This is a genomic window from Pantoea sp. FN0307, from assembly GCF_050113815.1.
In the GTDB taxonomy this organism is placed as follows: domain Bacteria; phylum Pseudomonadota; class Gammaproteobacteria; order Enterobacterales; family Enterobacteriaceae; genus Mixta; species Mixta alhagi.
The window spans coordinates 57,672-170,213 of sequence record NZ_JBNJSO010000007.1; the positions used below are offsets into that span (position 1 = coordinate 57,672).

At 52.8% G+C, this 112,542-nt stretch carries 113 protein-coding genes, 3 tRNA genes and 4 pseudogenes (2 of these 120 running past the window's edge); 67 read left to right on the top strand and 53 right to left on the bottom strand.

Translation table 11 applies throughout. From position 1 onward, the window contains the following. Positions 1-224, bottom strand: a pseudogene (locus ACQE3Z_RS17615) (helix-turn-helix transcriptional regulator); it reaches 72 nt to the left of the window's first position. Between the two features lie 814 nt (positions 225-1,038). Here ACQE3Z_RS17615 and ACQE3Z_RS17620 point away from each other — a divergent pair. From ACQE3Z_RS17620 to ACQE3Z_RS17690, 15 genes and pseudogenes are all read left to right on the top strand, one after another. Continuing rightward, positions 1,039-2,358 carry a hypothetical protein gene (locus ACQE3Z_RS17620; protein WP_426974796.1) on the top strand — a complete coding sequence of 440 codons (1,320 nt, stop codon included), beginning with the start codon at positions 1,039-1,041 and terminating at the stop codon, positions 2,356-2,358. Positions 2,359-2,636: 278 nt separating this feature from the next. Further along, a pseudogene (locus tag ACQE3Z_RS17625) lies at positions 2,637-3,337 on the top strand (PFL_4669 family integrating conjugative element protein). Continuing rightward, on the top strand, positions 3,327-3,821 hold the full coding sequence (locus ACQE3Z_RS17630; protein ID WP_426974797.1) for a DUF3158 family protein: 495 nt from the start codon (positions 3,327-3,329) through the stop codon (positions 3,819-3,821). Before ACQE3Z_RS17625 ends, ACQE3Z_RS17630 begins: the two are co-directional and overlap by 11 nt. A 565-nt stretch (positions 3,822-4,386) precedes the next feature. After that, positions 4,387-4,803: an STY4534 family ICE replication protein gene (locus ACQE3Z_RS17635; RefSeq protein ID WP_426974798.1), complete on the top strand. Its 417-nt coding sequence runs from the start codon at positions 4,387-4,389 to the stop codon at positions 4,801-4,803. 9 nt (positions 4,804-4,812) lie between these two features. Next, a complete protein-coding gene (locus ACQE3Z_RS17640; RefSeq protein WP_426974799.1) occupies positions 4,813-5,166 on the top strand; it encodes a hypothetical protein in 354 nt (117 codons plus the stop codon). Between the two features lie 34 nt (positions 5,167-5,200). Next, complete coding sequence (locus ACQE3Z_RS17645) at positions 5,201-5,377, top strand: hypothetical protein (RefSeq protein ID WP_426974800.1); 177 nt, start codon at positions 5,201-5,203, stop codon at positions 5,375-5,377. Next, positions 5,370-5,978, top strand: coding sequence for a hypothetical protein (locus ACQE3Z_RS17650; RefSeq protein WP_426974801.1), 609 nt, complete (start codon positions 5,370-5,372; stop codon positions 5,976-5,978). Before ACQE3Z_RS17645 ends, ACQE3Z_RS17650 begins: the two co-directional genes overlap by 8 nt. A gap of 5 nt (positions 5,979-5,983) precedes the next feature. Beyond that, complete coding sequence (locus tag ACQE3Z_RS17655) at positions 5,984-6,634, top strand: TIGR03759 family integrating conjugative element protein (RefSeq protein ID WP_426974802.1); 651 nt, start codon at positions 5,984-5,986, stop codon at positions 6,632-6,634. After that, on the top strand, positions 6,610-7,143 hold the full coding sequence (locus ACQE3Z_RS17660) for a transglycosylase (protein WP_426974803.1): 534 nt from the start codon (positions 6,610-6,612) through the stop codon (positions 7,141-7,143). The genes ACQE3Z_RS17655 and ACQE3Z_RS17660 overlap by 25 nt, the downstream gene beginning before the upstream one ends. Beyond that, positions 7,140-7,514, top strand: a complete 375-nt coding sequence (locus ACQE3Z_RS17665) for an integrating conjugative element protein (protein ID WP_426974805.1) — start codon at positions 7,140-7,142, stop codon at positions 7,512-7,514. The genes ACQE3Z_RS17660 and ACQE3Z_RS17665 overlap by 4 nt, the downstream gene beginning before the upstream one ends. Next, entirely contained in the window at positions 7,511-9,544 is a 2,034-nt protein-coding gene (gene traD / locus ACQE3Z_RS17670) for a type IV conjugative transfer system coupling protein TraD (protein ID WP_426974806.1), read from the top strand. Before ACQE3Z_RS17665 ends, traD begins: the two co-directional genes overlap by 4 nt. Next, positions 9,507-9,773: a hypothetical protein gene (locus tag ACQE3Z_RS17675; RefSeq protein WP_426974807.1), complete on the top strand. Its 267-nt coding sequence runs from the start codon at positions 9,507-9,509 to the stop codon at positions 9,771-9,773. Before traD ends, ACQE3Z_RS17675 begins: the two co-directional genes overlap by 38 nt. Continuing rightward, positions 9,773-10,456 (top strand): TIGR03747 family integrating conjugative element membrane protein, encoded by a 684-nt coding sequence (locus ACQE3Z_RS17680; RefSeq protein ID WP_426974808.1) that lies wholly within the window; start codon positions 9,773-9,775, stop codon positions 10,454-10,456. Before ACQE3Z_RS17675 ends, ACQE3Z_RS17680 begins: the two co-directional genes overlap by 1 nt. A gap of 130 nt (positions 10,457-10,586) precedes the next feature. Continuing rightward, entirely contained in the window at positions 10,587-11,360 is a 774-nt protein-coding gene (locus tag ACQE3Z_RS17685; RefSeq protein WP_426974809.1) for a type IV toxin-antitoxin system AbiEi family antitoxin, read from the top strand. Beyond that, positions 11,353-12,270, top strand: coding sequence for a nucleotidyl transferase AbiEii/AbiGii toxin family protein (locus ACQE3Z_RS17690; RefSeq protein ID WP_426974810.1), 918 nt, complete (start codon positions 11,353-11,355; stop codon positions 12,268-12,270). The genes ACQE3Z_RS17685 and ACQE3Z_RS17690 overlap by 8 nt, the downstream gene beginning before the upstream one ends. 344 nt (positions 12,271-12,614) lie before the next feature. Here the strand turns inward: ACQE3Z_RS17690 and ACQE3Z_RS17695 are convergent, their stop codons facing one another. Further along, entirely contained in the window at positions 12,615-13,277 is a 663-nt protein-coding gene (locus ACQE3Z_RS17695) for a hypothetical protein (protein WP_426974811.1), read from the bottom strand. Between the two features lie 145 nt (positions 13,278-13,422). Between ACQE3Z_RS17695 and ACQE3Z_RS17700 the strand changes: the two genes are divergently transcribed. The 8 genes and pseudogenes from ACQE3Z_RS17700 (at position 13,423) to ACQE3Z_RS17735 (ending at position 18,629) form a co-directional block, all read left to right on the top strand. Next, complete coding sequence (locus tag ACQE3Z_RS17700) at positions 13,423-13,734, top strand: RAQPRD family integrative conjugative element protein (RefSeq protein WP_426974812.1); 312 nt, start codon at positions 13,423-13,425, stop codon at positions 13,732-13,734. Then, positions 13,731-13,964, top strand: a complete 234-nt coding sequence (locus ACQE3Z_RS17705) for a TIGR03758 family integrating conjugative element protein (RefSeq protein ID WP_426974813.1) — start codon at positions 13,731-13,733, stop codon at positions 13,962-13,964. The genes ACQE3Z_RS17700 and ACQE3Z_RS17705 overlap by 4 nt, the downstream gene beginning before the upstream one ends. A gap of 17 nt (positions 13,965-13,981) precedes the next feature. Continuing rightward, positions 13,982-14,308, top strand: coding sequence for a TIGR03745 family integrating conjugative element membrane protein (locus ACQE3Z_RS17710; RefSeq protein ID WP_426974814.1), 327 nt, complete (start codon positions 13,982-13,984; stop codon positions 14,306-14,308). A 3-nt stretch (positions 14,309-14,311) separates the two neighbouring features. Then, a complete protein-coding gene (locus ACQE3Z_RS17715) occupies positions 14,312-14,665 on the top strand; it encodes a TIGR03750 family conjugal transfer protein (protein ID WP_426974815.1) in 354 nt (117 codons plus the stop codon). Beyond that, positions 14,662-14,742: pseudogene (locus tag ACQE3Z_RS17720) on the top strand (PFL_4703 family integrating conjugative element protein); the annotation flags it as partial. The gene ACQE3Z_RS17715 and the pseudogene ACQE3Z_RS17720, both read left to right, overlap by 4 nt. A 216-nt stretch (positions 14,743-14,958) precedes the next feature. Then, a complete protein-coding gene (locus ACQE3Z_RS17725; protein ID WP_426974816.1) occupies positions 14,959-15,870 on the top strand; it encodes an ArdC family protein in 912 nt (303 codons plus the stop codon). Between the two features lie 243 nt (positions 15,871-16,113). Further along, positions 16,114-17,713, top strand: a pseudogene (mobH, locus tag ACQE3Z_RS17730) (MobH family relaxase). Beyond that, entirely contained in the window at positions 17,703-18,629 is a 927-nt protein-coding gene (locus ACQE3Z_RS17735) for a tyrosine-type recombinase/integrase (protein WP_426974817.1), read from the top strand. The pseudogene mobH and the gene ACQE3Z_RS17735 overlap by 11 nt, the downstream one beginning before the upstream one ends. Positions 18,630-18,777: 148 nt before the next feature. On the opposite strand, the gene ACQE3Z_RS17740 is transcribed toward ACQE3Z_RS17735, so the two are convergent. Next, positions 18,778-18,862: transfer RNA gene (locus ACQE3Z_RS17740), tRNA-Leu, on the bottom strand. A 238-nt stretch (positions 18,863-19,100) separates the two neighbouring features. Between ACQE3Z_RS17740 and ACQE3Z_RS17745 the strand changes: the two genes are divergently transcribed. Continuing rightward, positions 19,101-19,610, top strand: a complete 510-nt coding sequence (locus ACQE3Z_RS17745) for a DUF2501 domain-containing protein (RefSeq protein ID WP_426974818.1) — start codon at positions 19,101-19,103, stop codon at positions 19,608-19,610. Between the two features lie 66 nt (positions 19,611-19,676). Here the strand turns inward: ACQE3Z_RS17745 and ACQE3Z_RS17750 are convergent, their stop codons facing one another. The 4 genes from ACQE3Z_RS17750 to ACQE3Z_RS17765 are packed head-to-tail and all read right to left on the bottom strand — an operon-like array spanning position 19,677 to position 24,435. Then, positions 19,677-20,621 carry a fimbrial protein gene (locus ACQE3Z_RS17750; protein WP_426974819.1) on the bottom strand — a complete coding sequence of 315 codons (945 nt, stop codon included), beginning with the start codon at positions 20,619-20,621 and terminating at the stop codon, positions 19,677-19,679. A 22-nt stretch (positions 20,622-20,643) separates the two neighbouring features. Then, a complete protein-coding gene (locus ACQE3Z_RS17755; protein WP_426974820.1) occupies positions 20,644-23,145 on the bottom strand; it encodes a fimbria/pilus outer membrane usher protein in 2,502 nt (833 codons plus the stop codon). A gap of 30 nt (positions 23,146-23,175) precedes the next feature. Further along, a complete protein-coding gene (locus tag ACQE3Z_RS17760) occupies positions 23,176-23,859 on the bottom strand; it encodes a fimbrial biogenesis chaperone (RefSeq protein ID WP_426974821.1) in 684 nt (227 codons plus the stop codon). A gap of 54 nt (positions 23,860-23,913) precedes the next feature. Continuing rightward, a complete protein-coding gene (locus ACQE3Z_RS17765; protein WP_426974822.1) occupies positions 23,914-24,435 on the bottom strand; it encodes a fimbrial protein in 522 nt (173 codons plus the stop codon). Positions 24,436-25,013: 578 nt separating this feature from the next. On the opposite strand from ACQE3Z_RS17765, the gene ACQE3Z_RS17770 reads away from it, so the two are divergent. Next, the gene (locus ACQE3Z_RS17770; RefSeq protein WP_426974823.1) at positions 25,014-25,499 is read left to right on the top strand and encodes a winged helix-turn-helix domain-containing protein; all 486 of its coding nucleotides are present in this window, start codon (positions 25,014-25,016) and stop codon (positions 25,497-25,499) included. 38 nt (positions 25,500-25,537) lie between these two features. After that, positions 25,538-26,830 carry a DUF445 domain-containing protein gene (locus ACQE3Z_RS17775; protein ID WP_426974824.1) on the top strand — a complete coding sequence of 431 codons (1,293 nt, stop codon included), beginning with the start codon at positions 25,538-25,540 and terminating at the stop codon, positions 26,828-26,830. Here the strand turns inward: ACQE3Z_RS17775 and ACQE3Z_RS17780 are convergent, their stop codons facing one another. The 4 genes from ACQE3Z_RS17780 to lptF all read right to left on the bottom strand — a co-directional run bounded on the left by ACQE3Z_RS17780 (position 26,831) and on the right by lptF (position 31,190). Then, positions 26,831-27,970 (bottom strand): YsnF/AvaK domain-containing protein, encoded by a 1,140-nt coding sequence (locus ACQE3Z_RS17780; protein WP_426974825.1) that lies wholly within the window; start codon positions 27,968-27,970, stop codon positions 26,831-26,833. A gap of 30 nt (positions 27,971-28,000) precedes the next feature. Beyond that, positions 28,001-28,408, bottom strand: a complete 408-nt coding sequence (locus ACQE3Z_RS17785; RefSeq protein WP_426974826.1) for a YsnF/AvaK domain-containing protein — start codon at positions 28,406-28,408, stop codon at positions 28,001-28,003. A 605-nt stretch (positions 28,409-29,013) separates the two neighbouring features. Next, on the bottom strand, positions 29,014-30,090 hold the full coding sequence (gene lptG, locus ACQE3Z_RS17790; protein ID WP_426974827.1) for an LPS export ABC transporter permease LptG: 1,077 nt from the start codon (positions 30,088-30,090) through the stop codon (positions 29,014-29,016). Continuing rightward, complete coding sequence (lptF, locus tag ACQE3Z_RS17795) at positions 30,090-31,190, bottom strand: LPS export ABC transporter permease LptF (RefSeq protein ID WP_426974828.1); 1,101 nt, start codon at positions 31,188-31,190, stop codon at positions 30,090-30,092. Before lptF ends, lptG begins: the two co-directional genes overlap by 1 nt. A 262-nt stretch (positions 31,191-31,452) precedes the next feature. On the opposite strand from lptF, the gene pepA reads away from it, so the two are divergent. The 4 genes from pepA (at position 31,453) to ACQE3Z_RS17815 (ending at position 37,136) form a co-directional block, all read left to right on the top strand. Then, positions 31,453-32,961: a leucyl aminopeptidase gene (pepA, locus tag ACQE3Z_RS17800; protein WP_085068239.1), complete on the top strand. Its 1,509-nt coding sequence runs from the start codon at positions 31,453-31,455 to the stop codon at positions 32,959-32,961. A gap of 205 nt (positions 32,962-33,166) precedes the next feature. Further along, positions 33,167-33,637 carry a DNA polymerase III subunit chi gene (locus ACQE3Z_RS17805; RefSeq protein ID WP_250651636.1) on the top strand — a complete coding sequence of 157 codons (471 nt, stop codon included), beginning with the start codon at positions 33,167-33,169 and terminating at the stop codon, positions 33,635-33,637. A gap of 5 nt (positions 33,638-33,642) precedes the next feature. After that, entirely contained in the window at positions 33,643-36,498 is a 2,856-nt protein-coding gene (locus ACQE3Z_RS17810; protein ID WP_426974829.1) for a valine--tRNA ligase, read from the top strand. A gap of 134 nt (positions 36,499-36,632) precedes the next feature. Continuing rightward, positions 36,633-37,136, top strand: coding sequence for a GNAT family N-acetyltransferase (locus ACQE3Z_RS17815; RefSeq protein WP_250651634.1), 504 nt, complete (start codon positions 36,633-36,635; stop codon positions 37,134-37,136). A gap of 170 nt (positions 37,137-37,306) precedes the next feature. Here the strand turns inward: ACQE3Z_RS17815 and ACQE3Z_RS17820 are convergent, their stop codons facing one another. Continuing rightward, the gene (locus tag ACQE3Z_RS17820) at positions 37,307-37,654 is read right to left on the bottom strand and encodes a putative T6SS immunity periplasmic lipoprotein (protein WP_426974830.1); all 348 of its coding nucleotides are present in this window, start codon (positions 37,652-37,654) and stop codon (positions 37,307-37,309) included. After that, complete coding sequence (locus ACQE3Z_RS17825; protein WP_426974831.1) at positions 37,651-38,172, bottom strand: type IV secretion protein Rhs; 522 nt, start codon at positions 38,170-38,172, stop codon at positions 37,651-37,653. Before ACQE3Z_RS17825 ends, ACQE3Z_RS17820 begins: the two co-directional genes overlap by 4 nt. A 341-nt stretch (positions 38,173-38,513) precedes the next feature. Between ACQE3Z_RS17825 and ACQE3Z_RS17830 the strand changes: the two genes are divergently transcribed. Further along, positions 38,514-39,218 (top strand): hypothetical protein, encoded by a 705-nt coding sequence (locus ACQE3Z_RS17830; RefSeq protein ID WP_426974832.1) that lies wholly within the window; start codon positions 38,514-38,516, stop codon positions 39,216-39,218. Continuing rightward, positions 39,215-39,526, top strand: a complete 312-nt coding sequence (locus ACQE3Z_RS17835) for a DUF2645 family protein (RefSeq protein ID WP_250651630.1) — start codon at positions 39,215-39,217, stop codon at positions 39,524-39,526. The genes ACQE3Z_RS17830 and ACQE3Z_RS17835 overlap by 4 nt, the downstream gene beginning before the upstream one ends. Positions 39,527-39,575: 49 nt before the next feature. On the opposite strand, the gene miaE is transcribed toward ACQE3Z_RS17835, so the two are convergent. Both miaE and rraB read right to left on the bottom strand, forming a co-directional pair. Next, positions 39,576-40,346 carry a tRNA isopentenyl-2-thiomethyl-A-37 hydroxylase MiaE gene (gene miaE, locus ACQE3Z_RS17840; protein ID WP_426974833.1) on the bottom strand — a complete coding sequence of 257 codons (771 nt, stop codon included), beginning with the start codon at positions 40,344-40,346 and terminating at the stop codon, positions 39,576-39,578. 66 nt (positions 40,347-40,412) lie between these two features. Beyond that, positions 40,413-40,829, bottom strand: a complete 417-nt coding sequence (rraB, locus tag ACQE3Z_RS17845) for a ribonuclease E inhibitor RraB (RefSeq protein WP_085068248.1) — start codon at positions 40,827-40,829, stop codon at positions 40,413-40,415. Between the two features lie 159 nt (positions 40,830-40,988). Here rraB and argF point away from each other — a divergent pair, with 159 nt between their 5' ends. From argF to nrdG, 8 genes are all read left to right on the top strand, one after another. Then, positions 40,989-42,008 (top strand): ornithine carbamoyltransferase, encoded by a 1,020-nt coding sequence (gene argF / locus ACQE3Z_RS17850; protein ID WP_426974834.1) that lies wholly within the window; start codon positions 40,989-40,991, stop codon positions 42,006-42,008. Between the two features lie 84 nt (positions 42,009-42,092). Next, positions 42,093-42,251 (top strand): hypothetical protein, encoded by a 159-nt coding sequence (locus ACQE3Z_RS17855; protein WP_426974835.1) that lies wholly within the window; start codon positions 42,093-42,095, stop codon positions 42,249-42,251. Continuing rightward, complete coding sequence (gene pyrB, locus ACQE3Z_RS17860) at positions 42,248-43,180, top strand: aspartate carbamoyltransferase (RefSeq protein ID WP_426974836.1); 933 nt, start codon at positions 42,248-42,250, stop codon at positions 43,178-43,180. The genes ACQE3Z_RS17855 and pyrB overlap by 4 nt, the downstream gene beginning before the upstream one ends. Positions 43,181-43,192: 12 nt before the next feature. Next, complete coding sequence (pyrI, locus tag ACQE3Z_RS17865; protein WP_085068253.1) at positions 43,193-43,654, top strand: aspartate carbamoyltransferase regulatory subunit; 462 nt, start codon at positions 43,193-43,195, stop codon at positions 43,652-43,654. A gap of 77 nt (positions 43,655-43,731) precedes the next feature. Then, positions 43,732-44,118 carry a 2-iminobutanoate/2-iminopropanoate deaminase gene (gene ridA / locus ACQE3Z_RS17870; protein WP_426974837.1) on the top strand — a complete coding sequence of 129 codons (387 nt, stop codon included), beginning with the start codon at positions 43,732-43,734 and terminating at the stop codon, positions 44,116-44,118. 523 nt (positions 44,119-44,641) lie between these two features. Further along, a complete protein-coding gene (gene treC, locus ACQE3Z_RS17875) occupies positions 44,642-46,309 on the top strand; it encodes an alpha,alpha-phosphotrehalase (protein ID WP_426974838.1) in 1,668 nt (555 codons plus the stop codon). A 213-nt stretch (positions 46,310-46,522) separates the two neighbouring features. Continuing rightward, positions 46,523-48,643 carry an anaerobic ribonucleoside-triphosphate reductase gene (nrdD, locus tag ACQE3Z_RS17880; RefSeq protein WP_426974839.1) on the top strand — a complete coding sequence of 707 codons (2,121 nt, stop codon included), beginning with the start codon at positions 46,523-46,525 and terminating at the stop codon, positions 48,641-48,643. Beyond that, positions 48,640-49,104 carry an anaerobic ribonucleoside-triphosphate reductase-activating protein gene (nrdG, locus tag ACQE3Z_RS17885; protein WP_426974840.1) on the top strand — a complete coding sequence of 155 codons (465 nt, stop codon included), beginning with the start codon at positions 48,640-48,642 and terminating at the stop codon, positions 49,102-49,104. The genes nrdD and nrdG overlap by 4 nt, the downstream gene beginning before the upstream one ends. Positions 49,105-49,153: 49 nt before the next feature. Here nrdG and ACQE3Z_RS17890 read toward each other — a convergent pair whose 3' ends face one another. Beyond that, positions 49,154-49,786: an NAD-dependent epimerase/dehydratase family protein gene (locus tag ACQE3Z_RS17890; RefSeq protein WP_426974841.1), complete on the bottom strand. Its 633-nt coding sequence runs from the start codon at positions 49,784-49,786 to the stop codon at positions 49,154-49,156. Between the two features lie 151 nt (positions 49,787-49,937). Here ACQE3Z_RS17890 and ACQE3Z_RS17895 point away from each other — a divergent pair, with 151 nt between their 5' ends. Then, the gene (locus ACQE3Z_RS17895) at positions 49,938-50,459 is read left to right on the top strand and encodes a type 1 glutamine amidotransferase domain-containing protein (RefSeq protein ID WP_085068262.1); all 522 of its coding nucleotides are present in this window, start codon (positions 49,938-49,940) and stop codon (positions 50,457-50,459) included. Between the two features lie 89 nt (positions 50,460-50,548). Here ACQE3Z_RS17895 and ACQE3Z_RS17900 read toward each other — a convergent pair whose 3' ends face one another. After that, complete coding sequence (locus ACQE3Z_RS17900; RefSeq protein WP_085068263.1) at positions 50,549-50,989, bottom strand: YhbP family protein; 441 nt, start codon at positions 50,987-50,989, stop codon at positions 50,549-50,551. An 89-nt stretch (positions 50,990-51,078) separates the two neighbouring features. Here ACQE3Z_RS17900 and ACQE3Z_RS17905 point away from each other — a divergent pair, with 89 nt between their 5' ends. Next, positions 51,079-51,381, top strand: a complete 303-nt coding sequence (locus ACQE3Z_RS17905; RefSeq protein ID WP_085072233.1) for a GIY-YIG nuclease family protein — start codon at positions 51,079-51,081, stop codon at positions 51,379-51,381. On the opposite strand, the gene ACQE3Z_RS17910 is transcribed toward ACQE3Z_RS17905, so the two are convergent. Further along, positions 51,362-51,871: a GNAT family N-acetyltransferase gene (locus ACQE3Z_RS17910; RefSeq protein ID WP_250651620.1), complete on the bottom strand. Its 510-nt coding sequence runs from the start codon at positions 51,869-51,871 to the stop codon at positions 51,362-51,364. The genes ACQE3Z_RS17905 and ACQE3Z_RS17910 overlap by 20 nt on opposite strands. Beyond that, on the bottom strand, positions 51,865-52,389 hold the full coding sequence (gene ubiT, locus ACQE3Z_RS17915) for a ubiquinone anaerobic biosynthesis accessory factor UbiT (protein ID WP_420851604.1): 525 nt from the start codon (positions 52,387-52,389) through the stop codon (positions 51,865-51,867). Before ubiT ends, ACQE3Z_RS17910 begins: the two co-directional genes overlap by 7 nt. Positions 52,390-52,593: 204 nt before the next feature. Here ubiT and ubiU point away from each other — a divergent pair, with 204 nt between their 5' ends. From ubiU to ACQE3Z_RS17930, 3 genes are all read left to right on the top strand, one after another. Beyond that, the gene (gene ubiU / locus ACQE3Z_RS17920; RefSeq protein WP_426974842.1) at positions 52,594-53,589 is read left to right on the top strand and encodes a ubiquinone anaerobic biosynthesis protein UbiU; all 996 of its coding nucleotides are present in this window, start codon (positions 52,594-52,596) and stop codon (positions 53,587-53,589) included. Positions 53,590-53,598: 9 nt separating this feature from the next. Continuing rightward, entirely contained in the window at positions 53,599-54,477 is an 879-nt protein-coding gene (locus ACQE3Z_RS17925) for a U32 family peptidase (protein ID WP_426974843.1), read from the top strand. A gap of 172 nt (positions 54,478-54,649) precedes the next feature. Continuing rightward, on the top strand, positions 54,650-55,660 hold the full coding sequence (locus tag ACQE3Z_RS17930; protein WP_426974844.1) for a luciferase-like monooxygenase: 1,011 nt from the start codon (positions 54,650-54,652) through the stop codon (positions 55,658-55,660). A gap of 66 nt (positions 55,661-55,726) precedes the next feature. Here the strand turns inward: ACQE3Z_RS17930 and ACQE3Z_RS17935 are convergent, their stop codons facing one another. The 16 genes from ACQE3Z_RS17935 to rlmE form a co-directional block, all read right to left on the bottom strand. Continuing rightward, positions 55,727-57,655 (bottom strand): DEAD/DEAH family ATP-dependent RNA helicase, encoded by a 1,929-nt coding sequence (locus tag ACQE3Z_RS17935; RefSeq protein ID WP_250651616.1) that lies wholly within the window; start codon positions 57,653-57,655, stop codon positions 55,727-55,729. Positions 57,656-57,833: 178 nt separating this feature from the next. Beyond that, positions 57,834-58,718: a lipoprotein NlpI gene (gene nlpI, locus ACQE3Z_RS17940; protein ID WP_426974846.1), complete on the bottom strand. Its 885-nt coding sequence runs from the start codon at positions 58,716-58,718 to the stop codon at positions 57,834-57,836. A gap of 126 nt (positions 58,719-58,844) precedes the next feature. Next, the gene (gene pnp, locus ACQE3Z_RS17945; protein ID WP_085068274.1) at positions 58,845-60,974 is read right to left on the bottom strand and encodes a polyribonucleotide nucleotidyltransferase; all 2,130 of its coding nucleotides are present in this window, start codon (positions 60,972-60,974) and stop codon (positions 58,845-58,847) included. Positions 60,975-61,261: 287 nt separating this feature from the next. Next, positions 61,262-61,531 (bottom strand): 30S ribosomal protein S15, encoded by a 270-nt coding sequence (gene rpsO, locus ACQE3Z_RS17950; protein ID WP_275555870.1) that lies wholly within the window; start codon positions 61,529-61,531, stop codon positions 61,262-61,264. A gap of 106 nt (positions 61,532-61,637) precedes the next feature. Next, positions 61,638-62,582: a tRNA pseudouridine(55) synthase TruB gene (gene truB, locus ACQE3Z_RS17955; protein WP_426974847.1), complete on the bottom strand. Its 945-nt coding sequence runs from the start codon at positions 62,580-62,582 to the stop codon at positions 61,638-61,640. Beyond that, a complete protein-coding gene (gene rbfA, locus ACQE3Z_RS17960) occupies positions 62,582-62,986 on the bottom strand; it encodes a 30S ribosome-binding factor RbfA (protein ID WP_250651614.1) in 405 nt (134 codons plus the stop codon). The genes truB and rbfA overlap by 1 nt, the downstream gene beginning before the upstream one ends. 99 nt (positions 62,987-63,085) lie before the next feature. Further along, complete coding sequence (gene infB, locus ACQE3Z_RS17965; protein WP_085068281.1) at positions 63,086-65,776, bottom strand: translation initiation factor IF-2; 2,691 nt, start codon at positions 65,774-65,776, stop codon at positions 63,086-63,088. Between the two features lie 17 nt (positions 65,777-65,793). Beyond that, on the bottom strand, positions 65,794-67,281 hold the full coding sequence (nusA, locus tag ACQE3Z_RS17970; RefSeq protein ID WP_085068282.1) for a transcription termination factor NusA: 1,488 nt from the start codon (positions 67,279-67,281) through the stop codon (positions 65,794-65,796). A 24-nt stretch (positions 67,282-67,305) separates the two neighbouring features. Continuing rightward, positions 67,306-67,758: a ribosome maturation factor RimP gene (rimP, locus tag ACQE3Z_RS17975; RefSeq protein WP_157130228.1), complete on the bottom strand. Its 453-nt coding sequence runs from the start codon at positions 67,756-67,758 to the stop codon at positions 67,306-67,308. 210 nt (positions 67,759-67,968) lie between these two features. Beyond that, positions 67,969-68,045: transfer RNA gene (locus ACQE3Z_RS17980), tRNA-Met, on the bottom strand. A 59-nt stretch (positions 68,046-68,104) separates the two neighbouring features. Beyond that, positions 68,105-68,191: transfer RNA gene (locus tag ACQE3Z_RS17985), tRNA-Leu, on the bottom strand. 47 nt (positions 68,192-68,238) lie between these two features. Next, a complete protein-coding gene (gene secG / locus ACQE3Z_RS17990; protein ID WP_085068285.1) occupies positions 68,239-68,568 on the bottom strand; it encodes a preprotein translocase subunit SecG in 330 nt (109 codons plus the stop codon). Between the two features lie 280 nt (positions 68,569-68,848). After that, on the bottom strand, positions 68,849-70,183 hold the full coding sequence (gene glmM / locus ACQE3Z_RS17995; protein WP_085068287.1) for a phosphoglucosamine mutase: 1,335 nt from the start codon (positions 70,181-70,183) through the stop codon (positions 68,849-68,851). Positions 70,184-70,190: 7 nt separating this feature from the next. Then, entirely contained in the window at positions 70,191-71,024 is an 834-nt protein-coding gene (folP, locus tag ACQE3Z_RS18000) for a dihydropteroate synthase (RefSeq protein WP_426974848.1), read from the bottom strand. 81 nt (positions 71,025-71,105) lie between these two features. Further along, positions 71,106-73,040: an ATP-dependent zinc metalloprotease FtsH gene (gene ftsH / locus ACQE3Z_RS18005; protein ID WP_250651612.1), complete on the bottom strand. Its 1,935-nt coding sequence runs from the start codon at positions 73,038-73,040 to the stop codon at positions 71,106-71,108. Between the two features lie 172 nt (positions 73,041-73,212). Then, positions 73,213-73,842, bottom strand: coding sequence for a 23S rRNA (uridine(2552)-2'-O)-methyltransferase RlmE (gene rlmE, locus ACQE3Z_RS18010; protein ID WP_085068291.1), 630 nt, complete (start codon positions 73,840-73,842; stop codon positions 73,213-73,215). Positions 73,843-73,967: 125 nt separating this feature from the next. Here rlmE and yhbY point away from each other — a divergent pair, with 125 nt between their 5' ends. Further along, positions 73,968-74,261, top strand: coding sequence for a ribosome assembly RNA-binding protein YhbY (gene yhbY / locus ACQE3Z_RS18015; RefSeq protein ID WP_085068292.1), 294 nt, complete (start codon positions 73,968-73,970; stop codon positions 74,259-74,261). 225 nt (positions 74,262-74,486) lie between these two features. Here the strand turns inward: yhbY and greA are convergent, their stop codons facing one another. Further along, positions 74,487-74,963, bottom strand: a complete 477-nt coding sequence (gene greA, locus ACQE3Z_RS18020; RefSeq protein ID WP_085068294.1) for a transcription elongation factor GreA — start codon at positions 74,961-74,963, stop codon at positions 74,487-74,489. A 250-nt stretch (positions 74,964-75,213) separates the two neighbouring features. On the opposite strand from greA, the gene dacB reads away from it, so the two are divergent. The 3 genes from dacB to pmrB are packed head-to-tail and all read left to right on the top strand — an operon-like array spanning position 75,214 to position 78,406. After that, entirely contained in the window at positions 75,214-76,647 is a 1,434-nt protein-coding gene (gene dacB / locus ACQE3Z_RS18025; protein ID WP_426974885.1) for a serine-type D-Ala-D-Ala carboxypeptidase, read from the top strand. A 5-nt stretch (positions 76,648-76,652) separates the two neighbouring features. Continuing rightward, a complete protein-coding gene (gene pmrA, locus ACQE3Z_RS18030) occupies positions 76,653-77,315 on the top strand; it encodes a two-component system response regulator PmrA (protein WP_426974849.1) in 663 nt (220 codons plus the stop codon). Then, positions 77,312-78,406: a two-component system sensor histidine kinase PmrB gene (gene pmrB, locus ACQE3Z_RS18035; RefSeq protein ID WP_426974850.1), complete on the top strand. Its 1,095-nt coding sequence runs from the start codon at positions 77,312-77,314 to the stop codon at positions 78,404-78,406. The genes pmrA and pmrB overlap by 4 nt, the downstream gene beginning before the upstream one ends. A gap of 161 nt (positions 78,407-78,567) precedes the next feature. On the opposite strand, the gene cgtA is transcribed toward pmrB, so the two are convergent. The 3 genes from cgtA to rplU all read right to left on the bottom strand — a co-directional run bounded on the left by cgtA (position 78,568) and on the right by rplU (position 80,534). Then, a complete protein-coding gene (gene cgtA, locus ACQE3Z_RS18040) occupies positions 78,568-79,740 on the bottom strand; it encodes an Obg family GTPase CgtA (protein ID WP_085068298.1) in 1,173 nt (390 codons plus the stop codon). A 209-nt stretch (positions 79,741-79,949) separates the two neighbouring features. Continuing rightward, entirely contained in the window at positions 79,950-80,207 is a 258-nt protein-coding gene (gene rpmA, locus ACQE3Z_RS18045; RefSeq protein ID WP_038628771.1) for a 50S ribosomal protein L27, read from the bottom strand. A gap of 15 nt (positions 80,208-80,222) precedes the next feature. Beyond that, positions 80,223-80,534 carry a 50S ribosomal protein L21 gene (gene rplU / locus ACQE3Z_RS18050; protein WP_085068300.1) on the bottom strand — a complete coding sequence of 104 codons (312 nt, stop codon included), beginning with the start codon at positions 80,532-80,534 and terminating at the stop codon, positions 80,223-80,225. A 257-nt stretch (positions 80,535-80,791) separates the two neighbouring features. Between rplU and ispB the strand changes: the two genes are divergently transcribed. Further along, positions 80,792-81,763, top strand: coding sequence for an octaprenyl diphosphate synthase (ispB, locus tag ACQE3Z_RS18055; protein ID WP_426974851.1), 972 nt, complete (start codon positions 80,792-80,794; stop codon positions 81,761-81,763). Between the two features lie 282 nt (positions 81,764-82,045). Further along, the gene (locus ACQE3Z_RS18060; protein ID WP_420851603.1) at positions 82,046-82,321 is read left to right on the top strand and encodes a helix-turn-helix domain-containing protein; all 276 of its coding nucleotides are present in this window, start codon (positions 82,046-82,048) and stop codon (positions 82,319-82,321) included. Positions 82,322-82,407: 86 nt separating this feature from the next. Here ACQE3Z_RS18060 and murA read toward each other — a convergent pair whose 3' ends face one another. From murA to mlaF, 7 genes are all read right to left on the bottom strand, one after another. Then, a complete protein-coding gene (gene murA, locus ACQE3Z_RS18065) occupies positions 82,408-83,667 on the bottom strand; it encodes a UDP-N-acetylglucosamine 1-carboxyvinyltransferase (RefSeq protein ID WP_426974852.1) in 1,260 nt (419 codons plus the stop codon). Between the two features lie 68 nt (positions 83,668-83,735). Next, entirely contained in the window at positions 83,736-83,990 is a 255-nt protein-coding gene (gene ibaG / locus ACQE3Z_RS18070) for a BolA family iron metabolism protein IbaG (RefSeq protein WP_085068306.1), read from the bottom strand. 117 nt (positions 83,991-84,107) lie between these two features. Further along, on the bottom strand, positions 84,108-84,413 hold the full coding sequence (gene mlaB / locus ACQE3Z_RS18075; protein ID WP_250651606.1) for a lipid asymmetry maintenance protein MlaB: 306 nt from the start codon (positions 84,411-84,413) through the stop codon (positions 84,108-84,110). Further along, a complete protein-coding gene (gene mlaC / locus ACQE3Z_RS18080; RefSeq protein WP_250651605.1) occupies positions 84,406-85,044 on the bottom strand; it encodes a phospholipid-binding protein MlaC in 639 nt (212 codons plus the stop codon). Before mlaC ends, mlaB begins: the two co-directional genes overlap by 8 nt. A 12-nt stretch (positions 85,045-85,056) precedes the next feature. Continuing rightward, positions 85,057-85,596, bottom strand: a complete 540-nt coding sequence (gene mlaD, locus ACQE3Z_RS18085) for an outer membrane lipid asymmetry maintenance protein MlaD (RefSeq protein ID WP_426974853.1) — start codon at positions 85,594-85,596, stop codon at positions 85,057-85,059. 4 nt (positions 85,597-85,600) lie between these two features. After that, entirely contained in the window at positions 85,601-86,383 is a 783-nt protein-coding gene (gene mlaE, locus ACQE3Z_RS18090) for a lipid asymmetry maintenance ABC transporter permease subunit MlaE (protein WP_250651603.1), read from the bottom strand. A 4-nt stretch (positions 86,384-86,387) separates the two neighbouring features. Then, positions 86,388-87,203, bottom strand: coding sequence for a phospholipid ABC transporter ATP-binding protein MlaF (mlaF, locus tag ACQE3Z_RS18095; protein ID WP_085068317.1), 816 nt, complete (start codon positions 87,201-87,203; stop codon positions 86,388-86,390). 225 nt (positions 87,204-87,428) lie between these two features. On the opposite strand from mlaF, the gene ACQE3Z_RS18100 reads away from it, so the two are divergent. The 11 genes from ACQE3Z_RS18100 to npr all read left to right on the top strand — a co-directional run bounded on the left by ACQE3Z_RS18100 (position 87,429) and on the right by npr (position 95,484). Next, positions 87,429-88,409, top strand: a complete 981-nt coding sequence (locus ACQE3Z_RS18100; RefSeq protein WP_426974854.1) for a calcium/sodium antiporter — start codon at positions 87,429-87,431, stop codon at positions 88,407-88,409. Positions 88,410-88,423: 14 nt separating this feature from the next. Then, complete coding sequence (kdsD, locus tag ACQE3Z_RS18105; RefSeq protein ID WP_426974855.1) at positions 88,424-89,410, top strand: arabinose-5-phosphate isomerase KdsD; 987 nt, start codon at positions 88,424-88,426, stop codon at positions 89,408-89,410. Between the two features lie 17 nt (positions 89,411-89,427). Next, a complete protein-coding gene (gene kdsC, locus ACQE3Z_RS18110; RefSeq protein WP_085068325.1) occupies positions 89,428-89,994 on the top strand; it encodes a 3-deoxy-manno-octulosonate-8-phosphatase KdsC in 567 nt (188 codons plus the stop codon). Then, positions 89,991-90,566 carry an LPS export ABC transporter periplasmic protein LptC gene (lptC, locus tag ACQE3Z_RS18115; RefSeq protein ID WP_250651599.1) on the top strand — a complete coding sequence of 192 codons (576 nt, stop codon included), beginning with the start codon at positions 89,991-89,993 and terminating at the stop codon, positions 90,564-90,566. The genes kdsC and lptC overlap by 4 nt, the downstream gene beginning before the upstream one ends. Continuing rightward, positions 90,547-91,092 (top strand): lipopolysaccharide ABC transporter substrate-binding protein LptA, encoded by a 546-nt coding sequence (lptA, locus tag ACQE3Z_RS18120; RefSeq protein WP_418304148.1) that lies wholly within the window; start codon positions 90,547-90,549, stop codon positions 91,090-91,092. The genes lptC and lptA overlap by 20 nt, the downstream gene beginning before the upstream one ends. 5 nt (positions 91,093-91,097) lie before the next feature. Further along, positions 91,098-91,823: an LPS export ABC transporter ATP-binding protein gene (gene lptB, locus ACQE3Z_RS18125; RefSeq protein ID WP_085068332.1), complete on the top strand. Its 726-nt coding sequence runs from the start codon at positions 91,098-91,100 to the stop codon at positions 91,821-91,823. A gap of 48 nt (positions 91,824-91,871) precedes the next feature. Continuing rightward, positions 91,872-93,305: an RNA polymerase factor sigma-54 gene (gene rpoN, locus ACQE3Z_RS18130; RefSeq protein WP_426974856.1), complete on the top strand. Its 1,434-nt coding sequence runs from the start codon at positions 91,872-91,874 to the stop codon at positions 93,303-93,305. 23 nt (positions 93,306-93,328) lie between these two features. Beyond that, the gene (hpf, locus tag ACQE3Z_RS18135; RefSeq protein ID WP_085068335.1) at positions 93,329-93,616 is read left to right on the top strand and encodes a ribosome hibernation promoting factor; all 288 of its coding nucleotides are present in this window, start codon (positions 93,329-93,331) and stop codon (positions 93,614-93,616) included. A 191-nt stretch (positions 93,617-93,807) separates the two neighbouring features. Then, a complete protein-coding gene (ptsN, locus tag ACQE3Z_RS18140) occupies positions 93,808-94,290 on the top strand; it encodes a PTS IIA-like nitrogen regulatory protein PtsN (protein WP_426974886.1) in 483 nt (160 codons plus the stop codon). Positions 94,291-94,360: 70 nt separating this feature from the next. Continuing rightward, entirely contained in the window at positions 94,361-95,215 is an 855-nt protein-coding gene (gene rapZ, locus ACQE3Z_RS18145) for an RNase adapter RapZ (protein ID WP_250651597.1), read from the top strand. Then, positions 95,212-95,484, top strand: coding sequence for a PTS phosphocarrier protein NPr (gene npr / locus ACQE3Z_RS18150; RefSeq protein ID WP_085068341.1), 273 nt, complete (start codon positions 95,212-95,214; stop codon positions 95,482-95,484). The genes rapZ and npr overlap by 4 nt, the downstream gene beginning before the upstream one ends. Before the next feature lie 8 nt (positions 95,485-95,492). Here npr and mtgA read toward each other — a convergent pair whose 3' ends face one another. Both mtgA and arcB read right to left on the bottom strand, forming a co-directional pair. Next, positions 95,493-96,209, bottom strand: coding sequence for a monofunctional biosynthetic peptidoglycan transglycosylase (gene mtgA, locus ACQE3Z_RS18155; protein WP_426974857.1), 717 nt, complete (start codon positions 96,207-96,209; stop codon positions 95,493-95,495). A gap of 887 nt (positions 96,210-97,096) precedes the next feature. Next, positions 97,097-99,433, bottom strand: a complete 2,337-nt coding sequence (gene arcB / locus ACQE3Z_RS18160; RefSeq protein WP_426974858.1) for an aerobic respiration two-component sensor histidine kinase ArcB — start codon at positions 99,431-99,433, stop codon at positions 97,097-97,099. 858 nt (positions 99,434-100,291) lie between these two features. Between arcB and gltB the strand changes: the two genes are divergently transcribed. Next, entirely contained in the window at positions 100,292-104,761 is a 4,470-nt protein-coding gene (gene gltB / locus ACQE3Z_RS18165; protein ID WP_426974859.1) for a glutamate synthase large subunit, read from the top strand. Between the two features lie 10 nt (positions 104,762-104,771). Next, positions 104,772-106,190 (top strand): glutamate synthase small subunit, encoded by a 1,419-nt coding sequence (locus ACQE3Z_RS18170; RefSeq protein WP_085068349.1) that lies wholly within the window; start codon positions 104,772-104,774, stop codon positions 106,188-106,190. A 51-nt stretch (positions 106,191-106,241) separates the two neighbouring features. On the opposite strand, the gene sspB is transcribed toward ACQE3Z_RS18170, so the two are convergent. The 5 genes from sspB to zapE form a co-directional block, all read right to left on the bottom strand. Next, entirely contained in the window at positions 106,242-106,730 is a 489-nt protein-coding gene (sspB, locus tag ACQE3Z_RS18175) for a ClpXP protease specificity-enhancing factor (protein WP_085068351.1), read from the bottom strand. A gap of 5 nt (positions 106,731-106,735) precedes the next feature. Then, positions 106,736-107,377, bottom strand: a complete 642-nt coding sequence (gene sspA, locus ACQE3Z_RS18180) for a stringent starvation protein SspA (RefSeq protein ID WP_249893174.1) — start codon at positions 107,375-107,377, stop codon at positions 106,736-106,738. A gap of 298 nt (positions 107,378-107,675) precedes the next feature. Then, entirely contained in the window at positions 107,676-108,068 is a 393-nt protein-coding gene (rpsI, locus tag ACQE3Z_RS18185; RefSeq protein WP_085068355.1) for a 30S ribosomal protein S9, read from the bottom strand. Positions 108,069-108,083: 15 nt separating this feature from the next. Further along, positions 108,084-108,512: a 50S ribosomal protein L13 gene (gene rplM / locus ACQE3Z_RS18190; protein WP_006121722.1), complete on the bottom strand. Its 429-nt coding sequence runs from the start codon at positions 108,510-108,512 to the stop codon at positions 108,084-108,086. Positions 108,513-108,738: 226 nt separating this feature from the next. Next, the gene (zapE, locus tag ACQE3Z_RS18195) at positions 108,739-109,866 is read right to left on the bottom strand and encodes a cell division protein ZapE (RefSeq protein WP_426974860.1); all 1,128 of its coding nucleotides are present in this window, start codon (positions 109,864-109,866) and stop codon (positions 108,739-108,741) included. Positions 109,867-110,040: 174 nt separating this feature from the next. Here zapE and zapG point away from each other — a divergent pair, with 174 nt between their 5' ends. From zapG to degS, 3 genes are all read left to right on the top strand, one after another. Next, a complete protein-coding gene (gene zapG, locus ACQE3Z_RS18200; RefSeq protein WP_085068359.1) occupies positions 110,041-110,442 on the top strand; it encodes a Z-ring associated protein ZapG in 402 nt (133 codons plus the stop codon). Positions 110,443-110,550: 108 nt separating this feature from the next. Further along, positions 110,551-111,921 carry a serine endoprotease DegQ gene (degQ, locus tag ACQE3Z_RS18205; protein ID WP_426974861.1) on the top strand — a complete coding sequence of 457 codons (1,371 nt, stop codon included), beginning with the start codon at positions 110,551-110,553 and terminating at the stop codon, positions 111,919-111,921. Between the two features lie 94 nt (positions 111,922-112,015). Further along, positions 112,016-112,542 carry the 5' portion of an outer membrane-stress sensor serine endopeptidase DegS gene (gene degS, locus ACQE3Z_RS18210; RefSeq protein WP_426974862.1) on the top strand. It continues 529 nt past the right edge of the window, so only the first 527 of its 1,056 coding nucleotides appear in the window; the start codon lies at positions 112,016-112,018; the stop codon falls past the right edge of the window.

A 112,542-nucleotide genomic window follows, 5' to 3' on the forward strand; every position in this document is an offset into this window, starting at 1 on the left:
AACCAATGGAGAAGAAAGTTCTATTTCAACGCCCAACACACTAAACACTTTGAACAACCGCTCAATACTGGCGCTACCTGGGTTCGCCTCCAATCGAGCATAGGTTTGCTGTGTTACGCCAAGCCTCTCTGCAATATCCTTTTAGGTCAGTCCATTTACTTTACGAAAGCCAATCAGAAGAGGGCGTAACTGATTTATGGTCTTCACGGATAAACAGTATTCATAAGGCATTCACCATTTTCTAGAACGTTTTACAGCCTATAAGCTGTTTTTAACCAATACACCCTATAGACTGTAAAAAAGACGACTTAACCTAATGAAATCTACTCAATCACCGAGCTGAAAAGGGAAATTGTTAAACTCCCCAATTCAAGTTTTTCGCGCGAATAACTTGAAGAAAAGGTGTGAATTAATTCTAACGCTAGATGGTTAGGCTAAGAGTGACAAATAAGGGAGTTTTTTATCTCTACATAAAAGAGAATTTTACGTGCCCTTTATGTAGAGATAAAAGGCAAAATAAGCTTTGATGCCAGTGAAATCACATCAATACCTATCAATCCAACACCAATCAATAGGTAAAAGGGTGATGCCATTGGCATCACATGAATACCTATCAATCCATCACAAATCAATAGATAAAACGACAATATCACTGGCTAGCCAAGAGAGCAGTATTATTCCACAGAGTTTTTAGTTAGACATGCTTGGTAACAATGAATGAAATATTAATAACCATAGTATTGCTTTGATTTAAAATAAAGGCTATAAAAGCAAATGACTATAAAACATGAAAATAATGATTCTATTATATATGTACATTAGATTTAAGTATTCACTGACTTATGGGTAATAAAGTGATCATACAGATGCCACTAACGAAAAATACAGAAAAACTTAACTGCTTGCATTATAAAAATAAGTACAATGCTTTTATGAAAATTAAAACCACAAGAAAAGTATAAAAATCATCATTTACTAAAAAATCAAGTGAAGATAAAACTTCACACTATATAATATTTAGAACTGAGGTTAAAAGATATGCCCGTTAATGAATCAGAAGAGAGGTTGCTTAACTTCACAAAGAAAACATTTCTGTCAATGTGGTCTCACAGTAATATTTTCTATAAGAAAGGAAAGGAATTTTGCGATGTAATGGTCGTCTTTGGCAATGATGTAATCATCATGTCAGATAAACTTATTAATTATAATATTGAAATTGACGAAAAAATCGCATGGAATAGATGGTATAAAAGTGCTATCGAAAGCAGCATAAAACAGCTAAATGGTGCATATAAACATATAAACTCATATCCCGACAATCTATATACTGATGCTCAAGCAACAGAGCCATTCTCAATGGAATTACCACATTCGGATGAAATATGCATTCATTTAATTGCTATCGCAAATGGTTGCTCTGACGCATGCTATAGAAAATACGGTCGCTATGGATTAAATATTGATACAGCATGTACCGGAAAAGACACTTTATTTACCATAGGTATACCCACAAGAAAATTCGTCCATATATTCAATGATAGCAGTCTAGATAAAATATTTACATGTTTAGATACAACCAGAGATTTCATTGATTACATTCAAGCTAGGGAAAACTTACTTACAACTTCAGATAAGCACATTAAAATATATGGCGAAGAAGAGCTATTGGCAGCCTGGATGCTTAGCCAGCCAGGTAATGCTCCGTTCCATATGCCATATGAACTATTTCGTACAGCAGATGACATTTATCATATCGGCCCAGGCCTTTGGGAACAATATAATAGCGATGAAAATCAAAGAATAAGACAAGAAACTCGAAAAAACTCCTATACTATAGATAATTTGATAGATCACATTCATACCGAATATGAAAACCAAAGTTTAATCATTGGTCAACATGAATCAATTAATTACCACGAGAGGGCTTTCAGATTATTAGCCTCTGAATCAAGACTTGGACGTCAACTTATTTCAATGCCATTAATTGAAGTCGCACAAGAAGATCCTGGATTCTTTTGGGCTAACATTGTCGAATCCAATGATTTTCCGGGATTGTTATACTTATGGTTAATTTACCCTGAGATACCAGAAGATGTCTCTGATGATATTGTTATAAATATATTATTTTCTCAACTCAGTAAATATTTACTTGTTGCACAATCCAAGTTTAGAGATATGAAAATAATTTTTGGCGCATGCTTGCCGAATATACAATCATCACGCAGGGATCGCCTTTTTATTGTTAATGATGCTTCATATTGGAATGAAGAGATGCAAAAGCTAGCAATTGAATATGAAAAAAATGAAGGTATACTTGCTAATATAACCAGCACTAAGAATTTTAGCATTAGAGCATAGCCTCTCTGGCGTTGATAATTCAGCGCCAGAATGACATTAATTTATAGATATAAAAATTGAAAGTATATAATTAAAAAACAAAGTTACAGGGATAACTAATCCTCGACATCAATTAATAAGAGAGAAGTCCTTACAAACTTAAAAATATTATCTAACCGAGTATAACGTTATTAATCTCTCTCCCAGCAATCTTCCCGTATGCGTATGCGTTTTCCCATTGCTCACAATCCCTCATGCCATCACTCTGCGCTGACACCCATCTGCAACAGGAAACACATATGTCGGACTACACCTTCAACATGGGACCCTTGCGTAGTGCGATCCATATTATTCAGCTTCACACCCATAATGCCACCCGACTGTGGACCGGGCGACGGGCGACCGAAAACGGCCCTGCGCCAATCATCGGAATGCCGCGCTTTATCGAAATCCTCAACCAGATGCGCATTGCCGCAGAACATAACGATCCTTACGCCGATCTGTGGATGCTGCGCATGGAAGAGAAACTGGTGCAATCGCGTAAGCTGATGCAAGTGATGCTGGATCAGGCGAAAGCCATGTTCAGCGAATTGCCAGAAGGCATCGATATTGAAACCTGCTTCAATATTCAGCCTGCTCGCTTTCCGCTGTTTATCAACGCCCCGCTGGCCTATCAGGGTGTTTATCTGCTGACCGACTTCGACCGCTCGCACGCCAGCTTCTGCTGGCCTCACATATCGCCGTCATCTCCCGCAGGGAAATGCACAACCGGTTAAATAATGGCGCAACGGTTATTCGTAGCGCCTTTGGTCTGGCGCAGAAGTATCACGGTTCCGGGCTGACTCGTCAGGACTTTATCGACGATACACCGCAGGCCAGAGCCGTCATTGAACGTTTAGGCCCGCTGCCGGAAGCGATACTGAGCGGCAAGCTGCGCTCATCGTTTTCATCACCATTGCCTGGTAAGACCGAAAATCCCAGAGCTGCCGATGATGAATAACCCCATAACCGGCTATCAGTCGCTGGCTGATGAAGACTATAAAATGCTGGCTTACGTCTCCTCGCTAAAAGGCCTTTTAAAGCCTTTTAAGAGTAAGAAGGAGCTGGAGCTGCTCGAGAGCAACTCCCGAAGCGTGCGCGAGATGATGGAGCCATTGATGCAGCGTCTAATCCAGAGCGCCAGACGCTACCCCGTGCGCCAGCTTCCGCTGATATTCACCATCGGCCCAGCCCCGTCCGGCGCAAACTTCCTGCGCTGGCGGAACCAGCAGAACAATAAATCTGGCACCCCGGCATTCTGCAACCTGATTGGCGATCCAAAAATCCTGCAACGTGCCAGAGATGCCTTGCTGGAAATCGAGCGGGATCGCATCGTGTTCAATATGCAGATGTCGGTACTGACCTTCATCATCCGCCAGGCACGGGAATGTCAGGAAAAGATGAACCAGGCAGAAATACTGTATCAGGGGCGGCAAAATAGCTGACGCAGGACATGAATTGCAGCACGACACTAAGCGACTGCGCGATTACTCTCAATGCACTCCCAACAGCGCGTCAAGTTTTACTGGTTCGCGCTCGTGACGCTCCCGTCGCGCAAAACACCCTTTACGCTCCTGTTCAGTATCATTCCGGGCGGATAGCAAGGCGACAGCCGTCTCGCTATCCGTCCGGAACTCCTGCTTTTTTCCGGCGCCCACCGGATAACAACGGGATCCGTTTGTGCGCAAGCGCCAGCTATGACGATTTACACTGCTGACAGAAATCGCGCGTAACCCTACGCGACCAGTGCCCCTTCAGCCCGCTGCACCTTAACAGCCTCCGTGCGGAACACAATATTTAAGGTGCAGCAAAACAGAATATCGCCTCGCAATTTCCCTTTCCCCTCGTTTAAATCCCCTTGCTTATCCGGTAGCCGGAACCTGCAAGCTGCCCGCCGTAAGGCGCGGTTCCATAGCCTTTTAATTGCGCAGCATCACACAGGCGCATCCCTTTCACCCGATGCACTCTGCATATCACCAAGCGTCGCGTTCAGCCACGCGGGAGGATCCTATGAACGAGAAAACTTACTTCAATCTGTACACCAGCGGTCTGGGTTACGTTAACCGTGTCTGCACCGTCACCCCTAAACGCGGCGAACCCTTTTTATGCTGTGACATTGCCGCATTAAGCGGGGCTGCCGATGACGTGGACTATGTCCGCTTTGACTGCAAAGTCACTGGCAGCGAAGCGCGTAAGCTGATTGCCCGCTGCGAGCAGGCGGTCAATGAAAAGCGCAAAGTGCTGATCCACTTCCGCCTGGGCGACTTATACGTCGATATGTTCACTTACAGCAAAGGCGAGCGTAAAGGCGAAACGGGCGTCAGCCTGAAAGCCCGACTGCTCTATATTGGCCTTATCAAAATCGACGGTGAAGTCGTCTGGCAGGCCGGAAATCAGGAAGCAGAGGCAGAAGCTGATGCAGCCTGAATCTTTATCGTGACGCCCACTCCGGGCGTCTTTTTTTCCTCACCGAAAAACAATTTCGCGTTGTCTGCCTTCCCACCATTGCGCATCCTCTGGCTATTCCTTACAAGATTCAGAGAAACAATGGCGCGAATAACAGGATGGGTTATCACATTGCTGATGCTGGGCGGCTGCACCGCGCCCCGAGAGCCCGTTGCGCCTACGCCAAAATCAGCCACACCACCCACGCCTGAAGTCGTGCGCTATGACCGCTACCTGCTGATTAACACCCGCCCCGACGAAGCTCAGCACAACCTGTTGCACCAGGTCGTCAACATCAACCTGCCGCTGAACCTGAAGCTCACCGTGGGCGACGCCTTCACCTAGCTGCTGAAACAGAGCGGCTACAGCCTGTGCGCCGATGCAGTTTCTGTCTGGCAAACCGCTGCCGCTTTCGCAATACCGGCTCGGCCCGATGCGACTGGAAGAGGCGCTGAAAACGCTGGCCGGACCGGGCTGGCTGATGCAGGCCGATGTACTTAACCGGGAAGTCTGTTTTCACCTGAACACGTCGGGAACGGGAGACCATCATGCTTAAACGCCTGGCCTACCTGATTGCTGGCGCTGCTCTCCTGCTGCTGGCGGCGGCGATGTTCTGGTGCTTTAACCGTCTGAATACCCTGACGCTGGCGCAGCAACAGACACAACGCCAGATAACTCAGTGGCGCGATCAGCCGCAGCCAGACAGCGATTATCAACAGCTACAGGCTGCTATAAAGAATATCACCGGACGCACGGAAGCCCTTGCCAGGCAGCTTAACGATGCCACCAGCTCTCAGGCCGAACGCCTTAAGCCCATTAACGAGCAGTTCAGGGAGCTGGACGGACAAGTCCGAACCCTGAGCACCAGTTATCAACACCTGCAACAACAGTCCGCCGCGCGCAGCCGCGCCAAGGCAAAACGCCCCGCCCCATCTCCGCTTTGGGCCGCAAAGGCCCCTTTTTCTCTTATCAGCAGCGAGTTCCGCGCCGGACGACAGTTCGCCGTCATTGCCCCATCCGGCTATCGCTCGCTCTCACAGCTTCAGCTTGTTGCTCCCGGCGACAGCGTGCAGGGCTGGCAACTGCTGCAACTGGACGACAGTTACGCCACTTTCCGTAAAGGCGGGCAGCGGCTGGCGCTGAACGCCGGAGAGTAAAACCGATGCGCAGATACCTGTTGCTGTGCCTTTTACTACTGCCGCTGTTTGCCAGCCCCCAGCAAACCCGTATTGAAGAACAGACCATCACCCACACTCAGGCACAGCAGTGGGGATTAAACGACAGCGAATGGGAGCACTACCAGCAACTGCGGCAGGGCGAGCGCGGCATCTGGTCGCCGGGACTCGATCCCCTAACCACCCTCGGCGTGGAAGCCAACAGCGACGCTGAACGCCAGCGCTACGCCGAGCTACTGGCCCGTAAAGAGCATCAGCGGGTGGAAAAAGAACTGGCGTTCCAGCGTGCTTACAACCAGGCATGGAAGCGGCTTTATCCGACTCTGACACCCATCCGTAGCATCGTCCAGCCACGGCTGGCGCTGTTCGTCAGCGAAAAATGCCCGGCCTGCGAGACGCTGGCGCAGAAGCTTCTCAACGACGACCGCCCACTGGACATCTGGCTGATCAACAGCCGTAACGACGATGCCATCCTGCAACGCTGGGCACAGCGCCAGCATATTGATATGCGCAAAGTCGAACGCGGGCAGATAACGCTTAATCACGATAACGGGCGCTGGCAACGCCTCGGCGGTGGAAAACTACCGTTATTGCTGGAACAACAGGGGGAGCAATGGCATCCCGTCTCTGCGCCCTGACAGTCGGCCTGCTTATCAGCACTCACGCCTGCGCCGTGCCGCCGCTGTATGAACAAATCGCCCGCCAGCAGCGGGTTCCGGCTGAACTGCTTTACGCGGTGGCCCGCGCTGAAAGCGGCACCCGACTGGCGCAGGGGCTGCATCCGTGGCCGTGGACGCTTAATATTGCCGGAACCGGCTACCATTACCCCAGCCGTTCGTCAGCCTGCCGGGCATTGCTGGACTTCGCCCGTACCCACAGCCTGAAACGCATCGACTCCGGGCTGGGACAGATTAATCTCGGCTGGAACGGCCACTGGTTTCCCTCGCTGTGTGCCAGCTTTGATCCCGCGGGCAATCTCACCGTTACTGCCCTGCTGCTGCGTCAGCACTACAACGCATTCCCCGGAAGCTGGCTGGACGCCGCCGCCCGCTACCACCACCCCGCCGGGGGTAAAGCCGCTTCCATTTATCGCCAGAAAATCAGCCAGCAAATCCGGTTGCTATCAGCATCAGGGACCTCGTCATGAAATACCTTATTCCAGCGATGCTGTTGGCCGCTGCCGCCGCTATTGCCGGGCCTGCCGTTCCCATGCAGGCGCTGGATGAAGCGCGGTTACTGCCGGTCGTCACCCACAATCTGCATCCCGGTCAACAACCTCGTCTGGCACTCAATCTGCCGGGGATGACGCCACTGTTTTTAATCGGCGACGATCCGCTGTCCACAGAATGGCTGCGCCAGCACCGGGACGCGTTAAGAATCCTGCACGCCACCGGGCTGGTCGTGAACGTCGCCACGCTGGCGCGGTTGAATGCCCTGAGGGCTATCGCTCCAGCATTAACGCTGCTGCCCATCAGCGCCTATCCGGTGCTCATCACCGACAAGGGGCTGGAACCGTGAGGCTCGATTTTATCCTGCGCCCGGCAGTGGAGCTTTACAGCGCCAGCGCGGCCCTGCTGGCGGCAGTATGGTGCGTAGCGGCTCCGCAAACGCTGCTGCTTACTCCCCTTCCTGGCTGTCTGCTGGCGCTGGTATTGCTTGCACTGTCGGCCCTACGTCTAAAGCAGGGGCTGCGCATCCTGCGCTTTCGCCGCCGCGTGTGCCATCTGCCACTCTGGACGATCTCCGCGAGCCGTATCCCATTGTTCCCCGACGCGCTGTTTCTCGGGCGCGGCTTTCGCTGGCTGCCCACGCATACCCAGCGGCTGTATCTAAGTCGCCTGCCACAGAGTGAACACTGGCTACGGACGGATCGTCTTTCCGCCTGCGGCGGCGATCCGCTGTTGCATGGCGTGGAGCTGCGCGAAGGCCGTGTCACCTTGCCGCTGCGCGATCGACCAGGGCATACGTTGGTGCTCGGCACCACCCGCGTCGGCAAAACCCGGCTGGCGGAGCTGCTGATTGCCCAGGATATCCGCCGTGGCGACACGGTGATTGTTTTCGATCCCAAGGGCGACGCCGATTTACTGCGTCGCGTGTGGGCAGAGGCGCACCGCGCAGGGCGGGAAAGCGTCTTCTGGCTGTTCCATCTCGGCTGGCCGGAAATTTCCGCCCGCTACAACGCCGTCGGAAGTTTTGGCCGCATCTCAGAAGTGGCCAGCCGCATCGCCGGGCAGCTTTCCACCGAAGGCAACTCCACCGCCTTCCGCGAGTTTGCCTGGCGCTTCGTCAACATCATTACCCGCGCCCTGGTGGCGCTGGGCCAGCGCCCGGACTATGCCCGTATCGCCCGTCACGTTATCAATATCGACGAACTGTTTATCGACTACGCCCGCGTCTTTCTGCCCGGTCACGACCGTCAGGCATGGGACAACGTGGTACGGATTGCCGGTGGCACCACTGAAAAAAACACGCCGCGAAACCTTCAGGGACGGGACAGCTACGTCGTGGCACTGGAACAATATCTTTCCACCACCCGGCTGCATGACCCGATCCTCGACGGCCTGCGCTCCGCCGTACGCTACGACAAAACCTATTTCGATAAGATCGTCGCCTCTCTACTGCCGCTTCTGGAAAAGCTGACCACCGGGAAAATCGCGCAACTGCTGGCTCCGGACTACGGCAACCTCAACGACCCACGCCCGGTGTTTGACTGGCAGCAGGCGATTCGCCAGCGGGCGATTGTCTATGTCGGGCTGGATGCGCTATCCGATGCAGAAATTGCCGCCGCCGTGGGCAACTCGATGTTTGCCGATCTGGTCAGCGTCGCCGGGCATATCTACAAGCACGGTGTGATGGACGGCCTGCCGCAGACGGAAGAAAAAGTGGCAATCAACCTACACTGCGATGAGTTCAGCGAACTGATGGGCGATGAATTTATTCCGCTGATCAACAAAGGCGGCGGCGCGGGCATACAAGTCACGGCCTACACCCAGACGCTTTCCGATATCGAAGCCCGCATCGGCGACCGCGCCAAAGCGGGACAGGTAGTTGGCAACTTCAACAGCCTGATCATGATGCGGGTACGGGAGTCCGCCACCGCCGAACTGCTGACCAGACAACTGCCGCAGGTGGATGTGCTCAGCAACAGCGTCAGTTCCGGCGTCACCGACAGCGCCGACGTTCAGGGCAACATCGGTTTTTCCAGCAATACCCAGGATCGGGTGAGCAGCGTACAGGTGCCGCTACTGGAACCCGCGTCACTGGTTCAGCTCCCTAAAGGTCAGGCGTTCGCCCTGCTGGAAGGCGGTCAGCTCTGGAAACTACGCATCCCGTTACCAGACACAGCGCACGATCCGCTGATGCCGGAAAACATCGCGCAAATCGCCCGTTATATGGAAAAACAGTACGACAGCATACCCGTATGGTGGAACCGCCCGGAGACAGTTGTAACGGCGAAAAATGACCCTATTTTATGGCTGAACGACAGCGAAACCACGGAGAAACTGACCGATGATACCCCGGACACACCGCCAGCTTGTAAGCGTTGAAGTGATGCGGCCTGCGCAAACGCTGCCTCTTCCCCTGCAACAGGCGGTGGAAGCGCTGACGCAGGGAGAAATGCCCGATCAGATTATCGCCCGCATGAATTTGCAGGGCTTTCAGGCATGGCGCGAACCTGCATCACCACAGGATGAACACGACATTTTTCAGATACGACTGGATGAGGCGCACGAGGCTCGATTCCTCTGCCGCTATATAACCCTGCCGCTGCACTGATGTCCGAACATGCGCCACCGCCGCCTGCACGCCGCCCCGGACTAATTGGCTGGCTCGCATTGTTACCTGGAGTGCTGGTTGGCTTTTGTCTCGGCGCATGGATGCTGGCGATAGCGCTGGAGTGGCTGGGCGAAGCGTTTTTCTGGCGGAATAACTGCGCCAGCCACAGTGAACAGGTATTGCAGGCAACATGGCACTGGTGGAGAAGTTCCGCTGGCGCACCGATGTGGTTAGTAGAAGATCTGGCGCTTGTCAGTGATAAGCTGCAACAAGGGATCGTAGCGCTGATTGCTTCTCTCAACGGGCAAAGCGGGTTGTTCTGGACAGAGACGGTCACTACGGTGATCCGCTGCGCGTTATTGTCTGCGGGTAACGTCACCCTCACCTTTCTGCTGCGGCTGGTGATTTTGTTGCAGGCACTGCCGCTGTTTGTGCTGACCATCGTCATCGGGCTGATTGACGGACTGGTACGTCGCGACTTACGGCGATTCGGCGCAGGCCATGAGTCCGGGTTTGTTTATCACCATGCCAGGCGTATGATTTCATCCAGCCTGGTTGCGACGGGACTGGTGTGGCTGGCGGTGCCGATTTTTCTTGTGCCAGAGTATGTGTTTATACCAGCGGCGGCAGGGATTGGGCTGGCGGTATCCATGACGGGCGGATCTTTCAAAAAATACGTCTGATGTCATCATTTCCAGCCCAACTGATACAACTCTCGCTGGCAACATTTATGCTGCGACAGACACCGTACATTGACTTTTCACTCGCCAAATAGTTTACTTTTTTTATTATAGTTACACCCTGAGTGAATCTATGTCATCAAAAATAAACTGGCTGTTGCAAAACACCTCTCCGGGAAGCCTGGTTTTGCAATCCTGGCTAACCCGGAACAACATATCGCCTTCTCTGACCTTTAAATATGCGCAAAGTGGCTGGCTGAAAAAACTGCGGGCTGGCGTTTATGCGCGCGCAGGACGAGAACCAGACTGGAGTGATGCGCTATGGTGTCTGCAAAGCCAGCTTGAAGCGCCGGTGCATCTGGCCGGACTGAGTAGTCTCTCCTGGCAGGGCCGTTCCCATTACCTGCAACTTAAGCAGAGTCAATGCTGGCTTAGCGTTGAAAGCAAAACGATATTACCCAAATGGTTTAAAGAATTTCCCGGCGTTGAGTGGCTGATAGTATCAGCTCTGAAGCTTCCTAAACTAGATGAGAAGTACCGAACCGAGCTTGACGTTAAAGGGAAAAAAATAACCGCCAGCGTACCAGAACTGGCAGCCTATGAGCTGTTAAGCGCAGTCCCTCAGGAAATCTCATTTGGGCACGCTGCCGAGCTTTTTCAGGGGCTGGTCAATCTCAACCCACGTAAAGTGGAGAAGCTGCTTACGCTCAGCCAGTCCGTACAAACCAAGCGCCTGTATCTGTTTTTCGCCAGTTTCTATGAACATGCATGGTTCAAACGCGTGGATACCAGCAAAATCGACCTGGGATCGGGAAACCGACAAGTCGTTGTTAATGGCAAGCTGGACACGCAATACCAGATTACCGTGCCCGAAAATTTTACCAAGAAGGGAATAAGCCATGGATAAAACCTCCCCCTACTACCGCCAGGTCGCCCTGCTGGTGCGAGCATTACCCTATGTCGCTAACGAGACCTGTTTTGCGCTGAAAGGCGGTACAGCGATCAACTTATTTATCCGTGATTTTCCCCGATTGTCCGTTGATATCGATCTGGCTTACACCCCGCTGGAAAGCAGAGAGGTTGCATTACCCAACGTGCGGGAGGCGCTCACCCGCATCGCCGGTGAACTGGAAACACAAGCGGGGCTCAGCGCAGTGCTGCAAACCAATAATCCAGATGAGATGCGTATCATAGCCACCACGGACGACGCGCAAATTAAAATCGAAGTTTCACCAGTAGCCCGGGGAACATTGTATCCACCGCAAGAACGCGACGTCGTGGAAGCCGTGGAGGAAGAATTTGGTTTTGCCGCGATCCCGGTTGTCTCACTGCCTGACTTATACGGCGGCAAGCTGTGTGCTGCGTTAGATCGCCAGCATCCCAGAGATTTCTACGACGTTAAAATGCTCCTTGATACACAAGGAATCGACCGCGCAATATTCAATGGCTTTATCGCTTATTTGCTTAGCCATAATCGCCCATTGTCCGAAGTGCTTAGCCCACGCTGGAAGGATATTACTGAACCCTTTCAAAATGAATTCAGCGGCATGACCTTTGAGGAGGTCTCACTGGAAGCGCTGAGAGAGGTCCCGGAAAGAATGCTCAGAGCGTTGAAAGCGCATTTCACTCAACAAGATTTCGACTTCCTGACGTCATTTAAACGAGGGGAGCCTGACTGGAATTTAGCACCAGAAACCCATATTCAGAATTTGCCAGCCGTTCAATGGAAGCTGCGCAATATTGGACGGATGTCGGAGGAAAAGCGCGTGCAGTCGCTGGAGAAACTGGAAAAGGTCATGACAGAATGGCTGAGCTAGTTTATTAAATTTAGTATAGTTACTCCAATAGTGAAACTATATCATTTTTTATAAACCAGCAAAGCAATCCCGGGATCAATTTCCTTCCAGCACTTAAAACCAGGATTGCTATTGGCCTCGCAAGAGATCGAGTTTGTCAGGACCTGCGGTGCTTTGACGCAAGCCATGAGTCCGGATTTATTTATCGTCATGCCAGGCAGCAACGGGGTTAGCGTGGCTGGTAGTAAGTTTATTTACACGCAAGAGTATATATTGGTGCCGGGAACGGTAGGGAATTGGACTAACGGTATCTACGGCGGGTGAGGCGTTCAAAAAGTATATGTGTTCGCCCCATCATCAACAAATCATTCAGATGAATTATTATATTGAGTCTGTAGTATCTTACTTAGTAATTTACATTCCTCAGGCCGAGGTATCATTCTCCCAAAAGCAATAAAGAAAAGGAACATAACCACAGCAACTGTATATAATATCAAATGTCCCCAAACAGGAATTTGTTCATGTCTGTAAGTAGAAAGTATTAAAGATAAAATAGCAAGAGACAGGAACTGAAGCGAAAACAAAATATACATAACGTTCTCAAACCAGAAAGAAAATCCTTTCTTGAATACAAGAGCTCCATCTTTAATCAGCAAAAACGCCCTGAATTTCTTGAAGAAACCGATAGATATTAAATCTCTATTTTCTACAAATAGCCGCAAAATGATTTTTTTTCTGGCGACATCAGAAATTCCAGTCATACGATGGCTGGTTATTCTCTCAATATCATCTTTTATACAGATGCTCACTTCATCCGATAGCTCGTGGCTATCCAGAAGGCGCTGCAACTCATTTAATTTGGAGTTCCTGACTTCATTAAAAAATCCGACAATCCCTCGTATTTTCCAGATAACCAGAGCCAAAGGCCCTGCAATAAAAATAAAGAGAAGAATCTGCTTTATCTGCAATGCACCGCTAGACACAGCAGAAGTGAGCCATCCGTTCACTATATCCAACATTTTATCCATAGCCTATTCCTCACAAAATGAAACCGTATATGAGGATAAAGCAGCACAACATAAACCTGGTAATCGTATTTTCAATTTCTGGCTGAAATCTACATGCAGATCGTTGCATGGTACTCTATAAACCAGAACTGAAGAAAAACCGCTTATGCAAACCATCGCAACATTTATCGCCAGCCTGTTTATAATCAGCCCCGCTCTCGCAGCCCCCCTCACCGAGCGCGAAGAGCTAACCCTGTCCCTCAACCAGCTTAACCAAATCGAAGCCTCGCTCCACCGCGCACAGCAAAGCGCCAGAACCGGCATCAATGAGCGCTACTATTTCGATTACCCACGCATCCACAGCGATATCACCATCCTGCGTAACGGGATTAAACACTACCTTACTCCCGCTCGCGCCCAGCCGCGTGATGTGATGACGATGGTCGGGCAATACCGTCAGGAGAAAACCACGCCATGACCCCCGAACAAATCAGCGCTTTCCAGGCTGCCAGCCAGGTAAAACCCGCCGCCGTCAACCTGGTCATGCTTGGCCTGTTTAGCGCCTTTTTACTGCTGTGGGTCGTCTGGGTGCTGAATGACGCTTACCGGGGCGTGACAACCGCGCGGGTAAGCTGGCGGGCGCTGGGCAGCATCGCCGGACGAACCATCTTACTGCTGCTGGTCAGCTTCTGGCTGGTGCTGAGCTAACCGCTTCAGGAGGCACAATGAAAAAATGGCTATTCAGATGGCTGCTGGGGTTCCCTGTTTTGTCTGCCCGCGCCGATCTTCCGAAAATGGAGGATCCCTCCCGTGGGCAGGGCGAGGGCATCATGCAAACATTGCAGAATTACGGTTACGACATTGTGGTCCGGATGACACTGGGCATCTGCGCCATTGGCTTTCTGGTCGTCGCCAACAACTGCATCGCCACCTATTCCGAAATCCAGGCAGGACGAAAACAGTGGAAAGACCTGGGCGCAATGGCGGGCGTTGGCGCGGTATTGCTGGTGATCACCATCTGGTTGCTTAATCAGGCCTCGGACATTCTGTAAACCATGAATACCATCCCCTTTCTCCCGGAACGACTGAACCGCGAGCCTGCGGTGTTTCGCGGCCTGACGGTCAGCGAGCTGCTGATAGCGCTGCTTATCGGGCTGGCTACTGGCGCAATCGCTGGAACCATTCCGGCAATACTGTGGCGAAACTGGAGCCTTATCCCCGGCTACTCTCTGCCCGGCGGTGCGCTGGCGATCCTCTGCGGTGGACGCTGGCTGACGCGGCTGAAGCGCGGGCGTCCGGAGAGCTGGCTGTACCGGGCGCTGGAGCTGAAACTGGCCCACTTCGGGATCGGCACACAACGCTTTGTGCTGCATGATGGCGTCTGGGCCATTCGCCGGAGCCGGCGATGAGCGCCTTTAAGCACGCGCTGGCCGCGCGGGATGCGCATATCCGCACCCTGCATATTACGCTGGTTGCGTTATTCCTGACCGTAAGAGCATTAATTTCGGTCTGTACTGTTTGCCCCCTGACGGCAGCAGCAATGTACCGCTGATGACGCCGCTGCGCTTAACGCTTGAGGATAACCACCTGTTGGTTACTGCCCTTCATACCAGCTGATTGCCTCAGCATCCTTCACTCCCCGTGCCGGGCGACTCCCGACCGGGAGCGCTGTACCCGGCTTCTTAATCATGAGGTTAAACTTATGGACAGAAGCAACGATCTTTATCAGAAAGTCACCGATAAAATTATCGCCGCGCTGGAGAAAGGCGTGATCCCCTGGGTTCGACCATGGCGGGAAGGAGAACCGGTGGTGCCGATGAATGCCTTATCCGGGCGGTTGTATCACGGCATCAATATTCCTCTGCTCTGGAACAGTGCTGAACGGCAGGGATACGAGAGCGATCGCTGGCTGACCTTCACACAAATTCGCAATGCGGGCGGTAATATCCGCAAAGGCGAAAAATCGACACTGGCCGTGTTCTATCTGCCCCAGCAGCGCGAGGTTGTGGACAGCAATGGGAACACGGTTCTTGATGCTGACGGCAACCCCAAAGTGACGTCTTACGCTGTGGTACGCGAGTTCCGGTTGTTCAACCTTCAGCAATGCGAAGGACTGCCGGAAGCCTTCTCGCAACCTGTCGTGATGGTCAATGATCCCATTGCCGCCGCTGAGCAGGTTGCCCGGCAAAGCGCAGTGACGATCACTCACCGACGCCAGAACCGGGCATATTACTCGCCGGGACGCGATTGCATCATCATGCCGCATCCTGAGCAGTTCACTTCGCGTGAGGACTATTACGGCGCGCTATTGCATGAGCTGACGCACGCTACCGGACATGCTTCGCGACTGAGTCGGGACGGCATTACCGCCGGAAACCATACCTTTGGCGATCCGACGTATAGTTTTGAAGAACTCGTCGCCGAAATGGGGTCTGCATTTCTCTGCGCCCATGTTGGTATTCAGGCGAAGCTACAGCATGACAGCTACATCGCATCGTGGCTGAAGGTGTTACAGCAGGACAAAAAAGCGATTTTCCGTGCCAGCGGATTAGCGCGTAATGCCTGCGAATACCTGCTTGAACGGGCGCAGCAGCCGTTAGCGCTGAGCGCATGATCTTCATATTCACGGCGGAGCATCCCTGCTCCGCCGTTTTTCTTTACTCCAATAAATTTGCGCGGCCCAATAAACAATTTCGTCCCAAATCTGGCGGCACCAAAAGGCAAAATCCTAAAGGTTAAGGGGAAGAGTGTGAAGGGGTAACGGGCTTACCCGAAAAAGGGGCTTCCCTTCTTCTTTCGGGTTGCAGATGCATTGGCTTTCCTGCAACCCAAAATCCATTGGGTATAAAGGGCCATTATGCGGATATGGCTGACGCGCAAAAAACCAGTAACCACACCATCCGACGGCAAGCCGAGCGCCACGGAGGGATGGCTGCAACCTGAATCTTCGCAAACACTACTGGCTGTCTCATCGCGCCAGCAGCTTATCCAGTTTATTCGCCAGAGCACCGCGCTTCCTGCCTCGCTATTTGAACGCTTCTGGTTAACGCCGCTCCACCGCTTTGCGGAACTGGCGCAGTCATTCCCCGCCTCGGAAAACCACCATCATGCCCATGCAGGCGGTCTGCTCGATCACAGCCTCGAAGCCGCCTGTTATGCCGCACGGCTGCGGCAGAGTTATCTTTTCCCGCCTGATGCAGCACCGGAAGATCAGGCCGCTCAGTCCGAACGCTGGACAACGGTCATCATCTACGCTGCTCTGCTGCACGATGTGGGCAAACTTGTCACCGATATTGAGGTGGAAGATGCCAGCGGGCAACGCTGGTTTCCATGGCATGGTCCGCTGGTCCAGGCTTATCGGTTCCGCTATTTGCCGCAACGTGATTATCTGCGCCATCCGGCAGCGGCAGCCCTTCTGCTTACCCAACTTCTCCCGCCGGAAAACCTCGACTGGCTCGCCGCCGACGCCGCTGCGTTGTCCACTCTGCTGCACTGCCTGAACGGACAGTATCAATATGCCGGGCTGGCGGGTGAACTGGTGCAGAAAGCCGACCGGGCATCGGTGGCGTTTAATCTCGGTGGCGATCCGGTCAAGGCCATTCATCGCCCGCAAACCTCGCTGCCGCAGCAAATAATCGCCGCCCTGCGCGACCTGCTGGGGCATGAATTCAGGCTCAATAACCCGAACGGCGGCTCTGACGGCTGGCTGACTGAAGAGGCTCTGTGGCTGGTCAGCAAGAACGCTGCCGATGCCGTGCGTGGCTGGGATTGACGCCGTACCGCAGCATAACGTGCGGCTGTTCGATGAGATGCAGGCGCATCAGTTACTGATCCCATGCGTAGACAAGGCTATCTGGCATTGCCGGATTACAGCCAACGGAGGCTGGAGCAGTGAACTCACACTATTGCGCTTCACCCCCTCGCTGATTTGGGAGGATCCACAGCAACGTCCTGCAATCTTTAGTGGAACAGTTACGCCGTTAACGGAAGCGCTAAAAGAGACAGAAGCCGTAGTTTCAGGAGACGCACCTGTGGAACAATCACCCACCGAACCAGATGACACGCCATTTTCGGGCGAAACATTCTGGCAGTGGCTGGTTGATAACTGCCGGGCGCAGCATCTGAAAATAAACGAACCCAACGCCCGGATCCACACCGTCGCCGGGACGGCGTTTCTGGTCACTCCCGGTATTTTTAAACTCTGGCTGGACGCCTGTAGCCAGAATGAACCTGCGGAGCGCTGGCGGGAAGTACAGAAAGGATTTCAGAATCTGCACCTTCACCGAAAAAGAAAAAACGGCCTCAACATCTGGCACTGCGCCGTTGTCGGTCCGCGCCGTAGCTCACGTCTGAAGGGATATCTTCTTGACGATCCCACGCCGCTTTTTGGAGATGACATTCCCTTCAATAACCCTCATCTCTTGCTCAGTGAAGGAAAAGATGCAAATGACCTTTGAAAAACTCCTGGAAGAGTATTTTTTTGCCCGACTATTGCGCCCTGATACCCAGGACTGCTATCGCACGGCGGTAAATCAGTTTACCCACTGGCGCAACGTCCTGCCCGCCGAAGTAACGCCTCATACGGTACTGGAGTGGCGCAGCTATCTGTTAAATGTGCGCGGTATAAAGCCGGTGAGCTGGAATCACTATATGCGCCATATGCGGGCATTATATAACTTTGCGATTGAACAGGGCCTTCTGGAGCAGTTTATCAATCCGTTTCATAAAACATCGCTTCGGGAATCCCGCAAGAAAAAGAAAACCCTGTCCCGCGAGCAGATCCTCGCCTCACGCAAAATACTGAACCATTTTATTGAACAGGAGAATACACAGCGAGGCTACCGTTCACCGTTCTATCCGGCCTGGTTCTGGCTGGCCATGGTCGAAACGTTCAACTACACCGCTATCCGTCTGAACCAGCTTATTCATCTACGCGTCAAAGATGTCGATCTGGTCTATGACACCCTGTTTATTCAGAGTGAGGGCAGTAAAAGCCATGATGAACATCTTGTTCCCACCGCCTCACGGCTACGACCATATCTGGAACATTTACTTGCCGAGGCCGAAACGCATGGCATGCGGGCAGGCGAGCAGTTGTTTAATATCAACCAATTCAGTCGGCGGACGCTACGGCAGGGCAAAGTAATGACGGAAAATCAGGTCAGTTATTTCTTTGCCAAACTCAGCGATGCCTGCCACAGCCGCTTTTCACCGCACCGCTACCGGCACACCGTCGCCACCGAACTGATGCAGAAACCAGAGCAAAATCTGTATGTCACGCAGAAACTGCTCGGCCACCGCGATATTAAGGTGACGCTCAGCTATATTGAACACAATGTCGAGATGCTCAGAAGTTGTGTGGAGAGAGATTGACAAAACAGGAAGTGAGTGAAAAGATCCGGCCCGAAGCTTTATAAACAAAAAAGCCGGATATGCGGCTTTTTTTCAATTGCCGTCAACGTCCAGCTTCATTGTACAACATACTGATGGTTGTAGGTTTTTTCTTTACCCACACTGTTTTTGGTGCCGAAGGCCGGACTCGAACCGGCACGTATTTCTACGGTTGATTTTGAATCAACTGCGTCTACCGATTTCGCCACTCCGGCACGGAAGGGATGCGGAAAACGTTGTGGATTATACCGTTACCTGTCACCTGTGCAACCTCAATTGTTTGTGCTGTGCGCTAAGTGCCGAAAATTTCACCTTAGCCTACAGACAATTCTCATTCACTGCCTTTCAGGCCGCGAATGGCGCGCGTTTCGGAACTCTGGCCGCCGTGGGCAGTCCCAACTAGCTGATAGCGGGCGCGCCGTGGTTGACGCGCCAAATTAATCGAGGTTGGCAATGAAAACAACATTACGGCGCCTGGCGCTGACAACGGGCATGCTCTCTCTTATGGCAACGGGAACGGCGCTGGCGGCCAGCTGGCAGGATCAGCTGAATAGTGCGGCATCGCAGCTTAGCCAGCAGAACAATACCAACACGCAGAGCACCACCAGTCAAAATGGTCTGTCGCTCTCTTCCCTCTCCGGGCTGCTGAACGGCGGCGATAAGGCGGTCAGCAGTACCAGCATGACCAATGCCGCCGGAGTGATGGAATATTGCGTGAAGAATAACGTGATTAAAAATAACGCCACCAGTATCAAGGATCAGGTGCTGAGCAAGCTGGGCCTGCAAAACACCACCCAACAGGCGCAGCAAACCGATTATCAGCAGGGGCTGATGGGCTTGTTAAATACCGGCAGCGGTCAGCAGCTTAACCTGAAAAGCCTGAGCAATACGCCGATGGGCGAGAAGCTGAAAACCAAAGCCTGTGATGTGGTGCTGAAACAGGGCAAAAACTTTATCTCCTGATGCGCCCTCTTCTTCGCGTCCTGCCTGGCAGGGCGTGGAGTCTCCCCTCCTCGTTGTTCCTCTTCCCTAGTTCTGCGTAATGGTAAACGTCATCGCTGCACGTGCCGTGCCGGGCGTCACCTTGTTGCCAAGCGGCGTATAGGCGGCCAGCAGCGGAATGGCAACCTCCCGTTCGCCCTGGTTGTGATAGGTGCGCGGCGTATCAAAATAGAGCGGGCTGCCGTCGCGATACATAATCTTAATCGCCACGCCGGTAGCCGCGCCCGGGATGTTATCGATCGGCACTATGCCCGGCTCCGGCGACGGCACGCTGCTGGCAGAGGAGAAAGAAACGTTTACCGGCAGATCGCCCTGGCACAGCAGCTCAATTTTAAATGCCGTAGGCGCCACGCTGCTGCCGTAGCCCACTGCGGCGCTGCGGCTGATGGTTCCCAGCTGCACCGTCTGATTGGGGGTTTTGGCATAACAGCTTTTGATGCGTACATCGCCGGATACCAGCTGCAGGCTCAGCACGCTGGTGAGGTTGCCGTTGCTGTCCGGCAGCGAGAAGTGCGCCACCTCACCACCGGGAAAGCTGCCCGGCGTGATATCGCCGGTGCGGTAAAACAGCAGTTGAATATCGGAACCCAGCACCGGTGCATCACCTTCTGGCGTCAGCGTGGCGCTCAGCGGCACAAAGCGATCGGAGAAACGATAGTCGGTAATTTTAACGCCGACGCCCGGCACGCCGGTGTCATAAACTCCCGACATTACCGCGCTCGGCCTGCTCCAGCTGCCGGTCATGGCAGAGTGATAGGGCACGCTGCCGCTACAGCTCTGCGCCATCCATCCCGCTACGTTGATGATCTTGCTATCCAGCAGGCTGCCCGGCGGCAGGTTAGGATCGATAATCAAGTCGGACAGCGCAATGCGCTGCGTTTTAGGTGCGCCGATATCGCAGCCTGCGGCCAGGCCGCTGGTTGCCGTAACAGTGCCTGCGATAAGCACCAGCACGTTCGTTAGCGTGTTCATGGCATCTTCCTCTTCGCGCCGGTTACTGGCAGATGGTCTGTAGCTGCGTCACGATGTCATCTCTCTCTTCTGGCAGGGTAAAATCAGCGCGGCACTGGCTTCCGGCGCGGCTGCCCCAGTTCACCTGTAGTGATACCTGCTCAGAAAGGCCGCTCAGCCACACCTCGCCGTTATCGCCAACAATGCTGCTGTAGTCCCCGCTATCGTCGGCAAGCGTGACCGTTGCGCCGAAGGGAACCGGCAGGCCGTTACGCCGGATCAGCGTGATCAGGGCGCGCTCGCCCACTCTGCCGCTGAAATCCGCCCGCACTACCGCGCCACGCGTTGGCACCACCTGTTGCGTGGTCTGCTGTAGCTCAACCGTATCCGGTAGCGACAGCGGATCGAGCATGATCTCGCTTATGCGATAAGCGCGCAGATAAGGCACCAGCGTATAGCCACGAAAGTCAGTGCTGACGCCGGTCTGATTAAGTACGGAGGCGTTGGCGATGCCCGGCGCTTTGACCAGCGCCACCGTCTCGCCCAGCGGCTGGCTGAGCGTGATGCCATCCCGATGCGCCACCAGCGCGCCGCTCAGGCCGTAGCTCAGACGTCGGCTATGGCGATCCCAGGCGTAGCCCGCATCCGCTTCGCCATAAGTGCCGCGAAAATCGATCTCACCGCTGCCGCTGCTGCCTTCGTTGCGGCTGGTGTAGCCCTGGCGCAGGCTCCAGCTCAGGTTATGGTCAGCAAGCGCGGTGCCGCTCAGTCCGGCCGAGTGGCTGCTGCTGCCGTGGCGGGCGCTGTTCATCTGATAGTTGGCCCAGGTGTGGTCTGCCCAGCGGCTGAGCGGTACGCTAAGCGATAACGCCAGTACCTGATCTTCGCGCGCACTTTTGACGCGCCAGGCGGGATTGAAGGTGTTACGGTTATAGCTGTAGTTCAGGCTGACGCTAATGCCCTGCCAGCTGTTGTTATAGCCAAGGTTCAGGGAGCGCGTCTGATGCTGGTTATCCCGGTACTCTTCCTTGATCGCACTGAGCGTAAGCGACCCGGCTCCCGGCCACAGGCTCTGGGTAAGCGTCAGCTCGGCCCGCTGTCGCCGACGATCCCACTGCCACAGGCGATCGCGCGTATCGCTCTCCATGACATCGTTCAGGCTGTAAAAACCACTGGTGGCATAGCGGTAGCCCGCCAGCGCCACGCTGGTGCCGGTGTTGATAAAGTTTTTGCCATAGCGCAGCCGCCAGGCGTGCCCCTGCGATCGATCCTGATGGGCAGGCTGGCTATGCGCCAGCGTGGCATCCAGCGAGAGCGCCCCCAGCGAGCCAAGATTTTTCCCAACGCCCGCCACCAGCGAGCGATAGTTCTCCGCCTGCTGCGTGCCGCCATAGAGCGTAAATGCCTGCGGCAGGCCGATGATGCCGGTCGCCTGGAAAAAGAGATCGCCGCCGTGGTGGTTGCCGTAGCCACGGTACTCGCCGCCGGTGATGCTGTATTTAATGTGTCCTTCACGCTGTAACACCGGCACCGAGGCAAAAGGCACCACCAGCTGTTGTTCGCTGCCGTCCGCTTCATTAATGATAACGGTCAAATCGCCGCTGCCGCCGGTAGGATAGATATCGGCAATGGCGAAGGCACCGGGCGCGACGTAGGTCTGATAGATGATCTGACCGTTCTGATAAACGTTAACCTGCGCGTGGCTGCGGGCGATGCCGCGTACCACCGGCGCATAGCCTCTCAGGCTGTCCGGCAGCATATCCTCATCCGACGCCAGCTGTACGCCGCGAAAGTTAACGCTGTCATACATGTCGCTGGGGGAGCTGCTCTCTCCCAGCGTAAGCTGTGCCTGTAGCGGCACAATCTCGCGCTGCGCCAGGGTATAAAGGTTGTTCCAGTCGCCCTGCCGGTGGCGGCTGCGCGACCAGGTGCTGTAGTTGCGCACCCGCCACGGCCCGATGTTAAGGCCGGGACGCAGGCTCAAAAACTGGCTGTCGCTGTTGTGGTGATGCGCTTCCAGCGCTTCGCTGTGCGCGCCGCTGAAGCGGTAGTTAAGCAGCAGTGCATTGATGCCGTTATCCCACTGCTCCGGCGGCACTGTCTCTCGCGCCTGGTACTGTAACGCCGCCTGCGGAATGCTTAGCAGCAGGCGCTGGGCGTTAACATCCAGCCGCGCCGCCGCATCATGAATCAGCGTCAGATCGGCGCAGCCGTCGCTCTGCTGCAGCTCCGGGTAACGCGCAATGTTCACGTCGTAGCGTGCCAGATCGTCCACGCTCAGGCAGGGCATCAGATCCTGTGAGTCTGACCAACGAAAGGTCACGTCACGCGTCTCCTGCGGCTGGTTATTTACCACAACCTCAACCCGATAGGTGCCGGGTGGCAGCAGGTTGTTCTCAAAAGCGGAGAGATCCACCGCTTCGTTATCCAGCCCGTGGCGCTCCAGCAGCGCCGGATTAAAGGTGACGGCATAGCTGCTGTTGGTCTGAATAACCGCCGTAATCATGCACGGCAATAATAAGTGGCGTAATTTTCCCTCCGCCATATTCTTTTCCTTAACGACAGCGTCGTTCTTTTACTGGCTGTGTGGTGAATAGGTCGCCTCAAAGGGTTGGGTGATCGCGCCATAATCATTTATCAGCCGCCAGCTTACTTTTCCGGAGCGCGCCGGCTGCGGTAAGGCGTACTGTTTATTGGCAAAGGGCGCGACCCATTCCGGCCCGGCAATCGCGTTGCCATTAACCTCAAGTGAATGGAAGTTCATGTAATAGGGCGTGGGGTTGAATACCTGCAGTTTTCCCTGCTGCCAGCGCCAGCTAAGTCTGGCCATCTCAGCACGGGTAACTGTTTTTTCCAGGGCAACGGGACGCCAGATAAGTTTGATCTGCGTTTTAATCGCAATCTGTAAGACGTTCTCATCGTCTGCCGCGCTGGGGATCGATTTTATATTGGCCCAGAACAGGCTTTCCCGATCCTGCGGTAATGGCGCGCCGGTATAGATCAGGCGTAACACGTTCTTTTGCTGGCTATCGAGGCGAAAAAGCGGTGGCGAGAAGATAAAGGGGGCTTTGCTTTTATCAGGGCTTTCAACCCAGGACTGAATTAACCAGACGCTGTTATCTGGATTGGTTACGCTAATGGCGGTCTCTTTTTTTGCGCCGTGGAAAATAATCCGCGTACCGCCTACGATAACCCCTGCTGTCGCAGTGCTATTCAGCAGCACCAGCATAAGCAACCAGCCAAAAATCCATTTATACATTCCGGCTATCCCTGCAAGAAGCAATGGGCCTGAGCCGACCCATTGCAGGTTGGATTAATTATAATTCATGGTGAAGGTGGCAACGGCGTTAGCCGGGCCAGGCGAAACGCTTGCAGACGTCGCGATGTAGCTGGCATAAAACTTCAGGTTGTTAGCCACCTTTTCCTGCAGCTCATAGGGACTGGAGGCGGTAAACAGCGGCAGTTTGGTCATGTTCTGATCGTAAAGCTGAATACCAACGCCCGATGCCACGCCCGCGCCAGCATTAAGCGCCAGCACATCCTGATCGCCATCATAGGTAGGGCCATCAAACTTCACGCGTGCGTTAACCGCCGGGCAATCGGTCAGGGTCAGAACAAACTGAGTGGTTGAGGCGATGGAGCCTTTACCGGTAAAGCTGCTTTTATTTACCGAACCCATAGGGACTATCAGGCTATTGCCGCTGTCGCCCAGTGAAACTACACAGGTATTATCAATAACTTCACCATTAAAATTTACCGTCCCGTCGTAGGCCAGCGTTGAAGCCGAGGCGAGCAGGAACGCCATCCCTAATGAGATTTTATTAAGACGTTTCATATACATCCTTATGAGCTGATTAAAGGTGATAGACCCGAATGCCCGGAATGGGCACTCTTCCTTTTATTCCCTGGTGCAGTCATCAAAAATTATTCGCAATGCCGGTAAAAGAGTAGACAGGCATAACAGAGGTACAGAACGACTGTGTTATAAAGCATCATCCAGGTTATTAATTTATTAGCTGGCGCCGCATCCGTTGCAGTCATAATTACGTAAAGAATTAACCACAGCAGGTGAATTGCCCAGCAACAGCAAAACTACAAGAAAACCGGAAAATGGAAAGTGAAGAATGCATAATTCAGGAAAGCGAAAAAAAACTTCATAATATAAGAAAACAACAGCGCGACATCAGGCTGAATCAGCAACTAAAAATGATTAAAATCAAAAAATTAAATCAAAGTGAATAGGTAATTAAAAATTGAAATATTTAAAAAATATGAAAAATAAGATTATGCATCCTTTTAATTCACTCTGCGTCTGGTAAGGGGTTTGAATGAAAAACAGCGTTATGTTAGCTTGACGCTCTATTCACTCGTTGCGTGTTGTTACTCATGGATTAGGTTACTGAGGGATTAACCATGCTCTACTGCATTAATAATAACGTTATCTTCGATCCATTAAAACATACTTTAACCTCAAGTAAATTCTATCCTGAAAAGGATACCAGGCTTAATCAGCCAACCAGCCGCTGCTTGTCATTATTAATTGAGAGAAAAGGGAGCGTTATTACGCAGGAGGATTTCATGAATGAAGTCTGGCGTAAACATGGAATGGAAGTCACCGTCAATACGCTTTATCAAAATATCTCTATTCTGCGGAAAACATTAAAGCGCGTCGGTATTGATGAAAATATTATTATCACCGTGCCCAAAAAAGGAATTACTCTTTCAGCGAAAGTTGAGACGGTGGCGGATAAAAACTTTCTCACCACGTCGCCTCATTTAGTGCTGGAACAACAGGATGATATCCCGCTCAACAGAAAAGGCAGCCTGAGCCTGTTTTTAGTGCTGTGGATGGCGCTGCTGTTAAGCCTGTTTGCCTTATGGACGGCGTTTAATCAGTGAGGCACGATTTTCTTAACGCGCTACGCTATGCTGGTAGCATGCAGAAAATAAACGAACTTAAACGAGCCAAGCGCCTGGCGCTTTCACTGCTGCTGATGGCGGCAGCCACCTTTATTGCTACGCTGTTTATGCCGCCCCGGCTGTGGGTGAGCGGTTTGAAAGCGGTAGCGGAAGCCGCAATGGTTGGGGCACTCGCCGACTGGTTTGCCGTGGTTGCGCTGTTTAGGCGCGTTCCGGTGCCCTTTATCTCTCGTCATACGGCTATCATCCCCCGTAATAAAGATCGCATCGGCGAAAATCTGGGCCGCTTCGTACAGGAAAAATTTCTTGATGCGGAGTCGCTGCTGGCGCTGATTCGTCGGCACGATCCGGCACAGCTGATCGGCAACTGGCTGAGCGCGCCGGATAATGCGCAACGGCTGGGGCAACACCTGCTGCAGCTGATGCGCGGATTTCTGGATCTTACCGACGATACGCGTATTCAGCACTTTATTCGCCGCGCCGTACATAAAGCGATCGATAAAGTTGACCTGACGCAGTCAAGCGCCCTGCTGCTGGAAAGCCTGACCAAAAATAATCGCCATCAGGCGCTACTGGATGCCGCCGTGGAACAGCTGCTGCGCCTGATCAATCGCGAAAGCACGCGCGACTTTATCGCCATACAAATCGTGCGCTGGCTGAAGCGCGAGCATCCGATTAAAGCCAAAATGCTGCCAACCGAGTGGCTGGGCGAGCATAGCGCTGAACTGGTCTCCAGCGCGGTGAATTCACTGCTTGATGATGTCAGCCAGGATCAAGGTCATGAGCTGCGTATGGGCTTTAATCGTGCGGTGGAAAAACTGATTTCCCGGCTGAAAAACGATCCTGATATGGCGGAGCGCGCAGAAACCATCAAAGGTTATCTGAAGGAAGATGAAGCGCTGAACCGCTACATCGGTGAACTGTGGGGCGATTTACGTGAATGGCTGAAAGCGGATCTGAATGCTGAAGATTCGCGCGTGCGACAGCGCGTGGCGGAAGCGGGTTTGTGGCTGGGTGAAACGCTGGTGAATGACAGCGCGCTACGCTCTTCGCTGAATCAGCATATGGAACAGGCGGCGCGTACCGTTGCGCCCGACTTCGCCGCATTCCTGACGCGTCATATCAGCGACACGGTAAAAAGCTGGGATGCGCGTGAGATGTCGCAACAGATCGAGTTGAATATCGGGAAGGATTTACAGTTTATTCGTATCAACGGCACGCTGGTGGGAGGCTGTATAGGGCTGCTGCTGTGGTTAATAACGCAGCTGCCCGCGCTGTGGCAAATGCTCAGCGCGGGCCAGAGTCACTGATTACTTCTTCAGGCCGGTAAGACGATCTTTTTCAAGATCGCTGCCGGTACCGGTCAGGTTATCTTTCTCCAGGCCGGTGGTGCCGGTCAGAGGATCCTGATGCAGGCCGGTGGTACCCGTCAGTTTATCTTTCTCCAGGCCGGTAGCGCCGGTCTGCTCTACTTCCACTTCCTGACGGCGAACGGTATCTTTCACCGTTTCTACACGTTCTGAGGTTTCGTTACGTACACCCACCTCTTCTTTAATGCGTGCAGTTTTGCTTACCGTTGGGATCTCGTGGGACTCTTCCACTTCAATGGTTTTATCGGACCAGTCAACGTCGCTCAGATAAGCGGGTTCATCAACAGCGGTACGGAAAACGTCGGCGTGCTGTTCAAACAGCGATACGTCTTCAGCAACTTCATCTTCAACGGTATAACGACGCAGACGTACCACGCCATCGCTGACCTGACGTTTACCAATAGCCACTTCTTCTTCAGCCAGCTTCAGCGCTTCAGCGTTCTCGCTGCCGGTAAGCGTTGCGCCGGCGGTGGTGCCTGCAATGCCGGTTGCCGCAGCGCCTGTCGCGCCAGTACCGGTACCGGTTACCACACCGCTGGTGGTGGCATCATTAACCAGATCGGTTGCGCCCGTTTTACCTGCGGTGGTGTTTTTATCATCCAGTGTGCCCGGCACGCCTGATGTCGGATTGTTGTTGCCGGTTACGCCGCTGGCACCGGCAGTAAAGCCTGCGGAGGTGGTGCGCCCGGTAAGATCGTTGGTTTCACCCAGGTGTTCACGATGAGCGCCAGTGGTGTCTGCAACGCCAGAACGATTATAAGAGGCGGAGTAATCGGTGGAATATTGATCCAGCAGCGCTTCAACACGGTCGGCATCTTCTTTCGGTGCGCGTACGGTCAGCAGCACGCCGCCGCCCTGAATTGCTTTGTTATATTCAGTGGCGTAATCATCATCAACATCATCGCCAAACAGGCGCTGCCAGAAGCTTGGATGACGGATCTCTTTACCTTCTACGCGTAATCTTTCACCTGAAATAATATCAATATGATTTTCCGCAATACCTTCGGCAATTAGTTTTTCTTTAGCCACTTGCGCCTGCTGTATCTGATTAAAAGCAGTTACGATTTTTTCGTGTGCCATATAATAGTCTCCTCGTGCTTAGGTTGACGGTTAAGTATCTTCCTTGTTGATCTCTATCTCCTGGCTACGTAATGTCACTTTTTGCTGAAACTGTTCGCTTTTCTTCAGCTTGTGAATATGTACTTCTTCTTTCAATATATAGTGACGAATAATTTCCACCTGCTCTTCAATTACCGGCACAATTAACACATCGCCTTCCTGACGAACCTGTGGGAAATAGCCTTCCTCCACCGGTTCATTTTTTTCGATGTGTTCTATCTTAACTTCTTCATGCCAGAGCTCGGTTTCTAACAGCTTCTCTGCCGTTGTCGTGGAGCGGCTAATACGGATGCGACGGTCAACCACGCGCTGCGTGCTTACCTCCGCCTGCTCTTCTGCTAACGGAATGGCTTCATGCTGTTCCGTTACTTTCTCATGCGGCGCAATTTTCTTCGTCATTACTCGCCCTCCATAAAATAGCGCCGTTCAGAATATGCATCGATTATCGAACGTTTCCGATAACTTACCGTAATAGTTATAAAGCATAGACCAAACGGGAGCTTATGTAATAATCGAGCACGGCAAATTGTTAAGAAATATAAATCCTGTTAATAATGAGCGGGTAAACGGCCCTGATTATTGCCGCTTTTTCTGGCTTAACGGCCTTTTTGTTTTTCCTTTTATCCGCGCCAGATTTTCTTTAGCGCCTAACTTGTTATAAATGCAGCAAATTAAACAAGCGTGACGCGTCGAGAAAAAAAATCACGAGACTATTTACATTTACCTTATCAGGGCCGTAATAAATTATGAGCAGGCAAAAAATCAGATATTTCGCAATAAAATAAATTTGCAAAAATTAAAAGTCATGACCCCAGTTAATATTTATAAAAATAAAATCACAGCAAAGAACAGAGAAATAAGAAAGCAGGAAGCAGGAAGCAGGAAGCAGGAAGCAGGAAGCAGGAAGCAGGAAGCAGCGTAAACAGGGTAGAAAGGTCGTGCAAGAAAACAGCAGCCCGTCAGGCTGCTAAGCCGGTGCGGCAGTCATCTGCCGCACCAGAAGCTTAACGTCGCTTCATCAGCATCCAGACACTGATAGCAAAGAAGGCCGCGCTGGGCAGCACCGCGCCCAAAATCGGCGGTAAGCCATATACCAGGCTGAGCGGACCAAAAATCTGATCCAGCACATAGAACAGAAAGCCAAAGCTGATACCGGTGACCACACGCACGCCCATCGATACGCTACGCAGCGGGCCAAAGATAAACGACAGCGCCATCAGCATCATTACTGCCACCGACAGCGGCTGGAAAATCTTGCCCCACATATTAAGCCGATAGCGTCCTGACTCCTGACCGCTCTGCACCAGATATTTAGAGTAGTTATACAGCCCACGGATCGACAGCGCATCCGGGTCCAGTGCCACCACGCCAAGTTTGTCCGGCGTCAGATTGGTTTTCCACTGGCCGTTAATGCTCTGCTTGCCGGTGATCTGTTTGGCATCGGTCAGATTGGACTCATCCACCTGCCCCAGATTCCAGCGCCGCTGCTCTTTATCCCAGGTAGCGGTAGCGGCATAGCGTACACTCACCAACCGCCGCTGATCGTTAAAGTTGTAGATACTGACGCCATCAAGTTCATTATTGCCCTTCAGGCGCTCTATATAGATAAAGCTATTGCCATCTTTTGCCCAGAGGCCGGAATGGGTAGAGAGCAGCGAGCCGCCGAGCAGCTGTTGCGCACGGAAGTTACGCGCCATCTGCTCGCCCTGCGGCGCAACAAACTCACCGATCGCCATGGTGAGCAGCACCAGCGGAATAGCAGTTTTCATCACCGACAGCGCGATTTGCAGACGGGTAAAACCAGAGGCTTGCATCACCACCAGCTCACTGCGCTGCGCCAGGGTGCCAAGGCCCAGCAACGCGCCAAGCAGCGCGGCCATCGGAAAGAATGTCTCGATATCCTTTGGCACGCTGAGCAGCGCGTAATAGCCTGCATCCAACGCTGTGTAGGCGCCCTGCCCGGTTTTGCGCAGCTGATCGACAAACTTAATAATGCCGGAAAGCGATACCAGCATAAAAAGCGTCAGCATAATGGTGTTAAAGATCGTTTTACCGATATAGCGGTCTAATACGCCAAACATCAGATTGAGCCTCCACGCGTAAAGCGGGCGCGCAGACGGCGCATCGGCACCGTATCCCACACGTTCAGAACAATCGCCAGCGCCAGATAGCTCAGGTTAACCGCCCACATCCAGATTGCCGGATCGAGCCGTCCCTTCGCGCCGTTTGATTTTAGCGAGCTTTGTAACAGGAAGAAGATTAAATAGAGCAGCATAGCCGGTAACATGGAAAGCACGCGTCCCTGACGTGGGTTTACCACGCTAAGCGGTACCACCATCAGCGCCATCGCCAGCACGGCAAATATCAGCGTTAAACGCCAGTGCAGCTCAGAGCGGAACTCCGGCGATCTGTTGCCGAACAGATCCTTAAACTCCGCCTGTTCGGCGTCGTTAGGATCGAGCGTGGCGGTTTTATAGCCGACAATCGCCTGATAGTGCGTGAAATCCGTAATGCGGAAATCACGCAGCAGCGCGGTGCCCTCAAAGCGGGTGCCTTTATCCAGCGTGACCACCTGCGAACCGTCCGGACGCTGCTCCATATAGCCGCTATCCGCCATTACAACGGACGGGCGCGCATTGCCTTTCGGACGCAGCTGCGCCAGGAAAACGTGACCGAACTGATTGCCTTTCACATCTTCAATAAAGAGAACGCTATTGCCGTCGCTGGAGGGCTGGAATTTCCCCGCCGCCAGCGCCGCAGCGCCAGGATTAGCTTTCGCATTCTGCGTCACCTCGCTTTGATAGCGCGATGACCAGGGGCCAAGCCAGACAACGTTGACTGCCGCCACCGCCGCCGTTAGCAGCATCAGCACCATCGCCGCTTTGACCAGCACCGCCTTGCTTAAGCCGCAGGCGTGCATCACGGTGATTTCGCTTTCGGTATACAGCCGCCCCAGCGTCATCAGGATGGCCAGGAACAGGCTGAGCGGCAGTATAAGCTGTGCCATTTCTGGCACGCCGAGCCCTAACAGGGTAAGAACTAAGTTTGTCGGGATCTCACCATCCACGGCAGCGCCCAGGATCCTGACTAGCTTCTGACAGAAGAAGATCAACAGCAGGATAAAGAGTATTGCCAGCTGGCTTTTGAGCGTTTCCCGAACCAGATATCTAATGATTATCACGCTTCGTATGCCTGTGAAAACTTGTCTTTTTGCTGGAAAATCGATAGTTTCAACGCTTATTCGCCATTTCTCATCATCAATGGCCGTTGTCATAGATCTATTGTATGACACAAGCGTTCAGGTGACGTCAAAAATAACAATGTCACTGAAACACAAACTGACGCCTGGCTACCAGGAGCGTCGTACGCAACGGCGTAAACGTTACGAAGCGGTACATTCTAGCCGCAGCCAGCGCCGTTGTCTTTAAGATTCAGGAGAGTGCATGGAGTTCAGTGTAAAAAGCGGTAGCCCCGAGAAACAGCGTAGTGCCTGTATCGTTGTGGGCGTCTTTGAGCCGCGCCGTCTGTCGCCAATCGCCGAACAGCTGGATAAAATCAGCGATGGCTATATCAGCGCCCTGCTGCGCCGCGGCGAGCTGGAAGGTAAAGTGGGCCAAACGCTGCTGCTGCATCATGTGCCGAATATCCTTTCTGAGCGGATTTTGCTCATTGGCTGTGGAAAAGAGCGAGAGCTGGACGAGCGCCAGTATAAGCAGGTCATTCAAAAAACCATTAATACGCTGAATGATACCGGCTCAATGGAAGCGGTCTGCTTTCTGACCGAACTGCATGTTAAAGGGCGCAACACTTACTGGAAAGTACGCCAGGCGGTGGAAACGGCGAAAGAGACCCTTTACAGCTTCGACCAGTTGAAAAGCAATAAAGTCGAACCGCGTCGTCCGCTGCGTAAAATGGTGTTTAACGTGCCTACGCGCCGCGAGCTGACCAGCGGCGAGCGCGCCATTCAGCACGGCCTGGCAATTGCCGCCGGCATCAAAGCGGCAAAAGATCTTGGCAATATGCCACCGAATATCTGTAACGCTGCCTATCTGGCTTCGCAGGCGCGTCAGCTGGCGGACGCCTGGAGCAACATCACCACGCGCGTTATCGGCGAACAGCAGATGAAAGAGCTGGGCATGAACGCCTATCTGGCGGTCGGCCAGGGGTCGCAGAATGAATCGCTGATGTCGGTGATTGAATATAAAGGCAGTCCGGACCCGGAAAGCAAACCTATTGTGCTGGTGGGTAAAGGGCTGACTTTCGATTCCGGCGGTATCTCCATCAAGCCTGCCGAAGGCATGGATGAGATGAAATACGATATGTGCGGCGCGGCTTCGGTCTATGGCGTGATGCGCATGGTGGCGGAGCTGAACCTGCCGCTGAACGTGGTCGGCGTGCTGGCCGGTTGTGAAAACATGCCGGGCGGCCGGGCGTTCCGTCCGGGTGATGTGCTGACCACCATGTCCGGACAGACGGTAGAGGTGCTGAATACCGATGCCGAGGGCCGTCTGGTGCTGTGCGACGCCTTAACCTACGTTGAGCGTTTCGATCCGGACGTGGTGATTGATGTTGCCACGCTGACCGGTGCCTGCGTGATCGCGCTGGGTCATCATATCAGCGGCTTGCTGTCGAACCATAACCCGTTGGCGCACGAGCTGATCGGCGCTTCCGAGCAGGCGGGCGACCGTGCCTGGCGTCTGCCGATGGCAGATGAGTATCAGGAGCAGCTGGAATCCAACTTCGCTGATATGGCAAATATTGGCGGCCGTCCGGGTGGAGCCATTACCGCTGCCTGCTTCCTGGCTCGCTTTGCGCGCAAATATAACTGGGCGCATCTGGATATCGCGGGCACGGCCTGGCGCTCAGGTAAAGCCAAAGGTGCGACCGGTCGTCCTGTCGCCCTGCTGTCGCAGTTCCTGTTGAACCGCGCCGGACTGAACGGCGACGATTAAGCCTTCCTCATGATAAAAAGTCCCTGGCGCTTAAGCCGGGGATTTTTTTGCCTGCCGGCGCACGCGTTGTATCGCCTGACGCAGGTTTCCTTACGCCACTCTGTGCCAGGCGGGCAAATCCTCACTCACTTATGGTAAAGTGCTTTTTCTTCCGGCATCCAAGCCCGGAACAAGAATTTTCTGTCACGCATAAAGAATCCAGACCATGAAAAACGCAACGTTCTATCTTCTGGAGCAGGTTCCGGACCAAGACTCCGCCGCGGATGGTCTGAACGCCATTGAGCGGCTGACCTGCGACCTTGCTGCCGAACACTGGCGTAAAGGCCAGCGCATTTTGATCGCCTGTGAAGATGAACAGCAGGCGATTCGCCTGGATGAGGCGTTGTGGCAACGTCCGGCCAACGCCTTCGTTCCGCATAATCTGGCCGGAGAAGGCCCGAAATATGGCGCGCCGGTGGAGCTGGCCTGGCCGCAGCGCCGGGGCAACGCGCCGCGCGATCTGCTGATCAGCCTGCTGCCGCAGTTTGCAGATTTTGCCACCGCTTTCCATGAAGTGATAGACTTTGTTCCGAGCGAAGAATCTTTGAAACAGCAGGCGCGTGCACGCTATAAAGCCTATCGCAGCGTCGGCTTCCACTTGAATACGGCAACCCCGCCACAGCCGCAAACGACATAGCAGAAATGGAAAAGACATATAATCCGCAAGAGATCGAACAGCCGCTTTACGAGCATTGGGAAAAGCAGGGCTACTTTAAACCGAATGGCGATACCAGCCAGGAAAGCTTCTGCATCATGATCCCGCCGCCGAACGTCACCGGTAGCTTGCATATGGGTCATGCCTTCCAGCAAACCATCATGGACACTATGGTGCGTTATCAGCGCATGCAGGGAAAAAATACCCTGTGGCAGGTCGGAACCGACCACGCGGGTATCGCCACGCAAATGGTTGTGGAGCGCAAGATTGCCGCTGAAGAGGGAAAAACACGCCAGGATTACGGTCGCGATGCCTTTATTGACAAGGTGTGGCAATGGAAAGCGGAATCTGGCGGCACCATTACTAACCAGATGCGCCGCCTCGGTAACTCTGTAGACTGGGAGCGCGAGCGCTTCACTATGGATGAAGGTCTCTCTAATGCGGTGAAAGAAGTGTTTGTTCGCCTGTATAAAGAGAACCTGATCTACCGTGGCAAACGCCTGGTTAACTGGGATCCGAAGCTGCGCACCGCCATCTCCGATCTGGAAGTGGAAAACCGTGAAACCAAAGGTTCCATGTGGCATATCCGCTATCCGCTGGCGGACGGCGCGAAAACCGCTGATGGTAAAGATTATCTGGTGGTTGCCACGACCCGTCCGGAAACCCTGCTGGGCGATACCGGCGTGGCGGTTAACCCGGAAGATCCGCGTTATAAAGATCTGATCGGTAAGTATGTCGTGCTGCCGCTGGTGGATCGTCGTATCCCGATTCTGGGCGATGAGCATGCCGATATGGAAAAAGGCACCGGCTGCGTGAAGATCACCCCGGCGCACGATTTCAACGACTATGAAGTTGGCCGTCGTCATAAGCTGCCGATGATCAATATTCTGACCTTTGATGGCGATATCCGTGAAAGCGCCCAGGTTTACGATACCAACGGCGAAGAAACTGACGTCTACGCCACGACCCTGCCGGAACAGTTCCAGAAGCTGGAACGTTTTGCCGCGCGTAAAGCGATCGTCGCTGCCGTTGACGCGCTGGGCCTGCTGGAAGAGGTTAAAGCTCACGACCTGACCGTGCCTTACGGCGATCGCGGCGGTGTGGTGATCGAGCCGATGCTGACCGATCAATGGTACGTGCGCACCGCACCGCTGGCAAAAGTGGCGGTTGAAGCGGTTGAGAACGGCGATATTCAGTTTGTACCGAAGCAGTACGAAAACATGTACTTCTCCTGGATGCGCGATATTCAGGACTGGTGTATTTCTCGCCAGCTGTGGTGGGGTCATCGTATTCCTGCCTGGTATGACGCACAGGGCAACGTTTATGTTGGCCGCAGCGAAGAAGAAGTGCGCGCGGAAAACCAGCTGGATGCCAGCGTTGCGCTGCATCAGGACGATGACGTACTGGATACCTGGTTCTCTTCCGGTCTCTGGACGTTCTCTACCCTTGGCTGGCCGGAGAATACCGACGCGCTGCGCACCTTCCACCCGACCAGCGTGCTGGTCAGCGGCTTCGATATCATCTTCTTCTGGATTGCGCGCATGATCATGCTGACCATGCACTTTATGAAGGATGAAAACGGTAAGCCGCAGGTGCCGTTCAAAACCGTCTATATGACCGGTTTGATCCGCGATGAAGAAGGCCAGAAGATGTCGAAATCGAAAGGTAACGTCATCGATCCGCTGGATATGGTGGATGGCATTTCGCTTGAGGCGCTGCTGGAAAAACGTACCGGCAACATGATGCAGCCGCAGCTGGCGGAAAAAATTCGCAAGCGCACCGAGAAGCAGTTCCCGAACGGCATCGAGCCGGCGGGCACCGATGCGCTGCGCTTTACGCTGGCGGCGCTGGCCTCTACCGGTCGCGATATCAACTGGGATATGAAGCGTCTGGAAGGCTACCGCAACTTCTGTAATAAGCTGTGGAACGCCAGCCGCTTTGTGCTGATGAATACCGAAGAGAAAGATTGCGGGCAGAACGGCGGCGAAATGGTGCTGTCGCTGGCCGATCGCTGGATTCTGGCAGAGTTCAACAACACGGTGAAAGCTTATCGTGAAGCGCTGGACAGCTATCGCTTCGATATCGCTGCGAACATTCTGTATGAGTTCACCTGGAACCAGTTCTGCGACTGGTATCTGGAGCTGACCAAGCCGGTGATGCACAACGGTTCAGAAGCGGAGCTGTGCGGTACGCGTCATACGCTGGTTAGCGTGCTGGAAGCGCTGCTGCGCCTGGCGCATCCGATTATTCCGTTTATCACTGAAACCATCTGGCAGCGGGTAAAAGTGCTGAAAGGCATCAGCGACGATACCATTATGCTGCAGCCTTTCCCGGCTTATAACGCGGCACAGGCAGACGATGCGGCGCTGGCCGATACGGAATGGCTGAAGCAGGCGATTGTAGCGGTACGTAATATCCGCGCCGAGATGAATATCTCTCCGGGTAAACCACTGGAGCTGCTGCTGCGCGGTGCCAGTGCCGACGCTCAGCGTCGCGTGAGCGAGAACCGTAACTTCCTGCAGGCGATGGCGCGTTTAAGCGACATTACCGTGCTGGCGCAGGGAGAGAAAGGTCCGCTTTCCGTCACCAAGCTGGTGGATGGCGCTGAACTGCTGATCCCGATGGCGGGTCTGGTCGATAAGGAAGCGGAGCTGGATCGTCTGGCCAAAGAGCTGGCGAAGCTGGAAGCCGAGATGGAAAAAATCAATGCTCGCCTTTCCAACGAGTCTTTCGTTGCCCGCGCACCGGAAGCGGTGGTTGCGAAAGAGCGCGATCGTATGGCGGAGCTGGAACAGGGCAAGGCCAAACTGATTGAACAGCAGAGCGTTATCGCCGCGCTGTAATCCGCTAAAGTAAAAAACAACCGTGGCAGGGCAACCTGGCCACGGTTTTTTTATGTCATCATCCTGTGCCATTGCATCAGGCGGCAAGCGATGTTATTACACTCTTTTTCCTTTTCTTAATCTGAGCCAGACGTATGAATATCGCCCCAGACACTTCGCTTCGCGTCCGCCCGATTACCGCAGCAGATAACCCGCATATTGCGCAGGTAATACGTACCGTATCCGCTGAGTTCGGCCTGACCGCTGATAAAGGCTATACCGTTTCCGATCCTAATCTGGATCGGCTATTTGAGCTGTATAACACGGAGAATAGCGCCTACTGGGTTATCGAGCTGGATGGCAAGATTATGGGCGGCGGCGGCGTGGCTCCGCTGCAGTGCAGCGCGCCGGATATATGCGAACTGCAAAAAATGTATTTCCTGCCGCAGCTGCGCGGTCGCGGCATGGCGCACCGTCTGGCGCTACAGGCGATGGATTTCGCCCGTGAGCACGGCTTTAAGCGCTGCTACCTGGAAACCACCGCCAGCCTGACGCAGGCGATTCGGTTATATGAAAAACTGGGTTTTCAACATATTGACGGGCCGCTCGGTTGCACCGGTCACGACGACTGCGAAGTAAGGATGTTAAAGGCGCTGTAAGCGCCTTTTATTGGCTTGTCTTAGTGAGTTCATCACTGGTGAACACAGCTGTACCTGGTAACAGTACCAGGTAAAAGCAGTAAGTTGAAATTAACACATATAAGAATTCTCGTTATAGCATAGCGTTATACTATGGAAACAAATCTTATCAAGACACTGATAAGATTAAGTTATCTTCCTCCCGGGCTAATCTTTCCCTGGCGATCAACGGAAAACTCCAGCCTGTACTTATCGTTATCTAAAATATAAATAAGAGTATATTTCGCATCTGATTGCAGGCTTGTGGAAATACACGTATCTGGATAAGATTTTTTTATATTATCTTCTGTAGCAATAGGCTTTTTATAATGATTAACGGAAGAGCTTAGCAAGTAGTAAGATAACACCTTACCCGGCTGTGCATTAATACACACTGAATTTAAAGTAATGCTTGCGTTACCAGGATTTCTAAATTGCAGTCTGTCCCCTGAACCGCAGGATGTTAAAAAAAACAGAGCGAGTAAAATAAAATTTCTCAAAAAGGAAACCCTCCCAATACTTTTTTATATTTCAAAATTAATGAATTATGGTTTTCATTCTGATGAAGGCCTTTATACTTTACAATATAAGGATAATTTTTAAACCCGTGTGACGTTAGCAACCAGTAATCAGCGACGATAGCAGCCTGTTGCTCCATTGAATAGTCAGCCAGCCTGAGCTTTGTCAAATCATAAGAGTAATCAGCAGCCCATGAGAATAGCCCACGCATTATCACATACATGCCCTTTTGTTTTTGCCAGACATGCATCATTTCATGTATAAAAAGGTGTTGTAAATCGATGGAACTATAAGAGTAATCATCTGAATATACATTGGTTTCAAACCATATCTCACCAGTTGGCGTCATCGCAGTATTGTTTTCTTGCATGCCAAAAGGTAAAAAGCTCCCGTGATGTATCCAAACCTTATTGTATTGGATTGAATGATGATATAGTTGCTGAGATAAATTAATTTCCCCAGGTGTCATTAAACGTAACCCACCTCTTTGTATCCCCATAAAAACCTCCTTGTCTGCTGTCTATAAATCATACTCATCTTTAGATAGATGCTGTCAATTAAAAATGCGATATATTGCTTAGCTTGCCACACTTGCCAGTATTGCGCTTTATCGTAATAGTGTTGTTTTAACCATGTTTAGATTTGTATTATTAATTCCTACATTATTATCGTATTTATAATTTTAGTATATTTACGGGCCGCTCGGTTGCAACGGTCACGACGACTGCGAAGTAAGGATGTTAAAGGCGCTGTAAGCGCCTTTTTAATAGATTCGTTATTGACGACTTTTTAACCAGCAAGTAAAATATAGTCTATGGAATTAATGCCAGGAGAGGCGACATGAATATGTTTTGCAAAGTTGATAACGAAGGTTTTCCCCATTGGAACGGAGTCGACTTCATGCGTTTTTGGTTTCTTCCAAATAACCAACGCTTCCTTACAGGGGAAAATTACCTATGGGCCTATAAAGCGGCTTACCTGACTTATAATAAAGATAAAGTAATTAAAATAGCAAAAGAAGAACATATCCCGGCTTTATTGTTGGCAGGCGTTGCTATCGCTGAAGTCGGCGGGACACCAGAAAGATTAAAAGGCTATGGTGTATTACAATTCAGGCAATTATTAGAATTTTTACTTAAAAAAGATAACCAATGGTCTAACGCCGTCTCAGTTGGTGCCGTAGAAATTCAGTTGAGGGCGGTAGCGGAAACCTTAGGCATAAACCCTAAAAATCTTAGTTCTCTTCAACAGTTTCAGCTAGCCACATGTTTGTATAATAATGAGTTTAACTTACGTATAGTTGCACAACATCTACGACAGTTAATTAAATATGATTATCCAGACGCTGATACCGAAACGCTAAATGATGAGCAATTAATTTTGGCTGGCTCACGTTATAACCGGGGCACATCCCGGGACAAACAAGATATCATTGATTCTATCCATGCACCCAAAGGGCATGCCACACGCGCATGGAGTTCTTATGGGCGTAGAATTCTTGAAAAAAAGCAAACCTTAGAAATAATACTGGAAGTAAAAAAATGAATTGGAAAATGTTCGCCTTAACGTTGTTTTATAGCAGCTTCTGTTTTTTCAATATCGCTTATCTTTCTTATTTCAAAGAAGAGCAATATATCGATGGCGATGAAATCAAGACGGTTTGCGATGCTTACAAAACATTTGTTGTTGACGATATCCGTTCATTTACCGCTCCGTTAACGCTTCTGCTTATCGCGCCATTACTCTGGCTTAGCCTGCGTAAAAAGCAGCGCGCGCTTTATTTGCCGCTGCTTGCCCTGCTATTAATGGCATTTTGGTACTGGCGGTTTTTTGGGCGGCTGCATGGATGTTAATCAGCCGCAATGGCTTATGGCTGTTCCTGAGCCGAATAGCTACCACAAGCTACATCATACGCCAGGCCGGCACGCCGCTGTGAAAGCGTAGTTCGTTATCCGGTTCCTGAATCAGACGCGCTTCGGCTTCGCCAATCTGACGCACCCTTCCGGCAATATCAAAAGGCGCGATACGTGCCGCCAGCGACAGATAATCCTGATAATGACGCGCCTCGGAACGCAGCAGTGAAACGTAAAATTTCGCCAGTTCCTCGTCCAGCCAGGGCGCCAGACTGGCGAACCGCTCGCAGGAGCGTGCCTCAATATAAGCGCCGCAGATCAGCTTATCCACCAGCGTTTCCGGTTCATGGGTAATCACTTCACGCAGCAGGCCTTTGGCATACCGGCTGGCAGTGATCTTTTGATAAGCGATGCCGCGTGCCTGCATGATTTCCCATACCTGATAGAAATGGTGCAGCTCTTCTTTAATCAGCAATATCATCTTATCCAGCAGCTCATCGCCCCAGGGGATATCGTTACGGGTGATAATACGCCTGGACAAATTTTTATGCGCTTCAATAAACCCGCTGTCGTGATCTTCGCGATGCACAAAGGCTTCATAAGGCTTTAGCCACGCAAGGATCGCCTCGCCGCTGGGCTTATCAGCAACATATTTACGAATCAGCCAGGTGGCCGTCTGTGCCGCTTTCAGTTCACAAACCATATGATCGGTGAGCAGCAGGGGGAGGTTTTCTGGTTTGCGCGCTTCATCAATCCACGCCTGCGGCGTACGGCAATGCAGAAACTGGTGAATGGGAGCAAGGAGATCGGCGTAATTCATACTATCGCTATGGTTAAAAGGCGCGCCTTAACGGCACGCCGGATCAATATTTAAAGCGGCAGGCTATTAATGGCGGATACCGTCATCGTCTTCGTCAATGTAATCACCCTCTTCTTCATCTTCCGCATCCGGATCTTCGAAGTAGGTGCCCCAGCCGTCATAATCAACGTTATGCTTGCCGGCCAGGTTAACCAGTTGCTCAACCTGCGCATCGAGCAGCTCAGGCTTAAGCGCCAGCTCGCTCAGGATATCAACGCACATAACGGTTGAACCATCTTCCAGCTCCAGCTCTTCCGGCTCGGTAACTTCATAGCCCAGCTTGAAAGCGTCTACCGCTGCTTTTTCCAGCGCTTCGAAGCTGTCGCAGGAAAGATGATGCTCAATGGTGTAAAGCGCATCGGGGTCGCTGCCATCCTCCAGCAGCTCTTCGATAATCGCTCGCGTCTCTTCGCGCTGCTCTTCCAGCAATTCTTCATATGCCATGATGGGTTCCTCTGTTTTGGCAGACAATGTGATTATTTTCCCACACTGCACTCCGCGCCACTACACAAAAGCAAAAGTTTATTGCGCACAGGGTTGAAAATGCATATTCATACGGTTAAATTGAATTTTAATTCAATTTAAAAGAACAAGGAGTGCTGTATGAGTCAGTTTTATCAACGCCATTTCCTCAGGCTGCTCGATTTTACCCCAGCAGAAATTAATGCGCTGCTGGCCCTCGCTGCTGAATTAAAAATCGCGAAAAAAAATGGTGAGGAAGTACCGCACCTGCAGGGCAAAAATATCGCGCTCATCTTCGAAAAAGAGTCGACCCGTACCCGATGCTCTTTCGAAGTTGCCGCGTTTGATCAGGGCGCCCGCGTTACCTATCTGGCGCCCAGCGGCAGCCAAATCGGCCACAAGGAATCGATTAAGGATACCGCACGCGTGCTGGGCCGCATGTATGACGGCATTCAGTATCGTGGTCACGGTCAGCAGATCGTAGAGACCTTAGCCGAATATGCTGGCGTGCCGGTGTGGAACGGCCTGACCGATGAGTTCCACCCTACCCAGCTGCTGGCCGATCTGTTAACCATGCAGGAACACCTGCCGGAAAAATCATTACGCGCAATGGTGCTGACCTATACAGGCGATGCGCGCAATAACATGGGCAACAGCCTAATGGAAGCCGCAGCGCTGATGGGCATTGATCTGCGGCTGGTAGCGCCGAAAAGCTGTTGGCCGGAAGAGCATCTGGTGAATGAATGTCGTGAGGTGGCAAAGCTGAACGGCGGAAAAATCACCCTGACGGAAGATATTGCTGAAGGGGTCAAACAGGCGGACTTTATCTATACCGACGTGTGGGTCTCAATGGGCGAAGCCAAAGAGCGCTGGCAGGAACGTATCGCCCTGCTGCGTAATTATCAGGTGAATATGGCGATGCTACAGCTTACCGGTAATGAAAAGGTGAAATTTCTTCACTGCCTGCCCGCGCTGCACGATGACCAAACCACGCTGGGGAAACAGATGGCCGAGCAATACGATCTGCATGGCGGCATGGAAGTCACCAATGAGGTATTTGAATCGGCGCACAGCATCGTTTTCGATCAGGCGGAAAACCGGCTGCATACCATTAAAGCGGTGATGGTCGCCACGCTGGCGAAACCGGGTAAATTAGCGTAACGCAAACGGTTACCCGGCGCGCGTTTTTTACTTGATGCTGCAAACCGAATGCGTATAATGCGCCACAATTTGTCGGGAGGACGCATGCAACTGAGCCATAAAACAGCGATCGCTCAATCACGCCTGAATGCAGGCGGCGCGCCTGTTTCCTTCCGTCAGCGACCAATCGTAAAAAAGCCCCTCATTGCAGGGGCTTTTTTTTTCGTCCTTAATCCGGCACGCCTAAAGGAGAGTGACGCATGAATCCGCTGTATCACAAGCATATAATTTCGATTAACGATCTCAGCCGCGAGGAGCTGGAGCTGGTGCTGCATGCGGCGGCCAGCCTGAAGGCCCGGCCACAGCCAGAGCTGCTGAAGCATAAAGTGATTGCCAGCTGTTTCTTTGAAGCCTCTACGCGCACTCGCCTCTCTTTTGAAACGGCCATACAGCGGCTGGGCGCGGCGGTGGTCGGGTTTTCCGACAGCAGCAATACCTCGCTGGGCAAAAAGGGCGAAACGCTGGCCGATACCATTTCCGTTATCAGTACCTATGTCGATGCGATTGTGATGCGTCATCCGCAGGAAGGTGCGGCCCGTCTCGCCACCGAGTTTTCCGGCGCGATTCCGATCCTGAACGCGGGCGACGGCGCGAATCAGCATCCCACTCAAACGCTGCTCGATCTCTTTACTATTCAGGAAACGCAAAGCCGCCTGAGCAATCTGAATGTGGCGATGGTCGGCGACCTGAAATATGGCCGCACCGTGCATTCCCTGACGCAGGCGCTGGCCAAATTTGACGGCAACCGCTTCTTCTTTATCGCGCCTGAGGCGCTGGCGATGCCCGCTTATATTACCGATATGCTGGATGAAAAAGGCATTGCCTGGAGCCGCCACGCCAGTATTGAAGAGGTGGTGCCGCAGGTGGATATTCTTTATATGACGCGTGTACAGAAAGAGCGTCTCGATCCCTCGGAATATGCCAACGTGAAGGCGCAGTTTGTTCTGCGCGCCGCCGATTTGCAGGGCGCTCGCGACAATATGAAAGTGCTGCATCCGCTGCCGCGCGTTGATGAGATCGCCATCGACGTGGATAAAACGCCTTACGCCTGGTATTTCCAGCAGGCCGGCAACGGTATTTATGCGCGTCAGGCGCTTCTGGCATTAGTGCTTAACAGCGATCCGGTTCTGTAAGGAGGAAACAGTATGACGCAAGATAAATTGCAGGTTGAAGCCATCAAACGCGGCACGGTAATCGATCATATTCCGGCGCAGGTGGGCTTTAAACTTTTAACGCTGTTCCGCCTGACGGAAACCGAGCAGCGCATTACCATCGGACTTAACCTGCCCTCCGGGGCGCTGGGCCGTAAAGATTTAATCAAGATCGAAAACACTTTCCTCACCGACGAGCAGATCAATCAGTTAGCAGTCTATGCGCCGCACGCTACCGTTAACCGGATCGATGATTATGAAGTGGTCGCCAAGATCGTTCCTGTGCTGCCGGATCGTATTGAGCGCGTGCTGACCTGTCCGAACGGCAACTGCATCAGCCGCACGGAGCCGGTTTACTCCAGTTTTGCCGTCAGAAAACGCGCTGATAACGTTCAGCTGAAGTGCAAATATTGTGAAAAAGAATTTGCGCATCAGGTGGTGCTGGCGAACTGGTAAACACTTTCCATCTTCCTATAATAGAGCGACAGGGCGGGCAGGCTGTCCGCCTGGCATCCCACACCTCAGGAGAATTTATGTCACGCGAAATCAGCACGGAAAATGCCCCTGCCGCTATCGGACCCTATGTTCAGGGCGTCGATCTGGGGAGTATGATCATAACTTCCGGTCAGATCCCGGTCGATCCTAAAACCGGCACGGTCGCTGATGGCGTTGCTGCGCAGGCACGTCAGTCACTGGAAAATGTGCAGGCCATTGTGGAAGCCGCAGGTCTGAAGGTAAGTGACATTGTGAAAACCACAGTGTTCGTTAAAGACCTTAACGACTTCGCCACTGTTAATGCCACCTATGAAGCCTTTTTCAACGAGCACGGCGCACCTTTCCCTGCTCGCTCCTGCGTGGAGGTGGCGCGTTTGCCAAAAGATGTAAAAATTGAAATCGAAGCGATTGCCGTACGTCGCTAATCGACATAACGATAAGGCCGCGTCAGTTGCACGCGGCTTTTTAATAATGCTTTCCCGACAGGTCTTTTTTACTGGCGTAAAGCAGGCTTTTCCTGATTTGCTCATCCGCGCATGCCGATGACGCTGGCCTTTCCCTTTTGCGCGTATGCGCCGCTGCGCCAGTACTGCTAAGCTACTTTATTCACTTAGCGAAACGCCTTTTCTATATTGAACAGATGCAGCCGCGCATAGGGTGCTTTTCCTGACTATTGCGGGGTTAAATCAGCGGCGGCGGAAAATTTTTGCAACATCCCTGTAAAGAGTTTTACCAGGCTGCATAAAGGGCGCGGAGACGGCGCTATATTATGAAGCAACAGCCTTTTTCCACTCCTGAGAGGGCGTAAAAATCGCTTTTTCAGCGGATTCCTCAGCGTCCGGCGTGTCGTAATCGTAAGGAGTAGCTAACCTTACTGAGTGTGAAAAAGTAGACTTTTCGATAAAACGGGCGGCGGTTTTCGCCCCGATAAGCAATCAGGATTGAGCAATGAATAAAACTCCACCATGGTGGCAGAACGGCGTCATTTATCAAATCTATCCCAAGAGCTTCCAGGATACGACCGGTAGTGGCACAGGCGACCTGGCCGGTGTGATTCAGCGTCTGGACTACCTGAAAATGCTGGGTGTGGATGCAATCTGGCTGACGCCTTTTTATATTTCACCGCAGGTTGATAACGGCTATGACGTGGCGAACTACACCGCCATCGATCCCGCTTACGGCACAATGAGCGATTTCGACCATTTGGTTGAGCAGGCGCATAAGCGCGGGCTGCGTATTATCCTTGATATGGTGTTTAACCACTCTTCCACACAGCATCACTGGTTTCATGAATCGCTGAACCCGGAAAGCCCTTATCGCGACTACTATATCTGGCGGGATGGCAAGCCCAACGAACCGCCTAATAACTGGAAGTCAAAGTTCGGCGGCTCCGCATGGCGCTGGCATCCGGAAAGTAATCAGTACTATATGCACCTGTGGGCGCCTGAACAGGCCGATCTGAACTGGGAAAATGACAATGTGCGCGCCGAGCTCAAGCAGATTGTGAACTTCTGGGCCGATCGCGGTATCGATGGGCTGCGTCTCGATGTCATTAACCTGGTCTCCAAGCATCAGGATTTCCCTGACGATCCCGATGGCGATGGTCTGCGTCTTTATACCGACGGGCCGCGCATTCACGAATATATGCGTGAGATGAGCCGCGACGTTTTTCGTCCACGCGAGCTGGTGACGGTGGGCGAGATGTCCTCTGCAACGCTGGAGCACTGCCAGCAGTATGGCTCGCTGGAGGGCGAAGAGCTGTCGATGGTCTTCAGCTTTGATCATGTCGAAGTGGATTTCTGGAATGGCCAGAAATGGACACTGACCCCGCTGGATCTGGTGGCGCAAAAGAAAATCTTTACCCACTGGCAGCAGGGTATGCACAATCGCGCCTGGAACGCCCTGTTCTGGTGTAACCACGATCAGCCGCGCGTGGTCTCACGCTGGGGCGATGATGGCGAATATCGTGTGCAGTCGGCGAAGATGCTGGCGATGGTGCTGCATGGTATGCAGGGCACGCCCTATATTTTCCAGGGCGAAGAGCTGGGCATGACCAACCCCGGCTTTACCCGCATCATCGACTACCGCGATATTGAAAGTCATAACATGTATGCAGAACTACGTGCACAGGGTCGCGACAGCGAAAACCTGCTGGCGATACTGGCCAGTAAATCGCGCGATAATGGCCGTACGCCGATGCAGTGGGACGCCAGCCAGAATGCCGGCTTTACGACCGGCACGCCGTGGATCGGCATGAGCCCGAATTATGAAACCGTTAATGCCGAAGCGGCCATCGCTGACCCAAACTCGATTTTTTATGCTTATAAACAGCTTATCAAGCTGCGTAAGCGTTATCTGATCCTGACCTGGGGCGACTATCTTGACCTGCTGCCGAATCACCCTTATCTCTGGTGCTATCAGCGCCAGTATGAAGGTGAAACGCTGGTGGTGATGGCGAACTTCAGTCGTGAGGCGCAGACCTGGCATCCGGAAGAGTCGTTTGGCAGCAGTTGGGAAGTGATGATGAGCAATTATCCGGATCCCAAAAACGAGCCGGGCGAGATGATGCTGCGGCCCTGGGAAGCGGTCTGGTGGTATCAGAAGAAAAATCATTGAGTTAAACCGCTGCGCGTGAATAACGCGCAGCGACATCTGTTTTAATCCCTCTTATAAGCTCTGTTTTTGCCGCCGTTTAACTTTTCAACCGCCTCTGGCGATCCTTGTTCTGCGTCAAGAAAAGTGCGCTTAAATCAGGCGCAAACCCCATATATAGCGTTTACTATTCACCACCAGTCCTACATATAGTAATGACTTCACGGGAGAACGGTGGTGAAAACGACGGTAGTAAAACGAGACGGCTGTCAGGTAGCCTTTGATCAGCAGCGCATCGCTGAGGCGATTCGCGCCGCAGCCCGGGCCGCTCAGATTGAAGATGAAGTCTATTGCTTAGCGATAGCCCAGCAGGTCAGTGAACAGGTCAGCAGCCGTGAGCGCGTCGATATTCATGAAATTCAGCAAGCCGTAGAAGACTTACTGATGGCAGGCCGCTATCCGCAACTGGCGCGTCAGTATATTGAGTACCGCCACGATCGCGATTTAGCGCGTGAGCAGCGCGGTAAACTGAGCAAAGCCATTCGCGGGCTGGTGGAGCAAAGCGATCCCGCCCTGCTGCATGAAAACGCCAATAAAGACAGCAAAGTAATCCCAACCCAGCGCGACCTGCTGGCAGGTATTGTCGCTAAACATTATGCCCAGCAGCATATGCTGCCGCGCGATGTGGTACGCGCCCACCAGCGCGGGGAAATCCACTATCACGATCTGGACTATGCCCCTTTCTTTCCGATGTTTAACTGCATGCTGATCGATTTAAAAGGCATGCTGACCAACGGCTTCAAGATGGGCAACGCCGAGATTGAACCGCCCAAATCTATTGCTACCGCAACGGCGGTAACGGCACAGATTATCGCGCAGGTTGCCAGCCATATTTATGGCGGCACCACGATCAACCGCATCGATGAGATCCTTGCCCCCTTTGTGGAGGTGAGCTATGAAAAACATCTGGCGGTGGCACGTGAATGGCAGATTGCTGAAAGCGAGCGTTATGCCCGCGAACGCACCGAGAAAGAGTGTTACGACGCTTTCCAGTCGCTGGAATATGAGGTGAATACGCTGCACACCGCCAACGGTCAGACGCCGTTTGTCACCTTTGGTTTTGGCCTGGGAACCAGCTGGGCGGCGCGCCTGATCCAGCAGTCTATTCTGCGCAACCGTATTGCCGGCCTTGGCAAAAACCGCAAAACCGCCGTGTTCCCTAAACTGGTGTTTGCGATTCGTGAGGGGCTTAACCGTCGTCCGGGCGATGCCAATTATGACATCAAACAGCTGGCTCTGGAGTGCGCCAGCAAACGCATGTATCCCGATATTCTTAATTACGATCGCGTCGTGGAGGTGACCGGCTCATTTAAAACGCCAATGGGCTGTCGCAGTTTCCTCGGCGTGTGGGAAGAGAACGGTGAACAGGTTCATGATGGCCGCAACAACCTGGGCGTAATCAGCCTTAACCTGCCGCGTATTGGTCTGGAAGCGCGCGGTGACGAAGCGCGTTTCTGGCAGCTGCTGGATGAACGTCTGGCCATTGCCAGGAAAGCGCTGATGACGCGCATCGCCCGCCTGGAACAGACCAAAGCGCGCGTGGCGCCCATTCTCTATATGGAAGGTGCCTGCGGCGTGCGGCTTAACGCGGACGATAACGTGGCGGAGATTTTTAAAAATGGTCGCGCATCCATTTCTCTGGGTTACATTGGCCTGCATGAGACCATCAACGCCCTGAGCGGCGGCGAGACGCATCTCTACGACAGCGAAGCGTTGCGTGCCAAAGCGGTGGCGATCGTTACGCGTCTGCGCGAAGCGGTCGATGCCTGGAAAGAGGAGACCGGCTACGGTTTCAGCCTCTACAGCACGCCCAGCGAAAATCTCTGCGATCGCTTCTGCCGCCTGGATGCCGCTGAGTTTGGCCAGGTCAAAGGCGTAACCGATAAAGGCTACTACACCAACAGTTTCCATCTGGACGTAGAGAAAAAAGTTAACCCGTACGACAAGCTCGACTTCGAAGCCGTTTACCCGACAATCGCTAACGGCGGCTTTATCTGTTATGGCGAGTATCCCAATCTGCAGCACAACCTGAAAGCGCTGGAAGATGTCTGGGACTACAGCTATAACCACGTTCCTTATTACGGCACCAATACGCCCATTGACGAATGTTACGAGTGCGGCTTTACCGGTGAGTTTGACTGTACCAGCAAAGGGTTCACCTGCCCGGCCTGCGGCAATCACGATCCGGCCAGAGTCTCCGTTACGCGTCGCGTATGCGGTTATCTGGGCAGCCCGGACGCCCGTCCGTTTAACGCCGGTAAACAGGAAGAGGTAAAACGGCGGGTAAAACATCTGTGAATATCCACCAGTACTATCCCATTGATGTGGTGAACGGACCGGGCACCCGCTGTACGCTATTTGTTGCCGGCTGTGAGCATGCCTGTCCCGGCTGCTATAACCAGCGCACCTGGCGGCTTAACTCCGGCGTGCCCTTTACCATCGATATGGAGGAAAAGCTGATAGGCGATCTGAACGATCGCCGTATTCCACGTCAGGGATTATCGCTTTCCGGCGGCGATCCGCTGCATCCAGCCAACGTGCCCGATGTGCTGCGACTGGTGCGCCGCGTACGGTGCGCTTGTCCCGGCAAGGATATCTGGCTATGGACCGGCTACACGCTGGCAGAGCTTAGCGAAGCCCAGAGAAAGGTAGTGGCTGAACTGGATGTGCTGGTAGACGGCAAATTTATCCGGGAGTTAAAAGATCCTGCGCTGGTCTGGCGTGGGAGCAGTAACCAGGTTATTCATTACCTGCGCTGAGCATCGCCCTGCTGTCCCAGGCCATGGCTTGCAGGCTGACGTTCACGCTTTATCTGGGGCGGGTAATGGCAGCAGATTCAATAATGGTGACGTTATTGTGGCCAGGCGAAAAGGCTTCGCGCATCATCGCCCCGGCAACATCTTTAGCCGTCACCGCCCGCCAGTTACCAGGCAATAGCTTAAACAACGGCGCAAAAAACGCTTCGCCCGGCCGCGGTTGCTGCCGATCGCCCAGCAGCAGAGAGGGGCGAATAAGCGTCAGGCGCGGCCAGCTCTGCTGTTGCAACGCCCGTTCCATCTCCCCTTTGACCCGATGATAGAAAAAAGGTGAATTGACGCTGGCTCCATGCGCGCTTACCGCCAGCATATGTTTGGCCCCAAGGCGCTGGCCAGCAATCGCACTGTCCACCACCAGCGTATAATCAACATGGATAAAGGCAGCCTTGCTGCCCGCCTGCTTACGCGTGGTACCCAGGCAGCAAAAGACAATATCAATCGGCTGCTGCAAAGGGCGCAGCACATCGGTCAGATCCGCTTCCACCAGATTAATCACTTTATTCATTGGCGGAAGCGCGCGTCGCGTGGGCGCAATAATTTCGCTGACGCGCGGCTCGGCAATCAACAACCGCAGCAGGTGACTTCCCACCAGGCCGCTGGCTCCGGTTAATAGTACTCGACTCATCGTCTCTCCCGACAGGCGGCCTGTAGGCTCCGCATGGCATTTAACTGGCTGTTATCAATGAGGTTAGCAGAGAAAGCGCGGTTGATGATTTGATTTTTCAGCATACTCAACCAGACTTAACCGGTAGCACCACATAAACAGGAGGATAAAGATGAGCAAGAAAATAGCGGTGTTGATAACCGATGAATTTGAAGACTCTGAATTTACCTCCCCTGCAGAAGCCTATACCAAAGCGGGCCATGAAGTTGTGACCATCGAAATGGAAGCCGGTAAAACGGTAACGGGTAAGCAGGGAAAGGCACAGGTAAAAATAGATAAAGATATTGATCATGTTAGCCCGGCAGAATTTGATGCGCTGTTGCTGCCAGGAGGACATTCGCCAGATGCCCTGCGTGGCGATGACCGCTTCGTTAACTTTACTAAAGAATTTGTCGCCAGTGGGAAACCGATCTTTGCGATCTGCCACGGTCCGCAGCTGTTAATCAGCGCCAACGGCGTGCGTGGTCGTAAAATGACCTGCGTGAAGGCCATCGCCATCGATCTGAAAAATGCCGGCGCAGACTTCTACGATAAAGAGGTGGTTGTCGATAACGACAAGCTGGTAACCAGCCGTACGCCAGAAGATTTGCCTGCCTTTAACCAGGAATCGCTGCGTATTCTCAACAACCTTTAAGACTCTTTCTCTGCTGTGCGGCAGCCTGTCGCACAGCTTGTACCCTGCACCTGGAAGCGGCGCATCGGAATACACCCTATTTTCTGCTGTTACCGGCTTTCTTCTGTATTACGCAGCCAGTGATTCTTTTTACCAAAACCTAATGTGTTGTCGGTCATTTTGATCTCGTCGAGCCGGATCTCCCACAGCGGCGCTGAAACCGTGCGCGCTACAGGAAAACGTTGGCAGTAAGCGGCGCGCGCCCGCTGCTCCTGTTCACCCTGCAGTAAATGCGCCGTGCCAAGAAACTGGATGCCCTTAATCAACATCACCGTTTTCGTCTGCCCGCTTACCGTGCCCGCTACCTGTGGCTGCTGCATCATTAAAGCGCCGTGGCGCGTTTCGGCTTCCGTCATTATCCAGAACGCCATACCGGTTTCATCAAACACGTAAAAACAGTTGGCACACCAAACTGTTTCATTATTACCACAGCAAACAGACAGCACATGCTGCTTTTTTAAATAGCGAATTATCGCGCTAACGTCAGACACGCTTGCTCCAGTGATAAAAAAAGCGGCTATCCATGACCAACAGGAACCATTGCCGTTACAATGCCATACCTGCAATGGAGGTTAACAAGATGAGTGAAATCGCCCCCGCGCCCTGGCAACTTTATATTGTGCGTACCGCTGCCGGTTCGCTTTATACCGGCATCAGCAATAATGTACCGCGTCGCTTTCAACAGCACCTGAAGGGCACCGGCGCTAAAGCCTTGCGTGGCAAAGGCCCGCTGGAACTGCTGCTTACCTGTGAAGCGGGCGATCGCGCCATGGCCTCCCGTCTGGAGTATCAAGTTAAACAGCTGTCACGGCAGGAAAAACTCAGGCTGGTGGCCAACCAGCCGATTTCGCTGGCGCGCTGGCTTAGCGATCGTTCAGGTTAAAATGCGTGGAATAAGCCACCTCGCCGCTCGCATCCACAAAGGCATCATCCGCCAGCTTGTAGACCTGAAAAGCAGCTTCGGTGCCCGGCCAGGGGCAATGGAGCTGATGGCGTGCGGCCGGCTCAAAGCCATAACGACCAAACCAGGCGGGATCGCCCAGCACCACAACCGCCGCATAACCAAACTCATTTAGCGTATCCAGCCCTTCAAAAAGCAGCTGTTTACCTATGCCCTGGCGGCGCACGCGCTCATCTACCGCCAGCGGAGCCAGCCCCACCCAATTGCGATCTTCGTCCTGCAGGGTTACCGGACTGAAAGCGGCATAGCCAAGAACCTGTCCCTCTTCGTCAGTGGCGACCACGCCCAGCGTAAGCTGGCCATCTTCCCGCAGCCGTTGCACCAGATCTGCCTCGGCACCGGTGGGAAAGCAGCGGCGCAGCAGGCTATCGATACCGGCCGCATCCACCCCTATTTCTGTACGAATTAACATGAAACACCTGCGCGATCTCCTGGAGATTTCGCGTCCTCGTTCAGGCCGGCCTCGACAAAGTCAGCCAGCTGCATTAATCCAATGCGCAGCGGCGCTGGCATATTTTCCAGTTCGATGGCATCCATCAGATTTTTGACCTCCAGCCCCAGCTCGGTGTCGCCTTCGATCACCAGCCGACGCTGGAAGAAAAGCGTATCCGGATCGACTTTCCGTGCAGCGATCAGCAGCAGATCGTTAGCGCTGCCGCGGAACCAGACATCTGCTTCATCACGGTTGCTGATCTGTAACCGGCCGTCCTGCAGCGTAACGGCCCAGCGCAGCGCGATATCATGAATATCAATACCCAGCCAACGCCCTTCCAGAAAGTCTAACTCACCTTCCTCCAGCGCATGGCTAAATTGCATATTCAGCAGCTGCTGTAGCAGGCGTTTTTTCAGGGTAAACGGCGTGAACTGCACCGGCAGACGCAGCAGACGCGGTCCATGATTAACACACTGAGCGCGAAGCATATTTAACACAGTCTTTACTCCTTTAAATAAATAAGTGTTATTTTGCCACAGCACCACTTTTCCCGGGCTGGCTGGATCAATAAATCTCGCTGCCAGATGAACAATTCAGCAACACTAATCCGATCAATACGCCATTCGCTGCCTTAAATCAAAATTTCTCGCGCTGAGCTTGTCTACACTCGGCGCAAATATTCATTGTCTACAGGATATCTCATGGAACTCCTTTGCCCGGCGGGAAACTTGCCCGCGCTGAAGGCAGCGATCGAGAACGGAGCAGATGCAGTTTACATCGGACTGAAAGATGACACTAATGCGCGTCACTTTGCCGGTTTGAACTTTACCGATAAACGTCTAAAAGAAGCGGCGCGCGTGGTACATCAGCATCGGCGCAAGCTGCATGTCGCCATCAATACTTTTGCCCAGCCGGCAGGGTATAAACGCTGGGAAAATGCGATCGATATGGCCGTGGATAATGGCGCTGACGCGTTGATTATCGCCGACCTGGCGATGCTTGAGTATGCCGCTAACCGCTATCCGCATGTTGAGCGGCATGTCTCGGTGCAGGCATCAGCTACTAACCTGGAAGCGATACGCTTCTACCATCAACATTTCGATGTCGCGCGTGTGGTTTTGCCACGTGTGCTCTCTATACACCAGGTGCGCCAGCTGGCGCGTAATACGCCGGTTCCGCTGGAAGTGTTCGCTTTCGGCAGCCTGTGCATTATGGCGGAAGGACGCTGCTATCTCTCTTCATGGATGACCGGCGAATCGCCTAATACCGTCGGCGCCTGTTCACCTGCCCGCTTTGTACGCTGGCAGCAAACGCCCGCCGGACTGGAGTCGCGCCTGAATGAGGTGCTGATTGATCGTTATGAGGCCCATGAAAATGCGGGCTATCCCACCTTATGCAAAGGGCGCTATCAGGTCGATGGAGAGCGCTATCATGTTCTGGAAGAACCGACCAGCCTGAACACCCTTGAGCTATTGCCCGATCTGTTAGCCGCCAATATCGCTTCGGTAAAAATCGAAGGCCGCCAGCGCAGCCCGGCCTATGTCGCCCAGGTTGCCCGGATCTGGCGCCAGGCTATTGACCGCTGTAAAGCAGAGCCAGGCATTTTTGCCGTTCAGGAAAACTGGATGACGGAATTAGGCGCGCTGGCTGAGGGTACGCAGACCACGCTGGGCGCTTACCACCGCAAATGGCAATAAGGAAACAGCATGAAATACTCTTTAGGGCCGGTACTGTGGTACTGGCCAACCGATACGCTGGCCGATTTTTATCAGGCCGCAGCGCAAAGCAGCGCGGATATTATCTATTTAGGAGAGTCGGTATGCAGCAAACGCCGCGCTACCCGCTTTAATCAATGGATGGAATTCGCCCGTTTTCTGGCGCAAAGCGGCAAACAGGTCGTGTTCAGTACGCTGGCGCTGGTACAGTCTGCGTCGGAATTACAGGAGATCAAACGCTACGTTGATAACGGCGAGTTCCTGATTGAAGCCAACGATCTGGGCACCGTGAATATGGCGGCCGAGCAGAAGCTTCCCTTTGTGGTCGGCCATGCGCTCAACTGTTATAACGCCGTTACGCTGCGCATGCTGCTGCGACTTGGCATGACGCGATGGTGTATGCCGGTTGAGCTGTCGCGCGACTGGCTGCTCACTATTCAACAGCAGTGCGACGATTTAGGCATTCACGGCAAGTTCGAGACTGAAGTGCTGGCTTATGGTCATCTGCCGCTGGCGTTGTCGGCTCGCTGCTTTACCGCCCGGTCAGAGGATAAGCCCAAAGATGAATGCGAAACCTGCTGTATTAACTATCCGCAGGGGCGTCGCGTGCTCTCGCAGGAGGATCAGCAGGTTTTTGTGCTGAACGGTATCCAGACCATGAGCGGCTACTGTTATAACCTCGGTAACGATCTGACCAGCATGCATGGCCTGGTAGATGTGGTTCGTCTGTCGCCAGAAGATAAACAGACGCTGGCGCTTATCGATCGCTTCCGTGCCAATGAAGAAGGCGAAGCCCCATTAATGATGGCGCAACGCAATGACTGCAACGGCTACTGGCGCAAGCTGGCAGGAATGGCGCTGCAATCATAAAAAGTGGCGCAGCGATCTGACGTTGCGCCCTCTGTTTTAACGTTCTGCCCGCCGCCGCTTTGCTCTCAGGGCATATTCTGGCTACTCTGCTAAAAGTGCAATACGGTAAAGTGTATGCATGATTTTTTACAAGGCTGACGCTTTCGGCCTGTAGCCAACAAAGTGAGCAGATATGTCTGAGAAAAAAAGTGTTCCTCTGTCAGTACTCGATTTGGCGCCAATCCCGCAAGGCGCCTCGCCGCGTGATGCTTTCCACGCCTCGCTGGCGCTGGCACAGCAGGCAGAAGAATTAGGCTTCCATCGCTACTGGCTGGCGGAACATCACAATATGACCGGCATTGCCAGCGCGGCTACATCCGTGCTGATCGGTTATCTGGCGGCAAATACCAAAACGCTGCGTCTCGGCTCAGGCGGTATTATGTTGCCTAACCATGCGCCGCTGGTGATTGCTGAACAGTTCGGCACGCTGGAATCGCTTTATCCAGGCCGTATCGATCTTGGTCTGGGCCGCGCTCCGGGCTCTGATCAGCGCACTATGATGGCGTTACGCCGTCATCAAAGCCCCAATATGGTTGATAGCTTTCCGGAAGATGTGGAAACGCTGATTGCCTGGTTTGATGCAGAGAAAGAGGCGCAGCCGCCGGTGCAGCCAGTGCCAGGGCTGGGTTTGAACATACCGGTCTGGTTGTTGGGTTCCAGCCTGTACAGCGCGCAGCTGGCGGCGAAACTGGGACTGCCGTTTGCTTTTGCTTCCCATTTTGCGCCCGACCTGCTTTTCCAGGCGTTGCATATGTATCGTGAGAACTTCCAGCCCTCTGCGCGTCTGGATAAGCCTTACGCCATCGTCTGTATCAATATTGTCGCAGCTGATAGCGAGCGGGAAGCCCGCTTCCTGTTTACCTCTATGCAGCAGCAGTTTATCAATCTGCGCCGGGGTCAACCGGGCCCGCTACCGCCGCCGGTAGAGAATATGGATCATCTCTGGACGCCCTCGGAGCAGTATGGTGTTCAGCAGGCGTTAAGTATGTCAGTGGTCGGTGATCTTACGAAGGTACAGCATGGACTGGCGGCATTGATCCGTGAAACTCAGGCGGATGAAATTATGGTTAACGGCCAAATTTTCGATAGTCAGGCCCGTCTGCGCTCGTTTGAACTGGCAATGCAGGCTGCCCGCTCCCTGTAATCATCCCTGAATAACAGGCATAAAAAAACCAGCCTTTCGGCTGGTTTTTTATTTCACGCTTAGCGATTAGTAATCGCGACGGCGTACTGCGCCTGTACCGGTGCTGTCTTCACGACGCGGTCCACGGCTGGCACCGTCACGGTTACCGCTACTGCGCGCGCCGGCACCTTCACGACGCTCGCCGAAACGACGACCGCCTTCACGACCAGCGCCGCCTTCACGACCAGCACCGCCGAAGCCGCCACGACCGCCAGGACGACGCTCACCGCCACGTTCACCGCCACGTTCAGAACGCTCACGCGGCTGCGCATCACCCATCAGCTGCATATTCATCGGTTTATTCAGAATACGCGTGCGGGTAAAGTGCTGCAGGATTTCACCCGGCATGCCTTTCGGCAGCTCGATAGTGGAGTGAGAAGCAAACAGCTTGATGTTACCAATGTAACGGCTGCTGATGTCGCCTTCGTTAGCGATAGCACCAACGATATGACGCACTTCGACGCCATCATCACGGCCCACTTCGATACGATACAGTTCCATATCGCCAACGTCACGACGCTCGCGACGCGGACGATCGCCGCCTTCACGGCTGTCACGGCTGTCACGACCTTCGCGTGCTTCACGCGGGCTACGACGCTCATCACGCTCACGGAATTCACGGCGCTGCGGACGCGGAGCTTCCGGCGCCACAATCAGCGGACGTTCGCCCTGTGCCATTTTCAATAGCGCGGCAGCCAGCGTTTCCATTTCCAGATCGTTTTCCGGCGACAGCTTGCTCAGCAGGGCACGGTACTGGTCCAGATCGCTACTTTCCAGCTGCTGCTGTACTTTCGCGGCGAATTTTTCCAGACGACGCGCGCTCAGCAGCTCTCCGTTCGGCAGTTCAACTTCCGGGATCGTCAGCTTCATGGTGCGCTCGATGTTGCGCAGCAGGCGACGTTCACGGTTTTCTACGAACAGCAGCGCACGGCCAGCACGGCCAGCACGACCGGTACGGCCGATACGGTGAACGTAAGACTCTGAATCCATAGGGATGTCATAGTTTACTACCAGGCTGATACGCTCAACGTCAAGACCACGCGCCGCTACGTCAGTGGCGATCAGGATGTCCAGACGACCATCTTTCAGACGTTCCAGCGTCTGCTCACGCAGTGCCTGATTCATATCGCCGTTTAACGCAGCGCTGCTGTAGCCGCTACGCTCCAGCGCTTCAGCAACTTCCAGCGTGGCGTTTTTAGTACGTACGAAAATAATCGCCGCATCAAAATCTTCAGCTTCCAGGAAGCGAACCAGCGCATCGGTCTTACGACCCCAAACAGTCCAGTAGCTCTGGCTGATGTCAGGACGCGTGGTAACGCTGCTCTGGATACGCACTTCCTGCGGATCCTTCATAAAGCGACGCGTAATACGGCGAATCGCTTCCGGCATGGTGGCAGAGAACAGTGCGGTCTGATGACCTTCCGGAATCTGCGCCATGATGGTTTCTACGTCTTCGATAAAGCCCATGCGCAGCATTTCATCTGCTTCGTCCAGCACCAGGCCACGCAGGTTAGACAGATCCAGCGTACCGCGTTTCAGGTGATCCAGCAGACGACCCGGCGTACCCACGACGATCTGCGGACCCTGGCGCAGCGCACGCAGCTGCACGTCATAACGTTGACCACCGTACAGAGCCAGTACGTTAACGCCATGCATATGTTTAGAAAATTCGTTGCACGCTTCTGCAACCTGCACCGCCAGCTCACGCGTCGGCGCCAGCACCAGAATCTGCGGTGCTTTCAGTTCAGGGTCGAGGTTATGCAGCAGCGGTAAGGAGAACGCTGCAGTTTTACCGCTACCGGTTTGTGCCATACCCAGTACATCGCGGCCTTCCAGCAGATGTGGGATACAGGCGGCCTGAATGGGTGAAGGCTTTTCATAGCCCAGGTCATTCAGTGCTTTAAGGATGAATTCGTTAAGACCCAGATCGGAAAAAGTGGTTTGGATATCAGTCATGTAGTACAAGTGCCTCTTAGATTACGGCGGCCAGTCTACATAACTCATCCTGAAAATATGCAATCATTTTCATTGAAAAATGTGAACCGGCTCAAATTAGATGTTTTGACGAACAAAAAAGCCGTCACCCCGGAAGGTGATGACATTTTTTACAAAAATGGACTCAGGTGTTCGTCAGCTATTGCTGGTCAGATTCTGTTAAATCGTCTTGTGTCTGGCCTAACAGCGCCAGTTCCAACAATGCGTATCGGTGCTCAACAAAGTTATGTACGTTGTTAGCAACCGCCAGTTTGAACAACGCTTCCGCGCTGTCCTTCTCCCCCAGACTTAGGTAGTACTTACCTAAATAGAAGTTGGTTTCACTGAGATGTTCAGCGAGCGAGGTGTTATCCGGTGCGTCCGCCTTGAGACGTTCTATCAGCGTTTTTTCACTGATGTCGCCAAGGTAGAACTCGACAATATTCCATCCCCATTGATCGCGGTCCGCCCTGTCGTAACGCTGTTTCAGCGCCACTTTCGCCTTATCGGCATCTATCTCTTGTTCATCGAGATAAAGCCACAGGCTGCGGAAAGGATCGTTAGGATCGTCTTGATAAAACGCCAGCAGATCATCTTGCGCTAACTTGTATCGTCCGCCGTAATAGAGGGCGATACCACGGTTTAAATGCGCATAATTGTAAGTTGGATCAAGCTCAAGTACAGAATCAAACGCTTCATAGGCGGCATCAAAGTTGCCCGCCTGCGTTAAGTATATACCTAAATAATTAAATACTTCAGGCATATCTGGTCTTATAGACAGCGCTTGCGAAAAATCGTTCCGCGCTAATGCCCTCAGACCTAAGCTATCATACAACACTCCGCGCTCATATAATAGCTGTGCACGCTCATCATCGGTCAGTGCCCGACTGGCAAGAATTTGTTCCATGCGCGCCAGGATGACTTCCTGTTGCAGAGTTGGCTGTAGCGGAACCGCCAGCACATCGCTCTTACGCCAATTTGAGTTGCTGCATCCTGCCAGCGTGATAGCTGTCGCAACGAAACACCAGCGCAAAAAAGGCTTCATTTCCCACTCCCGAATACCAACATTGGGATGCACGTCCTGTCATCCGCCTGCCATGCACAAGGATTCCCGCCCTCGCAACGAAACAGCTCTCCCCACCGGGGGGAGAGCTCAATGTCGAACGCGCTTTTACTCTGCTTCAGGGTTAACGGCTGCAGTTTCTGCCTGCGGCTGCTGTTCTGAGGCTTCTTTAATGCTCAGACGGACACGGCCCTGACGGTCCACTTCCAGTACCTTAACCGGTACTTCCTGGCCCATCTGCAGGTAGTCGGTTACTTTCTCAACGCGCTTGTCGGCGATTTGAGAAATATGAACCAGACCTTCTTTACCGCCGCCAATTGCAACGAAGGCACCGAAGTCAACGATACGTGTGACTTTACCGTTGTAGATGCGGCCCACTTCGATCTCTGCCGTGATCTCTTCGATACGACGGATAGCATGCTGCGCTTTGTCACCGTCGGTCGCAGCGATTTTCACCGTACCGTCATCTTCGATTTCGATAGTGGTGCCGGTCTCTTCAGTCAGAGCACGGATGACAGAACCGCCTTTACCGATCACATCCTTGATTTTGTCCGGATTGATCTTGATGGTATGGATACGCGGTGCAAACTCAGAGATATCACCACGCGGCGTGCTGATAGCCTGCTCCATCACGCCCAGGATGTGCAGACGCGCACCTTTGGCCTGATTCAGCGCAGCCTGCATGATTTCGCGGGTAATGCCTTCAATTTTGATATCCATCTGCAGCGCGGTGATACCTTCACGGCTACCGGCTACTTTAAAGTCCATATCGCCAAGGTGATCTTCATCGCCCAGGATATCGGACAGAACCACATAACGGTCGCCTTCTTTTACCAGGCCCATCGCGATACCGGCTACGGCCGCTTTGATCGGCACGCCAGCATCCATCAGCGCCAGAGATGCGCCACAGACGGAAGCCATAGAAGAAGAACCGTTAGATTCGGTGATTTCAGATACCACGCGCACGGTATACGGGAATTCATCCAGTTTCGGCATGACTGCCAGTACACCGCGTTTAGCCAGACGGCCATGGCCGATTTCACGACGCTTCGGTGAACCTACCATTCCGGTCTCGCCTACGGAGTACGGAGGGAAGTTGTAGTGGAACAGGAAGTTATCGGTACGCTCGCCCATCAGCTCATCGAGGCTCTGAGCATCACGTGCGGTACCCAGCGTTGCGGCCACCAGCGCCTGCGTTTCGCCACGGGTAAACAGGGCGGAACCGTGAGTACGCGGCAGCACGCCGGTACGAACGTCCAGACCACGAATCATATCTTTTTCACGGCCATCGATACGCGGCTCGCCGTTCAGAACACGGCTACGCACCACGTTTTTCTCGATGTTGTGCAGAATGTCGCTGATCTCGCCATCATCCAGCGTCTCATCTTCTGCCAGCAACGCTGCGATGGTTTCTGATTTGATCAGATCAACCTGCGCATAGCGCTCCTGCTTTTCAGTGATACGGTAAGCATCGCTAAGACGGGATTCGGCCAGAGCCGCGATACGTGCGTTCAGCGCCTGGTTAACAGCTTCAGGCTGCCAGTCCCAACGCGGTTTGCCTGCTTCAGCAACCAGCGCGTTGATGTTTTCAATAACGACCTGCTGTTGCTCATGGCCGAAAACAACCGCGCCCAGCATCTGCTCTTCAGTCAGGATATCCGCTTCGGACTCCACCATCAGCACTGCGCCCTGCGTACCTGCAACCACCAGATCCAGACGAGACTGTTTAATCTCATCGGAAGTTGGGTTCAGCACGTACTGATCGTTGATATAGCCTACGCGAGCGGCGCCAATCGGGCCGTTGAACGGCATACCAGACAGGCTCAGCGCGGCAGAAGCACCAATCATTGCCACGATATCAGGGTTAACCTGCGGGTTTACTGATACCACAGTGGCGATAACCTGAACTTCGTTAACGAAGCCTTCCGGGAACAGCGGACGAACCGGGCGGTCAATCAGACGCGCAATCAGGGTTTCGCCTTCGCTTGGACGGCCTTCACGGCGGAAGAAACTTCCCGGGATACGACCGGCAGCGTAAGTACGCTCCTGATAGTTTACGGTCAGCGGAAAGAAATCCTGACCGGCTTTCGCCTTTTTCTGACCAACAACGGTAACAAATACAGCGGTATCATCCATGCTGACCATAACGGCAGCAGTGGCCTGGCGAGCCATCATACCGGTCTCAAGCGTCACGGTATGCTGACCATACTGGAATTTACGAATAATCGGATTTAGCAAAATGACTTCCTTTACGTCAAAGCAGGCACATAAAGCTTGCCTGCTGTGGGTTTTAAACCTTTATTGCATCCTCGCGACTAATGACAATCCTTATACCTGTCGGGCATAAAGTCTCTCATTAGCCGCGCGAACCTCTGCAAATAAAGATCACATACTGCAACAATACAATAGATTGCTATGGATTGCTGCGGATTGCTTGAAAAAAGGGGCCCGGAGGCCCCTTTTCTTTCGAAACTTGCACCATACCGTTCTGATAGCGTATTCGCCATAAAACAGCATGTTAAGACTTAGCGACGCAGGCCCAGGCTTTCGATCAGGCTGGTGTAGCGAGCAACATCTTTACGCTTCAGGTAATCCAGCAGCTTACGACGCTGAGAAACCATGCGCAGCAGACCGCGACGGCTGTGGTGATCTTTCTTGTGCTCAGCAAAGTGGCCTTGCAGGTGATTGATCTGAGCAGTCAGCAGTGCAACCTGAACTTCGGTTGAGCCGCTGTCGTTAGTGCCACGACCGTATTTAGCAACGATCTCTGCTTTAGCTTCGGTACTTAGAGACATAATGAACTCCGGTTAAATGATAAATGTCAGGGTGCCAATCTCTAATTCAGCGACCCCATGTAAAGCCGCATTATTCTACTCTCAGGCTGAGATGAGTGCAAATAGCTCAGGCAGAATATTCTACAACCAAACGGCGCGGCGCTACGCGTCCATCGTCAGCGATTTCCGCCATCCCGATAAACTTACGCACATCCCCTTCAGTAACCCGCACCAGTCCGCTATGCGGCGCGCCTGACGCCTGCACCGGTTGCCCCTGCTTAAAATAACCAGCAGCAATTTCACTCAGATTAACTTCCGGATAATCGGAGGCCGGGCTATCCATAGGCATCAACAACGCATCCAGCTGCGTCTGCGCCTCTTCGCTTAAGTCTCCCGGCTCGCCCTGTAAGGCATACAGTTGCTCAAGCGTAATCATTTTCTCAATGGGATAGCGGGCCACCTGCAGACGACGCAGCATAATCACATGCGCGCCGCAGCCCAGCTTCTCACCCAAATCATCAATGATAGTGCGGATGTAGGTGCCTTTAGAGCAGTGAATTTCCAGCTCCAGCTCATTGTCCTGCCAGCGAATAAACTGCAGTTCATGAACCGTAATGGAGCGAGCTTCACGCGGCACTTCCAGCCCCTGACGCGCATATTCGTACAGAGGACGCCCCTGATATTTCAGGGCAGAGTACATAGAAGGCACCTGCTGCGTCTCGCCACGGAAACTTTCCAACGCTTCATCAAGCTGCGCCTGGCTGAAGGAAACAGCGCGTTCGCTGATGATCTGCCCATCGGCATCTGACGTATCGGTACGCTGCCCCAGACGCGCAATTACCCGATAACGTTTATCCGCATCCAGTAAATATTGCGAGAACTTGGTTGCTTCACCCAGGCAGATCGGCAGCATGCCGGTTGCCAAAGGATCCAGCGCGCCGGTGTGACCCGCTTTATTCGCCCGGAAAATACGCTTCACTTTTTGCAGAGCATCGTTCGAGGAGAGCCCCTGAGGCTTATCGAGCAGCAACACGCCATGAATATCGCGGCCACGACGACGAGGACGACTCATTACTCCTCCTTGTCGTCTTCTTCCGCCGGGCCCCGGCGCTGAGCATCTTTTTTCACTACGTTAGTGACCAGGTTAGACATACGCATCCCTTCCACCAACGAATTATCGTAAAAGAAAGTGAGCTCAGGCACGATACGCAGACGCATCGCTTTGCCGAGCAGAGAACGGATGTAGCCAGACGCATCCTGCAGCGCTTTGATGCCGCCCTTGATGGCGTCAGCATTATCATCATTCAAAAAAGTAACAAACACTTTGGCATAGGCCAAATCGCGCGAAACCTCTACGCCTGAAACGGTCACCATCATGCCCACGCGCGGATCTTTGATCTCACGCTGGATGATCATGGCGATCTCTTTTTGCAGTTCCTGTGCGACACGCTGTGGGCGACCAAATTCTTTCGCCATAATTATTTCTCCTGATAATGGCTGAGCCCCGACCATGAAATGGCGGGGCTCAGTCCGGGGAAGCGCAGGGCTTCCCAAATGCCACTTGCGATGCGATCGTTATTCGATGGTACGCTGGATTTCGATCACTTCGAAGACTTCGATCATGTCGCCGGTGCGAACGTCGTTGTAGTTCTTAACGCCGATACCACACTCCATGCCGTTACGCACTTCGTTAACGTCATCTTTAAAGCGACGCAGAGATTCCAGCTCGCCTTCATAGATAACCACGTTGTCACGCAGTACACGGATTGGGTTATGACGTTTAACCACGCCTTCGGTAACCATACAACCAGCAATCGCGCCGAATTTCGGTGATTTGAACACGTCACGCACTTCGGCCAGACCGATGATCTGCTGTTTGTATTCCGGTGCCAGCATACCGCTCATCGCTGCTTTCACTTCATCGATCAAATTATAGATGACCGAGTAGTAGCGCAGATCCAGGCTTTCCGCTTCGATAACACGGCGCGCTGAGGCGTCGGCACGGACGTTGAAGCCCAGGATGATAGCGTTGGATGCCGCGGCCAGCGTTGCGTCGGTTTCGGTGATACCGCCCACGCCTGAACCCACGATCTTCACTTTCACTTCATCAGTAGAAAGTTTCAGCAGGGAGTCGGAAATGGCTTCGACAGAGCCCTGTACGTCGGCTTTCAATACGATGTTCAGCTCGGAAACGTCGCCTTCGGTCATGTTGGCAAACATGTTTTCCAGCTTAGATTTCTGCTGACGTGCCAGTTTAACTTCGCGGAATTTGCCCTGACGATACAGCGCAACTTCACGCGCTTTTTTCTCGTCACGAACCACGGTCGCTTCATCACCGGCCGCAGGAACGCCAGACAGGCCGAGAATCTCTACCGGAATGGAAGGACCTGCTTCGGTCACTTCATGGCCCATTTCGTCGCGCATTGCACGTACACGGCCATATTCAAAACCGCACAGTACGATATCGCCTTTACGCAGCGTACCTTCACGTACCAGAACGGTAGCAACCGGGCCACGACCTTTATCCAGGAAGGATTCGATCACGACGCCGCTGGCCATACCGGCACGTACTGCGTTCAGCTCAAGTACTTCAGACTGCAGCAGAATAGCGTTCAGCAGATCGTCAACGCCGGTACCTGCTTTCGCAGAAACGTTAACGAACATGTTCTCACCGCCCCACTCTTCCGGAATGATACCGTACTGAGTCAGTTCGTTTTTCACACGATCCGGATCGGCGTCAGGCTTATCAATCTTGTTAACAGCAACAACAACCGGCACGCCAGCGGCTTTCGCATGCTGAACGGCTTCAATGGTCTGAGGCATTACGCCATCGTCGGCAGCAACAACCAGCACCACGATATCCGTTGCCTGCGCACCACGAGCACGCATTGCGGTAAACGCGGCGTGACCCGGGGTGTCAAGGAAGGTGATCATGCCGTTGTCGGTTTCAACATGGTAAGCACCGATGTGCTGGGTAATGCCGCCCGCTTCGCCAGAGGCGATTTTGGTGGAGCGGATGTAATCCAGCAGAGAGGTTTTACCGTGGTCAACGTGACCCATGATAGTGACCACTGGCGCACGGGATTCAGCAGCAGCACCGGTATCACGATCGCTCATTACCGCTTCTTCCAGCTCGTTCTCGCGGCGCAGGATCACTTTGTGTCCCATCTCTTCCGCGACCAGCTGGGCAGTTTCCTGATCGATAACCTGGTTGATGGTAGCCATCGCGCCCATCTTCATCATCGCTTTGATGACCTGAGAGCCTTTAACCGCCATTTTGTTAGCCAGTTCCGCAACGGTGATGGTTTCACCGATGATTACGTCACGGTTAACAGCCTGCGCCGGTCGGTTAAAGCCCTGCTGCAGCGCACTGCCTTTACGATGCTTGCCGCCTTTACCGCCACGAATAGCCGCACGGGCTTCTTCACGATCGGTTTTAGCTTCTGCATGTTTGTTGCCCTTACGCGGGCGCGGCGCTTTAGCGGTGGTGCGAGTACGGCTACGACCACCTTCAACTTCGCGGTCGTTTTCGTCTTCAGCCTGGCGGGCATGTTGAGAAGTGGTAACGTGATAGTCAGCGTCATCGCTCTCGGTTGGTTTTACTTCCCAATCGCCTGCTTTCTGCTCGGCCAGTTTGCGCGCTTCTTCTGCTACACGGCGCGCATCTTCTTCCAGCTTACGGCGGGCTTCTTCTTCCACTTTACGCTTCAGCTCTGCGGCTTCTGCTTCGCGGCGGGCTTTATCAGACTGTCCGGCCCGGGTCATTTCGTCGGTTTGTTGGTTCGTCACTTTCTCACTTTCCGCTGCTTCGCGCTTAGCCTTTTCCGCGGCTTCGCGTTTGGCTTGCTCTTCGGCTTCACGCTTCGCTTTTTCCGCTGCTTCGCGCGTGGCTTTTTCTTCCGCCTCACGACGAGCCTGTTCTTCCGCTTCACGCTGCGCCTGCGCTTCTGCTTCAGCCTTAGCTTTTTCAGCCTCAGCATCCTCTTTTACATAGGTGCGCTTTTTGCGGACTTCGATTTGCACCGACTTACTTTTACCCCCGGTGCCAGGAATATTCAAGGTGCTACGCGTTTTACGCTGCAGCGTTAACTTACCTGACGGGCTGCCATTATCGCGGTTCAGGTGCGTCAGTAAGGTTTCTTTTTCTTGCTGGGTTACAGAGTCATTTTCAGACTTACGGATCCCTGCATCAGCAAACTGCTGTACCAGGCGTTCTACCGAGGTCTGTATCTCTGCGGCCAGCGATTTTACGGTTACATCTGTCATGCTGTTCCTTCCTGTTATTACGCGTCATCGCCGAACCAGCAGATATTACGCGCCGCCATAATCAGAGCGCCGGCCTTCTCATCATCCAGGCCTTCAATATCTGTCAGATCGTCAACACCCTGCTCAGCCAGATCTTCCAGCGTGCAAACACCTCTTGCCGCCAGCTTATTGGCCAGATCACGCTCCATACCTTCAAGGTTTAGCAGATCGTCAGCAGGTACGCCGTTGCCAAGGCTCTCCGCCTTTTCCAGCGCCAGGGTCGTTAACGCATTTTTCGCACGTTCGCGTAGTGCTTCTACAGTCGCTTCATCCAGGCCGTCGATTTCCAGCAGCTCATGCATCGGCACATAGGCCAACTCTTCCAGAGAGGAGAAACCTTCCTCGACCAGCACGGTCGCGAACTCTTCGTCGACATCCAGGTGTTTAGTAAAGACACCAATAGCAGCATGCGCTTCTGCCTGATGCTTCGCCTGCAGATCGTCGACAGTCATTACGTTCAGCACCCAACCGCTCAGTTGCGAAGCTAAACGTACGTTTTGGCCGTTACGGCCAATCGCCTGAGCCAGATTTCCAGCTTCTACAGCGATATCCATGGTGTGATTATCTTCATCAACCACGATTGAAGCGACGTCGGCAGGCGCCATCGCATTAATCACGAACTGCGCCGGATTATCATCCCACAGCACGATATCAATACGCTCGCCGCCCAGCTCGCTGGATACCGCCTGAACGCGCGCGCCGCGCATGCCTACGCAGGCACCAACGGGGTCGATACGCTTATCATTGGTTTTCACCGCAATTTTAGCGCGAGAACCAGGATCGCGTGCCGCCGCTTTAATTTCAATCACTTCTTCGCCGATTTCCGGCACTTCGATACGGAACAGCTCGATCAGCATCTCAGGTTTGGAACGGCTGACAAACAGCTGAGCGCCACGCGCTTCCGGACGCACCGCATAAAGCACGCCACGCAGACGATCGCCAGGGCGGAAGTTTTCACGCGGCAGCATATCTTCACGCAGGATAACGGCTTCAGCATTGTTACCCAAATCCAGCGTAATATTATCGCGGTTAACTTTTTTCACCACGCCAGTGATGATTTCGCCTTCCTGCTCGCGGAACTGATCAACCACCATCGCGCGCTCTGCTTCACGGACTTTCTGTACGATAACCTGCTTGGCCGTCTGCGTCGTGATGCGGTCAAATTTTACTGACTCAATCTGATCTTCGACAAAATCGCCCAGATTGATGGTTTCATCTTCATAACGGGCGGCTTCCAGCGTGATTTCACGCGTCGGCTGCGTCACTTCTTCAACGGCCTGCCAGCGGCGGAAAGTATCGAAATCGCCGCTTTTACGATCGATGCTAACGCGAACATCGATCTCCTGCTCATATTTTTTCTTGGTTGCAGTGGCCAGTGCGCTCTCCAGCGCCTCGAAGATTTTCTCTCGCGGCAGGGCTTTTTCGTTAGAAACGGCTTCTACAACAGCTAAGATCTCTTTATTCATCCTGGTTAGCCTCAATCCGGACTTTTAAAAGTGGGGGACCAGGTTCGCTTTCTGAATATTGCTCAGCGCGAACACTTCATCTTTACCCTCGACGGTCACCGTAATCATTTCACCTTCGACAGCTTTAATGATGCCCTGCCATTTGCGGCGGTTCTGGACGGCCATACGCAGCACCAGGCTGACTTCCTCACCTGTGAATCGTGCATAGTGTTCAGCAGTAAATAGTGGGCGCTCAAGACCCGGCGAGGAAACTTCAAGGTTGTAAGGCACGGTGATGGGATCTTCCACATCCATGACTGCGCTTACCTGGTGGCTGACATCAGCACAATCATCAACATTGATGCCATCTTCACTATCAATATAGATGCGCAACGTTGAAGTGCGACCACGAATGAACTCGATACCGACCAGTTCGTAGCCAAGCGCTTCTACCGGTGCTGAAATCATCTCTGTTAATTTCTGCTCTAATGTGGACAAGCCCACCCCCAAGACATAAAAAAAGGGCATATAGCCCAGTATTGCGATTCCTGATAACAAAAAACCCCGAAAATTCGGGGCTTAATGCGACTGGACCCTGTATGCCGCATCTGCGGCTCGGCACACCATCCAAAGAATTTTTTTCAAAATTGGCTGCGGATGCGTCCGGAGATGCATACAGTATATTTGAAAAATAACTCTAAGGGAAAGTGGTTGCGGGGGCCGGATTTGAACCGACGACCTTCGGGTTATGAGCCCGACGAGCTACCAGGCTGCTCCACCCCGCGTCCGAAAACGTGGCGAATATTACGCCGAACATGCACAAAATGCAAGTAAAACTGAGATTTGGTACCGAGGACGGGACTTGAACCCGTAAGCCCAATCGGGCACTACCACCTCAAGGTAGCGTGTCTACCAATTCCACCACCTCGGCACTTTAAGACTGCGACCTTATCCTGAGCCGCGTCGAAAGCTTGATACTTATTGCGGGATATCGCTGCCCGGCGCTGCCGGTTTAGCTGGTGCAGTCTGCGACTGTGCCGGCTGAGTCAGGTTTTCCCACTCGCTTCCTTTGGAAGTTTTATTGCTGTTCAGGTTACCCAGAATCAGGCTGATAACGAAGAACAGGGTCGCCAACACTGCGGTCATACGGGTCATGAAGTTACCAGAACCGGAAGAACCAAATAGCGTGCCGGAAGCGCCTGCACCAAAGGAGGCTCCCATATCAGCGCCTTTACCCTGCTGCAGCATGATCAGACCAACAAGGCCAATTGCTACTAACAGAAAAACGACTAACAGAGCTTCGTACATAATCAACCTGTTTCCTTGCGCGGTCACCGCACATCAAAAGCTTCAAACCAATTGACGGGATAATTGTTATTACCCATCAGAAGCGGGTGTGAATACTAACCAAAGGCATAAACATCTGCAAGCGCAATTTTTCCCTGCGACACTGATTGCAGAAAAAAGCGCCATCATGCTGTTTTTTACGTCGAAACCACCGGTCCCCTGGCAGACAAAAGGTGGTCAGCCAGGGAACCTATTATCGATAGCGGACGTTAAAACAGCGTGTGCGTTTGCAACTGCCCTATCAGGCCGCTTTCACCGCATCGGCGATACGATGTGCCAGCGCGGTAACCTGCGCCTCATCTTCGCCTTCAACCATCACGCGGATTAACGGCTCAGTGCCCGATTTACGCAGCAGAACGCGTCCACGCCCCGCTAACGTTTTTTCGACTTCAGCCGTAACCGCTTTAACTTCAGCGCTCTCCAGCGGGTCTGTGGTGCCGCTAAAGCGCACGTTGACCAGGATCTGCGGCAGCAGCTTCATCCCGCTGCACAGATCGTGTAACGTCATGTGATTACGCGCCATAGCGGTAAGCACTTGCAAACCTGCAACGATGCCGTCGCCGGTGGTGGTTTTGTCCAGCAGAATGACATGCCCGGAATTTTCTGCGCCCAGACGCCAGCCTTTTTCCTGTAGTTTTTCCAGCACGTAGCGGTCGCCGACTTTGGCGCGCGCGAATGGAATACCCAGCTGCTTCAACGCCAGTTCAAGTCCCATATTACTCATCAGCGTACCCACTACGCCACCGCGCAGCTGCCCCTGACGCAGGCCTTCACGCGCAATGATGTAGAGGATCTGATCGCCATCAACCTTGTTGCCCAGATGATCAACCATCATGACGCGATCGCCGTCGCCGTCAAAAGCCAGCCCAACATCCGCTTTGGATTCAAGAACGCGCTGCTGCAATGCACGCACGTCGGTCGCGCCGCACTCTTTGTTGATGTTCATGCCGTCAGGCTGTACGCCAAGCGAGATTACCGTTGCGCCCAGTTCACGCAATACGTTAGGCGCGATGTGATAAGTGGCGCCATTCGCGCAATCGACCACTATTTTCAAGCCGTTCAGATTCAATTCGCTGGGGAACGTGCCTTTGCAAAACTCAATATAACGGCCAGCGGCATCGACAATACGGCTGGCGCGCCCCAGCAACGCAGACTCCACGCAGGTTAACGGCTTTTCCATTTCCTGTTCGATCGCTTCCTCAACTTCGTCCGGCAGTTTTGTGCCTTCAGAAGAGAAGAACTTGATGCCGTTATCCTCAAACGGATTATGCGAGGCGGAAATTACGATCCCTGCCTCAGCACGAAACGTTCGGGTTAAATAAGCAATAGCGGGTGTTGGCATCGGGCCGGTGAACGCAGCAGACAGGCCGGCAGCGGCCAGACCTGCCTCCAGCGCCGACTCCAGCATATAGCCGGAGATACGCGTATCTTTACCAATAATGATTTTTTTCGAGCCGTGACGCGCCAGCACCTTTCCTGCAGCCCAGCCCAGCTTAAGCACAAAATCAGGCGTAATAGGCATTTCGCCTACTTTTCCGCGAATGCCGTCGGTGCCAAAATACTTACGATTACTCATAGCGTTATTATTCCTTCGCTGAACGTGTCGCTTCAACGACGCGCATTGCTTCTACGGTCTCTTTAACATCGTGCGCGCGTATAATCTGCGCACCCTGCATCGCAGCAATCACCGCACAAGCCAGGCTACCGGTTAAACGCTGAGAAGGCCCTACGTTTAGCAGTTGCCCTATCATCGATTTACGCGACATTCCCACCAGTAGCGGCAGGCCAAAATCATGGAAATCGGCCAGATGCGCCAGAAGCTGATAATTGTGGCTGAGATTCTTACCGAATCCGAAGCCCGGGTCGAGTAGCAACTGCGATTTTTTGATACCTACGGCTTCACAGCGGGCAATATGATCAACAAAAAAGTCGTTCACTTCTTGCAGCAGGTTTGTGTAGTGCGGCGCGGCCTGCATGGTGTCGGGCTCTCCCTGCATATGCATCAGACACACCGGTAAGCCGGTCTCTGCCGCAGCCTCAAGCGCACCAGGCAGCCGTAACGAGCGGACATCATTTATAATGTGAGCGCCCACTCGCGCTGATTCACGAATAACTTCAGGCTTTGAGGTATCAACGGAAATCCATACTTCAAACCGTTGCGCAATCGCCTCGACCACCGGAATAACGCGCTCCAGCTCCTCTTCCGTGGTTACCGCATCCGCCCCAGGGCGGGTTGACTCACCGCCGACATCAATAATGGTCGCGCCTGCGTTCACCATCTCATTGGCATGCGTTAGCGCCGCCACCAGTGAATGATGCTGACCGCCATCAGAGAAAGAATCAGGAGTCACGTTAAGAATGCCCATAACATGGGGATGAGACAGATCCAGTAGGGAATCCCTTGCGTACAACTTCATCTTTTTCTCCTTAAGATATTTGGTCATGTGATAGATGCAAAAAACCCCGGACCAGCCGGGGTTTTTATCGCCTGAGGGCGTTTATTTATTAAACTGCTCAGACATGGTGTTACCTGGGTTCGGCGTGCGCGGCTCATCAACCGGACGCGGCGCTTTTGGCGAACCGTCATTGTCCGAATGGTTAGAGTTGGAAGTTGCATCTTCCCAACCCGCTGGCGGACGCACTTCACGGCGAGCCATCAAATCGTCGATTTGCGGCGCATCGATGGTTTCATATTTCATCAGCGCATCTTTCATTGAGTGCAGGATATCCATGTTCTCGTTGAGGATGCGACGTGCACGTTCGTAGTTATTATCAATCAGCAGTTTCACTTCCTGATCGATCAAACGCGCCGTTTCATCAGACATATGTTTCGCTTTAGCCACTGAGCGACCAAGGAAAACCTCGCCCTCTTCTTCCGCATACAGCAACGGCCCCAGTTTTTCCGAGAAGCCCCACTGCGTCACCATGTTACGCGCCAGGTTTGTCGCGACTTTGATGTCGTTAGACGCACCGGTAGAAACATGTTCTGGACCGTAGATGATCTCTTCAGCCAGGCGGCCGCCGTACAGGGTTGAAATCTGGCTTTCCAGTTTCTGACGGCTGGCGCTAATCGCATCGCCTTCCGGCAGGAAGAAAGTTACCCCAAGCGCACGTCCACGCGGAATAATCGTCACCTTGTGCACCGGATCGTGTTCCGGCACCAGACGACCAATAATGGCATGGCCCGCTTCGTGGTAGGCGGTAGACTCTTTTTGCGCTTCCGTCATTACCATGGAGCGACGTTCCGCACCCATCATAATTTTGTCTTTCGCTTTTTCGAACTCCACCATCGATACAACGCGCTTGTTACCACGAGCGGCAAACAGAGCGGCCTCATTCACCAGGTTAGCCAGATCGGCACCGGAGAAGCCAGGCGTACCACGCGCAATAATCGCGGCATCAATATCGGTTGCCAGCGGCACGCGACGCATATGTACTTTCAGAATTTGCTCACGACCACGCACGTCTGGCAGACCAACAACAACCTGACGGTCGAAGCGGCCCGGACGCAGCAGTGCCGGGTCCAGTACATCAGGACGGTTGGTTGCGGCAATAACAATGATGCCTTCATTGCCTTCGAAGCCATCCATTTCTACCAGCATCTGGTTCAGCGTCTGCTCACGTTCATCGTGACCACCGCCTAAGCCAGCGCCACGCTGACGACCTACCGCATCGATCTCATCGATAAAGATGATGCACGGTGCTGCTTTTTTCGCCTGCTCAAACATATCGCGCACACGAGAAGCACCCACACCCACAAACATCTCTACGAAGTCAGAACCTGAGATAGTGAAGAACGGCACTTTAGCTTCACCGGCGATCGCTTTCGCCAGCAGCGTTTTACCGGTACCCGGCGGGCCTACCATCAGTACGCCTTTCGGAATTTTACCGCCCAGTTTCTGGAAGCGGCTGGGTTCGCGCAGGTATTCTACCAGCTCGCCCACTTCTTCTTTTGCTTCATCGCAGCCTGCAACGTCAGCAAAAGTGGTTTTGATCTGATCTTCCGTCAGCATGCGGGCTTTGCTTTTACCAAAGGACATCGCGCCTTTGCCACCCCCGCCCTGCATCTGGCGCATAAAGAAGATCCAGACACCAATCAGCAGCAGCATCGGGAACCAGGAGATGAAGATGGAAGCCAGCAGGCTTGGCTCTTCCGGTGGTTCACCGACAACTTTTACATTTTTAGTCAACAGGTTATCGAGTAACTTGGGATCGTTGACGGGAATGTAGGTCGTATATCGATTACTGTCTTTTTTGGTAACGTTGATTTCACGCCCGTTAATACGTGCCTCGCGGACCTGATCCTGGTTCACTTCCGACAGGAAGGTTGAATAATCAACCCTACGGCCATTCGACTCGCTGGGCCCAAAGCTCTGGAAAACAGACATCAGCACAACTGCGATGACCAACCAGAGAATCAGGTTTTTCGCCATGTCACTCAAGGGATTAACCTCTTATTACAACTGTGTTAACAGACAGCGTAGGGTACTATATATCCACCATACTTGGAATCGCTGCGGTGTTGACTGCGCTCACTAACCCAAATCACTTACTGCGTAAGCTCATCGGGACATGCACGCCTTGCCACGGCTCCAGTTATTTTGGCTATAGTTTGCGCCCTGTCGCTACAATGTACACTTCGCGTGAACGTGAACGCGAAGCGTCCGGCTTACGAATTTTCACTTTCGTAAACAGGGAGCGAATTTCCCGCAGGTATTCATCGAAGCCATCTCCCTGAAATACTTTCACTACAAAACTGCCACCAGGTGCCAGTACATCGCGACACATTTCCAGTGCCAGCTCCACTAAATACATCGACCGGGGAATATCAACGGCTGGAGTGCCGCTCATATTGGGCGCCATATCGGACATGACAACCTGGACTTTCTCTTCGCCGACGCGTTCCAATAGTGCTTTCACTACGGATTCTTCACGAAAATCGCCCTGAAGGAAATCGACACCAACGATAGGATCCATCGGTAAAAGATCACAAGCGATAATACGTCCCTTTGAGCCAATCTGGGTCGCAACGTATTGAGACCAACCGCCAGGCGCTGCACCAAGATCGACCACGGTCATCCCGGGCTTAAACAGCTTATCGCCCTGCTGTATTTCATCAAGTTTAAACCAGGCGCGCGAACGCAACCCCTTTTTCTGTGCCTGTTGCACATATTTATCGCTAAAGTGTTCCTGAAGCCAGCGGCTGGAACTGGCTGAACGCTTTTTACCTGTCATACTTTTTCCAACTATTCTTCATCGTAGCGATAAATAACCAAACATAGTGATGTCCTGTTTGGTGATATACCAGAGATGGCGGTAGAATGTACCGTTTTCAATCCCAATGTAAGTAAAAATATACGATGAATCTGAGTACCAAACAAAAACAGCACCTGAAAGGTCTGGCCCATCCGCTGAAACCCGTTGTTATGCTGGGTAACCATGGCCTGACCGAAGGCGTGCTGGCCGAAATCGAACAGGCGCTTGCGCATCACGAACTGATTAAGGTGAAGATCGCTACCGAAGATCGGGAAACGAAAAACCTGATGGTAGAAGCCATTGTTCGTGAAACGGGGGCCTGTAACGTGCAGGTTATCGGCAAGACGCTGGTGCTGTACCGTCCGTCAGAAGAACGCAAAATCTCCCTGCCGCGCTAACCGGGCAAGCTGATTATACGCTAAATAATTCGGGTTGCGTGAAAGCAGCAACGCAGCAAATCCTGGAAGCTTACTGAGTAAGTGAGCAAGGAAAGCCAATGCACATGCAGCCTGAAATATAACGATTATAGTCAGCCGGAAGAAGTTGCCATGCTCCTGCTCAGGATAAAAGGCCGCAACGCGGCCTTTTTCCTTTCTTTACAATTATGTGATGCGTCAGAGCGATTAAAGATATTCTACTTTCAGAATTTCATACTCGACGTCGCCGCCGGGCGTTTTAATCACCACTACATCATCCACTTCTTTACCAATCAACCCGCGCGCCATCGGCGAGTTTACGGAAATCAGGTTCTGCTTAAAGTCCGCCTCATCATCACCAACGATACGATAGGTTGACTCTTCATCAGTATCGATATTCAGCACGGTTACCGTCGCGCCAAAAATCACCCGGCCATTGTTAGCGATTTTAGTGACATCGATCACCTGCGCATTCGACAGCTTGGCTTCGATCTCCTGAATACGCCCTTCACAAAAGCCTTGTTCTTCACGCGCGGCATGATACTCGGCATTCTCTTTCAGATCGCCATGCTCACGCGCTTCCGCAATTGAGGCAATAATACGGGGGCGTCTGACGGTCTTCAGCTCTTCGAGTTCTTCACGCAGCTTCTCCGCGCCCCTTAACGTCATCGGAATCTGATTCATTTTAATACCTCGTCATCGGTCCTGTTTGCTTGTTGTCGTCCTGACCATTGGGTCGTCGGCCTGACGCGTTGTGCAACGCTACCGGCTGATTCGCAAACAAAAGAAACCTGACCCGGAGCAGGCTCCAGGTCAGGATTCAGGTTTGCATTTTGATACGTATTTTAACCCAGAGTTCCCTATGGGTCATCGTTTACTTTCTACTACGATGCACCGTAGTATGACGGCTTCACCCGTCAGTTACCGCGAGATTATGCGATTTTCACGACTTGTTACCGGACTAACCTGTGCGTTTATGCTGCAAGCTCAGGCAGCACCCGTGGAAGAATACACACAATATTTACCGGATGGCGCAAACCTGGCGCTGATGGCACAAAAAGTGGGTTCATCAACGCCGCTGGTCGATTATCACAGTAAACAAATGGCTTTGCCAGCCAGCACCATGAAAGTAGTGACGGCGCTCGCAGCGCTGCTGGAGTTGGGTCCAGACTTCCGCTTTCGCACCACGCTGGAAACTCAGGGCAAAGTGGATAATGGCACCCTGCAGGGCGATCTGATTGCCCGCTTTGGCGGCGATCCCACGCTTTCGCGTCAGGATTTACGTAATATGGTTACCGCCCTGACCAAACAGGGTATTACCCATATTCAGGGCAATCTGGTGATCGACACCTCGGTCTTCGCCAGTCACGATAAAGCGCCAGGCTGGCCATGGAACGATAATACTCAGTGCTTTAGCGCGCCGCCTGCCGCTGCTATCGTGGATAAAAACTGTTTTTCCGTGTCCTTGTATAGCGCCGACCGTCCCGACGATAACGCCTTTATTCGCGTAGCGTCTTATTATCCGGTTACCATGTTCAGCCAGGTACGTACCTTAGCGAAAGGGTCGCCCGATGCGCCTTACTGCGAACTGGATGTCGTACCGGGTGAGCTGAATCGCTTTACACTCACCGGCTGTATGACGCAGCGCAGCGAACCTTTGCCGCTGGCCTTTGCTATTCAGGATGGTGCCGCCTGGTCCGGAGCCATTTTAAAAGCCATGCTGCAGGACGCCGGTATTGATTACACCGGACATCTGGTGCGCCAAACGCGCGTCACCGAGCCAGGCACCCTCCTGGCGGAGACACAGTCCGCGCCGCTGCGTGATTTGCTGAAAGTGATGCTGAAAAAATCGGACAATATGATCGCCGATACGGTTTTCCGCACCATCGGGCGTCACTATTTTAACGTTCCTGGCACCTGGCGTGCCGGTTCAGATGCGGTGCGCCGTGTTCTGCGCCAGAAGGCGAATATCGATCTTGGCAACAGTATTCTGGTCGATGGATCCGGACTATCGCGTCACGATCTGATCTCTCCGGCAACCATGATGCAGGTGCTGCAATATATTGCGCAAAACGATCAGCAACTGAACTTTATCTCTATGCTGCCGCTGGCGGGCTACGATGGCACGTTGCGCTATCGCGGCGGTCTGCATGAAGCCGGCGTGGATGGCAAAGTTTCCGCTAAAACCGGTTCGTTGTCAGGGGTTTATAACCTGGCCGGCTTTATTACCACCGCCAGCGGTCAACGCGTGGCATTTGTGCAGTTCCTGTCCGGGTATGCCGTACCGCCAGAGGACAAACGCATCCGCCGCGTGCCGCTAGTGCGCTTTGAAAGCCGGCTATACAAAGACATCTATCAGAATAACTGAGGCGCATGAAAATTCTCATTGTGGAAGATGATGTGCTATTGCAGGAAGGCATCGCCCTCGCGCTAAGTAGCGAGGGTTATGCCGTGGATTGCGCGGATAAAGCGGCTCAGGCGGATGCCCTGCTGCACAGTGGGGAGTATAGTTTAGTCGTACTGGATCTTGGCCTGCCGGATGCGGATGGAACCGATTTGCTGCGCCGCTGGCGTCGAAAAAATATCGACCTGCCGGTATTGATTCTCACAGCCCGCGATGCGCTGGAGGATCGGGTTGACGGACTGGACGCTGGCGCTGACGACTATTTGATTAAGCCTTTTGCGCTGGCTGAATTAAAAGCGCGCGTACGGGCGCTCATCAGACGTTACCAGGGCCACAGTGACAATCATATCCAGCATGGAGATCTGGCGCTTAACCTCTCCTCTTTGCAGGTCTCGGTGAATAATCAGCCAATAGAGGTTACGCCTAAAGAGTTCGCTCTGCTTTGCAGGCTGCTGATGCGAATTGGTCAAACCGTGCATCGCGAGACATTACAGCAGGATATCTACAGCTGGCAGGACGATAACAGCTCGAATGCGCTGGAAGTTCATATCCATAATCTGCGCCGCAAGTTGGGTAAAGATCGTATCAAAACGGTACGCGGCGTGGGTTACCGGCTGGAAGAGCGTCAATGAACAGTATGCGTCGGCGTTTGTTAATTATGCTGGCGCTTATTTTGCTGACTTGTCAGCTAATGAGCGCCATTTGGTTATGGCATGAAAGCCGTGAACAGATCGGTTTTCTGGTAAACGAAACGCTGACGGCGAAATCACGTAATCAGCATGTTGAAAACGAGATCCGTGAAGCGATAGCCTCTCTCCTGCTTCCGTCGTTAGTCATGGTCGGCTTTACGCTAACTCTCTCTTTCTGGGCGATCAGCTGGGTTATTCGTCCACTTAAGGCCTTACAAAACAGTTTGGCTGAACGCTCCGCCGATAATCTCTCGCCGTTGCCTGTCTATTCGGAGATGGAAGAAATCGTGGCGGTAACCGGAGCAATGAATCAGCTGCTTGCCCGCCTTAATCAAACGCTTCAGCAAGAAAGGTTATTTACAGCAGACGCGGCCCATGAGTTACGCACGCCGCTGGCAGGGATACGCCTGCACCTTGAGCTGATGGCGCAGCAGGAGATCAAGCAGGCGCCCATGCTGGTCGCGCGTATCGATCAGTTGATGCATGTCATCGAGCAGCTGTTAATGCTTTCACGTGCCGGACAAGCGCTGGCCAGCGGCCATTATCAAACGCTGAGCTGGCAGCGGGATATTTTTCTTCCCTTGCAGGCTGAAATGAGCGAATTACTGCAACAGCGACAGCAGACGCTGGAGTGGACGCAACAGGATATGAAAGTGCAGGGTGATGCAGTTTTATTGCGCCTGATGGTGCGTAACTTACTGGAAAACGCTTCCCGCTATAGCCCGGAGCACTCACCCATTACGCTGCAGCTACAGGCGCAAGATAATGGCAGCCTGTTGACAATTCGTGATGAAGGTCCCGGTATTGATGAAAAGAGCGCGGGAGAACTTACTCAGGCGTTTCATCGACGCGATCGGCGTTACGGCGGCAGCGGGCTGGGTTTAAATATTGTGTTGCGAATTTTACAGCTCCACGGCGGAAAGATGCAGTTAAGCAATCGTCAGAACCGCTCCGGACTGGAAGCACAATGCTGGTTGCCGGCTATCCTGAACCAGGGCAGCGGACAAACCAGCACAAGCCAGTGCTCAGGCTAATACCGGGCGCGCCAAACTGGTAACGTCCTTCAATCATTTGCACACTCCCTGCACGACAGCAGGGTTTATCAGTATGCTCTCTACGTCAGGCATAGAGCCCGCAGCAATAAAAACAGCAAAAAAAGCCCGGCGATAAGCCGGGCTGCAGTTATCAGGCATGATTAATGCTGATAGATGATTTCGACACCTTCGTCGTCATCTTCGTCCCAGTCATCATCCCAATCTTCATCTACTTCTTCTTCTGCCTGTTCCAGCGCTTCACGGTGGTAATCGTCCCACATGAATTCAGCTTTCTCAGGTTTCTTCTCTTCCTGTTCCGCCTCTTTGGGATTGGCGATCAGGAAGGACATCACATCCCAGCACAGCGCATTCACGCCGGTCTGACTGGCGGCAGAGATAAGGTAATATTTCTCATCCCAGCCAAGCGCTTCCACAATGGCCTTCGCACGCGTTTCCGCTTCTTCTTTACTCAGCAGATCCACTTTGTTGAAGACCAGCCAGCGCGGCTTGTCATACAGTTTTTCACTGTATTTCTTCAGCTCGCCGAGGATGATACGCGCATTTTCTACCGGATCGGATTCATCAATTGGCGCCAGATCGATCAGGTGCAGCAGAACACGGCAGCGTTCCAGATGCTTCAGGAAACGAATGCCCAGTCCCGCGCCATCCGCTGCGCCTTCAATCAGGCCCGGAATATCGGCGACCACAAAGCTTTTTTCATTATCCATACGCACCACACCAAGGCTCGGCACCAGCGTGGTAAAAGGATAATCAGCCACTTTTGGCTTGGCGGCAGACACCGCGCGGATAAAGGTTGATTTACCGGCGTTCGGCAGACCCAGCATGCCAACATCGGCCAGAAGCATCAGCTCCAGCTGCAGGTCGCGCTTCTCACCCGGCGTACCCATGGTTTTCTGACGCGGGGTACGGTTAACGGAGGATTTAAAGCGCGTGTTGCCCAGACCGTGCCAGCCGCCTTTTGCTACCATCAGCTTTTGCTCATGGCGCGTCAGGTCGCCCAGCGTTTCACCGGTACCCTGATCGATAACGCGCGTGCCGACCGGCACTTTAATCACGATATCTTTACCACGCTTGCCGGTACAGTCGCGGCTCTGCCCGTTCTGTCCACGCTCGGCGCGGAAAGATTTTTCAAAGCGATAATCGATCAGCGTGTTAAGGTTTTCATCGGCCAGCAGATAGACATCGCCGCCGTCACCGCCGTCGCCGCCGTCCGGGCCGCCTTTCGGAATATATTTTTCGCGGCGGAAGCTAACGCAACCATTACCGCCATCACCTGCAACGACCAGAATCGTCGCTTCATCAACAAACTTCATTTACCTTCTCCGTAAATCATTCACCTGGCGACCGGATAAACCGGTGCGGCTTTAATTCCGCCGAGGCCATAAGCGATGACCCGTTGCGGAAAGACTGTACGTAAATTGTACAGCAAATCAGGCAAGCTCAAAATGTAAAAAGCCCCGCAATATTCTGCGGGGCTTTCATTCTCTGGCAGGCAGATTAACCCGCCTGCAGCACGACAACCTTACTCAGCAACGATGCTGACGTATTTACGGTTGTTCGGGCCTTTAACTTCGAATTTCACTTTACCGTTTGCAGTAGCAAACAGAGTGTGGTCACGGCCAAGACCAACGTTGGTGCCTGCGTGGAACTTGGTGCCACGCTGACGAACGATGATGTTGCCAGCCAGTACAGATTCACCGCCGAAACGTTTTACGCCCAGGCGCTGTGCATTTGAGTCGCGACCGTTACGTGTTGAGCCGCCAGCCTTTTTGTGTGCCATTTGTCAGATCTCCTCTCAGGCGCTGATGCCAGTGATTTTCACATCAGTGAACCACTGACGATGGCCCTGCTGCTTACGATGGTGTTTACGACGACGAAACTTAACGATCTTAATTTTCTCGCCACGACCATGAGCAACAACTTCTGCTTTGATCACGCCACCTGAAACCAGCGGTGCGCCGATTGTAACGTCGTCACCATTTGCAATCATCAGAACCTGATCGAACTCAATAGTTTCGCCGGTTGCGATGTCCAGCTTTTCCAGGCGAACGGTTTGACCTTCGCTTACTCGGTGTTGTTTACCACCACTTTGGAAAACCGCGTACATATAAAACTCCGCTTCTGCGCTTACCTTCTTCAATTGTCAGGCGGCGCGATAAATATTCACAATAGGGCGCGAATTCTACGCAAAAATCCCTGCGTTGACAAGAGGACATAGCAAAGGATTGCAGAAAAAAAACGCAGCGCCATACTCAGGATTCAAGAGCCTCGTTTTTCAAGTACAATCTGTAATACATTACATGGCACAGACATGGGCAAAGTCGCTTAACATGGCGCTGAACAGAGCAATAGCTGAACAGACTGATGAATTTAGAACAAATTAATGAATTAACCGCCCCAGATATGGCGGCCGTCAACGAGACCATCCTCTCACAGCTGAATTCAGATGTTTCGCTCATCAATCAGTTGGGTTACTACATTATCAGCGGCGGCGGAAAGCGTATTCGTCCTATGATTGCCATTCTTGCGGCGCGCGCGCTCGGCTATGAAGGTAAGCAGCACGTGACTATTGCCGCGCTGATTGAATTTATTCATACCGCGACGCTGTTGCATGACGATGTGGTGGATGAATCTGATATGCGGCGCGGAAAAGCTACGGCCAACGCGGCCTTTGGCAACGCAGCCAGCGTGCTGGTAGGCGATTTTATTTACACCCGCGCCTTTCAAATGATGACCAGCCTTGGTTCACTGCGTATTCTGGCGTTGATGTCAGAAGCGGTAAACGTTATCGCCGAAGGCGAAGTGCTGCAGCTAATGAACTGTAACGATCCTGATATCACTGAAGAGAGCTATATGCGGGTGATTTACAGCAAAACGGCGCGTCTGTTCGAAGCGGCGGCGCAATCTTCCGGGATTCTGGCGGGCGCTAATGAAACTCAGGAGCAGGGTTTACAGGATTATGGTCGCTATCTCGGCACCGCTTTTCAGCTGATTGACGATCTGCTTGATTACAGCGCCGATGGACAAACGCTGGGGAAAAACGTTGGTGACGATCTCAGCGAAGGTAAACCTACCCTACCGTTGCTGCATGCCATGCGCCATGGCAATGCCCAGCAGACCGCCATGATACGTGAAGCCATTGAACAGGGTAATGGTCGCCATTTGCTGGATCCGGTACTGGAGGCGATGCGTCAATGCGGTTCTCTTGAGTGGACGCGCAACCGTGCCGAACAGGAAGCGGATAAGGCTATCGCTGCTCTGCAGGTGTTGCCAGAATCTCCCTGGCGCAGTGCGCTGGAAGCGCTGGCTCATATGGCAGTACAGCGCGACTCCTGATGCGTTACGGGGGCGCTATTTAACGCTCCCCCGCTCTTTATTTTTTCCTTCCGTTTGCAAACACCCATCACGCTTTTGCGAAGAGAAACACATTTCTTTCGCTTCATTTGGAATTTACTGGAAATAAATGGATTCTGTTTGCTATAAAAAACCACCTTCTGGCAAGATGGAGCTTGAAATGCAAACAGCAACATACTCTTTCCCCTAACTCTTTTAATTTAAAGTTTCTTAAAAACTCCAGTAATTCTCATCAAGAAAAATCAGCATAGGGAGACGTGCGCTATGGGTAATGTGAATAAAACAAAGCAAGACTGGCATACGGCGGATATCATTGCCGCCCTGCATAAAAAGGGAACCTCTCTTGCCGCCGTATCGCGCCAGGCTGGCCTGAGTTCATCAACGCTGGCTAATGCGCTCAATCGTCCATGGCCGAAAGGGGAATGGTTAATTGCCGAGGCGCTCGCAGTTCATCCTGCGGAAATTTGGCCCAGCCGCTACTACGATCCCATAACCAGGAAGCTGATTGATCGTAAGAAGCTGATTCGTTCCCGCTCCTGACCCCGCTTAAGTAAAAAAAAACAGCCCCCGAAATCGGGCGCTGTTTTTAACAAAAACGTCTTCAGAACGCGCTACAGCAGCGAGATCTATTCGCCTTTAACCCGTTCGATTTTCGCGCCCATGGCGATCAGCTTATCTTCGATATGCTCATAGCCACGATCGATATGATAAATACGATCGACCACTGTGGTTCCTTCAGCAATACAGCCGGCCAGTACCAGGCTGGCGGAAGCGCGTAAATCCGTCGCCATCACCTGCGCACCAGACAGCTTCTCTACGCCGTAGCAAATCGCCGTATTGCTTTCGATCTCTGCATGCGCGCCCATACGAATCAGCTCAGGAATATGCATAAACCGGTTTTCGAAAATGGTTTCGGTAATGACGCCGGTTCCTTCTGCAACCAGGTTTAGCAAGGTAAACTGCGCCTGCATATCGGTAGGAAAACCCGGGTGCGGTGCGGTACGCACGTTAACGGCTTTCGGACGTTTACCGTGCATATCAAGGCTGATCCAGTCTTCACCCGTTTCGATTTCCGCACCGGCTTCACGCAGCTTCGCCAGTACCGCATCCAGCGTATCAGGCTGCGTTTTATGACACACAACCTTGCCGCCAGAGATCGCTGCGGCAACCAGAAAAGTTCCCGTTTCAATACGGTCAGGCAACACGCGGTAAACGCCGCCGCCCAGGCGCTCAACGCCCTCAATCGTAATACGATCGCCGCCTGCACCGCTGATTTTTGCGCCCAGAGTATTCAGGAAGTTCGCGGTATCCACGATTTCCGGTTCACGCGCGGCGTTTTCAATGATGGTCGTGCCGGTCGCCAGGGTCGCTGCAGACATAATGGTTACCGTCGCGCCAACGCTAACTTTATCCATTACAATGTGCGCGCCCTTCAAACGCCCATTGACCGAGGCTTTAACATAGCCCTCTTCCAGCTTGATTTCCGCGCCCAGTTGCTCCAGCCCGGTAATATGCAAATCAACCGGTCGCGCGCCGATGGCGCAGCCGCCGGGTAAAGAGACCTGCCCCTGGCCAAAACGCGCTACCAGCGGTCCCAGCGCCCAAATCGAGGCGCGCATGGTTTTCACCAGCTCATAAGGAGCGCAGTAAATACCTACTTTACTGGCATCAAGATGCACGGATCCATTGCGCTCCGCTTTTACACCCAGCTGGCTGAGCAGCTTCATGGTGGTATCAATGTCCTTTAGTTTCGGGACATTCTGAATCTCCACCGGCTCTTCAGCCAGCAGAGCGGCGAACAGGATCGGCAGGGCGGCATTTTTGGCGCCGGAGATGGTGACTTCACCGCTTAGCCGGGTCGGACCCTGTACACGAAATTTATCCATTGCAACTGCTCTCTGTTATCAGAACTTAAAAGGCCATCGAGTCGCGGACCATAAGCCGCCTCAACAGCTTAAAAACCGTTTAGCTTACGATCCCGTTCCCACTCTTCAGGGGTGTAGGTTTTGATGGATACCGCATGAATACGGTTATCAGCGATATATTCCATCAGCGGTGCATAGACCGCCTGCTGTTTTTTCACGCGGCTCAGCTCAGCGAACAATTCGCCAACGGCGATAACCTGAAAATGACTGCCGTCACCGCTGACATGTACTTCTTTTAACGGCAGTGCGTTCATTAGTACTGTCTGAATTTCACTATTTTCCATGATTTTTTTACATTCGGTTGATGATAAACAGGCTGTCATATTAGTTGAAAGCGCATTTATCTTAAACAAACAAAAAGCCCCTGACTGTGCAGGGGCTTATACAAAAATCCAGCGCGATTAGGCGCAATTTTCAGCAGAAACAATAATCTGCTGTAAATTGTACAGCATGATCAGGGAGTGTAATTTATCCGTGATACCGCTGAAAACGGGGCTGGCACCCTGCTGTTGCGCTATCTGACGCAGATGCACCAGTAACGCCAGACCGGCCGAGTCTACGCGCTGCAGCCCGGAAACATCGATAACCTCAATTTTTTGCATTGCGGTTTCGCGCTGCTGCCACAGGCCGAGCAGTGTTTCCCGGTCAAGCTCCCCGCGAAGGTAAAGCGTTTTTGCCTCAACCTGCCAGCTCAGAAGATCAGCCATTATTTTTCTGATCCAGAGTAATAGGCTGCGCCGCATAGTTTTTCAGCTGCTGCGTCAGGCCGTCGATGCCTTTGGTACGCAGAATATCGCTCCACTCATTTTGTTTGGTGGTGATCATACTGATCCCTTCGGCGATCATGTCATAGGCCTGCCATTCGCCGGTACGGCTGTTCTTACGCCACTGAAAATCAAGGCGAACCGGGGGCCGTCCGTTGGGATCGATAATGCTGACGCGGATGGCAATGATATTCGCGTTGCCCAGCGGCTGCTCCGGCGCGATTTGATACGTTTGTCCATGATAAAGCGCCAGCGCCTGGCCATAAGCCTGCGCAAGATAATCGCCAAACGCGTTGAAATAGGTTTCGCGCTGCGCCGGCGTCGCTTCACGGTAGTAGCGGCCCAGAACCAGCGCGCCAGCGTATTTAATTTGTACATAAGGCAGCAGTTCCTGACGAACAATCTCGCGCAGATAATTGGGATCCTGCTTGATTTTCGGTTGCTCGTTTTTCAGGCGGGTGAATGTCTTCGCCGCTGCCTCATTCATCAGCTTATAAGGATTGGTTTGATCTGCCGCGTTTGCCGCCAGCGGCGCGATAACCAGCATAGCGACCATCAGTAAACGTTTAAACATACGTGTAGCCTCTTAAGGTTGTTCCGGGTTAGCAGAAGTCGGTGCTGCAGGCGCGTTTGGTTCCTGCGCAGGGCTTTGATTACCATCGCCGCTCTTATACAAAAACTGACCAATCAGATCTTCCAGCACCAGCGCCGATTTCGTATCCTGGAGCGTATCGCCATCCTTCAGAATAGCCGTGCCCATGTCAGGATCGTCAAAACCAACATTTAACGCCAGATACTGTTCGCCCAGCAGCCCCTGAGTACGAATCGCCAGTGAACTGGTATCGGGAAGATGGTTATATCTGTCTTCAATGTCCATGGTTACGCGTGGCGACAGAGATTTCTCATCCAGGGTAATATCCGTAACGCGACCAATCACCACGCCGCCAATTTTAACCGGAGAGCTAACCTTCAACCCGCCGATATTGTCAAAAGTCGCGTAGAGCCTCCATGTAGGCTCGGTGCCCAGCGATTTCACATCTGCAACGCGCAGACAGAGAAACAGGATGGCGATAAGCGCCAGCAGCATGAACGCCCCTACTCCAATTTCACTTTTTTTTGTTTGCATAGTCCTAGTTCCCAAACATCAGTGCCGTCAGCACAAAATCTAACCCCAGTACCGCCAGTGAGGAATGTACTACCGTACGCGTGGTGGCCCGGCTGATCCCTTCAGAGGTCGGAATCGCATCGTAGCCGTTAAATAACGCAATCCAGGTTACCGTAATGGCAAACACCGCGCTTTTAATCAGGCAGTTAATAATATCGGTGCGGAAATCTACCGCGTTCTGCATCGCCGACCAGAAGAATCCAGGGTCGATACCTTTCCAGCTGACGCCTACCAACGCCCCGCCCCAAATGCCCACGGCGGTAAAAATCAGCGTTAATAGCGGCATACTGATAAAACCCGCCCAGAAGCGCGGTGAGATTACCCGACGCAGCGGATCTACCGCCATCATTTCCATGCTGGAAAGCTGCTCCGTCGCTTTCATCAGGCCAATTTCCGCCGTTAACGCCGAACCGGCGCGTCCGGCAAACAGCAACGCCGTAACCACCGGCCCCAGCTCGCGCAGCAGCGATAATGACACCAGCATGCCAAGGCTGGTTTCAGCGCCATAGGTCGTTAGCACCAAAAACCCCTGCAGCCCCAGCACCATGCCGATAAACAGGCCAGAAACCAAAATGATCAGCAAGGACATCACGCCTACGCTATATAACTGTTTGATCAGCAGCGGGGTGTGTTTGCGAAACTGCGGTTTACCGGCCAGCGCATGAAACAGCATCAGACCGGCACGGCCAAACGAAGCACAGGTTTGGATCCCCTGGCGACCCAGTAGCGCCAGCGCATTTAAAAACATCAGTTTATTGACTCCCTGAACCGGTAAGATCGGCAAAATAGTCGCCAGCCGGATAACGGAAAGGCACCGGCCCATCAGCAATCCCATCGATGAACTGGCGTACACGTGCGTCAGGATTGTCCTGAAGCGCCTGCGTTGTTCCCTGAGCAATGATTTTTTGCCCTGCCACAATATAGGCGTAATCGGCGATGCTCAAGACCTCAGGCACATCATGTGAAACGACGATACAGGTCATGCCCAGCGAATGATTCAGCTCATCAATCAGCTTAACCAGTACGCCCATGGTAATAGGATCCTGACCAACAAAAGGCTCGTCGAACATGATCAGATCCGGTTCCAGCGCAATCGCACGCGCCAGCGCGGCGCGGCGCGCCATCCCGCCCGAAAGCTCTGAGGGCATTAATTTCGCCGCTCCGCGCAGACCGACCGCTTCCAGCTTCATCATCACGGTGCTGTGCAGCAGCGGCGCGGGCAAGCGTGTATGCTCCCGTAACGGCCAGGCGACATTCTCGTAAACATTAAGATCGGTAAACAGCGCTCCGGACTGAAACAGCATGCTCATACGCTTGCGTGTCTCATACAGACGCGAGCGCGACAGTTGAGGAATATTTTCGCCATCGAACCAGATATCACCGGCATCTGGCTGCAGTTGGCCGCCAATAAGACGCAGCAGGGTCGTTTTACCGATACCGGAAGGCCCCATGATGGCGGTGACTTTCCCTTTTGGCACCGTTAACGAGATATTGTCGAAAATGGTGCGATTACCACGGGTAAAGCTAACGCCGTGGACTTCGACCAGATTCGTGGATGGCTGGTGCATTGATACCTCTGTTATCCATTTTAGGCGATTCAAAAGATTTATGTTAATCGCATCTAAGTAACCATTGCCGCGAGTTTTACAGAAATCGGATGCTTCTTCGTAGCGAAAACCGGCATACGTTTTACTTTTTGCTCGCAGACGGTCAAAATCATCGCCATTCTTTATATCGCCTGCAAAATGACGAGTCTGGCAAACCGACGAGTATAACCGATCCAAGGATTTTTCATGCTTTTAGCCGCTGCACTGTTAGTTATCGGTTTAGTTTTACTGGTCTATGGAGCCGATCGTTTAGTGTTTAGTGCCGCCATTCTCTGTCGTTCGCTGGGCATTCCTCCACTGATTATCGGTATGACCATTGTGGGCATCGGCACCTCGCTGCCTGAATTGATCGTCTCCTTTACTGCCGCCACGCATGGGCAGATGGATATGGCCGTCGGCACTGCAATGGGTTCCAATATTACCAATATCTTGCTGATTCTTGGCGGCGCGGCGCTACTGCATCCCCTTACGGTCCATTCGAACCTGGTACGGCGTGAACTGCCGTTAATGCTGCTGGTAACCTTGTTGAGCGGCATCATCCTGTGTGACTACCAGTTGAGTCGCGTTGATGGCGTCGCACTGATCGCCTTTGCCCTGCTCTATCTGCTGTTTATTATTCGTATCGCCCGCCAGGCCGAACGGGATAATAGCGATACGTTAACGCGGGAACAGCTGGCTGAACTGCCGCGTGACGATTCAGGCAACACGGTCGCCTTCCTGTGGCTGGCGGTTGCGCTGATTATTCTACCAATGTCGACCCGCATGGTAATCGATAACGCAACGGTGATTGCAGACTACTTCGGCGTAAGCGAGCTGGTGATTGGGCTAACAATTATCTCCGTCGGGACCAGCCTGCCGGAGCTGGCGACCGTGATCGCAGGCGCATTAAAAGGAGAAGATGACATAGCCATTGGCAACCTTATCGGCTCCAACATTTATAATCTGGCTATTGTACTTGGACTTCCGGCTCTGCTTCAGCCCGGAGAGTTTGACAGCGCCGCCTTTGAACGCGATTACTGGGTTATGCTCGGCGTCAGCGCCCTGTTTATGCTTATTTGCCTACAGCGCAGCCGTCGTATTGGTCGTCGCGCCGGGGCGATTTTACTGGCCGGTTTTATAGCCTGGGTAACCGTACTTTACCTGCAGCCATTTAGTCTCAACGGATAAAGGACTGAACATCAATGACGCACATCATGCCCGAGCCGGGATTCGATTTCCAACAGGCCGGTAAAGAAGTACTTGATATTGAACGCCAGGGGCTGGAACAGCTCGATCAATACATCAACGATGATTTTACCCGCGCCTGCGAAATGATGTTCTATTGCCAGGGAAAAGTCGTGGTAATGGGGATGGGTAAATCGGGGCATATTGGCAAAAAAATGGCAGCCACCTTCGCCAGTACCGGTACACCCGCCTTTTTCGTGCATCCCGCCGAAGCCAGCCATGGCGATTTAGGGATGGTCACCAGCAGCGACATCGTGATCGCCATTTCCAATTCCGGCGAATCAAACGAAATCCAGGCGCTGATCCCGGTGTTAAAACGGCTTAAAGTGCCGCTAATTTGCATCACCAGCCGCCCGGAAAGCAGCATGGCGCGTGCCGCAGATCTTCATCTGTGTGTTAAAGTGCCGCACGAAGCGTGTCCGTTGGGCCTGGCACCGACCTCCAGCACTACGGCGACGCTGGTGATGGGCGATGCGCTGGCGGTTGCCCTGCTAAAGGCGCGCGGCTTTACCGCCCAGGACTTCGCTCTTTCTCACCCTGGCGGCGCGCTGGGCCGCAAACTGTTGCTGCGCGTCAGTGATATTATGCACACCGGCGATGAAATTCCCCACGTTACCCGCGAAGCCTCGCTACGCGATGCGCTGCTGGAAATTACACGCAAAAACCTGGGTATGACGGCAATCGTAGACGATTTAATGCAGATTCAGGGCATTTTCACCGACGGTGATTTACGCCGCGTTTTTGATATGGGCATCGATTTTCAAAATGCGTCTATCGCCAGCGTAATGACGCCGGGCGGCATTCGCGTACGTCCCAATATGTTAGCGGTTGACGCTCTGAACCTGATGCAAAGTAAGCATATCACTGCCGTCATGGTTGCCGACGGCGACCAGCTTATTGGTATTGTTCATATGCATGACATGCTGCGCGCAGGCGTAGTATAAACCGGATGGAAACCAGAATGACGCAAGAAAAAAACGTCGTGGAAACCTGCTACGGCGAGGTAAGCCAGGACGTCATACAACGCGCCAGCGAGATTCGCCTGTTGATCTGCGATGTTGACGGCGTAATGTCCGATGGCCTGATTTATATGGGCAATAGCGGCGAAGAGCTAAAAGCGTTTAACGTTCGTGATGGTTATGGCATTCGCTGCCTGCTGACTTCCGATATCGAGGTGGCGATTATCACCGGCCGACGGGCCAAACTGCTGGAAGATCGTTGCCAGACGCTGGGCATTACACATCTTTACCAGGGGCAGTCTGATAAGCTTTTGGCCTTCAGGGAACTTCTGGATAAACTGTCGTTAGCCCCCAATCAAGTCGCCTACGTCGGCGACGATTTGATTGACTGGCCGGTGATGGCCAAAGTGGGTTTAAGCATCGCCGTAGCTGATGCTCACCCGCTGCTGCTGGGGCGCGCCAACTATGTGACCCGTATTGCCGGTGGGCGCGGCGCGGTACGCGAAGTTTGCGATCTGATTTTGATCGCCCAGGATAAGTTTGATGATGCCAAAGGGCAATCGGTATGAGTAAAACCAGGCGTTGGATAACGCTCTTGTTGGCGTTGATTGCTATTATCTTGATCGGCTGGAATCTTGCCGGTAACGAAGATGAACAGGGTCAGGTGGAAACAAACGATCGGGAACCGACCTATACCAGCGCGAATTCCAGTACCGTGGTATATAACCCAACCGGCAGCCTGAGCTACAAGCTGGTGTCGGATAAGGTGACCTACTTTTCCGCTGATGAGATCAGCTGGTTTGACAGGCCGCTGATGACCACTTATGACGAAAACAAGATCCCTGCCTGGTCAGTACGGGCCGACAAAGCCAAACTGACGAAAGATCGCATGCTTTATCTTTACGGTCACGTTGAGGTCAATAGCCTGGCTAAAGATGCCCAGATTGAGCGCATCAAAACCGATAATGCGCAGGTGAATCTGGTTACGCAGGATGTGATGTCTGATGATCAGGTCACTCTTTATGGCCGCAGCTTTAATTCCACTGGTATGAAGATGCGCGGTAATTTACGGACGAAAACGGCCGAGCTGATTGAAAAGGTCAAAACAAATTATGAAATCAATGCACAACAACAGCCTTAAACTACTGCTTATCAGTACTCTGCTGGCCGCCAGCGTTCCGGCTTTTGCCTTAACCGGCGACTCTGAAAAGCCGGTTAACATCAATTCGGCCAATCAGGCGCTGGACATGCAGGGCAATGTCGCGACCTTTACCGGCAACGTTATCGTTACTCAGGGTTCGATAAAAATTACCGCAGATAAAGTGGTGGTTACGCGTCCCGGCGGCGACAGCAAAAAAACCGTGGTCGACGCCTATGGCAACCCGGCCACTTTTTATCAGCTGCAGGACGATGGCAAGCCGGTAAAAGGCCATGCGGCGAAGATGCGCTATGAGCTGGCGAAGGATTTCGTTGAGCTTACCGGCAATGCTTATATTGAGCAGCTGGACAGCAACGTGAAAGGCGATCGCATTACCTATCTGGTTAAAGAGCAGAAGATGCAGGCCTGGAGTGAAGGCGATAACAAACGCGTCACCACGGTACTGGTTCCTTCGCAGTTGCAGGATAAACCCGCCTCCTCATCCACTAGCCAACAGAAGAGCCGCTGATCCCTATGGCAACACTAATCGCTGAAAATCTGGCAAAAGCCTATAAAGGCCGCCGCGTGGTGGAAGATGTCAGCCTGCAGGTTAAATCAGGCGAGATCGTTGGCCTGCTCGGTCCAAACGGGGCCGGCAAAACCACAACGTTTTATATGGTCGTTGGTATTGTGCCGCGTGATGCGGGCCGCATCGTTATTGATGATGAAGATATCAGCATTCTGCCGCTGCACGCTCGCGCCCGACGCGGGATTGGCTATCTGCCGCAGGAAGCCTCTATTTTTCGTCGTCTGAGCGTTTATGACAACCTGATGGCGGTGCTGCAGATACGGGAAGATCTCACCACCGAGCAGCGTGAAGATCGCGCCAAAGAGCTGATGGAAGAGTTCCATATTGCACATCTGCGCGATAGCCTCGGCCAGGCGCTGTCAGGCGGCGAACGCCGTCGTGTTGAAATTGCCCGAGCGCTGGCGGCAAATCCCAAATTTATTCTACTGGATGAGCCTTTTGCCGGCGTCGATCCCATTTCCGTGATCGATATTAAAAAAATCATCGAGCATCTGCGCGACAGCGGGCTTGGCGTCCTGATCACCGACCACAACGTCCGTGAAACGCTGGCCGTCTGCGAACGCGCTTATATCGTTAGCCAGGGCCATTTAATCGCGCACGGAACGCCCGAAGCGATCCTGGCCGATGAGCAAGTAAAACGTGTCTATTTGGGTGAAGAGTTCAGACTCTGATATGGTGTCAGTTATGACGGTGTTTTATCAGGAATCTTTATTCTGAATATGAAGCAAGGTTTGCAACTCAGACTCAGTCAACAGCTTGCGATGACTCCGCAGCTACAGCAGGCAATCCGTTTGCTGCAGCTTTCTACGCTGGAACTTCAACAGGAGATACAGCTGGCGTTGGAGAGTAATCCGTTGCTTGAGCAGACCGATATCCATGAGGAAGTAGATTCTCTCGAATATGCTGAAAGCGAAGCGCTTGATACGCGTGAGGCGCTTGAGCAAAAGGATATGCCGGAAGAGTTGCCGCTTGATGCCACCTGGGATGAGATCTATACGGCCGGTACGCCCTCAGGCACCGGCAATGACTATCGCGATGATGAACTACCGGTTTATCAGGGCGAAACCACCCAAACCTTGCAGGATTACCTGATGTGGCAGGTAGAGCTAACGCCGTTTAGCGATACCGACCGCGCGATTGCCACCTCGATCGTCGATGCCATTGACGATACCGGCTACCTTACCGTTACGCTGGATGATATCCGCGACAGCCTTGGCGACGAGGATGTAGCGCTGGATGAGGTCGAAGCGGTTCTGAAGCGAGTCCAGCGTTTCGATCCGGTTGGAGTAGGCGCACGTAACCTGCGTGACTGTCTGCTGGTACAGCTTTCGCAGTTTGCGCGCGATACGCCCTTTCTGGCCGAAGCGCAGCTGATTGTGGATCAATACCTCGATCTGCTGGCCAACCATGATTTCCGCAGCCTGATGCGCGTGACCCGTCTGAAAGAGGATGTGCTGAAAACGGCGCTGGCGCTGATTCAGTCACTGGATCCACGACCAGGCCAGTCAGTTAACACCCGTGAACCGGAATATGTCATCCCTGATGTGCTGGTGCGTAAAACAGGCAATCGCTGGACGGTTGAGTTAAACAGCGACAGCGTGCCGCGCCTGCAGATCAACCAGCAATACGCCGCGCTGGGCAATTCGGCGCGTAGCGACAGCGATAGCCAGTTTATTCGCACCAACCTACAGGATGCGAAATGGCTGATTAAAAGCCTGGAAAGCCGCAATGATACGCTGCTCAAAGTCACGCGTTGCATTGTGGAACAACAGCAGGCTTTTTTTGAGCAGGGTGAAGAGTTTATGCGTCCAATGGTGCTGGCGGATATCGCCCAGGCCGTTGATATGCATGAATCGACCATTTCCCGCGTTACCACCCAAAAATATCTGCACAGCCCACGCGGCATTTTTGAACTGAAATACTTTTTCTCCAGCCATGTTAATACCGAAGGCGGGGGCGAAGCCTCATCAACCGCCATTCGCGCGCTGGTGAAAAAGCTAATCTCGGCGGAAAATCCCGCCAAACCGCTGAGCGACAGCAAGCTCACTACCCTGTTGTCTGAGCAAGGCATTATGGTGGCGCGCCGTACCGTCGCGAAGTATCGCGAGTCTTTATCCATCCCGCCATCAAACCAGCGTAAGCAATTGGTTTGATCATCACTGAGAAGGAAGACGCTATGCAACTCAATATTACCGGGCAACACGTTGAAATCACGACCGCTTTACGTGAGTTTGTGAACACCAAATTTGCCAAACTGGCCCAATATTCTGACCGGATAACCCAGGTTCATATTGTGCTAAAGGTAGAAAGAGTGCAGCAGATAGCGGAAGCGACGCTGCACGTCAGCGGCGGCGAACTGCACGCAACGTCTGAAGCCAGTGATATGTATGCGGCGATCGATGGTTTAATCGATAAGCTGGCGCGCCAGCTAACCAAACATAAAGATAAGTTAAAACAACACTAATCACCACGCGGCTTAAGGAAAAACAGGCCGTCAGGTTGCCGGATACGGTAACATGCACAGACCGGGGGCGAGCTTTTTCGCCCCGTTTTTCCATTCACGCCGGCTGGCGAAGTTTTTGCTGCTGTTCTCGTCGCAAGACGCGTAAAGTAGCGTGATGTGCCAGTAAATGTGAACACGCAAGTGAAACTATGATGAACAACGAACTCTCACTGGAACTCAGCTCTGTACTTAGCCTTGACTGTACCCGCAGCGGCGTGCATTGCCAGAGCAAAAAGCGGGCACTGGAAATCATCAGTGAACTGGCTGCCAAACAGCTTAACCTGCCTCATCAGACGGTTTTTGAAGCTATTCTGACGCGCGAACGCATGGGCAGTACCGGTATCGGGAACGGTATTGCGATCCCACACGGCAAGCTGGAGGAGGATACGCTACGCGCGGTCGGCGTTTTTATCCGCCTCGATCAGCCTATCGCTTTTGATGCCATTGATAACCAGCCGGTGGATTTGCTCTTTGCCTTGCTGGTGCCGGCGGATCAATGTAAAACACATCTACATACCCTTTCGCTGGTAGCAAAGCGACTGGCTGACAAAACCGTTTGCCGTCGTCTGCGAGCTGCGCAAAGTGATGAAGAGTTATATGAAATCATCGCCGCGATGCCAGAAGATAATCACTAAATAGTCAGCTTGCACTTTTGCCCGTACCGGGACAGCCCGGTATTCACGGGTTGAATGGGGAGATAACTTAATGGTGCTGATGATCGTCAGCGGTCGTTCAGGCTCAGGGAAATCTGTCGCGTTACGCGCGCTGGAAGATATGGGTTTTTACTGTGTAGATAACCTGCCGGTAACGTTACTGCCCGAGCTGGCAAGCTCGCTGGCCGCACGCAATATTTCTGCGGCGGTCAGTATTGATGTCCGCAATATGCCGGAATCACCGGACGTGCTGGAAAAAGCCTTAACCGGCCTGCCCAACAGCTTTTCACCTCAGCTGCTGTTTCTGGACGCCGATCGTAACACCCTGATCCGCCGCTATAGTGACACCCGCCGACTACATCCGCTTTCCAGTAAAAACTTATCGCTGGAAAGCGCCATTGATGAAGAGAACGATCTTTTAGAACCGTTGCGCTCACGTGCCGATCTGATTGTTGATACTTCCGAAATGTCCGTGCATGAGCTGGCAGAAATGCTGCGTACCCGCCTGCTGGGCAAACGTGAACGCGAACTGACGATGGTGTTTGAATCGTTCGGCTATAAGCATGGTATTCCTATCGATGCCGACTATGTGTTTGACGTGCGTTTTCTGCCGAACCCTCACTGGGATCCCAAGCTGCGCCCAATGACCGGCCTCGATCGCCCGGTGGCGGCCTTCCTCGATCGCCATACTGAAGTGCATAACTTTATTTATCAGACGCGCAGCTATCTGGAGCTGTGGCTGCCCATGCTGGAAACCAATAATCGCAGCTATTTAACTGTCGCCATTGGTTGTACCGGCGGTAAGCACCGTTCCGTTTATATTGCCGAACAGTTGGCCGATTACTTCCGTTCACGCGGTAAAAATGTTCAGTCCCGTCATCGTACGCTGGAAAAACGTAAATCATGACCGTCAGACAAACCGTTGAAATCAAGAATAAGCTGGGCATGCATGCGCGCCCGGCAATGAAGCTGTTTGAACTGGTGCAGAGTTTTGATGCTGAAGTGCTGTTGCGCAATGAGACAGGCACCGAAGCCGAGGCCAGCAGCGTCATTGCGCTGTTGATGCTCGACTCGGCAAAAGGCGGTCATATAGAAATTGAAGCCAGCGGCCCGCAAGAACAGCAGGCGCTGGCGGCGGTAATCGAGCTGTTTGAAGCCGGCTTCGACGAAGAGTAAGCGTACCTCTACAGATTATGCTGCCGGATAAAGCCCGTGCCGCCCAGCTGGCTCATCTGGCGCATAATCCACGCCTGACGCTGCCGTACATAGCCTGAAGGCGCATCGGCGCGAAAGCGCAGCGGATTGGGCAGGACCGCAGCCAAAAGCGCCGCTTCTGACATAGTCAGTCTGCTGGCGGGCTTATGAAAATAGCGCTGCGCAGCGGCTTCAACGCCAAAGATCCCGTCGCCAAACTCAGCAATATTCAGATAGACCGTCAGAATACGTCTCTTGCTCCATACGCTTTCCAGCCCCAGCGTTAAACCTGCTTCCAGACCTTTACGCAGCCAGCTGCGCCCATCCCACAGAAACAAATTTTTTGCCGTTTGCTGCGTCAATGTAGAGGCGCCACGCAGTCGGCCGTTCTGGTTATCAATTACCGACTCAATGGCTTCAACATCAAACCCCCAGTGAGCCGGGAATTTTTGATCCTCAGCGGCAATTACCGCCAGCGGCATCCAGGGGGATATCTCATCTCTGGAAACCCAGTCAGAATGTGCCACCCATGTGAAATCCCCTGTTAGCCATGCAGAAACCTGCCGCTCTGCCATCACGGCTGAAAACGGTACCGGCAAAAAGGCAAAAAGCGCAATTCCGGCCAGCCAAAGTCCCCCAACAAGCATGACTGTTCGCGCCAGCCAGCGCCGAGCCATGCTTAAGAAACCCCCTTTATTTTTCCTCATTTTCTCTCTTCCGCTATTGGTTTTATAACTTATTAATCACGGTTGTTACTGACTTCTTTTGCGTGGCGATCAAGCGCAAAAAAGCTGATAAAAAATGGCGCTTCTTGACTGAATTTTCTGAATCACAACTTTAGAATTTGTAAAATTCTTCCTACATCAATGGTTTCCATGCCAGCGGAATCGGTTCCAAAGTTTAGTCTATTTGTTGTTTAACGCGATTTTACCCAAACATACCGCCGAACACCCATAAGAAAAAACATTTAAACTATTTATAAATAGGACGATAACTCAACACTTAAAAGATGGAAATGGCAAAATTAATTGAAGTAATCTTCCCTTTCATCCTCTTGCCGGTAGCTGATTTTCATTTTATAAATGCTTTTTATCGCCGGTTGTATGCGTTTCCACCACCAGTAAACAACCAGGCCGTCTAAAGGGTTAGACGCTCCTTTTATTCAGCCGGTTTTGGCATGAATTATCACTCAGTAAAATTTAGTAATATTAAGAGTTTAATTACAAATTTTATGTTGATCCGGTACGAAGAAGTGTTAAAAAATAAGAGCCCAGCCAGAGCTTCTTAAAGCGAAAAGATTTTTGTAATGAAAACCTTTACAAAAGCTTAAACTGACGCCAATATAGGGCCTCAGTTAATTCCTTGCTTGACTGTGTCAGTAAATTAATGTTTTCTGTATATGAACGCTGGCGCACATCACATATTTTAATGAATCATTTAACAGATACGTTGAGATTTGCTAAGGTGTGTCAAAGCGTTAACCAATACCATGCTTGTGCCGCTTGTGAACTCTTCAAAGAAATGGCGTGAGCAACCTTTTCCCTGGTGTTGGCGCAGTATTCGCGCACCCCGGCACAAGCCGGGGTCATTTTTTTCAGCGTCCTGCTTCCTGTTGTTCAATCCATTCCCGCAATACGGCCACATCATGCCGCCATTCTTGTTTGAGTTCGTCGATCCACTCCTGGACGTTATCCCACCATGCTGGCAGCTCCGGACTCTGAATCTGCTTCGCTAGCTGCTGTAGGTGCTGTAAGCCAACCGAGCCCGCAGCGCCTTTGATTTTATGCCCTTCCTCAGCAATTCCCTTTTGATCGCGCGCCATCATGTTGGAATCCAGCACCGCCAGATAGCCAGGCAACAGCTGCTCAAACATATCAAGGCTGCGGGTAATAAGTGACGGGCCGACCAGCTCGGCATATTGCTCCAGCATTGGCAGGTCCAGTAACGCCAGTTTCTTCTCATCCAGTTGAGCGTGCGGCTCGATCGGAGCGATCTCCTGATAGTCCCAAAACTTTTTGATCATTGCCGTTAATGCCGGCACCGCCAGCGGTTTACTGAGTACGTCATCCATGCCCGCATCCAGATACTCTTTTTTATCTTTCAGGACATTGGCCGTCAGCGCGATCAGCGGCGGCAGGCTCTGCCCGCTAAAGCGCTGATGAATGGCGCGCGCCACATCCAAACCCGTCATATCCGGCAGCTGAATATCCAGTAGCACCAGATCAAATTCATCGGGATCAAACATATCCAGCGCCGCCTGTCCGGTCATGGCAACCTCAACGCTATTCCCCAGCTTCTCCAGTACAGAACGCGCAACGACAACATTTAACTCAATATCCTCAACCAGCAGCACGTGTAGCGCAGGCAGCGGCATCTCGTCGGCCAGCATCTCATCCTCTACCTCTTCAGCGATTTGCGGCGCGTTCAGCGTCACCGTAAAGCACGCCCCTTCACCTGGCTGGCTGCGCACGGTGATATCCCCGCCCATGGCCTGCGCTAAACGTCGGGATACCGCAAGGCCGATACCGGTGCCGGTAGCGGGTTTGCCGCCGTGCTGGTCTTTAACCTGATAATACATCGCAAAGATTTTATCCTGCTCATCAAGCGGGATCCCCATCCCGGAATCCTCCACTTCAAAGCGTAGTTTCTCTGCCTCATAGGCAACCCGCACGATAATTTCACCCTGTTGAGTGAACTTCACCGCGTTACCAATCAGGTTCCACAGGATCTGACGCAGGCGCGTGCCGTCGGCGACGATTTTATGAGGCAGCGGCAGCTGAGGTTGCAGGACAAACTTCAATCCTTTCGGTTGGGCCAGCAGGCCGGATAAATTCTCTAAGTCTGCGAGGAAGCCGGTAAAATCGAGCGGCTGATTATCCAGCTGTACCTTACGACGCTCGATCTTATCCATCTCGATCACATCATTAAAAATATTGCCCAGCGTTATCGCAGAAACATGAATGGTTTTGAGATATTTAAGTTGTTCCTGATTCAGCTCGGTATCCAGCAAAATACGGCTGAGGCCAACAATGCCGTTAAGCGGCGTACGCAGCTCGTGGCTGATGGTTGAGATAAAGGTGGTCTTCTCACGGCTGGCGTTCTCCAGCGCGTCCTGATAGCGCTTACGCTCGGTAATATCGCGGCCAAAACCCATCAGGCCGCTGCGTTTGCCTACGCGGTCATAATAAGGCACTTTACGGATCTCAAAGCAGGCTTTGCGTCCGTCAGGATATTGCAGCCACTGCTCATAGGTTAGCGAAACATTATGCCGGAAAACTTTTTCATCCGTTTCCAGCACTTTTGTCGCGGCTTCTTCATCGTAAACCTCTTTTGGCGTCAGGCCGATCAACTGTTTTTCACTTTTTCCTGTTAACAGCTCCATTGCCCGGTTACAGCCGGAAAATTGCTGATCAATATTGCGGTAGAAAACCAGATCCGGTGAGGCATCCAGAAAGGATCGCAGGAAAGAGGATTGTTGCTCCAGTTCGATTTGCGCCTGCTCGCGACGCGCCATCTCCTCTTTTAACTTATCCACTACCAGCAAACGTGCCTCTTCCGCTTTAATACGGTCAGCAATCTCCTGATTGAGCTGGCTAATGGTTTCCTTCATCTGCTGATTAAGCTCCAGATCGCGGTGGCGCATCTCTTCCAGCTTATCTACCAGACGCGAAAGCCGCTGTCGCGACTCCTCCAGTTGCTCAACAACAACCGACAAAAAATAGACGGCCCACGGCGTAATGAGCAGCCCAAAGAACACGGAGCGCACCATATCAATACTTTCAACATGGCCGCGCAGCAGCATGGTAACCGCCATTTGCACTACCATCGCCAGTACCACCAGCGCCGAGGCTAACAGCAGGGAAAAGCGAATCAGCCCCAGCTTTACCATTAAATCGACATAATATTGCGCCAACAGACGAATTTGTTTCATATCAGCTTCCTTTGGGGTCTCTTCTTCCATCATACCCCACTTTAATGTCAGCGGGACGTGACAAGCTCAAACACGTCTTCAACAGAGAAATAGCCGAAGCTGCACTATTAAAGTGCGAATAAACCCGTTTTAGCCAGTAAAGAAGGTTAGCGGGTCAAAAGCATTGACTATTTTATTAACTCGCATACATTGAAGGGCCCTGTTAATAACAGGTTTATTTCCCGACATCTGATGCTTTTCAAGGCAATGCCTGCGCAATGTCTTTGTCCCTCCATTACCTCAACGAATAATCATTCAAATTAAGCAGCGTTTTAGTCACTCTTCGCTTGATTAATTTTCCTTATAACTCTGCCGTGGTTTATACAAAAAAGACGCCATAAGAAAAACAGATGCATCCTGCAGTTCATAGAGATTTAACAGCATATAATGCTGCAATACACGTCAGCACTAGCATGGTGCAGAGATTTGGCCGCTGCACTATAGTGAGACAGCTCACACTATGCGGGTATGCTTACCGTTATCGCCTGCCACCAAAACCACTTAAAAAATCATATTTAACAATGAGTTAATTCAAAGAACCGTAAAAAAGCATAAGTAAGAACGCTATTTGACCTCTTTGCGCTTTCCCGATAAGTTGGAAATCCGCTGGAAGCTTTTCGGATGAGTGTTCCACTCATCATATTTATGCAGTAATTGAGATTCCCTCTGAAACAAGTCCGCAATACTTGTGACACCGATGCCTGAGGCCATGAATGGGAGCACGCGACCGGTAGCGTATGATGCGCAATCCTGCCGCCAGCCCTTTCTACGCCCGCCGTCGGCGCCGGGAATCCGCAGAGCCTGGGGAGGTTCACTGAAATGTTGTACGATAAATCCCTTGAAAAGGATAACTGTGGTTTCGGCCTGATCGCTCATATTGAAGGCGAACCCAGCCATAAAGTAGTGCGCACCGCGATTCATGCCCTGGCTCGCATGCAGCACCGCGGCGCAATTCTTGCTGATGGCAAAACCGGTGACGGCTGTGGCCTGCTATTACAAAAGCCCGATCGTTTTTTCCGCATCATTGCGGAAGAACAGAACTGGCGCTTAGCCAAAAATTACGCGGTCGGCATGCTGTTCCTGAGCAAGGACGATGAGCAAGCCCGCGCCAGCCGTCGCATTGTCGAAGAAGAAGTGCTGCGCGAAACCTTATCGATCGTTGGCTGGCGCGAAGTGCCAACCAATCAGGACGTGCTGGGCGAAATCGCCCTCTCCTCTCTGCCGCGCATTGAGCAAATTTTTATTAACGCCCCCGCTGGCTGGCGTCCGCGTGATATGGAGCGCCGCCTGTATATGGCGCGTCGTCGTATTGAGAAGCGTATCGAAGCGCTGGGCGATAAAGAGTTCTATATCTGCAGCTTCTCCAACCAGGTCAATATCTATAAAGGTCTCTGTATGCCGGCAGACCTGCCGCGCTTCTACCTTGACCTGGCGGATCTGCGCATGGAATCGGCCATCTGCCTGTTCCATCAGCGCTTTTCCACGAACACCGTGCCACGCTGGCCGCTGGCGCAGCCGTTCCGCTATATGGCGCATAACGGTGAAATCAATACCATTGCCGGTAACCGGCAATGGGCACGCGCACGCGCCTATAAATTCCAGACGCCGCTGATCCCCGATTTACAGGATGCCTCACCGTTCGTGAATGAAACCGGCTCTGACTCCAGCTCCATGGATAATATGCTGGAACTGTTCCTGAATGGCGGGATGGATCTGATCCGCGCGATGCGTCTGCTGGTGCCGCCTGCCTGGCAAAATAATCCCAATATGGATCCTGAGCTGCGCGCCTTTTTTGACTTTAACTCCATGCATATGGAACCGTGGGATGGCCCGGCCGGCATTGTAATGTCTGATGGTCGCTATGCAGCCTGTAACCTCGACCGTAACGGTCTGCGACCGGCGCGCTATGTGATCACCAAAGATAAGCTGATCACCTGTGCCTCTGAAGTCGGTATTTGGGATTATCAGCCAGATGAGGTGCTGGAAAAAGGCCGCGTTGGGCCAGGCGAACTGATGGTTATCGATACCCGAGCGGGCCGTATTCTGCACTCCGCCGAAACCGATAACGATCTGAAAAGCCGTCATCCTTACCAGTCATGGATGGAGAAAAACGTTAAGCGCCTGATCCCGTTTGAGGATCTGCCTGACGATCAGGTTGGCCGCCGCGAGCTGGATGACACCACGCTTGCCACTTACCAGAAACAGTTCGCCTACAGCAGCGAAGAGCTGGATCAGATTATTCGCGTGCTGGGTGAAAACGGTCAGGAAGCGGTGGGCTCAATGGGCGATGATACCCCGTTCGCCGTGCTTTCCAGCCGTCCCCGCATTATTTATGACTATTTCCGCCAGCAGTTCGCGCAGGTCACTAACCCGCCGATCGATCCGCTGCGTGAAAATCATGTTATGTCGCTGGCGACCAGCATCGGTCGCGAGATGAATGTCTTCTGCGAAGCGGAAGGCCAGGCACATCGCGTCTCGTTTAAGTCGCCGATCCTGCTCTATTCCGACTTCCGTCAGCTAACGACGATGGAAGGCGAATACTATCGCGCCGATACGCTTGACTGCACTTTTAATCCCGCGGAACAAACGCTGGAAGCGACGATGCATCAGCTTTGCGATCGAGCTGAAAGCATGGTGCGTAACGGTACCGTACTGCTGGTGCTCTCCGATCGGGCTATTGCAGAAGATCGTCTGCCGGTCCCGGCACCGATGGCGGTGGGGGCGATTCAGGCGCGCCTGGTTGAGAAAAACCTGCGCTGCGATGCCAATATCATTGTCGAAACCGCCAGCGCGCGCGATCCGCATCACTTCGCCGTACTGCTGGGATTCGGCGCGACCGCTATCTACCCTTACCTTGCCTATGAATCACTGGCGAAAATGGCCGATAGCGGCGTGATTGAGAAAGATTACCGTACGCTGATGCTGAACTACCGTAACGGTATCAACAAAGGCCTGTACAAGATCATGTCCAAAATGGGCATCTCAACCATCGCCTCTTACCGCTGCTCTAAGCTGTTTGAAGCGGTTGGCCTGCATAAAGAAGTCTCTTCGCTCTGCTTCCAGGGCGTGGTTAGCCGTATCAATGGCGCCAGCTTCGCAGATTTCCAGCAGGATCTGATTAATCTGGCAAAACGCGCCTGGCTTCAGCGCAAGCCGCTGGAACAGGGCGGTCTGCTGAAATATGTGCATGGCGGGGAGTACCATGCGTATAACCCCGATGTAGTGGCAACGCTGCAAAAAGCGGTGCAGAGTGGGGAATATAGCGATTACCAGCTCTATGCCCGCGAGGTAAACGAGCGTCCGGTCGCTACGCTGCGCGATCTGCTGGCGATCCAGCCAGGCACCCAGCCGGTAAGGCTGGATGAGGTTGAGCCTGCCAGTGAACTCTACAAGCGTTTTGATACCGCTGCGATGTCCATTGGCGCGCTGAGCCCGGAAGCCCATGAATCGCTGGCTGAGGCGATGAACAGCCTGGGCGGCTACTCTAACTCCGGCGAAGGCGGTGAAGATCCGGCGCGTTACGGAACCAATAAAGTGTCGCGCATTAAACAGGTTGCTTCCGGCCGCTTTGGCGTTACGCCCGCTTATCTGGTTAACGCAGATGTTATCCAGATCAAAGTGGCGCAGGGCGCGAAACCTGGCGAAGGTGGACAGCTGCCGGGCGATAAGGTGACGCCTTATATCGCTAAGCTGCGTTATTCCGTACCGGGCGTAACTCTGATTTCACCGCCGCCGCATCATGATATCTACTCGATTGAAGATCTGGCGCAGCTGATTTTCGATCTGAAGCAGGTTAACCCGAAGGCGATGATTTCCGTGAAGCTGGTTTCAGAACCGGGCGTGGGAACGATCGCTACCGGCGTGGCAAAAGCCTATGCCGATTTAATCACTATCGCTGGCTATGATGGCGGTACCGGCGCCAGCCCGCTCAGCTCAGTGAAGTATGCTGGCTGCCCATGGGAGCTGGGGCTGGTGGAAACGCAGCAGGCGCTGGTGGCCAACGGCCTGCGCCATAAGATCCGCCTGCAGGTTGATGGCGGTCTGAAAACCGGGCGAGATATCATCAAAGCGGCGATTCTCGGTGCAGAGAGCTTTGGCTTTGGTACCGGCCCCATGGTGGCGCTCGGCTGTAAATATCTGCGTATTTGCCATCTGAATAACTGTGCGACCGGTGTGGCAACCCAGGATGAAAAGCTGCGTAAAAATCATTACCACGGTCTGCCGTATCGCGTAACCAATTACTTCCAGTTTATCGCACAGGAAACGCGGGAAATTATGGCGGAGCTGGGCGTTAAACGGCTGGTGGATCTGATTGGCCGTACTGACCTGTTAACCGTGCTGGAAGGCTTCACAGCGAAACAGCAGAACCTGGATCTCTCTTCATTGCTGGTAACGGCTACGCCGATGCCGGGTAAAGCGGTGTACTGCACTGAAAGCAGTAACCCGCCGTTTGATAATGGCGACCTTAACAAAGCGCTGTTGCAACAGGCGATGCCTTACGTAGAAGCGAAGCAGAGCAAAACGTTCTGGTTTGACATTCGCAACACCGATCGCTCCGTTGGCGCGACGCTCTCCGGTGCTATCGCCGCGATCCATGGCGATCAGGGACTGGCAGCCGATCCGATCAGAGTGCACTACAGCGGGACAGCAGGACAAAGCTTTGGCGTATGGAACGCCGGCGGCGTTGAGCAGATCCTTACCGGCGACGCCAATGACTACGTGGGCAAAGGGATGGCTGGCGGCACACTGGCTATCCGTCCGCCAGTGGGTTCAGCGTTCCGCAGCCACGAAGCCACCATTGCCGGCAACACCTGCCTGTATGGCGCTACCGGTGGCAAATTGTTTGCGGCAGGCCGCGCAGGTGAACGTTTCGCCGTGCGTAACTCAGGTGCGATTACTGTGGTAGAAGGCATCGGCGATAACGGCTGTGAATATATGACCGGCGGCATTGTTTGCATCCTGGGTAAAACCGGCGTCAACTTTGGCGCAGGGATGACCGGTGGTTTTGCTTACGTACTGGATGAAGATGGCGAATTCCGCAAGCGGGTTAACCCGGAGCTGGTAGAAGTGCTGAAGGTGGACGAGCTGGCGATTCATGAAGAGCATCTGCGTGGTTTAATCACCGAGCATGTTCAGTATACCGGATCGGCGCGCGGCGAAGAGATCCTGGCTAACTGGCCGGAGTGGGCTTCCCGGTTTGCGCTGGTCAAACCAAAATCCAGTGATGTCAAAGCCTTGTTGGGGCATCGCAGTCGTTCCGCAGCTGAGCTGCGGGTGCAGGCGCAGTAAGAGGTAATCAATGAGCCAAAACGTTTATCAGTTTATCGACTTGCAGCGCGTTGATCCGCCGAAAAAACCGCTCAAGATCCGTAAAATTGAGTTTGTAGAAATCTACGAACCTTTTTCGGGAAGTCAGGCGAAAGCCCAGGCGGATCGCTGTTTGTCATGCGGTAACCCCTACTGCGAATGGAAATGTCCGGTACACAACTACATCCCGAACTGGCTTAAGCTGGCCAATGAGGGAAGAATTATCGAAGCGGCTGAGCTATCGCACCAGACAAATAGTCTGCCTGAAGTATGCGGGCGCGTTTGCCCGCAGGATCGCCTGTGCGAAGGCTCCTGTACGCTTAACGATGAGTTTGGTGCTGTCACCATTGGCAACATTGAGCGTTATATCAATGATAAAGCGATGGAGATGGGCTGGCGTCCGGATCTGTCGCACGTTAAGCCCACCGGTAAACGCGTGGCGATCATCGGTGCGGGTCCGGCTGGCCTGGCCTGCGCTGATGTCTTAACCCGCAATGGCGTCAAAGCGGTGGTTTACGATCGGCATCCGGAAATCGGCGGCCTGCTCACCTTTGGTATCCCGGCTTTCAAGCTGGAAAAAGAGGTCATGACGCGTCGCCGCACCATGTTTACTGAGATGGGCATTGAGTTTCAGCTGAATACTGAAGTTGGCCGTGATGTTCAGCTAAGCGATCTGATCAGTGATTTTGATGCGGTGTTCCTTGGCGTTGGCACCTATCAGTCAATGCGTGGCGGACTGGAAAATGAAGATGCGCCGGGCGTGTACGATGCCCTGCCGTTCCTGATCGCCAATACGCGTCAAATCATGGGCTTTGATGAGCTGGCTGAGCAACCCTATATCAATATGCAAGGCAAACGCGTGGTGGTATTGGGCGGCGGCGATACGGCGATGGACTGTGTACGCACCTCTATTCGTCAGGGCGCGACGCACGTAACCTGCGCCTATCGTCGCGATGAAGAGAACATGCCGGGCTCACGCCGGGAAGTTAAAAACGCACGTGAAGAAGGCGTGGAATTCCAGTTCAATCTGCAGCCGTTAGGCGTGGAGATAAACGGTAACGGTCGTGTCTGCGGCGTCAGGGTTGCCCGCACTGAAATGGGCCAGCCCGATGCACAAGGTCGTCGTCGTGCTGAAATCGTTGCCGGTTCTGAGCATATTCTGCCCGCCGACGCGGTCGTCGTTGCCTTTGGCTTCCGTCCGCATAAAATGGAATGGCTGGAGCAGTTTAGCGTCGAGCTTGACGCACAGGGCCGAATCATTGCGCCAGAAGCAGAAGAAAATGCTTTCCAGACCACTAACCCGAAAATTTTTGCCGGCGGTGATGCAGTACGCGGCTCTGATTTAGTGGTTACTGCGATTGCTGAAGGGCGTAAAGCTGCTGAAGGGATTATGAACTATCTGGAAGTCTGACCAGACTGCCCAATAAAAAAAGCCCGCCTGATTTTGGCGGGCTTTTTATTTTTATTTAACGACGCGTAATGCAGGACGGCCACCGCGCGGCGGCGGATCGTCATCAGGATTATCGCCTTCGGGTTCGGCATCATCAGGACGGTCGCCGTCAATCACGGACATGACCGTCTCTTCCTGTCCCTGAGACAGCTCATCCATATCCTGCAGCTCATAAGCGGGCTCTGGCTCAAACATGGTGCCAGCACCATTCTCACGCGCATAGATAGCCAGCACTGCCGCGATAGGCACGCTAACCTGACGAGGAACGCCGCCGAAGCGCGCATTAAAGCGCACCTCATCATTACCCAGCTCCAGATTGCCGACGGCACGCGGCGCGATGTTCAATACAATCTGTCCATCACGTGCATACTCAAGCGGCACCAACACGCCAGGCAGATTGATGTCCACCACTAAATGCGGCGTGAGCTGATTGTCCAACAGCCACTCATAAAAAGCGCGCAGCAGGTAAGGACGGCGAGCGGTAAGCTGAGACATTTCCATAGCCGTTAGCCCCGGGCTTGCAGGCGCATTTCGCGTTCTGCTTCGGTCAGCGAAGCGAGGAAAGAGTCACGCTCAAATACGCGTGTCATGTAGCCTTTAAGTTCTTTCGTTCCGCTGCCCACCAGTTCCACGCCAAGCAACGGCAAACGCCACAACAGCGGAGCCAGATAGCAGTCTACCAGGCTGAACTCTTCACTCAGGAAGAAAGGCGTGCGCGTAAACAGCGGCGCAATCGCCAGCAGCTCTTCACGCAGCTGCTTACGTGCCGTTTCCGCCTGCTGAGCGGAGCCGGTTTCAATAGTGCGCATCAGGCTGTACCAGTCTTGCTCAATACGATGCATCATCAGACGGCTTTCACCACGTGCAACCGGATAAACAGGCATCAGTGGCGGATGCGGGAAGCGCTCGTCGAGGTATTCCATAATGATGCGTGATTGATACAGCGTCAGCTCACGATCGACCAGCGTAGGCACGGTACGATACGGGTTGAGGTCAATCAGATCCTGCGGCAGATTATCCATTTCAACCTGCTCGATCTCAACGCTGACACCTTTTTCTGCCAGTACGATACGCACCTGATGGCTGAAAATGTCAGTCGGACCAGAAAACAGCGTCATTACCGAACGTTTGTTGGCAGCGACAGCCATGAAAACCTCCAAGTTTATCCAGAATACAGTGCGAATAGCCAACCGCGCGGCGACTAACCTGCTTGACGAAACCACCCGCAGCGGAGCGACGCCAATCCTTTCCTGTCAGGACGCTCTCCGTTTAACGGGCGCAAAGTGACAGTCAGTTTACCAGATTTTAGGCAGCTTGTGGGGATGGGCAAAAAGAATTGCCGGTAAAAAGGCGGCATTTACCTCTGTTTTACGGCTTTTTACGCATAAAAAAACCCAGCGCAAGGCGCCGGGTTTTTTGTAACTGTTGCTGCCGAAGCAGAAACAATTAACGTTTGGAGAACTGCGGACGACGACGTGCTTTACGCAGGCCGACTTTCTTACGTTCAACTTCACGAGCATCACGAGTAACGAAGCCAGCTTTACGCAGTTCGCCACGCAGGGACTCGTCGTACTCCATCAGAGCGCGGGTGATACCGTGACGGATCGCACCAGCCTGACCAGAGATACCACCACCTTTAACGGTGATGTAGAGATCGAATTTACCAACCAGATCCAGCAGTTCCAGCGGCTGACGAACTACCATGCGGGCAGTTTCACGACCGAAGTACTGTTCCAGAGAACGCTGGTTGATAACGATGTTACCGCTACCCGGCTTGATAAAGACGCGAGCGGAAGAGCTTTTGCGGCGACCAGTGCCGTAGTTTTGATTCTCAGCCATTGCCTGTAATCCCGATTAAATGTCAAGAACTTGCGGTTGCTGTGCCGCATGGTTGTGCTCGTTGCCCGCGTAAACTTTCAGTTTACGGTACATAGCACGACCCAGCGGGCCCTTCGGCAGCATACCTTTAACCGCGATTTCAATTACGCGCTCAGGACGGCGAGCAATCATCTCTTCGAAGGTCGCTTGCTTGATACCACCGATATGACCGGTGTGATGGTAATAGATCTTATCGCTACGCTTGTTACCGGTTACGGCAACTTTTTCTGCGTTCAGAACGATGATGTAATCACCAGTATCAACGTGCGGAGTGTATTCCGCTTTATGCTTGCCACGCAGACGGCGAGCCAGTTCAGTCGCTAAACGACCTAAAGTTTTGCCCGTCGCGTCAACGACATACCAGTCACGTTGGACGGTTTCTGGCTTAGCTGTAAAAGTTTTCATCTAAAAGCTTACCCAAATTAAGTTACACGTTGGTGAAATCCCAAACGCTTGAATAAACGGTTGAGGCTCACACGACCTTATCGACCAGCAAGCCACCCCCTCGGACAGTTTTGCCGGTGCTACAAAGTTTCTGGGAAAAAAAACTTTGCCGTAACGTGGGGTCGCAAGATTATAGAGAAGTCGCTGCCAAAGATCGATCACTTTTCAACAAAAAAAGGTGCCGGGCTCAGGTGAGATGCTTTAAGCGCAAATACTCTTCGCTTTGCATCTCCTGCAGACGCGACAGGCAGCGCTGATACTCGAATTTCAGCCGTTCGCCCTGATAAATATCAAACAGCGACGCCTCGGCGGAAACCACCAGCTTTACGTGCCGTTCGTAAAACTCATCCACTAACGCCAGAAAACGCCGCGCACGGTCTTCGCTGCGCGCCTGCATAACCGGGACATCCAGCAGCAGCACGCTATGAAAACGCCGCGAAAGCTCAATGTAATCATGCTGGCTGCGCCCTTCTCCGCACAGCGTGGCGAAGTCGATCGCCAGTACGCCCTTTTCCACACCCTGCGTCGGTAACTGACGGTGATTGATTTCCAGCACCGGCCGCTCTTCGGCCGCCTGCCCTGCCAGCGCGATAAACATGCGGCTCATCGCCTGACGCGTTTCTTCACTTAACGGCGACATCCAGAGATGCGCTGACGTTAACGTACGCAGGCGGTAATCGATGCCTGCATCAACGTTCATGATTTCGCAATGCTGCTTGATCTGCTCAATAGCAGGTAAAAAGCGCGCGCGCTGCAGACCGTTGCGGTAGAGCTCATCAGGCGGGATATTGGAAGTGGCGACCAGGGTAATGCCACGGGCAAAGAGGGCTTCCATCAGGGTGCCCAGCAGCATGGCATCCGTAATATCAGAGACAAAAAACTCATCGAAGCAGAGCACATCCGCCTGGGCTTTAAAGCGGTCCGCCACGATTTCCAGCGGATCGCTTTCACCCTGCAGCGCGGTTAACTCTTCATGCACCCGCAGCATGAAACGATGGAAATGAAGCCGCAGCTTGCGCTCGCCAGGAATAGACTGAAAAAAGAGATCCATCACCCAGGTTTTGCCGCGCCCGACGCCGCCCCACATATAAAGGCCACGCACCGGCGGCGGCTGACTGCTTTTCTCTTTTCCCAGCAGCTTATTGAACTTGCCCAGCCAGCCTGAAGTGGGTTGCTGTTCTGAAAGTTGACGGGCGATAAGCGCCCGCTGAATCGCATCCAGGCGGCTTATCGCCTTATGCTGAACTTCATCAGGTTGATATTCACCTTTATCCAGCGCCTGCTGATAACGCGCCAGCGGAGACATCGTTTGCATTCTTGCTCCTGCTTCCCTAAAAAATGTCAGGCAACTGCCTGTTTGTCGAAAAAAAGTTCGTTCTACACTAAGCGATGCTGCCGCAGGATTCCACTTCCATTAGATTAACGGTTATAGTGGCTACTATTGAAGTGGAACGCCCTACGGAACAACGAGGACAATACGGGAGTCATTATGACCTGGGAATACGGGCTAATTGGTTTAGTCGTTGGCATTATTATCGGCGCTGTCGCCATGCGTTTTGGTAATAAGAAATTGCGCGAGCAGCGCTCGCTGCAGTATGAACTGGAGAAATCCAAAGCGGAGCTGGCGGATTACCGCGAAGAGTTGACCAACCACTTTGCTCATAGCGCAGAGCTGCTGGATAACATGGCGCGTGATTATCGTCAGCTTTATCAGCATATGGCGAAAGGATCTAACGATCTGCTGCCTGACCTGCCGGGTGAGAAAAATCCGTTCTCTTATCAGCTTACCGAAGCGGAAGCGGATAACGATCAGGCACCGGTGCAGATCCCGCGTGATTATTCAGAAAATGCGTCCGGTCTGCTGCGTGGTGAGCGCACGCCACGCAATTGATTCACGGGGCGCGCCAGCGCCCTGTCTTCTTTCGCTTTTTCAAGCCAGCTACCTGAGCTGGCAAGTCACTCTGTCAATCCCCTGTTAAGCAGCGAGAGCGTCGTAACGATGAAGAAAAGATCATTATTGTTGAGCGCGGTAGCCTTATCCGTTGGTTTAAATTTCAGCCTGGCACCTTCAGCCATGGCTTCGCTGCCTTCCCAGGTCCAGAATCAGGCCCTGCCCAGTCTGGCGCCCATGCTGGAGAAAGTGTTGCCGGCCGTGGTCAGCGTTCATGTTGAGGGCACGGCAACCGAAAACGCCGCGCAGGATCTGCCTGAGCCGTTAAAACGCTTTTTCGGTCAGGGACAGGGGGATGCGCAACCTCAGCCTTTCGAAGGACTGGGTTCGGGCGTGATTATTGATGCCCAGAAAGGCTATATTTTAACCAACAACCATGTGGTTAACGGCGCTGATAAAATCAGTGTTCAGCTGAGCGATGGCCGTGAATATGACGCTAAGCTGCTGGGCCGCGATGCTCAGACCGACATTGCGCTTATTCAGGTGTTGAATGCGAAAAACCTGACGCAGGTTAAAGTTGCAGATTCAGACCAGTTACGGGTCGGCGACTTCGCTATCGCCATCGGCAACCCCTTTGGCCTCGGTCAGACAGCAACCTCAGGCATTATCTCTGCGCTGGGCCGCAGCGGGCTGAACCTGGAAGGCCTGGAGAACTTTATTCAGACCGATGCTGCAATTAACCGCGGCAACTCCGGCGGCGCGCTGGTAAATCTTAACGGTGAGCTGATCGGCATCAATACTGCTATTCTTGCCTCCAGCGGTGGCAACATTGGCATCGGCTTTGCTATTCCGGGCAATATGGCTATGGAGCTGGCTAAGCAGCTGATTGAGACTGGCGAAGTAAAACGTGGTCAGTTGGGCATTAAAGGCACGGAAATGACCGCTGATATGGCGCGCGCCTTTAATGTGGATGCCCAACGCGGCGCCTTCGTCTCTGAAGTGCTGCCTAAATCCGCGGCGGCGACCGCTGGAATCAAGTCTGGCGACATTATTACTTCTGTGGACGGCAAGTCCATTACCAGCTTTGCTGAACTGCGGGTGAAAATCGGTACCACGCCGCCGGGCAAAGAGGTAAAAATCGGCCTGCTGCGCGAAGGGAAACCGCTTAGCGTCACGGTGAAGCTTGATGCCAGCGCGCGTACTATGACCAGCGACGAACTCATGACGCCTGCGTTACAGGGCGCGGCGCTCAGCGATGGTCAGCTGCCTGACGGTAATAAAGGCGTTAAGGTAGATAGCGTACAAAAGGCGACGCCGGCGGAGCAGATCGGTTTGCAAAAAGATGATGTCATCATTGGCGTTAACCGCACGCGCGTTCAGAACCTGGATGAGATGCGTAAGGCACTGGCCAGCAAGCCGCCTTTCCTGGCACTGAATATCGTACGCGGCGGTGAAAGCCTCTATCTGCTGCTGCGCTAAAAAAGCGCCATATCATGTTGCGGACACAAGCCCGTGTGTGTCCGCGCAACTCATGATATTCTGCCCCAGTTCTTTTCCGATATAGCTTAACATCATGTTTCTTAAACTCTTGCGCTCGGTAGTTCTGGGGCTGATCGTCGCAGGTATTTTACTGGCGGTGATGCCCGCGTTGCGCATCGGCAGCAGCCTGCTTTCTGTGCCGGAAAGCAGCGCCGATCAAACGCCATTTAGCTTTAATCAGGGAGTACGCCGCGCCGTTCCGGCCGTGGTAAACGTCTATAACCGCAGCGCGTCGAGCAGTAACGGACGAGGTATTACTACGCTCGGCTCCGGCGTGATAATGAATAATAAAGGTTATATCCTGACCAACCGTCACGTTATCAACGGTGCCGATCAGATTATTGTCGCGTTACAGGATGGACGTTTTATTGAGGCTATGCTGGTTGGCTCTGACAGCCTGACCGATCTGGCGGTACTGAAAATCACCGCCACTAACCTGCCGGTTATTCCCATTAACCCGGAACGCATCGCGCACGTGGGCGATATCGTAATGGCTATCGGCAACCCCTATAACCTTGGGCAAACCGTCACCCAGGGCATTATCAGCGCCACTGGCCGCGT

Coding starts and splice junctions, on each gene's coding strand:
- ACQE3Z_RS17905 (WP_085072233.1), top strand. CDS start 51,079: ATGAGTGAAATCGCCCCCGCGCCCTGGCAACTTTATATTGTGCGTACC.
- ACQE3Z_RS17725 (WP_426974816.1), top strand. CDS start 14,959: ATGGACAGAAGCAACGATCTTTATCAGAAAGTCACCGATAAAATTATC.
- ACQE3Z_RS17660 (WP_426974803.1), top strand. CDS start 6,610: ATGGCATCCCGTCTCTGCGCCCTGACAGTCGGCCTGCTTATCAGCACT.
- zapE (WP_426974860.1), bottom strand. CDS start 109,866: ATGCAAACGATGTCTCCGCTGGCGCGTTATCAGCAGGCGCTGGATAAA.
- ptsN (WP_426974886.1), top strand. CDS start 93,808: ATGAACAACGAACTCTCACTGGAACTCAGCTCTGTACTTAGCCTTGAC.
- ACQE3Z_RS17765 (WP_426974822.1), bottom strand. CDS start 24,435: ATGAAACGTCTTAATAAAATCTCATTAGGGATGGCGTTCCTGCTCGCC.
- ACQE3Z_RS17780 (WP_426974825.1), bottom strand. CDS start 27,970: ATGGCACACGAAAAAATCGTAACTGCTTTTAATCAGATACAGCAGGCG.
- rpmA (WP_038628771.1), bottom strand. CDS start 80,207: ATGGCACACAAAAAGGCTGGCGGCTCAACACGTAACGGTCGCGACTCA.
- pmrA (WP_426974849.1), top strand. CDS start 76,653: ATGAAAATTCTCATTGTGGAAGATGATGTGCTATTGCAGGAAGGCATC.
- zapG (WP_085068359.1), top strand. CDS start 110,041: ATGACCTGGGAATACGGGCTAATTGGTTTAGTCGTTGGCATTATTATC.
- mlaD (WP_426974853.1), bottom strand. CDS start 85,596: ATGCAAACAAAAAAAAGTGAAATTGGAGTAGGGGCGTTCATGCTGCTG.
- rplM (WP_006121722.1), bottom strand. CDS start 108,512: ATGAAAACTTTTACAGCTAAGCCAGAAACCGTCCAACGTGACTGGTAT.
- rraB (WP_085068248.1), bottom strand. CDS start 40,829: ATGGCATATGAAGAATTGCTGGAAGAGCAGCGCGAAGAGACGCGAGCG.
- rpsO (WP_275555870.1), bottom strand. CDS start 61,531: ATGTCTCTAAGTACCGAAGCTAAAGCAGAGATCGTTGCTAAATACGGT.
- dacB (WP_426974885.1), top strand. CDS start 75,214: ATGCGATTTTCACGACTTGTTACCGGACTAACCTGTGCGTTTATGCTG.
- kdsD (WP_426974855.1), top strand. CDS start 88,424: ATGACGCACATCATGCCCGAGCCGGGATTCGATTTCCAACAGGCCGGT.
- rpsI (WP_085068355.1), bottom strand. CDS start 108,068: ATGGCTGAGAATCAAAACTACGGCACTGGTCGCCGCAAAAGCTCTTCC.
- sspA (WP_249893174.1), bottom strand. CDS start 107,377: ATGGCTGTCGCTGCCAACAAACGTTCGGTAATGACGCTGTTTTCTGGT.
- ACQE3Z_RS17925 (WP_426974843.1), top strand. CDS start 53,599: ATGAAATACTCTTTAGGGCCGGTACTGTGGTACTGGCCAACCGATACG.
- pyrB (WP_426974836.1), top strand. CDS start 42,248: ATGAATCCGCTGTATCACAAGCATATAATTTCGATTAACGATCTCAGC.
- mlaE (WP_250651603.1), bottom strand. CDS start 86,383: ATGTTTTTAAATGCGCTGGCGCTACTGGGTCGCCAGGGGATCCAAACC.
- ACQE3Z_RS17930 (WP_426974844.1), top strand. CDS start 54,650: ATGTCTGAGAAAAAAAGTGTTCCTCTGTCAGTACTCGATTTGGCGCCA.
- rlmE (WP_085068291.1), bottom strand. CDS start 73,842: ATGACAGGTAAAAAGCGTTCAGCCAGTTCCAGCCGCTGGCTTCAGGAA.
- greA (WP_085068294.1), bottom strand. CDS start 74,963: ATGAATCAGATTCCGATGACGTTAAGGGGCGCGGAGAAGCTGCGTGAA.
- ACQE3Z_RS18060 (WP_420851603.1), top strand. CDS start 82,046: ATGGGTAATGTGAATAAAACAAAGCAAGACTGGCATACGGCGGATATC.
- ACQE3Z_RS17775 (WP_426974824.1), top strand. CDS start 25,538: ATGCAGAAAATAAACGAACTTAAACGAGCCAAGCGCCTGGCGCTTTCA.
- cgtA (WP_085068298.1), bottom strand. CDS start 79,740: ATGAAGTTTGTTGATGAAGCGACGATTCTGGTCGTTGCAGGTGATGGC.
- ACQE3Z_RS17755 (WP_426974820.1), bottom strand. CDS start 23,145: ATGGCGGAGGGAAAATTACGCCACTTATTATTGCCGTGCATGATTACG.
- mlaC (WP_250651605.1), bottom strand. CDS start 85,044: ATGTTTAAACGTTTACTGATGGTCGCTATGCTGGTTATCGCGCCGCTG.
- ACQE3Z_RS17735 (WP_426974817.1), top strand. CDS start 17,703: ATGACCTTTGAAAAACTCCTGGAAGAGTATTTTTTTGCCCGACTATTG.
- ACQE3Z_RS17805 (WP_250651636.1), top strand. CDS start 33,167: ATGAAAAACGCAACGTTCTATCTTCTGGAGCAGGTTCCGGACCAAGAC.
- ridA (WP_426974837.1), top strand. CDS start 43,732: ATGTCACGCGAAATCAGCACGGAAAATGCCCCTGCCGCTATCGGACCC.
- pyrI (WP_085068253.1), top strand. CDS start 43,193: ATGACGCAAGATAAATTGCAGGTTGAAGCCATCAAACGCGGCACGGTA.
- ACQE3Z_RS17830 (WP_426974832.1), top strand. CDS start 38,514: ATGAATATGTTTTGCAAAGTTGATAACGAAGGTTTTCCCCATTGGAAC.
- ACQE3Z_RS17685 (WP_426974809.1), top strand. CDS start 10,587: ATGTCATCAAAAATAAACTGGCTGTTGCAAAACACCTCTCCGGGAAGC.
- argF (WP_426974834.1), top strand. CDS start 40,989: ATGAGTCAGTTTTATCAACGCCATTTCCTCAGGCTGCTCGATTTTACC.
- treC (WP_426974838.1), top strand. CDS start 44,642: ATGAATAAAACTCCACCATGGTGGCAGAACGGCGTCATTTATCAAATC.
- pmrB (WP_426974850.1), top strand. CDS start 77,312: ATGAACAGTATGCGTCGGCGTTTGTTAATTATGCTGGCGCTTATTTTG.
- nlpI (WP_426974846.1), bottom strand. CDS start 58,718: ATGAAGCCTTTTTTGCGCTGGTGTTTCGTTGCGACAGCTATCACGCTG.
- yhbY (WP_085068292.1), top strand. CDS start 73,968: ATGAATCTGAGTACCAAACAAAAACAGCACCTGAAAGGTCTGGCCCAT.
- murA (WP_426974852.1), bottom strand. CDS start 83,667: ATGGATAAATTTCGTGTACAGGGTCCGACCCGGCTAAGCGGTGAAGTC.
- truB (WP_426974847.1), bottom strand. CDS start 62,582: ATGAGTCGTCCTCGTCGTCGTGGCCGCGATATTCATGGCGTGTTGCTG.
- ACQE3Z_RS17910 (WP_250651620.1), bottom strand. CDS start 51,871: ATGTTAATTCGTACAGAAATAGGGGTGGATGCGGCCGGTATCGATAGC.
- ACQE3Z_RS17715 (WP_426974815.1), top strand. CDS start 14,312: ATGAATACCATCCCCTTTCTCCCGGAACGACTGAACCGCGAGCCTGCG.
- ispB (WP_426974851.1), top strand. CDS start 80,792: ATGAATTTAGAACAAATTAATGAATTAACCGCCCCAGATATGGCGGCC.
- lptC (WP_250651599.1), top strand. CDS start 89,991: ATGAGTAAAACCAGGCGTTGGATAACGCTCTTGTTGGCGTTGATTGCT.
- ACQE3Z_RS17700 (WP_426974812.1), top strand. CDS start 13,423: ATGCAAACCATCGCAACATTTATCGCCAGCCTGTTTATAATCAGCCCC.
- ACQE3Z_RS17890 (WP_426974841.1), bottom strand. CDS start 49,786: ATGAGTCGAGTACTATTAACCGGAGCCAGCGGCCTGGTGGGAAGTCAC.
- ACQE3Z_RS17705 (WP_426974813.1), top strand. CDS start 13,731: ATGACCCCCGAACAAATCAGCGCTTTCCAGGCTGCCAGCCAGGTAAAA.
- miaE (WP_426974833.1), bottom strand. CDS start 40,346: ATGAATTACGCCGATCTCCTTGCTCCCATTCACCAGTTTCTGCATTGC.
- ACQE3Z_RS17630 (WP_426974797.1), top strand. CDS start 3,327: ATGATGAATAACCCCATAACCGGCTATCAGTCGCTGGCTGATGAAGAC.
- ACQE3Z_RS17645 (WP_426974800.1), top strand. CDS start 5,201: ATGCAGTTTCTGTCTGGCAAACCGCTGCCGCTTTCGCAATACCGGCTC.
- ACQE3Z_RS17835 (WP_250651630.1), top strand. CDS start 39,215: ATGAATTGGAAAATGTTCGCCTTAACGTTGTTTTATAGCAGCTTCTGT.
- ACQE3Z_RS17770 (WP_426974823.1), top strand. CDS start 25,014: ATGCTCTACTGCATTAATAATAACGTTATCTTCGATCCATTAAAACAT.
- ACQE3Z_RS17710 (WP_426974814.1), top strand. CDS start 13,982: ATGAAAAAATGGCTATTCAGATGGCTGCTGGGGTTCCCTGTTTTGTCT.
- mlaB (WP_250651606.1), bottom strand. CDS start 84,413: ATGGCTGATCTTCTGAGCTGGCAGGTTGAGGCAAAAACGCTTTACCTT.
- ACQE3Z_RS18100 (WP_426974854.1), top strand. CDS start 87,429: ATGCTTTTAGCCGCTGCACTGTTAGTTATCGGTTTAGTTTTACTGGTC.
- ACQE3Z_RS17650 (WP_426974801.1), top strand. CDS start 5,370: ATGCTTAAACGCCTGGCCTACCTGATTGCTGGCGCTGCTCTCCTGCTG.
- ubiU (WP_426974842.1), top strand. CDS start 52,594: ATGGAACTCCTTTGCCCGGCGGGAAACTTGCCCGCGCTGAAGGCAGCG.
- ACQE3Z_RS17760 (WP_426974821.1), bottom strand. CDS start 23,859: ATGTATAAATGGATTTTTGGCTGGTTGCTTATGCTGGTGCTGCTGAAT.
- ACQE3Z_RS17680 (WP_426974808.1), top strand. CDS start 9,773: ATGTCCGAACATGCGCCACCGCCGCCTGCACGCCGCCCCGGACTAATT.
- nusA (WP_085068282.1), bottom strand. CDS start 67,281: ATGAATAAAGAGATCTTAGCTGTTGTAGAAGCCGTTTCTAACGAAAAA.
- ibaG (WP_085068306.1), bottom strand. CDS start 83,990: ATGGAAAATAGTGAAATTCAGACAGTACTAATGAACGCACTGCCGTTA.
- secG (WP_085068285.1), bottom strand. CDS start 68,568: ATGTACGAAGCTCTGTTAGTCGTTTTTCTGTTAGTAGCAATTGGCCTT.
- ACQE3Z_RS17745 (WP_426974818.1), top strand. CDS start 19,101: ATGAAAACAACATTACGGCGCCTGGCGCTGACAACGGGCATGCTCTCT.
- ACQE3Z_RS17620 (WP_426974796.1), top strand. CDS start 1,039: ATGCCCGTTAATGAATCAGAAGAGAGGTTGCTTAACTTCACAAAGAAA.
- lptG (WP_426974827.1), bottom strand. CDS start 30,090: ATGTTTGGCGTATTAGACCGCTATATCGGTAAAACGATCTTTAACACC.
- ACQE3Z_RS17815 (WP_250651634.1), top strand. CDS start 36,633: ATGAATATCGCCCCAGACACTTCGCTTCGCGTCCGCCCGATTACCGCA.
- ACQE3Z_RS17655 (WP_426974802.1), top strand. CDS start 5,984: ATGCGCAGATACCTGTTGCTGTGCCTTTTACTACTGCCGCTGTTTGCC.
- ftsH (WP_250651612.1), bottom strand. CDS start 73,040: ATGGCGAAAAACCTGATTCTCTGGTTGGTCATCGCAGTTGTGCTGATG.
- lptB (WP_085068332.1), top strand. CDS start 91,098: ATGGCAACACTAATCGCTGAAAATCTGGCAAAAGCCTATAAAGGCCGC.
- hpf (WP_085068335.1), top strand. CDS start 93,329: ATGCAACTCAATATTACCGGGCAACACGTTGAAATCACGACCGCTTTA.
- ACQE3Z_RS18170 (WP_085068349.1), top strand. CDS start 104,772: ATGAGCCAAAACGTTTATCAGTTTATCGACTTGCAGCGCGTTGATCCG.
- ACQE3Z_RS17855 (WP_426974835.1), top strand. CDS start 42,093: ATGCAACTGAGCCATAAAACAGCGATCGCTCAATCACGCCTGAATGCA.
- ACQE3Z_RS17895 (WP_085068262.1), top strand. CDS start 49,938: ATGAGCAAGAAAATAGCGGTGTTGATAACCGATGAATTTGAAGACTCT.
- ACQE3Z_RS17665 (WP_426974805.1), top strand. CDS start 7,140: ATGAAATACCTTATTCCAGCGATGCTGTTGGCCGCTGCCGCCGCTATT.
- degQ (WP_426974861.1), top strand. CDS start 110,551: ATGAAGAAAAGATCATTATTGTTGAGCGCGGTAGCCTTATCCGTTGGT.
- ACQE3Z_RS17675 (WP_426974807.1), top strand. CDS start 9,507: ATGATACCCCGGACACACCGCCAGCTTGTAAGCGTTGAAGTGATGCGG.
- kdsC (WP_085068325.1), top strand. CDS start 89,428: ATGACGCAAGAAAAAAACGTCGTGGAAACCTGCTACGGCGAGGTAAGC.
- pepA (WP_085068239.1), top strand. CDS start 31,453: ATGGAGTTCAGTGTAAAAAGCGGTAGCCCCGAGAAACAGCGTAGTGCC.
- infB (WP_085068281.1), bottom strand. CDS start 65,776: ATGACAGATGTAACCGTAAAATCGCTGGCCGCAGAGATACAGACCTCG.
- gltB (WP_426974859.1), top strand. CDS start 100,292: ATGTTGTACGATAAATCCCTTGAAAAGGATAACTGTGGTTTCGGCCTG.
- arcB (WP_426974858.1), bottom strand. CDS start 99,433: ATGAAACAAATTCGTCTGTTGGCGCAATATTATGTCGATTTAATGGTA.
- rpoN (WP_426974856.1), top strand. CDS start 91,872: ATGAAGCAAGGTTTGCAACTCAGACTCAGTCAACAGCTTGCGATGACT.
- glmM (WP_085068287.1), bottom strand. CDS start 70,183: ATGAGTAATCGTAAGTATTTTGGCACCGACGGCATTCGCGGAAAAGTA.
- ACQE3Z_RS17825 (WP_426974831.1), bottom strand. CDS start 38,172: ATGGGGATACAAAGAGGTGGGTTACGTTTAATGACACCTGGGGAAATT.
- ACQE3Z_RS17750 (WP_426974819.1), bottom strand. CDS start 20,621: ATGAACACGCTAACGAACGTGCTGGTGCTTATCGCAGGCACTGTTACG.
- mlaF (WP_085068317.1), bottom strand. CDS start 87,203: ATGCACCAGCCATCCACGAATCTGGTCGAAGTCCACGGCGTTAGCTTT.
- ACQE3Z_RS17695 (WP_426974811.1), bottom strand. CDS start 13,277: ATGGATAAAATGTTGGATATAGTGAACGGATGGCTCACTTCTGCTGTG.
- folP (WP_426974848.1), bottom strand. CDS start 71,024: ATGAAGTTGTACGCAAGGGATTCCCTACTGGATCTGTCTCATCCCCAT.
- sspB (WP_085068351.1), bottom strand. CDS start 106,730: ATGGAAATGTCTCAGCTTACCGCTCGCCGTCCTTACCTGCTGCGCGCT.
- rbfA (WP_250651614.1), bottom strand. CDS start 62,986: ATGGCGAAAGAATTTGGTCGCCCACAGCGTGTCGCACAGGAACTGCAA.
- npr (WP_085068341.1), top strand. CDS start 95,212: ATGACCGTCAGACAAACCGTTGAAATCAAGAATAAGCTGGGCATGCAT.
- lptA (WP_418304148.1), top strand. CDS start 90,547: ATGCACAACAACAGCCTTAAACTACTGCTTATCAGTACTCTGCTGGCC.
- ACQE3Z_RS17635 (WP_426974798.1), top strand. CDS start 4,387: ATGAACGAGAAAACTTACTTCAATCTGTACACCAGCGGTCTGGGTTAC.
- rplU (WP_085068300.1), bottom strand. CDS start 80,534: ATGTACGCGGTTTTCCAAAGTGGTGGTAAACAACACCGAGTAAGCGAA.
- ACQE3Z_RS17785 (WP_426974826.1), bottom strand. CDS start 28,408: ATGACGAAGAAAATTGCGCCGCATGAGAAAGTAACGGAACAGCATGAA.
- ACQE3Z_RS17690 (WP_426974810.1), top strand. CDS start 11,353: ATGGATAAAACCTCCCCCTACTACCGCCAGGTCGCCCTGCTGGTGCGA.
- rapZ (WP_250651597.1), top strand. CDS start 94,361: ATGGTGCTGATGATCGTCAGCGGTCGTTCAGGCTCAGGGAAATCTGTC.
- ACQE3Z_RS17935 (WP_250651616.1), bottom strand. CDS start 57,655: ATGACTGATATCCAAACCACTTTTTCCGATCTGGGTCTTAACGAATTC.
- mtgA (WP_426974857.1), bottom strand. CDS start 96,209: ATGAGGAAAAATAAAGGGGGTTTCTTAAGCATGGCTCGGCGCTGGCTG.
- ACQE3Z_RS17810 (WP_426974829.1), top strand. CDS start 33,643: ATGGAAAAGACATATAATCCGCAAGAGATCGAACAGCCGCTTTACGAG.